Source organism: Bradyrhizobium sp. CFUWI (genome assembly GCF_056429085.1).
Map to the genome: position 1 here is coordinate 1 of NZ_JBWJZE010000024.1, position 83,183 is coordinate 83,183.

General features: G+C 64.2%; 70 protein-coding genes and 4 pseudogenes. 47 read left to right on the forward strand and 27 right to left on the reverse strand.

The window, feature by feature from the left end:
• Nucleotides 1-230, forward strand: a pseudogene (locus AC066S_RS33120) (hypothetical protein); the annotation flags it as partial.
• A pseudogene (locus AC066S_RS33125) lies at nt 220-318 on the forward strand (IS66 family transposase zinc-finger binding domain-containing protein); the annotation flags it as partial. The pseudogenes AC066S_RS33120 and AC066S_RS33125, both read left to right, overlap by 11 nt.
• A 443-nt stretch (nt 319-761) precedes the next feature.
• Here AC066S_RS33125 and AC066S_RS33130 read toward each other — a convergent pair.
• Complete coding sequence (locus tag AC066S_RS33130; protein WP_478271649.1) at nt 762-1,940, reverse strand: DUF968 domain-containing protein; 1,179 nt, start codon at nt 1,938-1,940, stop codon at nt 762-764.
• A gap of 201 nt (nt 1,941-2,141) precedes the next feature.
• Nucleotides 2,142-2,957 (reverse strand): annotated as a pseudogene (locus AC066S_RS33135) (YqaJ viral recombinase family protein).
• Between the two features lie 419 nt (nt 2,958-3,376).
• Here AC066S_RS33135 and AC066S_RS33140 point away from each other — a divergent pair.
• Nucleotides 3,377-3,940, forward strand: a complete 564-nt coding sequence (locus AC066S_RS33140) for a D-glycero-alpha-D-manno-heptose-1,7-bisphosphate 7-phosphatase (protein ID WP_478271609.1) — start codon at nt 3,377-3,379, stop codon at nt 3,938-3,940.
• Nucleotides 3,941-4,750: 810 nt separating this feature from the next.
• Nucleotides 4,751-4,963, forward strand: coding sequence for a hypothetical protein (locus AC066S_RS33145; RefSeq protein ID WP_135171110.1), 213 nt, complete (start codon nt 4,751-4,753; stop codon nt 4,961-4,963).
• Nucleotides 4,964-5,131: 168 nt separating this feature from the next.
• Here the strand turns inward: AC066S_RS33145 and AC066S_RS33150 are convergent, their stop codons facing one another.
• From AC066S_RS33150 to AC066S_RS33160, 3 genes and pseudogenes are all read right to left on the reverse strand, one after another.
• A complete protein-coding gene (locus AC066S_RS33150; RefSeq protein WP_478271610.1) occupies nt 5,132-5,338 on the reverse strand; it encodes a hypothetical protein in 207 nt (68 codons plus the stop codon).
• Between the two features lie 811 nt (nt 5,339-6,149).
• Nucleotides 6,150-7,069: pseudogene (locus AC066S_RS33155) on the reverse strand (recombinase family protein).
• A gap of 343 nt (nt 7,070-7,412) precedes the next feature.
• On the reverse strand, nt 7,413-8,636 hold the full coding sequence (locus AC066S_RS33160; protein WP_478271611.1) for a phenylacetate--CoA ligase family protein: 1,224 nt from the start codon (nt 8,634-8,636) through the stop codon (nt 7,413-7,415).
• A gap of 86 nt (nt 8,637-8,722) precedes the next feature.
• Between AC066S_RS33160 and AC066S_RS33165 the strand changes: the two genes are divergently transcribed.
• Nucleotides 8,723-9,877: an AGE family epimerase/isomerase gene (locus AC066S_RS33165; RefSeq protein WP_478271612.1), complete on the forward strand. Its 1,155-nt coding sequence runs from the start codon at nt 8,723-8,725 to the stop codon at nt 9,875-9,877.
• 60 nt (nt 9,878-9,937) lie between these two features.
• Here AC066S_RS33165 and AC066S_RS33170 read toward each other — a convergent pair whose 3' ends face one another.
• The 6 genes from AC066S_RS33170 to AC066S_RS33195 all read right to left on the reverse strand — a co-directional run bounded on the left by AC066S_RS33170 (nt 9,938) and on the right by AC066S_RS33195 (nt 17,182).
• Nucleotides 9,938-10,771 (reverse strand): ABC transporter ATP-binding protein, encoded by an 834-nt coding sequence (locus AC066S_RS33170; protein ID WP_478271613.1) that lies wholly within the window; start codon nt 10,769-10,771, stop codon nt 9,938-9,940.
• A 145-nt stretch (nt 10,772-10,916) separates the two neighbouring features.
• Nucleotides 10,917-12,200, reverse strand: a complete 1,284-nt coding sequence (locus AC066S_RS33175) for an ABC transporter substrate-binding protein (protein WP_478271614.1) — start codon at nt 12,198-12,200, stop codon at nt 10,917-10,919.
• A gap of 44 nt (nt 12,201-12,244) precedes the next feature.
• Nucleotides 12,245-13,318 carry a branched-chain amino acid ABC transporter permease gene (locus AC066S_RS33180; RefSeq protein ID WP_478271615.1) on the reverse strand — a complete coding sequence of 358 codons (1,074 nt, stop codon included), beginning with the start codon at nt 13,316-13,318 and terminating at the stop codon, nt 12,245-12,247.
• A gap of 3 nt (nt 13,319-13,321) precedes the next feature.
• Entirely contained in the window at nt 13,322-14,215 is an 894-nt protein-coding gene (locus AC066S_RS33185) for a branched-chain amino acid ABC transporter permease (RefSeq protein ID WP_135171100.1), read from the reverse strand.
• 217 nt (nt 14,216-14,432) lie between these two features.
• Nucleotides 14,433-16,364, reverse strand: a complete 1,932-nt coding sequence (locus AC066S_RS33190) for a long-chain fatty acid--CoA ligase (RefSeq protein WP_135171099.1) — start codon at nt 16,362-16,364, stop codon at nt 14,433-14,435.
• Nucleotides 16,361-17,182, reverse strand: coding sequence for an ABC transporter ATP-binding protein (locus AC066S_RS33195; RefSeq protein ID WP_126255747.1), 822 nt, complete (start codon nt 17,180-17,182; stop codon nt 16,361-16,363). Before AC066S_RS33195 ends, AC066S_RS33190 begins: the two co-directional genes overlap by 4 nt.
• Nucleotides 17,183-17,523: 341 nt before the next feature.
• Between AC066S_RS33195 and AC066S_RS33200 the strand changes: the two genes are divergently transcribed.
• Nucleotides 17,524-18,198: a Crp/Fnr family transcriptional regulator gene (locus tag AC066S_RS33200; protein WP_126255748.1), complete on the forward strand. Its 675-nt coding sequence runs from the start codon at nt 17,524-17,526 to the stop codon at nt 18,196-18,198.
• A gap of 7 nt (nt 18,199-18,205) precedes the next feature.
• On the opposite strand, the gene AC066S_RS33205 is transcribed toward AC066S_RS33200, so the two are convergent.
• Nucleotides 18,206-19,468: an MFS transporter gene (locus AC066S_RS33205; protein ID WP_135171098.1), complete on the reverse strand. Its 1,263-nt coding sequence runs from the start codon at nt 19,466-19,468 to the stop codon at nt 18,206-18,208.
• Nucleotides 19,469-19,759: 291 nt separating this feature from the next.
• Between AC066S_RS33205 and AC066S_RS33210 the strand changes: the two genes are divergently transcribed.
• Entirely contained in the window at nt 19,760-23,077 is a 3,318-nt protein-coding gene (locus AC066S_RS33210; protein ID WP_478271616.1) for an adenylate/guanylate cyclase domain-containing protein, read from the forward strand.
• Nucleotides 23,078-23,098: 21 nt separating this feature from the next.
• Nucleotides 23,099-23,779: a redoxin domain-containing protein gene (locus AC066S_RS33215; RefSeq protein WP_126255751.1), complete on the forward strand. Its 681-nt coding sequence runs from the start codon at nt 23,099-23,101 to the stop codon at nt 23,777-23,779.
• A 118-nt stretch (nt 23,780-23,897) separates the two neighbouring features.
• Here the strand turns inward: AC066S_RS33215 and AC066S_RS33220 are convergent, their stop codons facing one another.
• A complete protein-coding gene (locus AC066S_RS33220; RefSeq protein ID WP_478271617.1) occupies nt 23,898-24,737 on the reverse strand; it encodes a uroporphyrinogen-III synthase in 840 nt (279 codons plus the stop codon).
• A gap of 170 nt (nt 24,738-24,907) precedes the next feature.
• Here AC066S_RS33220 and purU point away from each other — a divergent pair, with 170 nt between their 5' ends.
• The gene (gene purU, locus AC066S_RS33225; RefSeq protein WP_126255753.1) at nt 24,908-25,771 is read left to right on the forward strand and encodes a formyltetrahydrofolate deformylase; all 864 of its coding nucleotides are present in this window, start codon (nt 24,908-24,910) and stop codon (nt 25,769-25,771) included.
• 75 nt (nt 25,772-25,846) lie between these two features.
• On the opposite strand, the gene AC066S_RS33230 is transcribed toward purU, so the two are convergent.
• Nucleotides 25,847-26,137, reverse strand: coding sequence for a hypothetical protein (locus AC066S_RS33230; protein WP_209311884.1), 291 nt, complete (start codon nt 26,135-26,137; stop codon nt 25,847-25,849).
• Between the two features lie 563 nt (nt 26,138-26,700).
• Here AC066S_RS33230 and AC066S_RS33235 point away from each other — a divergent pair.
• From AC066S_RS33235 to AC066S_RS33260, 6 genes are all read left to right on the forward strand, one after another.
• On the forward strand, nt 26,701-27,879 hold the full coding sequence (locus tag AC066S_RS33235) for an ABC transporter substrate-binding protein (RefSeq protein ID WP_478271618.1): 1,179 nt from the start codon (nt 26,701-26,703) through the stop codon (nt 27,877-27,879).
• 166 nt (nt 27,880-28,045) lie between these two features.
• Nucleotides 28,046-28,915, forward strand: a complete 870-nt coding sequence (locus tag AC066S_RS33240) for a branched-chain amino acid ABC transporter permease (RefSeq protein ID WP_035674417.1) — start codon at nt 28,046-28,048, stop codon at nt 28,913-28,915.
• A gap of 8 nt (nt 28,916-28,923) precedes the next feature.
• Nucleotides 28,924-29,952: a branched-chain amino acid ABC transporter permease gene (locus AC066S_RS33245; RefSeq protein WP_126255756.1), complete on the forward strand. Its 1,029-nt coding sequence runs from the start codon at nt 28,924-28,926 to the stop codon at nt 29,950-29,952.
• Nucleotides 29,949-30,704: an ABC transporter ATP-binding protein gene (locus AC066S_RS33250; protein WP_478271619.1), complete on the forward strand. Its 756-nt coding sequence runs from the start codon at nt 29,949-29,951 to the stop codon at nt 30,702-30,704. The genes AC066S_RS33245 and AC066S_RS33250 overlap by 4 nt, the downstream gene beginning before the upstream one ends.
• A complete protein-coding gene (locus AC066S_RS33255) occupies nt 30,697-31,413 on the forward strand; it encodes an ABC transporter ATP-binding protein (RefSeq protein ID WP_126255758.1) in 717 nt (238 codons plus the stop codon). Before AC066S_RS33250 ends, AC066S_RS33255 begins: the two co-directional genes overlap by 8 nt.
• 76 nt (nt 31,414-31,489) lie before the next feature.
• Nucleotides 31,490-32,608: a cobalamin-independent methionine synthase II family protein gene (locus tag AC066S_RS33260; RefSeq protein ID WP_135171090.1), complete on the forward strand. Its 1,119-nt coding sequence runs from the start codon at nt 31,490-31,492 to the stop codon at nt 32,606-32,608.
• A 191-nt stretch (nt 32,609-32,799) separates the two neighbouring features.
• Here AC066S_RS33260 and AC066S_RS33265 read toward each other — a convergent pair whose 3' ends face one another.
• On the reverse strand, nt 32,800-34,518 hold the full coding sequence (locus AC066S_RS33265) for a caspase family protein (protein ID WP_478271620.1): 1,719 nt from the start codon (nt 34,516-34,518) through the stop codon (nt 32,800-32,802).
• A gap of 173 nt (nt 34,519-34,691) precedes the next feature.
• On the opposite strand from AC066S_RS33265, the gene AC066S_RS33270 reads away from it, so the two are divergent.
• From AC066S_RS33270 to AC066S_RS33290, 5 genes are all read left to right on the forward strand, one after another.
• Complete coding sequence (locus AC066S_RS33270; RefSeq protein ID WP_126255761.1) at nt 34,692-36,047, forward strand: hypothetical protein; 1,356 nt, start codon at nt 34,692-34,694, stop codon at nt 36,045-36,047.
• 61 nt (nt 36,048-36,108) lie between these two features.
• On the forward strand, nt 36,109-37,305 hold the full coding sequence (gene metK, locus AC066S_RS33275) for a methionine adenosyltransferase (RefSeq protein ID WP_028137567.1): 1,197 nt from the start codon (nt 36,109-36,111) through the stop codon (nt 37,303-37,305).
• 252 nt (nt 37,306-37,557) lie between these two features.
• Nucleotides 37,558-38,979 (forward strand): adenosylhomocysteinase, encoded by a 1,422-nt coding sequence (gene ahcY / locus AC066S_RS33280; protein WP_126255762.1) that lies wholly within the window; start codon nt 37,558-37,560, stop codon nt 38,977-38,979.
• Between the two features lie 166 nt (nt 38,980-39,145).
• On the forward strand, nt 39,146-39,565 hold the full coding sequence (locus tag AC066S_RS33285; RefSeq protein WP_478271621.1) for a nuclear transport factor 2 family protein: 420 nt from the start codon (nt 39,146-39,148) through the stop codon (nt 39,563-39,565).
• A 49-nt stretch (nt 39,566-39,614) separates the two neighbouring features.
• Nucleotides 39,615-41,081: a flavin-containing monooxygenase gene (locus AC066S_RS33290; RefSeq protein ID WP_478271622.1), complete on the forward strand. Its 1,467-nt coding sequence runs from the start codon at nt 39,615-39,617 to the stop codon at nt 41,079-41,081.
• A 93-nt stretch (nt 41,082-41,174) separates the two neighbouring features.
• Here the strand turns inward: AC066S_RS33290 and AC066S_RS33295 are convergent, their stop codons facing one another.
• Nucleotides 41,175-41,411: a tautomerase family protein gene (locus AC066S_RS33295; RefSeq protein ID WP_209311883.1), complete on the reverse strand. Its 237-nt coding sequence runs from the start codon at nt 41,409-41,411 to the stop codon at nt 41,175-41,177.
• A gap of 16 nt (nt 41,412-41,427) precedes the next feature.
• Nucleotides 41,428-42,138, reverse strand: coding sequence for an SDR family NAD(P)-dependent oxidoreductase (locus AC066S_RS33300; RefSeq protein WP_478271623.1), 711 nt, complete (start codon nt 42,136-42,138; stop codon nt 41,428-41,430).
• Between the two features lie 214 nt (nt 42,139-42,352).
• Between AC066S_RS33300 and AC066S_RS33305 the strand changes: the two genes are divergently transcribed.
• The 3 genes from AC066S_RS33305 (at nt 42,353) to AC066S_RS33315 (ending at nt 44,645) form a co-directional block, all read left to right on the forward strand.
• A complete protein-coding gene (locus AC066S_RS33305; protein WP_478271624.1) occupies nt 42,353-43,276 on the forward strand; it encodes a LysR family transcriptional regulator in 924 nt (307 codons plus the stop codon).
• 146 nt (nt 43,277-43,422) lie between these two features.
• Entirely contained in the window at nt 43,423-43,578 is a 156-nt protein-coding gene (locus AC066S_RS33310; RefSeq protein ID WP_007612486.1) for a hypothetical protein, read from the forward strand.
• Between the two features lie 137 nt (nt 43,579-43,715).
• Nucleotides 43,716-44,645: an aspartyl/asparaginyl beta-hydroxylase domain-containing protein gene (locus tag AC066S_RS33315; protein WP_478271625.1), complete on the forward strand. Its 930-nt coding sequence runs from the start codon at nt 43,716-43,718 to the stop codon at nt 44,643-44,645.
• Between the two features lie 106 nt (nt 44,646-44,751).
• Here AC066S_RS33315 and AC066S_RS33320 read toward each other — a convergent pair whose 3' ends face one another.
• Complete coding sequence (locus AC066S_RS33320; RefSeq protein ID WP_478271626.1) at nt 44,752-45,294, reverse strand: Spy/CpxP family protein refolding chaperone; 543 nt, start codon at nt 45,292-45,294, stop codon at nt 44,752-44,754.
• A 166-nt stretch (nt 45,295-45,460) separates the two neighbouring features.
• On the opposite strand from AC066S_RS33320, the gene AC066S_RS33325 reads away from it, so the two are divergent.
• Nucleotides 45,461-45,919: a YybH family protein gene (locus tag AC066S_RS33325; protein WP_164718414.1), complete on the forward strand. Its 459-nt coding sequence runs from the start codon at nt 45,461-45,463 to the stop codon at nt 45,917-45,919.
• 93 nt (nt 45,920-46,012) lie between these two features.
• Here AC066S_RS33325 and AC066S_RS33330 read toward each other — a convergent pair whose 3' ends face one another.
• The 3 genes from AC066S_RS33330 to galE form a co-directional block, all read right to left on the reverse strand.
• A complete protein-coding gene (locus AC066S_RS33330) occupies nt 46,013-46,714 on the reverse strand; it encodes a fumarylacetoacetate hydrolase family protein (protein WP_126255770.1) in 702 nt (233 codons plus the stop codon).
• 36 nt (nt 46,715-46,750) lie between these two features.
• Complete coding sequence (locus AC066S_RS33335; RefSeq protein WP_478271627.1) at nt 46,751-48,553, reverse strand: ABC transporter ATP-binding protein; 1,803 nt, start codon at nt 48,551-48,553, stop codon at nt 46,751-46,753.
• A gap of 118 nt (nt 48,554-48,671) precedes the next feature.
• The gene (gene galE / locus AC066S_RS33340; RefSeq protein ID WP_478271628.1) at nt 48,672-49,685 is read right to left on the reverse strand and encodes a UDP-glucose 4-epimerase GalE; all 1,014 of its coding nucleotides are present in this window, start codon (nt 49,683-49,685) and stop codon (nt 48,672-48,674) included.
• Nucleotides 49,686-49,811: 126 nt separating this feature from the next.
• On the opposite strand from galE, the gene AC066S_RS33345 reads away from it, so the two are divergent.
• Complete coding sequence (locus AC066S_RS33345) at nt 49,812-50,849, forward strand: glycosyltransferase family 4 protein (RefSeq protein WP_478271629.1); 1,038 nt, start codon at nt 49,812-49,814, stop codon at nt 50,847-50,849.
• Nucleotides 50,850-51,025: 176 nt separating this feature from the next.
• Here the strand turns inward: AC066S_RS33345 and waaF are convergent, their stop codons facing one another.
• The gene (gene waaF / locus AC066S_RS33350; RefSeq protein ID WP_478271630.1) at nt 51,026-52,096 is read right to left on the reverse strand and encodes a lipopolysaccharide heptosyltransferase II; all 1,071 of its coding nucleotides are present in this window, start codon (nt 52,094-52,096) and stop codon (nt 51,026-51,028) included.
• Nucleotides 52,097-52,251: 155 nt separating this feature from the next.
• On the opposite strand from waaF, the gene rfaD reads away from it, so the two are divergent.
• From rfaD to AC066S_RS33375, 5 genes are all read left to right on the forward strand, one after another.
• On the forward strand, nt 52,252-53,232 hold the full coding sequence (gene rfaD, locus AC066S_RS33355; RefSeq protein ID WP_478271631.1) for an ADP-glyceromanno-heptose 6-epimerase: 981 nt from the start codon (nt 52,252-52,254) through the stop codon (nt 53,230-53,232).
• 12 nt (nt 53,233-53,244) lie between these two features.
• Complete coding sequence (gene rfaE1 / locus AC066S_RS33360; protein WP_478271632.1) at nt 53,245-54,729, forward strand: D-glycero-beta-D-manno-heptose-7-phosphate kinase; 1,485 nt, start codon at nt 53,245-53,247, stop codon at nt 54,727-54,729.
• Nucleotides 54,726-56,012, forward strand: a complete 1,287-nt coding sequence (locus AC066S_RS33365) for an O-antigen ligase family protein (RefSeq protein ID WP_478271633.1) — start codon at nt 54,726-54,728, stop codon at nt 56,010-56,012. Before rfaE1 ends, AC066S_RS33365 begins: the two co-directional genes overlap by 4 nt.
• A gap of 84 nt (nt 56,013-56,096) precedes the next feature.
• Complete coding sequence (locus AC066S_RS33370; RefSeq protein ID WP_478271634.1) at nt 56,097-58,010, forward strand: SDR family NAD(P)-dependent oxidoreductase; 1,914 nt, start codon at nt 56,097-56,099, stop codon at nt 58,008-58,010.
• A 43-nt stretch (nt 58,011-58,053) separates the two neighbouring features.
• Nucleotides 58,054-59,001 carry an NAD-dependent epimerase/dehydratase family protein gene (locus AC066S_RS33375; RefSeq protein WP_478271635.1) on the forward strand — a complete coding sequence of 316 codons (948 nt, stop codon included), beginning with the start codon at nt 58,054-58,056 and terminating at the stop codon, nt 58,999-59,001.
• Here AC066S_RS33375 and AC066S_RS33380 read toward each other — a convergent pair.
• Entirely contained in the window at nt 58,989-59,972 is a 984-nt protein-coding gene (locus AC066S_RS33380; protein WP_478271650.1) for an MraY family glycosyltransferase, read from the reverse strand. The genes AC066S_RS33375 and AC066S_RS33380 overlap by 13 nt on opposite strands.
• A 38-nt stretch (nt 59,973-60,010) precedes the next feature.
• Nucleotides 60,011-60,970 (reverse strand): lysylphosphatidylglycerol synthase transmembrane domain-containing protein, encoded by a 960-nt coding sequence (locus AC066S_RS33385; protein ID WP_478271636.1) that lies wholly within the window; start codon nt 60,968-60,970, stop codon nt 60,011-60,013.
• Between the two features lie 221 nt (nt 60,971-61,191).
• Between AC066S_RS33385 and AC066S_RS33390 the strand changes: the two genes are divergently transcribed.
• From AC066S_RS33390 to AC066S_RS33435, 10 genes are all read left to right on the forward strand, one after another.
• The gene (locus AC066S_RS33390) at nt 61,192-62,181 is read left to right on the forward strand and encodes an NAD-dependent epimerase (protein ID WP_478271651.1); all 990 of its coding nucleotides are present in this window, start codon (nt 61,192-61,194) and stop codon (nt 62,179-62,181) included.
• 7 nt (nt 62,182-62,188) lie between these two features.
• The gene (locus AC066S_RS33395; RefSeq protein WP_478271637.1) at nt 62,189-63,601 is read left to right on the forward strand and encodes a mannose-1-phosphate guanylyltransferase/mannose-6-phosphate isomerase; all 1,413 of its coding nucleotides are present in this window, start codon (nt 62,189-62,191) and stop codon (nt 63,599-63,601) included.
• Nucleotides 63,602-63,782: 181 nt separating this feature from the next.
• Entirely contained in the window at nt 63,783-64,787 is a 1,005-nt protein-coding gene (locus AC066S_RS33400) for a Gfo/Idh/MocA family protein (protein WP_135162028.1), read from the forward strand.
• A 51-nt stretch (nt 64,788-64,838) separates the two neighbouring features.
• Nucleotides 64,839-65,990 carry a DegT/DnrJ/EryC1/StrS family aminotransferase gene (locus AC066S_RS33405; RefSeq protein WP_478271652.1) on the forward strand — a complete coding sequence of 384 codons (1,152 nt, stop codon included), beginning with the start codon at nt 64,839-64,841 and terminating at the stop codon, nt 65,988-65,990.
• A 194-nt stretch (nt 65,991-66,184) separates the two neighbouring features.
• Nucleotides 66,185-67,711: a murein biosynthesis integral membrane protein MurJ gene (murJ, locus tag AC066S_RS33410; RefSeq protein ID WP_478271638.1), complete on the forward strand. Its 1,527-nt coding sequence runs from the start codon at nt 66,185-66,187 to the stop codon at nt 67,709-67,711.
• A 259-nt stretch (nt 67,712-67,970) separates the two neighbouring features.
• The gene (locus AC066S_RS33415; protein WP_135162031.1) at nt 67,971-68,246 is read left to right on the forward strand and encodes a YjiS-like domain-containing protein; all 276 of its coding nucleotides are present in this window, start codon (nt 67,971-67,973) and stop codon (nt 68,244-68,246) included.
• A 53-nt stretch (nt 68,247-68,299) separates the two neighbouring features.
• Nucleotides 68,300-68,824 (forward strand): N-acetyltransferase family protein, encoded by a 525-nt coding sequence (locus AC066S_RS33420; RefSeq protein WP_478271639.1) that lies wholly within the window; start codon nt 68,300-68,302, stop codon nt 68,822-68,824.
• Between the two features lie 157 nt (nt 68,825-68,981).
• The gene (locus tag AC066S_RS33425; RefSeq protein ID WP_478271640.1) at nt 68,982-71,291 is read left to right on the forward strand and encodes a xanthine dehydrogenase family protein molybdopterin-binding subunit; all 2,310 of its coding nucleotides are present in this window, start codon (nt 68,982-68,984) and stop codon (nt 71,289-71,291) included.
• Nucleotides 71,292-71,445: 154 nt separating this feature from the next.
• Nucleotides 71,446-71,892 carry a c-type cytochrome gene (locus tag AC066S_RS33430; protein WP_478271641.1) on the forward strand — a complete coding sequence of 149 codons (447 nt, stop codon included), beginning with the start codon at nt 71,446-71,448 and terminating at the stop codon, nt 71,890-71,892.
• 288 nt (nt 71,893-72,180) lie between these two features.
• Nucleotides 72,181-73,464: a cystathionine gamma-synthase family protein gene (locus AC066S_RS33435; RefSeq protein WP_478271642.1), complete on the forward strand. Its 1,284-nt coding sequence runs from the start codon at nt 72,181-72,183 to the stop codon at nt 73,462-73,464.
• Nucleotides 73,465-73,536: 72 nt separating this feature from the next.
• Here the strand turns inward: AC066S_RS33435 and AC066S_RS33440 are convergent, their stop codons facing one another.
• The gene (locus AC066S_RS33440) at nt 73,537-73,953 is read right to left on the reverse strand and encodes a CHRD domain-containing protein (RefSeq protein WP_478271643.1); all 417 of its coding nucleotides are present in this window, start codon (nt 73,951-73,953) and stop codon (nt 73,537-73,539) included.
• 155 nt (nt 73,954-74,108) lie between these two features.
• On the opposite strand from AC066S_RS33440, the gene AC066S_RS33445 reads away from it, so the two are divergent.
• Complete coding sequence (locus AC066S_RS33445) at nt 74,109-75,044, forward strand: c-type cytochrome (RefSeq protein ID WP_478271644.1); 936 nt, start codon at nt 74,109-74,111, stop codon at nt 75,042-75,044.
• Here AC066S_RS33445 and AC066S_RS33450 read toward each other — a convergent pair.
• A complete protein-coding gene (locus AC066S_RS33450; protein WP_126255793.1) occupies nt 75,041-75,286 on the reverse strand; it encodes an Lrp/AsnC ligand binding domain-containing protein in 246 nt (81 codons plus the stop codon). The two genes, AC066S_RS33445 and AC066S_RS33450, sit on opposite strands and share 4 nt — an antisense overlap.
• A 166-nt stretch (nt 75,287-75,452) precedes the next feature.
• Between AC066S_RS33450 and thiD the strand changes: the two genes are divergently transcribed.
• From thiD to AC066S_RS33470, 4 genes are all read left to right on the forward strand, one after another.
• Complete coding sequence (gene thiD, locus AC066S_RS33455; RefSeq protein WP_478271645.1) at nt 75,453-76,253, forward strand: bifunctional hydroxymethylpyrimidine kinase/phosphomethylpyrimidine kinase; 801 nt, start codon at nt 75,453-75,455, stop codon at nt 76,251-76,253.
• 292 nt (nt 76,254-76,545) lie between these two features.
• Nucleotides 76,546-77,358: a UDP-2,3-diacylglucosamine diphosphatase gene (locus AC066S_RS33460; RefSeq protein WP_478271646.1), complete on the forward strand. Its 813-nt coding sequence runs from the start codon at nt 76,546-76,548 to the stop codon at nt 77,356-77,358.
• 13 nt (nt 77,359-77,371) lie between these two features.
• Nucleotides 77,372-78,430: a glycosyltransferase family 4 protein gene (locus AC066S_RS33465; protein WP_478271647.1), complete on the forward strand. Its 1,059-nt coding sequence runs from the start codon at nt 77,372-77,374 to the stop codon at nt 78,428-78,430.
• A gap of 62 nt (nt 78,431-78,492) precedes the next feature.
• Complete coding sequence (locus tag AC066S_RS33470; RefSeq protein ID WP_028143306.1) at nt 78,493-79,476, forward strand: threonine/serine dehydratase family protein; 984 nt, start codon at nt 78,493-78,495, stop codon at nt 79,474-79,476.
• Nucleotides 79,477-79,864: 388 nt separating this feature from the next.
• On the opposite strand, the gene AC066S_RS33475 is transcribed toward AC066S_RS33470, so the two are convergent.
• Entirely contained in the window at nt 79,865-81,688 is a 1,824-nt protein-coding gene (locus AC066S_RS33475; protein ID WP_478271648.1) for a caspase family protein, read from the reverse strand.
• A gap of 164 nt (nt 81,689-81,852) precedes the next feature.
• Here AC066S_RS33475 and AC066S_RS33480 point away from each other — a divergent pair, with 164 nt between their 5' ends.
• Both AC066S_RS33480 and AC066S_RS33485 read left to right on the forward strand, forming a co-directional pair.
• Nucleotides 81,853-82,296, forward strand: coding sequence for an RbsD/FucU family protein (locus tag AC066S_RS33480; protein WP_135171060.1), 444 nt, complete (start codon nt 81,853-81,855; stop codon nt 82,294-82,296).
• Nucleotides 82,297-82,380: 84 nt separating this feature from the next.
• Nucleotides 82,381-82,740, forward strand: a complete 360-nt coding sequence (locus AC066S_RS33485) for a hypothetical protein (protein ID WP_478271653.1) — start codon at nt 82,381-82,383, stop codon at nt 82,738-82,740.
• Nucleotides 82,741-83,183 lie beyond the last annotated feature (443 nt).

Below are 83,183 nucleotides of genomic sequence, written 5' to 3' on the forward strand. Positions count from 1 at the left end.
GGCGCCGCCGCTCGACCGATGTGATCACCTCCGCCCTCGAAATCGTCATAGCGCTTCTCCTAGGATTACCCCTAGGACCTGCAGCCATCGCGCCCGTCAAACAAGGCGGCCCTCAATGGAGGGATACACGGCGCTGGTCCGAGGATGAGAAGCTCAAGATCGTCCTGGAGAGCTTACAGGCGCCGCGCCAGGGCGGCGATATAGCGTTTCGCGCTCGTCTGTGGCGATAGCCGATTGCGTAAGATTGGCGAGGACGTGACTGAGACGCTGGAGCTTGTTCCGCTCCAGTGGAGGGTTGTCCACTATGTGCGCGAGAAGCTCGTCTGATGGGCCCGCGAAGCAATCGGCTCCAGCAGAGGTCTCGTAAGCATTGCTTCTTGCAAAGCGTGGATGCCTCTTTTGCGGACTACTATTGCGCCGAACACCTTCACCGAGGTCTGCCGTTTGCGAACGTCGGAGGTTATTGATCTCTTTCAGTAGCATCAGACGTCGAAGCTGTGCTCCGTTCAGGAGTGATTCAAACAGCGCCAGGATCTCGCGCGCCTGAACATAGACCTCCATGCTGATAGAGTGTTGATCGAAGCCGCACGATGCGAGGCGGGTTTCGATTTCGAGTGCGGCAGAAGCATCCAATTGCCAGTCCAGCGCATTACCGATGGTGTAGATCTCCGCTACATCCTGGAAGTCTGGGGCGATGCCTACGAAATCGAACCCGTCGAAGTGTCATCTCAATGGCCTTTTGGCGATAGGTGCTTAGAAGCCTATGCCGCAGAACTCGGTAGCGCTGCATCTCCCAAGAGAGTTCTGCGATATCGATAGCGATCGGCCACTCGATGGCGGATTGGGGATCGAGGTCGCGGAAGATGACAGCCTGGAGAGCTTGATAGTGGTCGATGCTCTCGCCAGGAAGAAGTTGGGGCGGGGGAGATAACGCCTCGAACTGAGGCGGCAAGACGCTCGCCGATAGCTGTTGACCGAGGTTGACAGGGCCATTCATAGACCTCGGGCCTCCGACCGCGGACGCGATGGCGGTACTGCAACTGTTGCTCCGTCTGCCAAGTGGACGGGACTCCCATCCCGATCGGCAGCGGCGAAATTTGCAGATTGGTCCCCCACGCCTGCTCGTTTCGGTGCCGATGCAGGGATTGGTGATGAGATCGGCAAAGCGGGACGGTAAACTCGTCGCTGACTTTTCGGCCCAAGGTGCGCGGTTGAGCAAACTTCAGGTGATGCGCATCAGCGGGAGTCTTCTGACAGACAAGACAACCTTGGCTGCGAATAAAGGCGAGGTGATCCTTGCTTCGTCTCCGAGGCGGTTCTTTCGGAAAGGCGAGTCCAGTCTGCTCCCCGGAAGAGGCGTTGGCAGGCGCGTGAACGTCGCTGGCCGTCTGCGGAGAATGATCCTCGGGTACGAGCTGTCCGACCGCCAGCACGGCCTGCTGATCCGTTACATCGAGATTGGGAAGGACGGCTTCCTCGAACCTCTTCTGGTAGGCGGCCTCGAGAATGCGGGCGTCCGCCTCCAGAAGGGTGTTCTTGAGCGGGAGGCTGATCTTGGCCCAGGTGAGGAGGTCCTCGCCGCCTTCCCGCCGAGCAAGTTCGCCCAGAAGCCGATCCAAGACTTCAGCGGAGCGATCAGGCGGCAGAACGGGAGAGCGGTTCAGGACGCCTTTGAGCGGTTTGCCCTTTGGTCCTCGCGCGCTCAGTGGCTCGGCGGCGGCAGGCCCTGTTATAAAGTCCGGGGCGTCCAGATCGTCTTCTCCGGCGATCCCGACCGAGGCAGACAGGGCATACCGGCGGGCATAGGTCAGCGCAGAGCCCATCCGGTTCGGTGCCTCGACCTCCTTGGAGGCGCAAATCGGAAGGTCCGAGGAGATCCATTCCCCGGAGGCGTGGGCAAGCAGGGTGGTGAGATGGATCTGGCCGGTGACCTGCTCGATCCGGGTGTCTGGATGGTGGCGATCTCCTGCTGGCTTAACGTCTTGCGGAGGATGGCGAGGCCGGAGGCCAGGGACGCGTAGCGGAAGGTGCGATCATCCTCCCGGGGGAAGGGCGACCGGATCACGGCGGTCAGGGTCTTTTCGGGGTTCGTCAGTTCGGCCTGGGCCCAGGCGAGGGCCGCAGCAAGGGTGCCGATGCGCTCACTGGACCGGTGCATGGGAGCTCTCCAGCAGCTGAGCCTCGAAGCTGATCGCCCCCGCCTTGGAGCGCTTGGCTTTGATGCCGTGGCCGGCAGCCTCCTTGGCGTCCTCCGGCATCAGCTTTTTCAGATCCGCTTTGGCCGTCTCATGTTTGCGTGGGCCTCTGGCGTCCGTAGATGGGTCGCCGCCAATTCAGCCCATTGATTGGATGTCGACATATCGACGATCTTCACGGCTTCCAGGCGCGGACGGGGCGTCTCGATATTGAAGAGGATAGGCGGCTCGCCGCTCTGGACGCAGCGCCAAAACTTCTTCTCGGCCGTGAGCAGGAGGTGTTGATACAACGGGTCGGCATGAAGCTTGATCTCGACCGATTTGCAGCCGCCGGTGATGATCGAGAGAACGGCCGTGCGGGATGCGGTGACCCCATGTTGTGCTGCAGCTGTGCCATATGCTTCTCGGCGGCGGCTTCCTCGGTGAAGGCCCAAGGCAACATGAATTTGGCTTCGAAGACGGCGCCGGTCTGCTCGACGGTCCCGTCCAGCGTCGCCGCCATCCATTTGTGGACCGGATGGCGAACACGCTTCTGGATGTCTTTGACGGTGTGACCATTCGCTCGTTGGTACCAGGCGCGGTTCAGGACCTCGGTCACGGTGCCGAGCTGGACGATCGGATTGTCCGATAGGTCCTGCGGTTCGGTATCGCCGCGCTTCTCCCTCCAAAGGCGGATAAGGTTCTCCTGGTCATCTCCATGATGATGCGGGCGTCCGAGCCGCCGATGAAATGGCGCCGGTCGTTCGGGTTGAACCTGATGATATGATTTGGCGCGTCGGCGCCATTCGCTTGAACGGTTGTCACCGGTATCTCCTACGCAAGAACAAGCGGCCTCAGGTGCCGCACTGCCTGAAGCCCCGCGACAACAAGGTGAGATACCGGCGTCGTCATCGCGCTCGGTCGAATCAGTAACGCTCCAATCGGCGATAAAGGCCAGTCCTTTCTGCAGCAATCTTGTTGCTCGTTTTAGCGGAAGGAATGGCTCTTGTTCTCACGCGCTTGAAGCAAGGAAGAGAGAGGAGCTTTTCGAGCATTAAAGCTACAAAGCGTGAACAGCCAGGAGCTGCCTGCATAAAAGGCGCGGCGCAGAGATTGACCTGTCGAACCGCCCGACATGTTGAAATGGAGCGGCGATTGTCGGAAGATCGGCGGGCATCTCCTCCAACTTAGGTCAGTGAGCTTTGGAGCGTCCGGCAGTGTTTTTTGATCGTGATGGCGTCCTCAATGAGGACGACGGCTACGCTTTTGATCCAAACAAGATCCGGTGGGTGGCGGGAGCCCAGCAAGCCGTCAAAGCCGTCAATGACGCCGGGTATTTTGCGTTTGTCGTAACGAACCAATCAGGAATTGCGAGGGGATTTTACGAGGAAAGCCATGTTCGCAACTTGCACGACTGGATGTCGCATGAGCTTGCTATCGTTGGTGCGCATATCGATGCGTTTGAGTTCTGCCCCCACCATCCCGACGGCTTGATTGAGCGCTACCGTATCCTCTGCAACTGTCGCAAGCCGCAGCCTGGGATGATTAGAGCCCTGCTTGAGCGGTACCCGGTGGACATCGATGCTAGCTTCATGATTGGGGACAAGCAGAGCGACCTTGCTGCAGCGCAGGCGGCCGGCATCGCGGCCCATCTGTTTGATGGATCCAACCTCCAGACCTTCATCGCCCCGCTGTTAACGGCTTTGTCCCACGATCCTCCTCATCAATCACTGCTGCATCGCGGAGACGCGAGAGCCGAAGATTAATGCGGCCAATCGATAGCTCGTAAAATCAAGGAGGGAAGTTGGCGTCAAAGCGACAAGTCGAAGCCAATCGTGCAAACGCGGCGAAGTACCGGCCCGCGAACAAGCACTGGGAAAGTCGTCTCGAGCCGCAATGCTTATCGGCATGGCTTGTCTCGCTGGGACGATTCCGATGGCTCCGGTTTCGCCGGGTTCGATGCAGTTTTTGCGGAAGAGTTCAAAGCCGCGGGTAGGGAGATCGCGCTTCAAGATCTGGCTCAAGCAGGAACCGGCAGGATCGGTTGCGAGCTATCAGGTTAAGTCTGATAGCGCCTGTGATGGAGAGCGCTGAACCAAAGCAAGTGAGACTTCTGTCGAGCCTAGAACGTTACGAGAAGGCTGCCCTGTCTGGGCAGCGGCGAGGTCTGAAACGTGTGAAGCGAGACAACGGATCAGGACCTTAAGCAGGGTAGGAGCATCGACGCGGGAGCAGAATGGGGCAGGGTAGTAGCCGAGGGACTAGTATCTATTCGAAGTCCTCGAGGTTGCATGAACTACATTTTCCCACTGCTCGCGTTAGCCATCACGTGGGCTTCTCTACGCGATGCTGCGGCCGTATCTGCATCGATCTCGGCCGGCCGATGAGGTCCCCCACTGGCCCGATTCAAGTCTGAGGTTGGCAACTAAGCTCTTTGCGTCTGCCATCGGCAGTAGGCGAGCATAGTAACAAAGGCGTTGCCGGCTACGCGTATCGAAAAACCGAAATGGAACTTGCATCGTCGGGCAAAACACTGGTTATAGGGTGCTGGTCCAGTCGCAAATGGAGCCCAGCCAATGGCCGACGAATGCAAGGCGTTATCTGATCTGCCGGAAGTAGCTAAGCTCAACGGAGAATTTCGAAAGAACTATGGAAAGCTTCTTGGTGCTTTCCTGTATCTGCGTTCGATCAGCGCCGCTCGTGGACGGTCTTGGTTTTGGACCGCTTTGCTTTCAGCCATTTGTTCCGCGGCGCTGGCGTGGCTGGGGAGGCGGGGCGTCACGCTGTGAGCTTCAGATGACAGTTCGGAAGGCAATGGTCTTGCGACCCGCACAGGTTCCGCCGCTGCGGCAATCGCAGGGGACTGCAACTCACCAGGTTTGAACGATTTCTCAGAACGCTGCACGGAGTTCTGGGCCGCAAAGCGCGAAACGTAAGCTCTTGAGGGCGAGCGCTGGCTAGACCATCCCGCCGAAGTCGATGCCTTGCTTGGCGAGCTCTTCGGCTTCCTCGGCGGACGCGGCCGGCTTCGTATCAAGATAGGCATGCTCCGAAGCTGGCAGGATGGTGCGGATGTTCTGGCCATCCGCGCGCGTGATGCGGGCAGTCCAACGCTTATGGCCGTGCTCAACTCGCTGGATGTGATACTGCTTGTACGTAATCATGACTCTATAAACGCAACTGCCTTGAGACTGGCCATCCTTTTAGTCACAGGGGTGCCGTCGCGCAACAGATCTTAAAAGTTTCGTTAAGACCGCACCGAACCGGCACCACCCGTGGGACCAATGGTTCGAAGAAAACCCGCCGGCCTGGAAAGCCGGCGGGAAGTCAACTGAGATTGCGACCCGTTTGTGATCGCCCGGGGAGCTTAACACCGCGAATGGTCAACGTGAACGGCGGGAACTTGCCCACTTTTTCAGCTGGCCTCTGAAATCTGTCCCCCGAGGGGCGTCGCCGTGGACGTAAGCGGCCTTGTCCATCGGCTTGAGGTTGTCGCAGCTGGACCGGAGGCGTCCACTGCTAGACGGCCATCTGACAAGGGGTCATCGATCAATCAAAAGGCCTCAGCTGACGCCCAAGTGGCTCGCGGCGCCGATCGATTAGAGCTCGACCACCAATCCACGCAGTGCCGAGGATGGGCCGATGGGATCCATCATCTTTCGGGCCCGCTGGATCGAAGCGGCGCCGGGAGGAACGCGGGAACGCTAGTGGCGGTTTCTGCCTGCAGCGCCGAAGTCAGGCGCGGCAAGTTCTAATTCGAGATTAGTGATCCGCTCGAAAATGTGGTCCGCAATCTTCTCCAACTCGGGGACGGTCAATGATCGGGTGCCGATCGTCACCACTCATCTCTGACGACGTTCGCGACAATTGCCTTGACGCTCATCCTACCGTCCTGAAGTGGGCATCAAAGCAACAACGAAGGCCAGCACGAGCTATCGCCGGAGTCAGCGGCGGCGCCCGTGGGAGAGTCTGGTTTTAGACCGCGTTGCCCTCGGCGACTTGCCCTGCGGATCCGGCGTGGCTCGGGAGGTGGAGAGCGCTCCAATAAGCCGGCGGGCGACCGCCCGAACGCGCTGCTTCGGAAAAGCGGATCGAGCGCTTCACTTTGCCATCGCTCGGCAACAGCACGTAGTCGAGTATGGTCTTGTTGTGCTCGGACAGGCGGATGGCCGCAATCCAGCCATCGGGAAGACACGCCTCGCGCTCGATGCTCCAGTGCGGTGCATGGCTTGGCTTTTGGCGAGGTGTCCAACGGGCGGCCCTAACGGATAGACAGACTGTCCGGTTTATACGTAGGCAATCGCTCCAGCCGCCCGAACTGACGTGTCCGCCCGCCGCCTGAATCGCGGCGGCCGCTTGTTCGACAAGCTTTGCCCTCAGCCCGGACCAAACAGGACGGGCGTCCAGGAATTCGTAATTCCGCTTCGGGGTGTAGCCGAGCAACCGATAGAGATTTCGAAAACTGCCGAAGTGCGTTTGACATGTTGCAGAGGAGGGGAGTCCCACAGTTCGATCGATAATGGCCGGCGTCAAACGGCCTTCCTTGAAAAGAGTTTTCCGTAACCGGACAAGCATTTCCTCCTCCGAAAGATCGACACGCCGTTCCTCGATAATCTTCCTGACGTTGAAAAAGATTTCGCGATCGACGATGGGTTCGATGCAGCCCTCGCTTCTGATCCATTGTTCAGGAGGATTTCTCACGGCGGCCTGCCGCAGCTTCTGGGACTTTCGATTGAAGATGAGGTTCCCGATTTAGCTCTCGTTTCTGAGAACAATGCCAACCGCAGCGCGGGTCCACGGCGCGCCTGTGCTCGAGACCAGCCTTTCTGGTTCAGCTCCCAAGCAATCACGGTTTCAGACTCAACCTCCACGAATCTTTGGAATATCCATTTCACAACCGCGATTTCCTTCGGGTCACCTTATCCGAATATGGTCCGTAAGGATGTACTTCCGGTCACCTTTGTTCATCACCCCTCTTGTTTGAATCTTTTCATCGACGAGCTCTCGCACCAGCGCGTAGCCGGCACGACCGCATGGTTTGCAGCCGAGCTCGGCTCCGCAAATTCCCTGTTCTCGGAGCGGAAATTCCCTGATCGCGGTTTGGAATTCCCTATTATTTTCTGCCTGCGGGTGACTGAAATTCGTGCAAGCTCCGGGAATTTCGGAGGTTTTCCGCGCACAGGCGCTTCAACGCGGCCGTTGTTTCCGAAATATTCGCTGTACGAGACAGGAGCAGCGTTAGCGTTCGTCCGCGATCACCTTGCCGTCATTCGGCAGTGCGCCGGGGCCGACCAGTTCGACGGCGCCACCGAGCTTGGTCACGGCGCGCAGAGTTCCGGCGATCTCTTCGCGTAGCGCCTCGCTCGCGGTCGCCGTTTCCGCTCTCAATGTCATCGCGTCGGCCTCGCCCTGCCGTGTGACCACGAGGCGTAGTCTTCCGAGCGAGGAATGACGCTTGCCGATCTCGGCGATCTGCTCGGGACGCACGAACATGCCCTTGACCTTCGTGGTCTGGTCGGCGCGGCCCATCCAGCCTTTGATGCGCATATTGGTGCGCCCGCATTTGCTTGGACCCGGTAGAGCGGCGGTGAGGTCTCCGAGCGCAAGGCGGATCCAGGGATGATGCGGGTCGAGCGACGTCACCACGATCTCGCCGACGTCGCCGGGCGCCACGGGATCGCCGGTGCCGGGCTTGACGATCTCCAGGATCAGATCCTCGTTCACGACCATGCCCTCGCGTGCCCCGGTCTCGAACGCGATGAGGCCGAGATCGGCGGTGCCAAAGGCCTGGTAGGCGTCGATGCCGCGCGCCTTGATCTCGGCCTGGAGCGACGGCGGGAACGCGGCCCCCGAAACCAGTGCCCGCTTGATCGAGGAGACGTCGCGGCCCGAGCTCGCCGCCGCATCGAGCAATATCTTGAGGAAGTCAGGCGTGCCGCTGTAGCCAACCGGGCGGTAAGCCTCGATCAGCTCGAATTGCTGCTCGGTATTGCCGGGCCCCGCCGGAATCACGGCGCAGCCGAGCGCACGCGCCGACGCGTCGAAGATGAAGCCGCCGGGGGTGAGATGGTAGCTGAAGGTGTTGAGGACGATGTCATCGGGCCGGAACCCGGCCGCGAACAGGGCCCTTGCGCCGCGCCAGGGATCGGCCTGCCGTCCCTCCGGCTCGAAGATCGGGCCGGGGGAGGTGAAGAGGCGGGCGAATGAGCCGGGGGCCGCCGCCACGAAGCCTCCGAAGGGCGCAGAAGCCTTGTGCAAAGCGGGCAGTTCCGACTTGCGCAGCACCGGCAGGCCAGCCAGCGCGGTCCTAGAGGCCACGGCGGCGGGATCAAGGCCCCTCAGCCGCTCGGCGTAGGCCGGGGCGGCCATCGCGGCTCGCAGGACCTCTGGCAGGCGGGAGAACAGATCGGCCTCGCGGGCTGCCGGCTCGCGCGTCTCGCGGGCGTCGTAATGGGCGGTCATGGCTGTTCTTTCCGTGTTGGCATCCGTTGCGCGCCGCCACCGGCATGGGTATCAGACCGCCATTGGTGAGGCTTGGAGAGGACCCGATGGCGGACATGGGAAGCATTGCGGCGGCGAATGAGGCTGCGGATGTCGTCGCGCGCCTGAAGCGCCGCATGGTCGACGAGGCGCTGCCGCTGTGGTCGACGGTCGGCTGGGATCAGGCCACCGGCGGCTTCATCGACCGGCTGCACCGCGACGGTTCTGCGGATGCGGCTGCGCCGCGGCGCGTGTTCGTTCAGGCCCGCCAGATCTATTGCTACGCCAAGGCGGCGCAGATGGGCTGGTATCCTGAGGGGCGCGCAGTCGCGCTGAAGGGACTGGAACATCTGCTGGCCAAAGCCAAGGCGCCCGACGGCCGGCCCGGCTTTGTGCATCGGCTGACGCCGGAGGGGACGGTGCTGGACGGCCGGCGCGATGCCTATGACCACGCCTTCATCCTGTTTGCTCTCGCGACCGTCTACGCGCTCGACCAGGACGCGCAGGTTCGCGCCGAGATCGATGCGCTGCTCGCTTTCCTCGACGGCCATCTCCGTTCGCCGCACGGGGGCGTGCACGAAGGCCTTCCGGTGTCGTTGCCGCGCCGGCAGAACCCGCACATGCATCTGTTCGAGGCGATGATCGCCTGTTTCGACGCGACCCACGATCTGTCGTTCCAGAACCGCGCCGGCGAATTCTTCGCGCTGTTCCTGGCCAATCTCTACGACAAGCAAAAGCGCATCCTGACGGAGTATTTCGAGGAGGATTGGTCGAAGATCGAGCCGGTCAGCGTCGAGCCGGGCCATCAGGCGGAATGGGTCTGGCTCCTGAAGGGGTTCGAGCGCATCACGGGCTGCCCCACCGGGCAGCGCCGCGCTGAGCTCCTGGCGACCGCGATGCGCTATCGCGACGAGGCCACGGGCTGCCTGATCGACGAGGGGGACGACATCGGCAACATTCGACGCAGCACCCGCCGACTTTGGCCGCAGACCGAGATCGCGAAGGCGTGGATCGCGCAGGCGGAATCCGGCGAGGCAGGCGCGGCCGAGGAGGCCCGCGCGGCGCTGGTGCGGCTCGAACGGCATTATCTCAGCCATCCCGTGAAGGGCGGCTGGTACGACCAGTTCGATCGCGACGGCAAATCGCTGATCGACATCATTCCTGCGTCGTCGTTCTATCATGTTCTCTGCGCGGTCACGGAAGCGGAGCAGGTGTTGGGTTAGAGCCATCTAGTTTTGACGCGTTTTCTTCACGCGAACCGGTTCCCGCTTCGCTTGAAAACGCTATAGCCAGCGCTTGCGCCGCTTGAAGCTCTTGAGGTTCTTGAAGCTCTTGCGCTGGTCGCCGGCGCCGCCGAGATAGAATTCCTTGACGTCCTCGTTGTCGCGCAATTGGTCGGCGCTGCCGTCAAGCACGACCTTGCCCTGCTCCATGATATAGCCGTGGCTCGCCACCGAGAGCGCGGCGCGTGCGTTCTGCTCCACCAGGAGGATGGTGACGCCGAGGTCGCGGTTGATCTTCTGGATGATCGAGAACACCTCTTTCACCAGCAGCGGCGACAGGCCCATCGAGGGCTCGTCCATCAGGATCATCTTCGGGCGCGCCATCAGTGCGCGGCCGATCGCGAGCATCTGCTGCTCGCCGCCTGAGAGATAGCCGGCGAGGCCGGTGCGCTCCTTCAGGCGCGGGAAATAGTTGAAGACCATGTCGAGGTCGGTATCGACCTCGCGGTCCCTGCGGGTAAAGGCGCCAAGCTTGAGGTTCTCCAGCGACGTCATGTCGGCGACGATGCGCCGGCCCTCCATCACCTGGAAGATGCCGCGGCGGACGATCTTGTCGGGATCGATGCCGTTGATGCGCTCGCCCTCGAACAGGATCTCGCCGCGGGTGACTTCGCCGTCCTCGGTCTTGAGCAGCCCCGAGATCGCCTTCAGCGTCGTCGACTTGCCGGCGCCGTTGGCGCCCAGCAGCGCCACGATCGCGCCCTTGGGCACGTCGAGACTGAGGCCGCGCAGCACCAGAATGACGTCGTCATAGACGACCTCGATGTTGCGCACGGCGAGCAGGGGAGGCGCGGATACGATGCTGGGTCGCTCGATCTGGGCCGTTTCACTCATGATCAGCTACTTTCTCGGTGTCGTCACCCGCGAAGGCGGGTGACCCAGTATTCCAGAGGCGCCTGATGTTCCCCGAAAGGCCGCGGCGTACTGGATCCCCCGCCTTCGCGGGGGATGACAGTTCCGGGCTCGGCAAATGCTCGGCTCACCACCCCAGCAATTCCGGCTTGCGCGGCAGCTCGACGGTCTTGACCTTCTCGAGCTTGATCGTGCCCTTGGCCATGAGGTCGTTGAGGTCGCCGTCGGTCGCGCCCGAGACCTTGGTACGGTAGAGGTCGACCTTGAGCGTGCCGCGATGGTCCTTCTCGGTCCAGGTCGAGGCATTGCAGACGCCTTCCATCCCGGCCGGCACCCAGTCTTTCTTCTGGTGGAAGCCCTTGGCGACGTTCTCGCCGGTGGCGCCGCCGTTCTTGGCGGCCCACTCGATCGCCTCCTTCATGTAGAGCGACGAGCAGACGGCCGCGATGTAGTGCACCGGGCGATAGACCTTGCCGGTCGGGTCGGACATCTTCGAGATTTCCATCACCGTCTTCATGCCGGGCGCATCGCCGCCCCAGCTCACCGCGGTGCGCAGCGGGAAGATCACGCCATTGGCCGCATCGCCCGCGGTCTTCGCGGCGTTCTCGTCCATGCCCCAGACGTTGCCGAGGAACTGGATCTCGACGCCGGCGGTCTTGCAGGCCTTCATCACCGAGATGTTGGAGGCGGCGGTGTTGCCGAGATAGGCGTAGTTGGCGCCCGAGGATTTCAGGCTCAGGCACTGTGCGCTGTAGTCACCCGGCGTGAGGGCGAACACCAGCGGCGGAAGCACCTCGAAGCCGAGCTCCTGCGCCATGGCTTCACCGGCGGCCTTCGGCGCGTTCGGATAGGGATGGTTGGCGCCCATATGCACGAATTTCGGCTTGCCGGGCTTGCCCTTGGCCTTCCAGTCCTCGGCCGCCCAGATCAGCATCGCGCGCAGCGCGTCCGAATAGCTCGGGCCATAGAAGAAATTGTAGGGCGCGGGCTTGGCCTTGCCGCTGACGCCCTCGGGATCGGTGAGTGCGGCAGCATAGGAGGCGGACATGTCGGGGATCTTGTCCTGAGCGAGGAAGCCGGTCAGCGCCTCGGTGTCGGCGGTGCCCCAACCCATGATCGCGGCGACCTTGTTGTCGGGCGCCGACCACTTCTTGTAGAGCGCAATCGCGCGCGGCACCTGGTAGCCATAGTCGTTGGTGTCGAGATTGAGCTGCTTGCCGCCGACGCCGCCGTTCTTGTTGACCCAGGCGAAGGTGTCGGCGACGGCCTGGCCAAAGGGCGTGCCGACGTCGGAGGTGCCGCCGGAATAGTCGGCGAGATGCCCGATCGCGATCTGCGCCTGAGCGCTCGCCGAGAATGCGGCGATCGCAAGCACGAGCGATGCGGTGCTCAAAAGGGACTTCGTCGTCATGGGTCGGCTCCTCCTGTTTATTGTTTAAGTGAAGTTGCCCGCGCTCAATGCGAGAACGGGTAGAGTTTCCAATACGCCTTGATCTGCCGCCAGCGATGCGCGAGCCCGTCAGGCTCGAACATCAGAAATGCGATGATGATCACCCCGATCGCGATCTCGCGCAGAAAGGTGATGTTGTTGTTGAGCGAGAGCGCCTGGTCGATCGCGCCGCCCTTCAGATGATGGCTCAGCCACTCCATCGATTCCGGCAGCAGCACCACGAAGGCGGTACCCATCAGCGTACCCATGATCGAGCCGGTGCCGCCGATGATGATCATGGCCAGGAACAGGATCGAACGCTCGATGCCGAATCCCTCCTGCGACACCACGAGCTGGTAGTGCGCATAGAGCGCGCCGGCGGTGCCGGCGAAGAAGGCGGCAAGCCCGAATGACAGCGTCCGGTATTTGGTGAGGTTGATGCCCATGATCTCGGCGGAGAGATAATGGTCGCGGATTGCCACCAGCGCGCGGCCGTCACGGGTGCGCATCAGGTTGGTGACGAGGACGTAGCTCACGAGCACATAGGCCAGCACGACGTAAAAGTACTGCCTGTCGCCACGCAGCGTATAGCCGAAGATCGAGAAAGGCGCGGCGCTCGCCGGCACCGAGCCGCCGGAGAACCATTCGGCGCGCGAGAAGAAGTCGAGCAGGATGTACTGCGCAGCCAGCGTCGCAATGACGAGGTAAAGACCTTTCAGCCGCGCCGCCGGAATGCCGAAGATCAGCCCGACCAGCGCGGTGACGACGCCGGCGAGCGGGATTGCGAAGAACACCGGGATCGGCGCGTTGTTGGAAATGTAGGCGGAGGTAAATGCGCCGAGCAGGAAGAAGGCGGCATGGCCGATCGAGATCTGTCCGGTGAAGCCGACCAGGATGTTCAGCCCGAGCGCCGCGATCGAGAAGATGCCGATCTGGATCAGGATGCTCAGCCAATAACCGCTGAAGAATTGCGGTGCCAGACACAGCAGCAGCACGCCTGCGATGGCGAAGTTGCGGCTCGTCGCGGTCGGGAAGATCGTGGTGTCGGCCGCGTAAGAGGTGCGGAAATCACCAGCAGGAATGAGGGCAGGGCCGGCCATGGGTCAGATCCGTTCGATGTCGTGGGTGCCGAACAACCCGTAGGGCTTGATCATCAGCACGATGATGAGGACGTAGAACGGCGCGATCTCGTAGAGATTGCCCCAGTGCAGATACTCGCTGTCGACATATTGGGCGACGTTCTCGAGCAGTCCGATGATGATGCCGCCAAGCACGGCGCCGCCAACTGAATCCAGCCCGCCAAGGATCGCCGCCGGGAACACCTTGATGCCGTAGCCGGCAAGGCCCGAGGACACGCCGTTCACGACGGCGACGACGACGCCGGCGACCGCCGAGACCGTTGCCGAGATCGCCCAGGCCATCGCGAACACGCTCTTGACGGAGATGCCGAGAGACTGCGCGACCTGCTGGTTGAACGCGGTGGCGCGCATCGCCAGGCCGTATTTGGAGGCGCGGAAGAACCAGGCCATTCCAATCATCATGGCGACCGAGACGACGAGGCTCATGACATAGACGGTCTGGATCTGCAGTCCTAACAGGCTGACCGACTGGCTCTCGAACACGCGCGGGAACGGCTGCGGATTGACGCCGAAGATCCATTTCAGCGTCGCCTGCAGCACGGTGGAGAGGCCGATCGTCACCATGATCACCGAGATGATGGGCTCGCCGATCATCGGACGCAGGATCAGCACCTGGATCGCGATGCCGAACACGAACATGAACACCAGCGTGATCGGCATGCCGATCCAGAACGGCACCTGGTATTTCGCCAGCAGCGCCCAGCACACCCAGGCGCCGACCAGCAGCAGCTCGCCTTGCGCGAAGTTGACGACCTGCGTCGCCTTGTAGATCAGAACGAACGACATCGCGACCACGCCGTAGAGCGTGCCAACCACGAGGCCGTTGACCAGGAGCTGGATGAGGAAGGCGGTGTTCATGCAATGATGCTCGTTGACAAATTCGGCGCGCGCTTTCCCTCTCCCCTTGTGGGAGAGGGTGGCTTCGCGCAGCGAAGACGGGTGAGGGGTTCTCTCGGCAGCGAAGGCAGGGAGAGAGAACCCCTCACCCGAGCGAGCGTGTGGTTGACTGCGGAGATGCCCTCTCCCACAAGGGGAGAGGGCGCATCGGCTGGCATCGCGCGCTCGGCCGGAAGGCTCATTCGGCCGCCTCCGCCATGTGCCCGTGGCCGCCGAGGTCCACCACAGGCAATGTCGTCCGCACGCGCTGCGTGGTGCCGTCCTGGAAGCGGATCACGGTGTCGACGGGGATGTCGGAATCGCCGCGGTAGATCGCGTCGATGATGCCGGCGTATTTCTCGTTGATGACGCTGCGGCGCACCTTTCTCGTGCGGGTGAGCTCGCCGTCGTCGGCATCCAGCTCCTTGTAGAGCAGCAGGAAGCGCGAGATGCGCTGGGCCGGCGGCAGCGTGGCGTTGACGGTCTCGACCTCCTTGCGCAGCAGCGCATAGACCTCGGGCCGCGAGGCGAGGTCGGTGTAGGTGGTGAAGGAGAGGCGGTTCTTCTCCGCCCATTTCGAGATGATGGAGTAGCGGATGCAGATCATCGCCGCGAGGGCGTCGCGGCCGGCGCCCAGCACCACGGCTTCGGCGATATAGGGCGAGAATTTCAGCTTGTTCTCGATGAATTGCGGCGAGAAGCGCTCGCCGCGCGAGGTCTCGGCGAGATCCTTGATGCGGTCGATGACGACGAGCTGGTTGTTGGCGTTGAAATAGCCGGCATCGCCGGAGCACATCCAGCCATCCTTGATGTCGGCGGCGCTCGCTTCCGGGTTCTTGTAGTAGCCTAGGAACATGTTGGGATGCCGCACCACGATCTCGCCGACGCCGTGGACGTCGGGATTGTCGATGCGGATCTCGACATTGTCGGCCATCGGCACGCCGGTCGTGTCAGGATCGACCTTGCCCTCGGGGTGCAGCGTGTAGGCCCCGAGCAGCTCGGTCTGGCCGTAGAGCGTGCGCAGCGGCACGCCCATCGCCTGGAAGAACTTGAAGGTCTCGGGGCCGAGCGCCGCGCCGCCGGTCGCGGCCGAGCGCAGGCGGGTGAAGCCGAGGCGGTCGCGCAGCGCGCGGAACAGGATGGCGTCGGCAAGGCCGGAGCGCTTGCCCTGTTCGAGCGCGGCGAGGCCGCTCTTCATACCGACGTCGAACAGGCGCTGCTTGAGAGGCGTTGCGTCCATCACCTTGGCGCGGACGTCGGCGGCGATGGATTCCCAGACCCTTGGGGCAAAGAGCACGAACGTCGGCGCGATCTCGCGCAGATCGTTCATCATCGTCTCGGGCTCTTCGACGAAGTTGATCTTCATCCGGCACAGGAGGCCTTTGCCGAGCACGTAAACCTGCTCCATGATCCACGGCAGCGGCAGCACCGAGACGTATTCGTCGTCCGGTCCCTTCGGATCGAAGGCAAGATAGGTCGCGCAGTGACCGAGCACCCGGCCGGCGGCGAGCATCGCGAGCTTGGGATGGGACGTGGTGCCCGACGTCGTGCAGAGGATGGCGACGTCCTCGCCCTTGGTGGCATCCACGAGGCGGTCGTAGAGCTCCGGTTCGCGAGCGGCCCGCGCGCGGCCGAGCTCGGCGAATTTCTCCGCCGACATCAGGCGCGGGTCGTCGTATTTCCGCATCCCGCGCGGATCGGAATAGATGATGTGCTTCAGCTTCGGCGCACGCTCGGCGAGGGTAAGCAGCTTGTCGACCTGCTCCTCGTCCTCCGCGAAGACGAGCCGCGCCTCGCCATAGTTGAGCAGATAGGAAGCCTCCTCGTCGAGCACGTCGCGATAAAGTCCGAGGCTGAGGCCGCCGATCGCGTGGGTTGCCACTTCCGCCGCGACCCAGTCCGGCCGGTTGTCGCCGATGATGCCGATGACATCGCCGCGGCCAAGGCCCATTTCGACGAGACCGAGCGCGAAGTCGCGCACGCGGGCCTGATAGTCGTTCCAGGTGAAGAGCCGCCAGAGCCCGAGATCCTTCTCGCGCAATGCGATTTCGTTGCCGTGCTCCTTCGCGTTGAGCCGGAGCATCTTGGGATAGGTGTCGGCCTGCGCGACGCGACCTGCGTAATCCATCATGCCGCGCTCTCCTGCGCCGGCGGTGCGTCGTCGGGATCGACCAGCACCTCGTCTTCCTCGCCAAGATAGGCACGCCTGACGTGGGGGTCGGCGAGCACCGTCGCAGGGTCCCCTTCGGCGATCTTCTTGCCGAAATCCAGCACCATGATGCGATGGGAGATGTCCATCACCACGCCCATGTCGTGCTCGATCATCACCACCGTCATCCCGAACTCCTCGTTGAGGTCGACGATGTAGCGGGCCATGTCCTCCTTCTCCTCGAAGTTCATGCCGGCCATCGGCTCGTCGAGGAGGATGAGGCGTGGCTCCAGCGCCATGGCGCGGGCGAGTTCCACGCGCTTGCGAAGGCCATAGGAGAGGGTGCCGGCGGTGGCTTTCCGCACCGACTGCAGATCGAGGAAATCGATGATCTCCTCCACCTTTCGGCGGTGCTCGAGCTCTTCCTTGCGCGCGCCGGTGAGCCAGTACAGCGAGCCTGTCAGGAAATTGTTCTTCAGGAGGTGATGGCGGCCGACCATGATGTTGTCGAGCACGCTCATGTGGTGGAACAGGGCCAGGTTCTGGAAGGTGCGGCCGATGCCGAGCGAGGCTCGGGCATTCGGCGTCAAGCCGGTGATGTCGCGATCCCCGTAGAAGAGCTGGCCTTCAGTCGGCTTGTAGCGACCGGAAATACAGTTCACGATCGAAGTCTTGCCGGCGCCGTTGGGACCGATGATCGAGAACAGCTCGCCGTCCTTGATGGCGAAACTGACATCGGTCAACGCACGGACGCCGCCAAATCGCAAGGACACGCCGCGCACTTCAAGACTGTTAGCCACCAAACGAAACCCTCCCGGTGATGGCGCCTTTTCGCGGCGCTCTTCGTCCGTTCTGCCCGGCGATCCTAGTACGGTGGTGCCGGTGAGGCCATGCAGCAGATGGTCTCGACCGGAGCCGCGCCACTCTCGTTCCCGTTTGGGATCAAAAGCCGCATCGCCCGAGGTGGTCCTCAATAGGGGAAAGCGCTATTTTGAAATGTCTCGCGGCTGACAATTCTGCGACAAAGTTTGCCGGCGGCAGCGGCCTTCATCTTTATCTTTCGTCGGGTGGCAGTCGTCATAATCATGTTGCAATGCAACAGAAGGTGGAGTGACCAAACGGTGCGGCTGGCCGCGAGATCATGATTTCAGAAGATCATCTGAAGCGCGTCGCCGCCTGGTCGCGCGAGCTCACGCAAGCGGAGATCGAGGTCGCGCGTGCCGGGATCACGGAGCGGTCCTACGGCACCGGCGAGACCGTGTTCATGCGCGGCGATATCTTTGCCTATTGGGCCGGCATGGTGCGCGGCCTTGCCCGCATGGGCGGGGTCTCCCGGGACGGCAAGGAGACGAGCTTGGCCGGGCTGACGGCAGGGGCCTGGTTCGGCGAGGGCAGCGTGCTCAAGAACGAGCCGCGCCGCTATGACGTGGTCGCGCTGCGCGACAGTCGCGTCGCGCTGATGGAACGCAGCGCCTTCATGTGGCTGTTCGAGAACAGCGTCGGCTTCAACCGCTTTCTGGTGCGCCAGCTCAACGAACGGCTCGGCCAGTTCATCGGCATGCTCGAGGTCAATCGCACCCTCGATGCGACCGCGCGCCTTGCCCGCAGCATCGCCTCACTGTTCAACCCGATTCTCTATCCGGAATCGACCGCGCATCTGGAGATCACCCAGGAGGAGATCGGCGCGCTCTCCGGCATGTCCCGCCAGAATGCCAACCGCGCGCTGAACCGGCTGGAGAAGGAGGGACTGCTGCGGCTGGAATATGGCGGCGTCACCATCCTCGATATCGAGCGGCTGCGCGGCTACGGGGACTAGGGCGACCTCATCGCACATTGGCGGGCGCGTGCACCGGCCAGAGATCGGCGCGCCAGCGGATCGCGATCGCCAGCATCGCGATGAAGCCCGCGGCGGCATAGAGCGAGCCGGTCGCGGAATAGCCGATGACGTCGATCATGCTGCCGGCCGCGAGCAATCCGATCGGCAGGCCGTAGATCACCATCATGCGCACGCCCATCACGCGGCCGCGCAGGTGCGCACTGGCCGTGCGCATCAGGATCACGGCTGCCGAGATCATCGACATGCTCTGGGCGATACCGGCGAGAACGAGGCAGGCCATCGCCATCGGCATGGTCCTGATTTCGACGAATACCAGCAGCATGGCGAACCAGGCCAGCGTCGCGCCGATCAGAAGCCGGGCAATGCGGACGCCACTGACCAGGCTGAGCGTGACGGAGCCGATCAGCGAGCCCACGGCGAAGCTCGCCGAGAGATAACCGAGGCCGGTCTGGTCGGTATGAAAGATCTCGCGGGCGATGTAGGGCAACAGGCCGCCAGTGAAGGGAAATGCGGTGAGATTGGCCAGGAAGGCGACGCACAGCGCCGCGCGCATTGCCGGGCCATTCCAGGCGTAGACGATTCCTTCCTTGAGGTCGCCCAGCAGTCGCGACACCGCGTGGCTGTTGGCCGGAAGATCGCTCGTGATGACGGTTCTCTTGGGCCGGGTCAGGCAGAGCATGAGAAGCGCGGCCACGAAGTACAGGCAGGCGATCGCCACATAGACGAAGCCGATGCCGAGGACGGCGAACAGCCCGGCGCCGGTCAGCGCGCCGGCGATGCGCGCGCTGTCCTGGGTGGTGCGTGCAACGCTGATGGCGCCTACCAGCTGCTCGGCCGGCATGATCTCGGCAAGCAGCGCGCCCCGGACGCCGAGATCGGAGGGGCGAATCAGGCCCATGATCGCGACGATAATCATGACGCTCAGCGGCGACAGATGACCGGTCAGTGCCAGGACCATGATGGTTGACGACAGCACCGTATAAGCAAGACGCATCACCACCAGGAGATCGCGATGGCCCATGCGATCGCCGATCATGCCGAACACCGGCGCGACCAATGTCCCGACGAACTGGAGCGAGGCAAGCACGGTGAGCAGCAGCACCGAGCCGGTCTCGACCAAGATGTACCAGCCGAGCACCAGCGTCTCGACCTCGAACGCCCAGGAGGTGAGCAGATCCGACGGCCATTGAAAGCGATAGTTGCGAATGCGGAACGGCGCGAGCGCGGAAGGTCGTGCGGATGTGCTCAAGATGCGATGACGGGTTTCACGGCGATTCCCTGCCCTTATTTTTGTTCTTCTGTTCGGCAGGGTAGCCCCGGCGATGCCCCTGTCAATTGGCGCCACCGCATGCCCCCATGTTTGCCGACGACGTGCGGTGAGCCGGTGCGCCCGCAGCATTGCTTCGCTGCCAGCCGATACGGAGAGGTAGATTAGCCCGCTTGCTCTTCCGGCGCGCAGAGCCCATTCTGGTCTGCATCCTGGGCCCATTCGGCAGGTCCGGGAGATCGCGCCGTCGCGGCTTCCGCGAGGTCTTGACCCATGAACTGCTCTCGCTGTGGTTTCGAGGTCCAGAGCGGCTTTGCCTTCTGTCCGAAGTGCGGCACGAAGCAGCCGAACCCGTGCCCTGACTGCGGCTTTCCATGCGCACCGGATTTCGCCTATTGCCCGAAATGCGGCGCCTTCGTCTCCGAGGTCCCCCCGGGCGGCGGGCAGGCGCCGACGAGCCTGACGACGCTTCCGATCCGGCCGTCCTCTCCGCCGCTCGTGCCAGCGGATGCGGCTCAGGTCGCATTTGGATTTCAGTCGGACAAGATCGACAGCGAGGCGAACCGCCGTACCATCACCGTTCTGTTTGCCGACCTCAGCGGCTTCACCGCGATGAGCGAGCGGCTCGACCCCGAGGTCATGCAGACGCTTCAAAACGAGCTGTTCGAAGAGCTGACGGCCGCGGTGCAAAGCTTTGGCGGTTTCGTGGACAAATTCATCGGCGATGCGCTGCTTGCTCTGTTTGGTGCCCCGGCAGCGCACGAGGACGACCCGGAGCGGGCGGTCCGCGCTGCCCTCGACATGATCGGCCGGACAGCGCGTCTCAGCCAACGCGCGAAGGCGTATGCAGGTTCGCCGCTGCTGCTCCATGTCGGCATCAACACCGGGCACGTCGTCGCGGGCGGGCTCGGTGTGGGCGTTGCCAAATCCTATTCGGTGACCGGCGATACAGTGAATACCGCCCAGCGGCTACAGTCGATGGCGGCTCCGGGCGAGGTGCTGGTCGGGCCATTGACCCACCGTCTGACGCGGCATGCGTTCTCCTATGACTCGCTTGGCGAGGTCTCGCTCAAGGGCAAGATGGGCAGCGTGCTGGTGCACCGCCTGAAGGAGCCGCTCGACACGCCCCGTGCGGCACGCGGCCTCGACACGCTGGGCCTCAATGCGCCGTTGATCGGGCGCGACGCCGAGCTTGCGCGCATCATCGGCTGTCTTGATCTCGCATGCGGCGGCGCAGCTCAACTGGTGCGGCTGGTCGGTGAAGCCGGCATCGGGAAAACGCGCCTGGTCAGCGAATTCGCCGCCCGTATCCGCGACGAGGATCGATTTGCACGCGTGGCGATTCGGCGGGTGGCGTGCTCGCCGCTGGGCGAACAATCCTACGGCACACTCGCCGCCGTGTTGCGCAGCGCCTACGGCATCGCGCAGAAGGCTGGCGCCGCAGAGGCGGAGGCGAAGGTCGCCGAAGCGCTGTCGGAGCTCGGCCTCGCGACTGACGAGGCCGACCGACTGATGCCCCTCTACCTGCACGTACTCGGCCTCGGCGACCCCAACGCCGTGCTCAGGCATGTCGAGCCCGAACAGCTCCGCCGGCAGATATTCTTCGCGATCCGCACCGTCTTCGAACGCCGCCTGGCACTGTCGCCGCTGCTGATCATCGTCGAGGATCTGCATTGGGCGGATGCGGTATCCCTCGAAGCGTTGCGGTTCCTGATGGACAGAATGGAGCGGACGCGGCTGATGCTGCTGTTTACGCATCGGCCGATGCTGGAATTGGACCAGTTCGGTTCGAGCAAGATCAGTCACACGACCCTTCGGCTGCCCCCGCTCGACGACGCCGAGGGACAGAGGCTGCTCGCGGCCTACTTCAGTCGCGTTTGGCGTGACCCACCGGGACGCCTGTTCAGCCGAATCCTCGACCGCGCCGGCGGCAATCCGCTTTTTCTCGAGGAGATCATACGGGGCCTCATCGAGGCCGGCACGCTGGAGCGCGACGGCGCGCAGTGGCGGATGACGTCGGACGAAGCCGCCGCCGATATTCCGGCAAGCATTCAGGCGTTGTTGCTGGCGCGCCTCGACCGGTTGCCGCCTCAGGTACGCCGGCTGGCACAGGAGGCCGCGGTGATCGGCCCGCGTTTTGATGCGGCGGCTCTCGGTGCGGCGGCAACCGAGCCGGCGGGGGTTGAAGCAGGGCTGGAACGTCTGTGCGACGCGGAGATCATCGAGGAGGTCGCGGGCTCGAACTCGATTTCGCTGCGGATCTACCGCTTCACGCAAACCATGCTTCAGGACGTGATCTATCAAAACCTGCTTCTGCAGCGCCGGATCGAGCTTCATGGACGGATTGGTGGAGCGCTCGAGAGGCTCTATGGCAACGAGCCCGAGCGCCTCGAAGATCTCATACTGCTCGGACATCACTTCAGTCTGAGCGCGAGCAAGCCGAAGGGCGCGCGTTATCTGCGCGCGGCCGGCGATCGCGCACGCGCCAGCTATGCCAATGACGATGCCATCCGTCTCTACCAACAGGCCCTCGCCGTGCTGTTGACCGGCGGCGACCTGGAGCCGGAACGTCTGGTCCTGTATGAGCGGATTGCGGACCTCTGTGGTGCGGCTGGCCGCCGGAACACGGCCGAGGAGCACTATCAGAGCGCGTTGGAGGGTCATCGCGCCAGACAGGACCGGATCGGCGAAGCGCGGATTGTTCGCAAGCTTGGTCGATTGTTGTGGGACGCCGGCAAGCGGATCAAGGCAGAGACGCATTACGCCGAGGCGGCCAAATTGCTCGGAGGGACCGACGCGCCCATCGAGTGGGCGCATCTCTTGCAGGAGCGCGGCCGTCTCGCGTTTCGGACGGGCGATCACGTGGCCGCCGCAAAATGGGCAGACGAGGCGCTCGGCTATGCACGCTCAGTACCGGCGGACGGGGACGAGCAGGCCGGGCTCGAGGCGGCACGGGCCATTGCCGAGGCCCTCAACACCAAGGGGGTTGCGCTGGCGCGGCTTGGACGACACGAGGAGGCGGTCCGTGAGGTGGAGCAAAGTGTCGCGACCGCCGAAGCGGCCGGGCACCTTAACGTAGCGTGCCGCGGCTATACCAATCTCGGCGTGCTCTACACGATCGTTGACCCGGCGAAAGCCGTGGAGGTCTGCCGACGTGGACTCGATGTCGCGCGTCGGATCGGGGATCTCGGCTTCCAGGCGCGTCTGCTTGCCAATTTCGCCGTTGCCTGTTGCACCTTTACGGACAGATGTACCGAGGAAGGAGTGCCGGCTGCCGAAAGGGCAATCGAAATCGACCGTGCGCTCGATCAGCGCGAGCATCTCTCCGTGCCCTTGATTGTGCTTGGGCAGATCCATCAATGCCATTTCCGCCCGGATCTGGCCGCCCTCTGCTACAATGAAGCAATCGAGGTGGCGAACGAAACCGGCGAACCGCAGCAGCTTTTTCCATGCTATGATGGTCTCGCGACGCTGAGCCTTGATCGAGGCGACATGCCCGAGGCCGACCGATATTTCGCGCTGGCCCATGATGTCTGCGCCCGCCACGGGCTTGATCCCGCCGGGCTGATCGTACTGCCATTTCTTGACTAGGTCATATGAAGGAGTTCAACCATGTCAGAACTTCATGCCGATGGACCGCTTCAACCTGGCGATCGCGCACCGAACATCGTGCTGGACGCCATCACACGCGATGGAACGATCGCGCTCCAGGATTTTCGCGGACATAGTCCGATAATGATCGGCTTGTTTCGAGGGCTGCACTGCCCGTTCTGTCGGCGCCATATCGCGGCACAGGCGCAACTCGATGCAGCCCTGCGCGACAAGGGCGTCGAAAGTCTCACGATCGTGAATACGCCGATCGAGCGCGCGCGGCTTTACTTCCGCTATCATCCGTTGCCCAATCTGCTCGCCGCGTCCGACCCCGAGCGGGTCTCGCACCGCGCGTTCGGTCTGCCCAATCTCGAGTTCACGGAAAAGGAGACCGAGTGGCCGCGCAAGGTGGGTATGGACGTCGTCATGAGCATGCAGGTCGATATGCCCGGCGAAACGCCGGGGCCGATGAATCGGTTGGCAGCTGCCGAGTACCTCAACAACAAGGACGGCTACGAGATCACGGAGGCCGACCAGCGGATGGCGGCAACCGGTCAGGGCCAGCTGTTCGGCCAGTTCCTGCTCGATCGTGAGGGAATCGTGCGTTGGACCTTTACCGAGGTTCCTGACGGTGGCCTGCGCATGTTCGGGGCTCCGAGCCCTCAGGAGGTGATGTCGGCCGCCTCGCAGGTGGCAAGCTAAAGCATGATCCGGAAAAGTGCGCAGCGGTTTTCCGAAAAGATCATGCTTAAACAACAACCTAAAGCGCGATGACGATTCATCCTAATCGCATCGCCCTTTAGGCATCGTCGCCTGGTGATTAACCCGCTACCTTCGGCTGTTTCTCGGCGAGCGCTGCCGCCATCGCCGAGATCAGCGGGCGCATGAAGTACGCTTCCTCCGCCGGCGAAACGTCGGTGCGCAAGCCATGCGCGGCGAGCTCTCCGGAGACTGCAGGGCCGACCGACGCAATCAGCGTCTGTTCGAGGCCGGCGCGCAGCTTGGCCTCGCTGCCATGCGCCTTGGCGGCCTCGATCAGGCGGCGGACCTGGCCGAGATTGGTGAGCGCGAGGGCATCGATCCGTCCCGCGGCCATGTCGTCCACGGCGGCGATGATGTTGGCATCGGCGGCCTTGGAATCGTAGACATACGGCAGCACCGTATCGACCGCGGCGCCTTGCGCGGCGAGCGCGCCGGTCAGCGCGCTATGATCCTTGTCGGGATAGAGCTGAAGTCCGAGGCGCCGTCCCCTGAGGTCGAGCCTGCCCAGCATCTCGATCACGCCCTCGGTGGTCGGTTTCTCGGTGGTCCGCTGCGCCTCCAGACCGATCTCGCGCAGCGCCTTGCCGGGCTTTGGGCCGCGGGTGAATTTCCGCGCCTTGGCGAGCGCCGCGACAAGGTCAGCGTCGAGCCCGCGGGCGCGGGCAAGCTTCATGATCCGCCGTAGACCTTCGCCGGTCATCAGCACGAGGTCATCAAGCGGCTTCTCAATGGCGCGGCGGATCCAGGCCTCGACCGGAGCCGGGTCCGGCGCGTCGTGGATGGTGAACATCGGGCATTGCACGACCTCGGCGCCTTGCTCGGCCAGCAGCTTGGAAAACTGCGCCTCCTCGCGCGTTTCCAGGATCAGGATGCGATAGCCGTTCAGGCGGTCGGCCATGGGGATTCTCCGGTGGTCATTCGCAATCGTCCGTTCATCCTGACTCCGCGCATTGTGCTGAAGCAAGTCTCGGGATTGGCGCAAGGCCGGGGTCGGTGCTAGAGCAGGGTGCAGATCGCGGGTCGTTCCGCTGCACAAACCTTCATCAAGAGCCAAGCCCGTTCATCAACATGCCCGATCATCAATATGTTCTGACCTTGTCCTGTCCGGATCGGCCCGGCATCGTCTCGGCGGTGTCGACGTTCCTCGCCCACAATGGACAGAACATTCTCGACGCCCAGCAGTTCGACGACATCGAGACCAAGAAGTTCTTCATGCGGGTGGTGTTCACCGCGGCCGATCTTGCCGTGGAACTGTCGGCGCTGCAGACCGGCTTTGCCGCGATCGCCGAGCGTTTCGGCATGGAATGGCAGATGCGCGACCGCGCCGCACATCGCAAGGTGATGCTGCTGGTGTCGAAGTCCGACCACTGCCTGGTCGACATCCTCTATCGCTGGCGCACCGGCGAGTTGCCGATGACGCTGACTGCGATCGTCTCCAACCATCCGCGGGAGGTCTATGCCGGGCTCGATTTCGGCGGCATTCCGTTTCACCACCTGCCGGTGACCAAGGAGACCAAGCGCGAGCAGGAAGCGCAGATCATGGACCTCGTCGGCAAGACGAAGACCGATCTCGTCGTGCTCGCCCGCTACATGCAGATCCTGTCGGATGATCTGTCGGCCAAGCTTTCGGGCCGCTGCATCAACATCCACCACTCGTTCCTGCCGGGCTTCAAGGGCGCAAAGCCCTATCACCAGGCCCATGAGCGCGGCGTCAAGCTGATCGGCGCCACCGCGCATTACGTCACGCGCGATCTCGACGAAGGCCCGATCATCGACCAGGACGTCGAGCGCATCAGTCATCGCGACACGCCGGAAGATCTGGTTCGCAAGGGTCGGGACATCGAGCGCCGCGTGCTGGCCCGCGCGATCCGCTACCATCTCGACGATCGCGTCATCCTCAACGGCCGCAAGACCGTGGTGTTCGTGGATTAGCGAATGGGGAGTGGCGAGTAGCGAATGGGAGAGGGTGTATTCGCCACTCCCTATTCCTATTCGCCATTCGCTCCGTTAGCGCACCGGGCTCCCCGACGTCGTCGCCGTCGCGCCCTTCTGCGCCTGCTCTTCCTTCTCGCGGTCCGCGGCCGGCAGCAGCCGCTTGCGCTCGCGTTCCTTCATGTAGGCGTCGTATTGCGGTGTGCCCGGTCGCGGCGGGGCATCGGCCGGCAGGCCGCCGGCCCATTGCGGGACGTAGTCGCCCATGCCGGCGGAGAGCTTCTCGTTGACCGTGCCGCAGCCTGCAAGGCTGGAAGCGAGCAGGGCGACTGCGGCGATCGAAAGCGGACGGGTGCGCATGGACATCTTTTGGGTCGTGCCCGATCGGGCCTGGATGAGGAGCGCCGGACGGCGTCAGCGGCGAACCATAGCTCTCAACCAGTAAAATTGGCCTATTCAGCGGTGAGGGAGAATGTATACATGATTGGTATTATAATACGCAAACTTCGGTCTTGAAGCGCTCGTTTGAGCTGATACGGTATACATTACGTACTTTCGTTCGGGGTCAGCGTGACGAGGGGCTTCACCGCGCAGCCGTGAGATGTCCAGATTCTGCAAGTGAGAGGCGGAATCCTCCATCCACTGCATCGTGCGGCCTCCTTAGAGTGGCGCGTCAACGAGCCATCGCCATCCGGGCAGGGGCTTTTTCGTTGACAGGACCATTTTATTTGTACAATCGTACAAATCTCTCCCGCCGACGTTGAGGCGGATCGCGGCTTGCGCCGAATGGTCGCCCAACGTCCGATTGACAACGGGGTTGCAGAGGACGCCATGTGGCCGCACGGCATGGCTTCGCAAGTGAAGAGCGGCAAGGACCGGGCACTCGGTCCGGCTCACAAGAACGCAGGAATGAAGGGGAGGGACATCTGATGTTCGAACGCAAGATTTTTTCACGGACTGCCGCAGCGGCCGCCATCGCAAGCCTCGCGGCCGTCGCGCCGGCCAAGGCCCAGGACAGCGTCAAGATCGGCCTGATCCTGCCGATGACGGGCGGCCAGGCCTCGACCGGGAAGCAGATCGAGAACGCGATCAAGCTTTACATGCAGCAGAAGGGCGACACCGTCGCCGGCAAGAAGATCGAGATCATCGTCAAGGACGACGCCGCGATCCCGGACAAGACCAAGACTGCCGCGCAGGAGTTGATCGTCAACGACAAGGTCAACTTCATCGCCGGCTTCGGCGTGACGCCGGCCGCTCTCGCCGCCGCGCCGCTGGCCACCCAAGCCAAGATTCCGCAAATCGTGATGGCGGCCGGCACGTCCATCATCACTGAGCGCTCGCCCTATATCGTGCGCACCAGTTTCACGTTGGCGCAGTCCTCCACCATCATCGGCGACTGGGCGGTCAAGAACGGCATCAAGAAGGTCGCGACGCTGACTTCGGACTACGCGCCGGGCAATGACGCCCTCAACTTCTTCAAGCAGCATTTCACGGCCGGCGGCGGCGAGGTGGTCGAAGAGGTCAAGGTTCCCCTGCAGAACCCCGACTTCGCGCCGTTCCTGCAGCGCATGAAGGACGCCAAGCCCGACGCGATCTTCGTGTTCGTGCCGGCCGGCCAGGGCGGCAACTTCATGAAGCAATATGCCGAGCGTGGCCTCGACAAGGCCGGCATCAAGGTGATCGGGCCGGGCGACGTCACCGACGACGACCTGCTCAACAACATGGGCGACGCGGTGCTCGGCACGGTCACCGCGCATCTCTACTCCGCAGCGCATCCCTCGCAGATGAACAAGGATTTCGTCGCCGCCTACAAGAAGGCGTTCGGCAATCGTCCGGGCTTCATGGCGGTGGGCGGCTATGACGGCATCCACCTGATCTACGAAGCGCTGAAGAAGACGGGCGGCGACACCGACGGCACCAAGCTGGTCGAAGCCATGAAGGGCCAGAAGTGGGAAAGCCCGCGCGGTCCGATCTCGATCGACCCCGAAACCCGCGACATCGTGCAGAACATCTACATCCGCAAGGTGGAGAAGGTCGACGGCGAGCTCTACAATGTCGAGTTCGCCACCTTCGAGGCGGTCAAGGATCTCGGCAAGACCAAGAAGTGACGCGCGAAAGCGCGTCATCCCGGGGCGCGCTTAGCGCGCATCCGGGATCTCGCGAGCCACTTTCTGCGTCATGCCCGGGCTTGTCCCGGGCATCCACGCAAAGCCCAGACAAGAACGTGGATGGCCGGGACGAGCCCGGCCATGACGATAACTCCAAGCTGAGACGATGACCGCAATCCTCACCAACCTGTTCGATGGCGTTGCCTACGGCATGCTGCTGTTCGTGCTCGCCTGCGGGCTTGCGGTCACGCTCGGCCTGATGAACTTCGTCAACCTCGCCCACGGCGCCTTCGCCATGGCTGGCGGCTATGTCTGCATGGTGCTGGTCAACCGGATGGGCTGGCCGTTTTTCGCCGCACTGCCGCTCGCTTTCGTCTCCTCGGCCGCGATCGGCATTGTGCTCGAACGGACGCTCTATCGCCACCTCTATGCGCGCAGCCATCTCGACCAGGTTCTGTTCACGATCGGCCTGACCTTCATGTCGGTGGCGGCCGTCGACTACATCCAGGGCTCCTCGCGCGTCTTCATCAATCTGCCGGCCGCGCTCCAAGGCCAGTTCGACCTGTTCGGCGTCGGCATCGGACGCTACAGGCTGATGATCATCGTGATCTGCGGCCTGCTCACCATCGCTCTGCAGATGGTGCTCGCCAAGACCCGCTTCGGCAGCCGCCTGCGCGCCGCCGTCGACGATCCCCGTGCCGCGAGCGGCCTCGGCATCAACGTGCCGCAGGTGTTCGCCTTTACCTTTGCCTTTGGTTGCGGCCTCGCCGGCCTCGGCGGCGCGCTCAGCGCCGAGATCCTCGGCCTCGATCCGTACTTCCCGCTGAAGTTCATGATCTACTTCCTGATCGTGGTCACCGTCGGCGGCTCCTCCTCGATAACAGGCCCATTCCTGGCCTCACTCCTGCTCGGCATCGGCGACGTGGCCGGCAAATATTACGTGCCGAAGATGGGCCCCTTCGTGATCTACACCATGATGATAGTGATCCTGATCTGGCGCCCGAACGGCCTGTTCGGCCGCACGGCCGCGCGTTGAGTTCGCCGATGAACGCTGCTTCCGACGTCGGTTATCACGCTCAGCGCCAGGCGCGCTGGCACTACGGCGAAATCGCCTTCTGGCTGATCGTGCTGGCCTGCGGCTTCGCCTTTCCCTCGCGCTATCTGATCATGACCGACATCCTGCGCCTGGCGCTGTTCACGATGTCACTCGATCTCATCCTTGGCTATGCCGGCATCGTCTCGCTCGGCCACGCCGCCTTTTTCGGCGTCGGCGCCTATGCCGCGGGACTTCTCGCGCTTCACGGTATCGTCAACGAGCCCGTGCTCGCGCTGATCGTCTCAGGCCTGGCCGCGATGGTGCTTGGCTTTGCCACCAGCTTCCTGGTGATCCGCGGCGTCGACCTCACACGCCTGATGGTGACGCTCGGCATAGCGCTGCTGCTGGAAGCGCTCGCCGAGCGCTTCTCCAACATCACCGGCGGTACCGACGGCCTGCAAGGCATCGAGATGCAGCCGATCTTCGGCCAGGTTCCGTTCGACATGTTCGGCAAGGCCGGTTTCTTCTATTCGCTGGCGGTGCTGTTCCTCCTGTTCCTGTTCGCCCGCCGCGTCGTGCATTCGCCATTCGGCCTGTCGCTGCGCGCGATCAAGAACAACCCGCTGCGGGCTGCGGCGATCGGCATTCCCGTCAACCGCCGCCTGATCGCCATCTACACGCTGGCTGCGTTCTATGCCGGCATCGCGGGCGCGCTGTTCACCCAGACCACCGCGATCGCCTCGCTCGACGTCTTCGCCTTCGAGCGCTCGGCCGATCTGATGCTGGTGCTCGTCATCGGCGGCACCGGCTATCTCTATGGTGGGCTGATTGGTGCGGTGATCTTCCGCATGCTCCAGGAATTGTTCTCCACCATCACCCCCCAATACTGGCAGTTCTGGATCGGCCTCGTGCTGGTCGTGATCGTGCTGGTCGGCCGACAGCGCCTGCATCGCTGGGTGCTGTATGTGCCGAACCTGGTCATCAGACAGGTTGCCGGACGCAAGGCGGTCGTCGCCGTACCGGAGAGCGAGGCATGACCATCGCGCTCGAAACCCAGAAGCTCGAAAAGCAGTTCGGCGGCCTGCGCGTCACCCGCGATCTCTCGCTGAGGGTCGAGCAGGGCGCCCGGCACGCGCTGATCGGTCCGAACGGCGCCGGTAAGACCACGGTGATCAACCAGCTCACCGGCGTGCTGAAGCCGAACTCGGGTCGCATCCTGCTCGAAGGCCAGGACATCACCGATCTGCCCGTGCACAAGCGCGTGCTGCTCGGCCTGTCGCGCACCTTCCAGATCAACCAGCTCTATCCCGATCTGACCCCGCTCGAGACCATCGGTCTTGTCGTCTCCGAGCGTCTCGGCCATGGCGGCGACTGGTGGCGGCGGATGGGCACGCGCAGCGACGTCAATGGCGAGATCGCCGATCTCCTGACCCGCTTCCACCTGCTCGACGTCATGAACGAGCAGACCGTGACGCTGCCCTACGGCAAGCAGCGTCTGCTCGAGATCGCGGTCGCGATCGCGGCCAAGCCGCGCGTGCTGCTGCTCGACGAGCCTGCCGCGGGCGTCCCTGAGAGCGAGCGCCACGACATCCTCGCCGTGGTCGGCGCGCTGCCGCGCGACGTCACCGTGCTCTTGATCGAGCACGACATGGACCTCGTCTTCTCCTTTGCCGACCGCATCTCGGTGCTGGTCTCCGGCGCGCTGCTGACCGAAGGCCCGCCGGAGCAGGTCGCGCGCGATCCGCAAGTGAAGGCGGTCTATCTTGGCGAGGAGGCGGTCAATGTCTGACCTGCTCGCGATCGATTCACTTCGCGCGGGTTATGGCGAAGCGGTGGTGCTGCCCAACATGTCATTGCGCCTCGCCGAGGGGCAGGTCCTGGCGCTGCTTGGCCGCAACGGCACCGGCAAGACCACGCTGATCAACTCCATCGTCGGCGTCACCCGCCGCTTCTCCGGCTCGGTCGTGCTCGCCGGCACCGACGTCACCAGCTTGCGGCCCGACCAGCGCGCGCGCGCCGGCATCGGCTGGGTGCCGCAGGAGCGCAACATCTTCCGCTCGCTCACGGTCGAGGAGAACATGACCGCGGTGGCGCAGCCGGGCCCCTGGACGGTCGAGAAGGTGTACGAGATGTTCCCGCGGCTGAAGGAGCGGCGGACCAACTTTGGCAATCAGCTCTCCGGCGGCGAGCAGCAGATGCTGGCGATCGGGCGCGCGCTCACCCTCAATCCGAAAGTGCTGCTGCTGGACGAGCCGACCGAGGGCCTTGCCCCCATCATCGTCGAGGAGCTCCTGAAGGCGATCGGGACCATCACCCGGGCGGGCGGCATCTGCTCGATCATCGTCGAGCAGAATGCCCAAAAGATTCTGGGGCTGGCCGACCGCGTTGTGATATTGGAGCGCGGAACGATCGTCCACGACGCCCCGAGCGCCGCGCTGAAGGCCGACCCTTCGGTCCTGGAGCGGCACCTCGGCGTCGCTGGGGCGGTGGCCCACTGACTTTTTCTTCGCCTCTCCCCGCTTGCGGGGAAAGGCAGTACAACGAGCGCCGACTGAAATTTCGGGAGAAACAAAAATGCAGCGAACCAGAGCCCCCTTCCGTGCCGACGAGGTCGGTAGCCTCCTGCGTCCGGCCAAGATCAAGGAAGCCCGCACCCGGCTCGAGAAGGGCGAGATCTCGGCCGACGATCTGCGCAAGATCGAGGACATGGAGATCGAGAAGGTCGTGCACAAGCAGGCCTCGATCGGGCTCAAGCTCGCGACCGACGGCGAATTCCGCCGCTCCTGGTGGCATTTCGACTTCCTGGCCAAGCTCACCGGCTGCGAGCTGTTCCACCCCGACACCGGCATCCAGTTCGCGGGCGTGCAGACCCGTCACGACGCGGTGCGCGTCATCGGCAAGCTCGACTTTCCCGCCGATCACCCGATGTTGGATCACTTCCGCTTCCTGAAGAAGGTCGCCGACCAGGCCCACGTCACCGCCAAGATGACGATACCGTCGCCCGCTGTGCTGCACTTCCGCGGCGGCCGCAAGTCGATCTCCAAGGACGTCTATCCCGATCTCGAGGCCTTCTACGAGGACCTCGGCAGGACCTATCGCAAGGCGGTGAAGGCGTTCTACGACGCCGGCTGCCGTTATCTCCAGTTCGACGACACCGTGTGGGCCTATCTCTGCTCGCAGGACGAATTGCAGAAGGCGCGCGAGCGCGGCGACAATCCGGATGGTCTCCAGCAGATCTATGCGCGCATCATCAACTACGCGCTGGCCGAGAAGCCCGCCGACATGGTGGTGACGACCCATGTCTGCCGCGGCAATTTCCGCTCGACCTGGATTTCTTCGGGCGGCTACGAGCCCGTTGCCGAAACCATGCTCGCCGGCACCAATTACGACGGCTACTTCCTGGAATACGACTCTGACCGTGCCGGCGGCTTCGAGCCGCTGCGCTTCCTGCCCAAAGGTAACAAGGTCGTCGTGGTCGGCGTCATCACCTCGAAGTTCGGTGAGCTCGAGAAGAAGGACGACATCAAGCGCCGCCTGGCGGAAGCCGCCAAGTTCGCGCCGCTGGAGCAGCTCGCGCTCTCCCCGCAATGCGGTTTCGCTTCGACGGAAGAGGGCAACATCCTCTCCGAGGAAGAGCAATGGGCCAAGCTCAGCCTCGCGGTCGAGATCGCGAAGGAAGTGTGGGGCCAATAAGCCGCGGAGCTAGCCGCCCTCGTGTCCCGGACGCGCTGCAACGCTCCTGCGTTGCCGCGCAGAGCCGGGGACCCATGCTGCAGGATTTGCTATTCGAAGATGAGGGCCCCGGGCTCAGCAGCGCACCGCTCGCTGGACGATGCTTCGTATCGCCAGGGAAGCGCTGCGCTGCGTCCGGGCACGAGCGTATCTCACTTCTCCGCCAGATAAACCTCGCCCAGCAGCGACGAGTTCGACCACGGCACCTGCTTGTTCTTGGTGGCCGAGACCACCTCCGCCCGCACCCGCGTTAGCATCTGCTGCACCTCAAGCCCGGGCGTGCCGAGGTGGCGGGAGAGCGCGGCGGAAAACGGCGAGTTGGCGCCTTCGCCGTCGAGCGCGACCTGGCCCGGCGCGGTCGCGAAGGCGATCAGCGTGCCTGCGCCCAATGTCGCGCCAGCGCCCAGGCTCGTCGGTGCCGCGAGGCCCGATGCGCCTTCAATGCCGCGATTGGTGCCGGCGCTTGCCATCTGCTGCGCCATGGGATTGTTGCGGCAGGCATCGAAGATCAAGATGTTGGTGCGAACCTGGTCGTCGAGGCCGGCCATGATCGTGTCCATGTCGATCATCGCCTCGGTCATGGCCGTGCCCGGCTTGAGCGCGACGTCGACGGGAATGAGATAGTTGCGGCCGTCGACCTGCACGCCATGGCCGGCATAATAGACCACCGCGACCTGCGCCCGGGCGGCTTCGCGCAGGAAGTCGCGCGTCATTTTCTGCATCGCGGCGCGATCGAGATCGATGCCCTCCGACACGGTGAAGCCGATGTCGCGCAGGCTCTTGGCGACGGCGCGCGCGTCGTTGGCGGGATTGGGCAGCGCCTTGACATGGGCATAGCCGCCGTTGCCGATGATCAGCGCCATGCGTGCGCCGCGAGCGGCCGGAGCAGGCGAGGGGGCCGGTGCCGCGCCGGTCTGCTGTGGGGCAGGACTATTCGCCGGCTGCGTCGTCGGCGAGGGCGCATCGCGCGGGATCGGCGCGCCCGCGTCCGTCACCAGCGACAGCCGGACCTTTGCTGTGGCCTGGTTGGCCTTGCTGCCGGCGTCGGACGCCACGATCGCCAGCGTCGCCTGGTAGTCGTCGCGCGCGCGGGCGTAGTCGCCCTTGGCTTCATAGGCCAGCGCGCGATGGGTGTAACCGGAGATCAGCACGCTGTTCGGCGGCGTCATGATGTTGACCGGCGGCCTTTCCTTGGCCAGCCGGATCGCCTCGCTGCCGTCGGCGATGGCGCGATCGAGATCGCCCTTGGCGCGCCAGATCGCGGTGCGGTTGATCAGCGGCTGCGGCAGCGAAGGATCAAGCCGGATCGCCTGGTTGATGTCGGCCAGCGCCCCGTCGAGGTCGCCGAGTGCCTGCTTTGAGATGCCGCGGTTCTGGAACGAAAATACCGATTTCGGATCGGCCTTGATCGCCATGTCGTAGTCGGCGATGGCCTTGGCATAGTCGTGCTTGCCGCGCCAGGCGTTGCCCCGATTGTGGAAGATGGTGCCGCTGGGCGGTCCAAGCGTCAGTGCGTCGTCGAAATCGGTGATCGCGATCTCGTAGTCGCCCTTGTCGTAATAGGCCGATCCCCTGAGATTATAGGCCGCTTGGCTCGGCCGAAGTCGGATCGCTTCGGTGGCATCGGCGATGACCTTCGAATAGTCGCCCTTCTTATTCCAGCCCACCGCGCGCCAGAAATGAATGGTCGCGAGCTGCTCGCCTCGAAACACCTTCAACGCGATGATCTTGTTGCAGGCATCGATCATCTGCTCCCCAGGGGTCGTGTCGGTGGTGCAGAGCGGCCCAAGCTGATTGCGCGCCTGTGCGACTGCGGGTGCGGACCAAAGGGTCGCGGCGAGCAGGCTGAGCGCGACGAGCAGGCGGCGCATGACGATGGACCTTCACAGGAGAAGCGCCTGTTTGTTGCCCGGCGGGACGCGGCGGTTCACGGCTGGGCGCCGGCGTGAGCGGCAGGGGAGGAGTCTCGATCCACTATTCCCTTGGTGGGCAGACTTTGCTAGGAGGATGCGTCCCACTTGGTCTGCCCACCGCATCCCACCCCATGAAGAACGACGAAATCCTGAGCCAGATCACGGAGTTCTGCCGCAAGGCGGACATGGCGGAATCGACCTTTGGCCGGCGCGCGGTGAACGATGGGAAGCTGGTGCACCGCCTGCGCGAGGGCAAGCGCATCACCATCGACACGCTGGAGCGGATCCAGGCCTATATGGCGGCCTCGATGGCCGGCGGCGTGCCGCCGCCGCGGGGGCTTCAGGTCCCGCCCGAGAAGCGCGATCCGCGCGGCAATTTCCGCTTCTTCGAGAACCGCCAGAAATACCTGCTGTTCGTCCATACCTGCAGCGAAAAGCGGGTGATCGCGGACAGGGTCGCGCTGGAGCTCGCCTCGATCCATCCGCGCCCGCCGGCCCTGCGCCTGTTCGACGCCGGCGTCGGCGACGGCACGGTGCTGGCGCGGGTGCTGCGCGCAACGCACCAGCGCTTTCCCCACATGCCGTTCTACGTCGCCGGCAAGGAGCTCAGTCTCGAAGACCTTCGCCTGACGCTGGAGAAGGTGCCGGACCGCATTTTCGAGCATCCGGCGTCGGTGTTCGTCTTCACCAACATGTTCTATTCGGAGGCGCCCTGGCTCACGCCGGCATCGCCTGCGGCGGCGGCCGCGACGGTCTGGCACGAAGTCCCGCTGCGGGGCGCCTCGTCGGGGGAGTTCGAGCAGCAGATCGCCGAGCTGAGGCCCTTCCTGGAGCAGAACTGGCGCGCCGCGATCAGCCCGCGCACCGCCATGCCGCTGTATGAGCGGCCCGTGGTTCTGGTGCTGTATCGCGAGGACCACAGATTCCTGCTGGATTCGACCATTCCGCGGCCGGGCCAGACCGAAGCCAATTTCGATCTCGTCATCGCGTCCCAGCCCTACCGTGCCCTGTCCTCGGTCAACTTCCGGGCCAAGCGGATCATCGCACCTCTGGCACGGGCGCTGCGGCCGGGAGGGCGCCTGATCGGTATTCACTCCCATGGCCAGGATCCGGGCATGGAAATGATCCAGGCGATCTGGCCCGGAGAAAATCCTTTCGCGGTGAGCCGTCATGAGCTATTGCGCGCCGTTAAGTATGAACTCGGATCGGTGGGCCGCGACTTAAATTTTAATGCATATGCGGATAACCGCTCGATCTTCAGGTATGATATGGAAGCGCTGCCCAACGAGGTTACCGGTACGATCGGGACCTCGACGGCCTTTGCAGCGTGGAATGCGGCGGTGTATGTCGCTCAGATTGAGGACGACCGGTTGACAGAAATGAATCAAAACGGCCGCACTCTGGATGCCGCCAGGGACGTGCTGCGAAAGTACAATGGGCTCTGGTTTCTCGACGAATCCTACGTCATCTCGCGCCGGCGTGAGTGACATTTCCACAGGTAAACATCGCAAACGCCCGCCGGCTTAGCGGCGGAACAAGGGGTTACTGATGCGCGCGTCCTATCTCTTCACCAGCGAGTCCGTGTCCGAGGGTCATCCGGACAAGGTCTGCGACCGCATTTCCGACGAGATCGTCGATCTGTTCTACCGCGAAGGGCCGAAGGCCGGCATCGACCCCTGGCAGATCCGCGCCGCCTGCGAGACGCTCGCCACCACCAACAAGGTGGTGATTGCCGGCGAGACCCGCGGTCCGAAGTCGGTGACCAACGAGCAGATCGAGGGCGTCGTCCGCGGCGCGATCAAGGACATCGGCTACGAGCAGGAAGGCTTCCACTGGAAGACCTGCGACATCGAGATCCTCCTGCATCCGCAGTCGGCCGACATCGCCCAGGGCGTCGATGCGCTGCAGCCGGGCGAGGTCAAGGAAGAGGGCGCGGGCGACCAGGGCATCATGTTCGGTTACGCCACCAACGAGACGCCCGATCTGATGCCGGCGCCGATCTTCTACGCCCACAAGATCCTCCGCCTGATCTCCGAAGCCCGCCACTCCGGCAAGGAGAAGGTGCTCGGACCGGACTCCAAGAGCCAGGTCACCGTGCAATACGAGAACGGCAAGCCGGTCGCCGTGCGCGAGATCGTGGTCTCGCACCAGCATCTGGTTCCGGACCTCACCTCGAACCAGGTCCGCGAGATCGTCGAGCCCTATGTGCGCGAGGCGCTGCCGAAGGACTGGATCACCCCGAAGACGATCTGGCACATCAACCCGACCGGCAAGTTCTACATCGGCGGCCCCGATGGTGATTCCGGCCTGACCGGCCGCAAGATCATCGTCGACACCTATGGCGGTGCGGCCCCGCATGGCGGCGGTGCGTTCTCGGGCAAGGATCCGACCAAGGTCGACCGCTCGGCGGCTTATGCTGCGCGCTACGTCGCCAAGAACATCGTCGCCGCCGGGCTTGCCGACCGCTGCACGCTCCAGCTCGCCTACGCCATCGGCGTGGCGCGTCCGCTGTCGATCTACATCGACACCCATGGCACCGGCAAGGTGCCGGAGGAACAGCTCGAGAAGGCCGCGGCGCAGGCGATGGATCTGACGCCCCGCGGCATCCGCACCCATCTCGACCTCAACCGCCCGATCTACGCGCGCACCTCGGCCTACGGCCATTTCGGCCGCACGCCGGACAACGAGGGCGGCTTCTCCTGGGAGAAGACCGACCTCGTCGAGCAGCTCAAGCGCGCGCTCTGACGCTCTTGCCTCGCCCCGCCTGCGGGGAGAGCATGGGCCGCCTTCGGCGGCCGTCACTTAAGAGACGCCGAAGCAAGGCTTCGGCTATGCGCGAAGCGGCGGGTGAGGGGGACTCTCCGCGAGCTCAGTGCTCGGATAGAGCCCCTCACCCCGGCCCTCTCCCCGTAAGAACGGGGAGAGGGAGAATGGTGCCACAAAGCGTTCAGCTTGCCTTGCTACTGACACGCCAGCCTCACTGATTAGGAAACACACATGAACGCGAAGCCCGGCTTCACCGATTACATCGTCAAGGACATTTCGCTCGCCGATTTCGGCCGCAAGGAGCTCTCGCTGGCCGAGACCGAGATGCCCGGCCTGATGGCCACCCGCGAGGAGTACGGCCCGAAGCAGCCGCTGAAGGGCGCGCGGATCGCCGGCTCGCTGCACATGACGATCCAGACCGGCGTGCTGATCGAGACGTTGGCCGCGCTCGGCGCCGACATCCGCTGGGTCTCCTGCAACATCTATTCGACGCAGGACCACGCTGCCGCCGCGATCGCGGCCGCCGGCATTCCCGTCTTTGCCGTCAAGGGCGAGACGCTGACCGAGTACTGGGACTACACCGCGAAGCTGTTCGACTGGCACGGCGGCGGTCACCCGAACATGATCCTCGACGACGGCGGTGACGCCACCATGTACGTCCATCTCGGTCTGCGCGCCGAGAACGGCGACGCCGCCTTCCTCGACAAGCCCGGCTCCGAGGAAGAGGAAGTCTTCTTCGCGCTGTTGAAGAAGCAGCTCAAGGAGAAGCCGAAGGGCTACTTCGCCGCCATCGCCAAGAGCATCAAGGGCGTGTCCGAGGAGACCACCACGGGCGTGCATCGTCTCTATGACATGCAGAAGGCAGGCACGCTGCTGTGGCCGGCCATCAACGTCAACGACAGCGTCACCAAGTCGAAGTTCGACAACCTCTATGGCTGCCGGGAATCGCTGGTCGACGGCATCCGCCGCGGCACCGACGTGATGCTGTCGGGCAAGGTCGCGATGGTCGCCGGCTTCGGCGACGTCGGCAAGGGCTCGGCCGCCTCGCTGCGCCAGGCCGGCTGCCGCGTCATGGTGTCGGAAGTCGACCCGATCTGCGCGCTGCAGGCCGCGATGGAAGGCTACGAGGTCGTGACCATGGAAGACGCCGCGCCCCGCGCCGACATCTTCGTCACCGCCACCGGCAACAAGGACATCATCACCATCGAGCACATGCGCGCGATGAAGGATCGCGCCATCGTCTGCAACATCGGTCACTTCGACAACGAGATCCAGATCGCGGCTCTCCGTAACCTGAAGTGGACCAACATCAAGCCGCAGGTCGACGAGATCGAATTCCCCGACAAGCACCGCATCATCATGCTGTCGGAGGGCCGCCTCGTGAACCTCGGCAACGCGATGGGCCATCCTTCCTTCGTGATGTCGGCATCCTTCACCAACCAGACGCTGGCGCAGATCGAGCTGTTCGCCAACAACAAGGACGGCAAGTACGAGAAGAAGGTCTACGTGCTGCCGAAGACGCTCGACGAGAAGGTCGCCCGCCTGCACCTCGCCAAGATCGGCGTCAAGCTCACCGAGCTGCGCAAGGACCAGGCCGACTACATCGGCGTGAAGCAGGAAGGTCCGTACAAGTCGGATCATTACCGCTACTGAGCCGTACGCAGTTGCGACACAAAGGCCCCGGAGCGATCTGGGGCCTTTTTTTGTCGGGTCTGCCTGTGGTACGCTTTCAGGTAGAGCCGAAACAAGCCTGCCACTTTCCAGAGCCGGCGGCCGATTTCCTACGTTCATTGTCGGAAATGCATATGGAGGGAATGCGATGTCCAGCGAAGCCAATGTTCAGCTATTGAAGGAAGCCTATCGCCAGTGGAGCGACAGCAAGGGCCAAGACGTCGACTACTGGTTTGACAATGTCATCGGCCCGCAGATCAAGTTCGATTCGATTCCGCAGGGGGATGCGGCGGTGCCTTTTGCCACGCGTTATGACGACCGCAATTCACTGCGAGGCTATTTCGAGGGTCTGCTGGCTAACTGGAGCATGCAGTACTACACGATGAACGAATTCGTCGCGCAGGGCGACACCGTCGTCGCGCGCGGGGAGTGCGCATGGACCAACAAGAAGACCAACAAGGTCGCGAAGACGCCGAAGATCGACTACTGGCGCTTTGAGGACGGCAAGGCGGTTGAATTCCACGAATATTTCGACACCGCCAAGGTCTACAGCGCGACCGTCCCGTGATGGTTGCAATTCGGCGCGGCCCTGCCATGCTGCGGCGAGGGAGAGCGCCATGACGGAAGCGAAAGAACATTTCGACGTCCTCATCGTCGGTGCCGGACTATCGGGCATCGGCGCGGGCTATCATTTGCAGACCAGGTGTCCGACCAAGAGCTACGTCATCCTGGAGGGGCGCGATTGCATCGGCGGCACCTGGGACCTGTTCCGCTATCCCGGCATCCGCTCCGACAGCGACATGTTCACGCTCGGCTATTCGTTCAAGCCGTGGACCGACCCGAAGGCGATCGCCGACGGGCCGCAAATCCTGAACTATGTGCGCGAAACAGCCAGCGAGAACGGCATCGACAAACACATCCGCTTCCGCCATCGCGTCAAGCGCGCCTCTTGGTCGACGAGCGAGGCACGCTGGACCGTCGAGGCCGAGCGCATCACGGGGGAGGGCGCGAGCGAGCTGGTTCGCTTTAGCTGCAATTTCCTCTTCATGTGCTCGGGCTATTACAAATACGAGGCGGGCTACACGCCGGAGTTCAAGGGCGCTGCGGATTTCGCCGGCCGCATCGTGCATCCGCAGAAATGGACCGAGGACATCGACTATGCGGGAAAACGCATCGTCGTGATCGGCTCGGGCGCGACCGCGGTCACGCTGGTGCCGGAGCTCGCCAAGAAGGCGGCGCAGGTCACCATGCTGCAGCGCTCGCCGACCTATGTGGTATCGCGGCCGGCGCAGGATCCCCTCGCCAACAAGTTGCGCCGCAATCTGCCGGCGCAGCTGGCCTATCATATGATCCGCTGGCGCAACGTGATGTGGGGGATGTTCTTCTTCCAGCTCAGCCGGCGCAAGCCTGCCAAGGTCAAGGACCTCATTCTCAAGGGCGTGCGAATGGCGCTCGGCCCCGACTACGACGTCGCAACCCACTTCACCCCGCGCTACAATCCCTGGGACCAGCGGCTGTGCCTGGTGCCGGACGGAGACCTCTTCAAGGCGATCCGCGAGCAGCGCGCCAGCGTCGTTACCAACGAGATCGACACCTTCACGCATGACGGCATCCGCCTGAAGGACGGAAGCGAGCTTGCGGCCGACATCATCGTGACGGCGACCGGATTGGTGCTCCAGGTCGTCGGCGGCCTCGAGGTCAGTGTCGACGGCCGCAGTGTCGATTTCGCCAATACGCTGACCTACAAGGGCATGATGTATGCCGACGTGCCCAATATGGCCTCGGCTTTCGGTTACACCAACGCGTCCTGGACGCTGAAATGCGATCTCACCTGCGAATATGTCTGCCGTCTCATCAACTACATGGACCGGCACAATTTCCGTCAATGCGTGCCGCACAACGACGATTCGACGATCACAGCGCAGCCGTCGCTGGATTTCACATCGGGCTATGTGCAGCGCTCGGTGGCCAAGATGCCGAAGCAGGGCTCGAAGCGGCCGTGGCGGCTGCACCAGAACTACGCGCTCGACATCGTCTCCCTGCGCTTTGGCCGGATCGATGACGGTGTGATGCGCTATTCCTGACGCGCCTCCGCAATGCGGTTTCGGCCGGCTCACGACGTCCTGCTCCGAGTCTGCGTCTGCCCTGTCGACCTCCTACGCGCAATGACGGGCGGATCATCCTGTCCGGGCGGCGCGGCGGCGTCGGAATTCCTGCACCGGCAGGCCGCCCCAGCCCCAATTGGCGGTGTCGACTTCCTCGATCACGACGAAGGTGGACTCGAGCGGCTTGCCGAGCACGTCGAGCAGGAGCTGGCTCGAACCCTTGATCAGTGCGGCCTTCTCCTCCGCCGTGAGCGACGCCGCTCCCGGCGTCGTTCCCTCGCGGGTCACTTGAATGGTGACGATCGGCATCGTGCTTCTCCTCGTCTCAATGGCCGGCGCTCTGCCCGCCGTCCACATGCAGGATCTCGCCGGTCACGAAGGGGGCCCCCTCGAGATAGAGCACCGCATCGACGATGTCGGACATCTCGCCCATGCGACCGACCGGGTGCAGCGCAGCGAGTTGCGCATGCGTCGCGATCGGGTGCATCGGCGACTTGATGACGCCGGGCGACACCGCGTTCACACGGATGCCGCGCTTGGCGTATTCGATCGCGAGCGACCTGGTCGCGGCGTTGAGGCCGCCCTTGCTGAGCGAGGCCAGCACCGATGGAACGTTTGAATTGGCCTGATCGACCAGCGTGGTCGTGATCTGGACGACATGGCCGGACCCCTGCTTCTCCATCTCGGCGATGGCGAGCTGGGTGATGTTGAAGAATCCCGCGACGTTGGTGCCCATCACCGCCGCATAGTCTTCGGCCGTGTACTGGGTGAACGGCTTTGCGACGAAGATGCCGGCATTGTTGACCAGCGTGTCGACACGGCCGAAGCGGGCGACGGCCTGGGAGACCACGCGCTCGGCAGTGGCCCGGTCGGCGATGTCGCCGGGAACGGAGAGGATGTCATCGTCGCCCGACGGCCTGATGGAGCGGGCTGTGGCGACGACGCGATAATTGCGATCGCGAAAACCCTTTACCAGGGCGGCGCCGATGCCCTGTGATGCACCGGTGACGATGGCGACCTTCTGCTCGATACCCATGATGGGCTCCTGTTGTTGGCTTTGAGACCTGCGCCAGCAGCGGCTGGCTTGCGTGCTGAGGTACGCCGCGGCGGGCCGGTCGCGAAGATCCGCTGTCCGGCAGACACTCTTTCGCCGCGCGAACGAATGCGGGGTCGGCGCCCCGGCGGTAGTTGTCGAGGTTGCGGCGAACGCCTAGCCTGCGAGCGGAAGCTCAGAGGGCGATGGGAAGGGAATGGATCGTCTGGATGCGATGAAAGTGTTCGTCCTGGCGGTGGACGAGGGCAGCTTGGCTGCCGCCGGGCGCAAGCTCGGCCGCTCGCCGGCAGCGGTGAGCCGGGCCATCGCGTTTCTGGAAGAACGCGTCGGCGCCGAACTGCTGCACCGGACGACACGCGCGATCAAGCTGAGCGAGGAGGGAGAACGCTATGCCGCGATCTGCCGCCGTGTGCTCGCCGAGCTCCAGGAAGCCGACGACATCGCGGCTGGACCGCGCATGGCGCCGCGCGGCCTGCTCACGATCACGGCTCCCGTGGTCTCCGGAGAGATGGTCTTGCGGCCGATCCTCGATGCGTTCCTCGATGCTTATCCGACCGTGTCGGCCAAGCTGCTGTTGTTCGATCGCGCGGTCAACCTGATCGAGGAGGGCATCGATATCGCGCTTCGCATCGGTCCCCTCGCGGACTCAGCGATGATCGCGATGCGGGTCGGCGAGATCAGTCGCGTCGTCGTGGCAGCGCCACGCTATCTCAAGCAGCATCCACGCATTACCGAGCCCGGCGATCTCGCCAGGCATCAGATCGTGGCGATGGCGCACCTTCCCAATTCCTGGACCTTTGCGCCGCAGGCCGGCGCGTCAGTGCCGCGCACGGTTCAGTTCACGCCTCGGCTTGTCGTCAACAGCACCTATGCGGCGGTGGCCTCCGCGGTCGCCGGGCGCGGCGTCGCGCGGATGTATTCCTATCAGGTGGCCGAGCAGGTCGCCCGCGGCGAGCTCGAGATTGTACTAGCCAGCGAGGAGGACCCGGAGATGCCCGCGCATTTGATCTGCCCGCAGGGCCGGCTCTCGGTGCCGAAGGTGCGGGCCTTCACCGACTTCGCGGTGCCCCGGCTGAAGAAGCAGTTTGCGCTGCTGAAGAAGAGCATCAAGGCGCGTTGAGCTGCTTCGCGCCCCCGCAATGCGTTGTTTTGCGTATACGGCGGCCCGGCTGAATCGGCGAGGGTTCCAAAACGGTTAACGTCGATTTAACGGATGAGTCCTAGCCTGTCTCGGCCGGGGTTACTCGCAAGGCCGAGGTGAGCCCAATGGAAGCCCAGAGAATCGCCGTCGATGCCGTCGTCGCGCTGACCGATTGCGACCGCGACGCTGTCATCGCCTTCATCCGCCGTCTCTATCTGGCCGGCGTCACCGATCCCAAGCGCCTGACCTTCAAGGGTCTCCAGGCGCTGTCCAGGGCATGATTTGGCGCGATTGACCGCCGCCAGGTCCCCTCGTCTGCTCTCTCCAGTGTGAACGCAACCCAGCGGTGAGTATCTTGTCGCGCCCGTTCGCCCGGAGTAGATGACGTCCCCGGCTGGGTTCACTGGGGAACGGGGAGATGTTGAAACAGCTTTTTGCGCCGCAACTTGTCATTCTTTATGTGCTGGCGGCCTCGACGATTTACGTTCACTTCCGCGGCAAACAGCGGCTGCGCTTTGCGCGCCAGCTCGGCGATCACTCGACCTATCTGGCACCTTACAATGTGCTGATGTATGCGGGTTCGGCAGTGCCGAACAGGCCGGTGATCTCGGTCGAGCAATTTCCGGAGCTGAGGCCGCTGAGCGAGAACTGGGAGACCATCCGCGACGAGGCCGTGCGCCTGTTCGACGAAGGTTTTATCCGCGCGGCGGCGAAGAATAACGATTGGGGATTCTACTCGTTCTTCAAGAGCGGCTGGAAACGGTTTTACCTGAAATGGTATGACGACTTCCTGCCCTCGGCGAATACGTTGTGCCCGAAGACGGTTGAGCTGCTCAAGTCGATCCCGAGCGTGCACGGCGCGATGTTCGCGATGTTGCCGCCGGGCGGCAAGCTGGGCGCGCACCGAGATCCCTTCGCGGGCTCGCTGCGCTATCACCTCGGCCTGGTCACGCCGAACTCGAACAAGTGCCGGATCCTGGTCGATGGCGTCGAATGCGTCTGGCGCGACGGCGAGGCCTTCATGTTCGACGAGACCTTCATCCACAGCGCCGAGAACGCGACCGACGTCAACCGCATCATCCTGTTCTGCGACGTCGAGCGCCCGATGAAGTTCGGCTTCATGACCGCAATCAACCGCTGGGTCAGCCATCACATCGTCAAGGCGTCGGCGACCCAGAACGTCGACGGGGAGAATGTCGGCGTGCTCAACAAGGTATTCGGCAAGCTCTACGAGGTCCATCTCGCCAGCCGCAAGGTCAAGGAGTGGAACCGCAACGTCTACTACACGCTGAAATACTCTCTGACGGCGCTGGTTCTTGGTCTCATCGTGTATTCGGCACTGAATTGAAGCGACGCGTGGGGCGGATCGGCGAAGCTTGGTTCGCCCTTGCGTCATGCCGGTATGCTGCTTTCGTCCCGCCCTGCCACGATCGGCCGATCCCGGTCGGCATCGGCTAGCGATGGTGCTTGTGCCCTGTGGAGCTATCGGGACGCTGGTAGCCCCGTAACTCTGCATACCGCTGCATCTGGCTCTGATTGAGCAAGGCAGCGGTCGATAGATGATATTTGAGATGGCTCTCGCGGAGCTGCCCCTGCGTTTCGGCAATGGCCCCGATGCTCGTCTTGAGCGTTTCCGAGGTGACCGCACGGGAAGAGAAAAGGTCTTCCAGCGCTCGCTCTTGTTCGACGAGCTTGTGACCCAGCGGAACGGTTTCCTGTTTCATGGCATCGAACAGTCGCCGGACCTCGACGCGTTGATCGGCTGTCAAGTCGAGGCTATCGCCGAGTTCGAGTACGTGGCTGGGACCGGGATAGCCATTGAGCTCCGCAGCAAGAGCCAGGCCCATACCGCGTCCGGCGCGAAGATCGTCGATCTGCTGCTGTGACAGCGCCTTGATGGGGCGCCCTTCGAGGCCGGCATAGGGGCGGCTGGACTGGGCGCCGGCGGCGCTGCTGGTGAGGAGAAGAGAGGCGGCAAGCAGAAGCAGGCGGTTCATGAATCTGGCTCCATCAAATCGAGCCAGCCGATGCCGAAGCATCGGACCCGGCTGCGACGCTACCTTTATCGTGATCGAGGTGATCTCGGGTTTCAAATCTTGCTGGATAGTCCGCCCCATGGCAACAAACGTTGCCGCGATTGAGTTGCCGAATGTGGAGCTGGCGATGGCCTCCTTGCCGACCGCGAATGCCGAGATCATGCAGTTCTTCCGCGATTGGCTGGAAACCTTCGCGGGCCATGTCCGGGACGTCGACTACGCCTCGGCGCGGCCGCTCTTCCATCCGGAGGTGCTGGCCTTCGGTACCCATAACGATGTCATCCCCGGGCTCGATCAGTGGGTCTCGACGCAATGGGACAATGTCTGGCCGAAAACGACCGACTTTCGTTTCGTGCTCGATCAGACCTCAATCCTGGCATCGTCCGACGGCACGATGGCAACGGTGATCGCACCGTGGACGAGCACGGGGTATCATCAAGATGGCAGCCCATTTGCGCGGCCCGGCCGAGCGACGATGGTGTTTTCAAGACATGGCGACGGCTGGCTGTGTGTGCATTCGCACATGTCGCTCAATCGCGGTGTGCCGCAGACAAGCCACGCCAATCGGCCGGTGAAGGCCTGGTAGCCCGTCGGGGGATTTGCGAAGCGCAATCCACCCATCTTGCCGCAACAAAGACGGTGGTGATTACGCTTTCGCTAGTCCCCCTACAATGCCAGCCTATTCCGGCTGGCCGATGCTTACCTTCAGCGTGCCGACACCGTCGACGCCGCATTCGAGCTTGTCGCCGGGTTGGAGCTGGGACACGCCGGCCGGGGTGCCGGTCATGATGATGTCGCCGGCGGCGAGCTTGACCTGCTGCGAGAGCTGCCAGATGATCTCGGGCACGTTCCAGATCAGCTCGGTGAGGTCGCCCTTCTGGGCTTCCTTGCCGTTGACCGTGAGCCAGATCTTGCCTTTGGCGGGATGGCCGATCTTCGAGGCCGGCTGAATCGCGGAGCAGGGCGCCGAATAGTCGAACGACTTGCCGATCTCCCAGGGACGCTCCTTCTTGCGCGAGGCGAGCTGGAGGTCGCGGCGGGTGAGGTCGATGCCGACGGCGTAGCCGTAGACGTGATCGAGTGCCTTGTCGGCCGGGATATTGAGGCCGCCGCTCTTCATCGCCACGATCAGCTCGACCTCGTGATGCAGGTCCTTGGTCAGCGGCGGATAGGGAATCGTGGCGCCGTCGGGCACCAGCATGTCGGCGTGCTTGGCGAAGAAGAACGGCGGGGCGCGCTCGTCATTGCCCATCTCGCGGATGTGCTCGAGATAGTTGCGGCCGACGCACCAGATGCGGCGAACCGGATATCGGCCGCTTTCCCCGACGACGGGAAGCGAAGCCTGGGGCGGAAGCGGGATGACGTAGGAGGCGGCGTTCATGAAAGCGGTCTCGCTGCTCTTGAGGTGGAACGAACTCTATGCGGTTGCGCTGATCGGCGCCAGGGCGGCGTCGTGGTGGTGTTGCAGGCGGAAGAACGAGGCGTAGCGGCCGCCGCGGCGGAGCAACTCATCATGCCGGCCCTGCTCGACGATCTCGCCACCCTCGACCACCAGGATGCTATCTGCGTGCATGATGGTATGCAGACGGTGGGCGATCACGATGGTGGTGCGGTTTTGGCAGAGATGCTCAATCGCCTCCTGCACCTGCCGCTCGGACTCCGAATCGAGCGCCGCCGTGGCCTCGTCCAAGAGGATGACCGGCGCGTTCTTGATCAGCGCGCGCGCCACCGCAATGCGCTGGCGCTGGCCGCCGGACAGCTGCGTGCCGTGCTCGCCGACCGGGGTGTCGTAGCCGAGCGGGAAGCCCATGATGAAATCATGCGCGCAGGCCGCCTTCGCCGCCTCGATGATCTCGTCCTCGCTCGCGCCCGGTTTGCCGAAGGCGATGTTGTTCCGGATGGTGTCGCGGAACAGATAGACGTCCTGTCCGACATAGGCGGTCTGCGAGCGCAGCGATCTGCGCGAGACCGCGCCGATCGACTGGCCGTCGATCACGATGTCGCCCTGCGTCACCTCATGGAAGCGCAGCAGCAGCGCCAGCACGGTCGATTTGCCGCCGCCGGAGGGGCCGACCAGCGCGGTGACCTTGCCGGGTTCGGCGACGAAGCTCATACGGTTGAGCACGGTCTCGCCGGTGCGGTAGGCGAAGCTGACGTCACGCAGCTCGATCCGCGCGTCGGTGAGCTTCAACGCCGGCTTGTCGTCGTCGGAGCGCTCGCTGGCAGGGCTGTCGACGACTTCGAGCAGCATGCGGGCGCCGACCAGCTGGCTGTTCAGATCGATGTTGAGCCGCGCCAGCCGCTTGGCCGGCTCGGTCGCCATCAGGAACGCTGTCATGAAGGAGAAGAACGCGCCGGGCGTGGCGTTGAGCGCGACCACGCTGTAGCCGCCGTACATCAGGCAGCCGGCGACCGCGAAGCCGCCGAGCATCTCCATCAGCGGGTTGGAGCGGTTGGCGACGCGCGCCATCTTGTTGGCGTTGCGCTCGACGATCGCGATGTTCTCGTCGATGCGCTTCTGCATGGTCTCTTCCAGCGTGAACGCCTTGACCGTGCGGATGCCCTGCAGCGATTCCTGCATCGTCTCCATGATGTCGGCGGTGCCGGTGAACTGGTTGTAGGCGAGGCCTTTGATGCGCTTCACCAGCTTGCGCAGGACCAGCATCGCCGGCGGCACCACGACGAGGCCGATGAACGACATCAGCGGATCTTGCCACACCATCACGCCGATCATGGCGAGCAGCATCAACAGGTCGCGGCCGATGGCGTTGACCAGCATGTTGAGCACGTCGGTGATCGACTTGGCGCCGGCCGTCAGCCGCGCCAGGAATTCGGAGGAATGGCGCTCGGAGAAGAAGCCGACGCCCTCGCGCATCAGTTTTGCGAAGAGTTGGCGCTGGTTGGTGGCAAGGATCGCGTTCGAGATCTTGGTCAGGATCACCATGTGGCCGTAGGTCGCCACGCCCTTGATGAAGAGCAGGATCACCGTGAGCCCCGAGAACATCGCGATGCCGGGGATGTTCTTGTCGACATAGGCCTGGTTGATGACCTGGCCGAGCACGTAGGTCGCGCACGCAGTCGCGCCCGCGGCCACCGCCATCAGCGCGAAAGCAGCGAGGTAGCGCCGCCAGTAGACGATCCCCTGTTCCGTGACCAGGCGGCGCACCAGGGCCATTGCCGCATAGGGATCGTCGGTGATTTTCTTTGGAAACTGGGCCATCCGGTGTCCATTGACGGCGCAGGACAAAGCCTGCCCGCGCGTCAGGGATCGATGGGCCTCTGTGCCCGCTCAAGCGGGGTTTTTCAAGCCCAATTAAGGGCTTGCGCTTGGGACGATTCTAGGCCGAGGCGGCGCGGCGAAGCTCGCCATGGCGCTCGCGGAACAGCTTGTCCTCCCATGCCAGAGCGTGGGCCGCGATGGTCTCGAGGTCCTCGTATTGCGGCTTCCAGTCCAACAGTCCGCGGATGCGGCTGGTGTCGGCGACCATGGTCATGATGTCGCCCGGCCGGCGCGGCGCGTATTGCACGGCAAAGCTGCGGCCCGACACGCGCCGCACGGCGTCGATGGTCTCCAGCACCGAATAGCCGCGGCCGTAGCCGCAATTCAGCGTCGTCGAGGCACCGCCATTGCGCAGATATGCGAGGGCCGAACGATGCGCTTGCGAGAGGTCGGTGACGTGGATGAAGTCGCGAATGCAGCTGCCGTCGGGGGTCGGATAGTCGGTGCCGAACACGTCGATCTTGGCGCGCTGGCCGGTCGCGGCTTCCACCGCGATCTTGAGCAGATGCGTGGCGCCGACGGTGGCGAGGCCGATGCGGGCGTGCGGATCGGCACCGGCGACGTTGAAATAGCGCAGCGTCACGTATTGCATGCCGTAGGCGGCGGCGACGTCGTGCAGCATGATCTCGGTCATCAGCTTCGACGAGCCATAGGGCGACAGCGGCCGCGTCGGCGCGTGCTCGGGCACCGGGACCTGGTCCGGATTGCCATAGACGGCGGCGGTCGAGGAGAAGATGAAGCGATTGATGCCGCGCTTGACCGCTACGTTGAGCAGGTTGCGCGCGGTCATGAAATTGTTGCGGTAGTAGCCGAGCGGATCGCGCATCGAGTCCGGGACGACGACGGAGCCGGCGAAATGGATGATGCTCTCGATGTCGTGCTGGGCGATCACGCCCTCGAGCAGGTTCTCGTCGCCGGCATCGCCGATGAACAGCGGCACGCCCTCAGGCAGATAGGCGGAGAAACCGGTGGAGAGATCGTCGATCACCACGACGTCCTCGCCGGCTTCCGCCAGCGCGAGCACCGTGTGACTTCCGATATAGCCGGCGCCGCCGGTGACTAGCACAGTCATGATCTCGCCCGTCTTCGATCAACGCTGCAAGCTAACGTCTGCGTGGTGAAGAGGGGGTATCGGCGCGGCCGAACTGGTCACTATGCTTAATGTTGCGTATAGGGGGCCGGTCAAATGGAGCGTGACGTGGCCGATTCCCCCGGCGATCTCGAAGTGATCGTGCCAAATCTGCACAGGCGCTATTCCGGGGTCACCGCGACCAACCGGATGGTGGCGCCGCGGCTGGCGAAGCTGTATCGCGCCGCCTGGTTCGGCTCCGACGCTCCGGCGGGGATTGCGCGCCTGGGCGTTGCCGGTTTTCTCAAGCTGTGGCGCCGCAACGCGCCGCTGATCTGGCATGCGCGGCGCAACAACGAGATGATCGCCGGCGTCGTGCTGCGCGCGCTCGGCTGGCCCTTGAGGCTCGTGTTCACCTCGGCGGCGCAGCGGCATCATAGCTGGATCACGCGCTGGCTGATCCGGCGCATGGACGCGATCATCGCGACGAGTGACATCTCGGCCTCGTTCCTGAAGGTGAAGGCGACGGTGATCCCGCACGGCGTCGACACCGACGTTTACGCGCCGCCGACCGATCGCGCTGCGGCTTTCGCCGAAAGCGGTCTGCCGGGCCGCTACGCCATCGGCTGCTTCGGTCGCGTGCGTGCGCAGAAGGGCACCGACGTCTTCGTCGATGCGATGTGCCGCCTGTTGCCGCGCTATCCGGATTTCACCGCCGTCATCGTCGGTCAGGTCACGGCCGAGCAGACGCCCTTTGCCAACGATCTGAACAAGCGGATCGAGGCCGCCGGCCTGCAATCGCGCATCATCGTCACCGGCGAGCTGCCGATCGAAGCAGTGCAGCGCTGGTACCAGCGGCTGACGATCTACGCCTTCACCTCACGCAACGAAGGGTTTGGCCTGACGCTGATCGAGGCGATGGCGGCAGGCAGCGCACTGGTCGCCGCCCGCGCCGGCGCGGCCGAGCTCGTGGTGGAGGATGGCGTCACCGGCGTGCTGGTCCCGCCGGGAGATGCCGACGCGCTCACTGCAGCGCTGGAGCCGCTGATGCGCGATGTGGCCGCTGGGGCAGCGATGGGCGAGCGGGGGCGGGCTCGGGTGCTCGCAAAGTTCAGTCTCGATGCCGAAGCGGCGCGGATCGGCGAGGTCTATCGGCCGCTGCTCTGACGTGCCGCTCTTGAGCCCACAAACCAATACCGCGAAAACAACCCCATGCACAGTAGACGAGGCCAGCGAAATCAACGACTTGGCGCCTGCGGCAGCTTTGCGGATTTCGCGAAGCGGGTTTGACACGTCGGGCAAAACACCGGCACGATGTCATCATCGGCACAGGCTTGCCAAGCTCACGTCGTCGCCTTCGCCCCAGCCTCGCTCAATACCCGCTGCGCAATCGCCGCCACCTCGCTGGCCGCGATATTCCGCATACATCTGTGATCATTCATCTTGCAGATCGTGCTTTGGCAGGGCTGGCAGGACAGCACTTCCTTGTCCTGCACCACGGTTGCGGCGAGGCCGTTGAGGGGGGCCCAGAGATAGGGGCTGGTCGGGCCGAAGATGCCCATGGTAGGCGTGCCCAGGGCGGCCGCGATGTGCATCAGGCCGGAATCGTTGGAGACGGCGACGCCGGCGGCCGCCATGGCCAGCACGCCGTTGCGCAAATCGTTGCCGGTGAGGTCCCGCACGCCAGAGCCGCCCGCCGCGACGATCTCCTGGGCGAGGCCCTTTTCCGCGGGGCCGCCGACCACCCAGACTTCCAGCCCGCGCTCGGCCAGCAGGCGGGCGGCCTCGGGATAGTACGTCCAGCGCTTTGAGACGCCCACGGAGCCGGGAGCGAGCGCTACCGCAGCTCCGGCGCCGAGGCCGTTGGCCTGCCGCCAGCGGACGATGTCCTCGGCCGGGACCCGCAATTGCGGCACCGGCCATTCCGGGGGCAGGGGGGCCCCGTCGGGCTGGGCCAGGGCAGCGTTCTTGTCGATGAAGCGGGGCAGCTTCCTCTCGCCCCAGCGCCAGCGGTTGATCAGGCCGAACCGGAACTCGCCGACGAAGCCGATCCGCTCAGGAATACCGGCCAGGGCAGGCGCGATGGCGGCCTTCCAGGTGCGCGGCAGCACCAGGGCGGTGCCATAGTTCCGCTCACGCAGCAGCTTCGCCAAGGCCAGTTGACGGCCCACGGCAAGCCGGCCTCGAGGCAGGTCCCAGACGATCCCCTCGCGCACGCCGGGCATGTAATCGACCAGGGGAGCGCAGAGCGGGGTGGTGAGGAGATCGACCGGCCGGTTTGGCCAGCGTTCCTTCAGGACCCGTACGACGGTGTGATTCCGGACGAAATCGCCGATCCACATGTAGGGAATGATCAGAATCGGACGGGTATCGCTCCGGTCTGGATCTCCACTAAGTTGTGAATTTTGGTTCATTCGTTGAAGGAGCCGCAATGATTTTGGCGGTTCGGTAGCCGCTCCCGGCCGGCAGGTAAAGCCGGCAAACCGCTCAATCTCAAAACCGCTTACAGTTTAGCGGCTCATGCGCTACGGCAGGACCGGACCGCAAAAAATCGGGCAGGGATTTCGGAATGTTGCTGGTGACCGGCGGGGCCGGTTTTATCGGGTCGAATGTCGTGGCCGCGCTCAATGACGCGGGCCGCAGCGACGTCGTGGTTTGCGATCTGCTCGGCACCGACGGCAAGTGGCGGAACCTGGCCAAGCGTCAGCTTGTGGATATCGTTCCGCCGGCCGAGCTGATGGACTGGCTGAAAGGCCGCAAGCTCGATGCCGTGATCCATCTCGGGGCGATTTCCGCGACCACCGCGACCGACGGCGACCTCGTGTTCGAGACCAATTTCCGTCTGTCGATGCGCCTTCTCGACTGGTGCACGGCAAGCGCGGTGCCCTTCATCTACGCCTCCTCGGCGGCGACTTATGGCGACGGCGAAAGAGGTTTCGACGACGACGCCTCGATCCCCGCATTGAAGAGACTTCGGCCGATGAATCTCTACGGCTGGAGCAAGCACATGTTCGATCTTGCGGTCGCCGGGCGCGTGGCAAATGGCGATCCGCTCCCGCCGCAATGTGTCGGCCTGAAATTCTTCAACGTGTTCGGCCCCAACGAATACCACAAGGGCTCGATGATGAGCGTGCTGACGCGCCGCTTCGACGACGTCAAGGCCGGCCGCGTCGTGCAATTGTTCAAATCGCATCGCGAGGGCATCGCCGACGGCGATCAGCGCCGCGATTTCATCTATGTCGACGACGTCGTGCGTGTCGTCATGTGGCTCTTGGCGACGCCGTCAGTGTCCGGACTGTTCAACGTCGGAACCGGCAAGGCGCGCAGCTTCAGGGACCTGATGCTGGCTGCCTATGCGGCGCTCGGCACCAGGCCCAACATCGAATATATCGACATGCCCGAGCAGATCCGCTCGGCCTATCAGTATTTCACCCAGAGCGAGGTCGATCGGCTCCACCGCGCCGGCTATAACGGCGGCTTCACGACGCTCGAGGACGCGGTGAAGGCCTATGTCGGGGATTACCTCGACCGGCCCGACCGCTTCCGCTGAGGCTCTTTGACCATGCCGACGCCCATTCTCGATTTCGACGCTCTCGCGCAAGCCATCTCAGGCCGCACGGTGCTGTGCATCGGCGATATCATGCTGGACGAGTTCGTCTATGGCGAGGTGTCGCGGATTTCGCCGGAGGCGCCGACCCCTGTCATCACGGCCCAGCGCAGCGAGATCCATATCGGCGGCGCCGGCAACGTCGCGCGCAACGTCGCCTCGCTCGGCGCGCGCTGCATCTTCGTCGGCCTCGTCGGCGAGGACGATGCCGGTGCACGGCTGAAGACGGCGCTGGACGAGCTCGCTGCAATCGAAAGCGTGCTGGTGTGCGATCCCTCGCGCCCGACCACGCGAAAAGTCCGCTTCGTCTCTGAACATTTTTCCACGCACATGCTGCGCGCGGATTGGGAGCAGGCGGAACCCGTATCCGATGGGGTTGAGACCAAGCTGATCGAGGCGATCCTGCCGCAAATCGCGCGCGCCGACCTCGTGCTGCTTTCGGACTACGCCAAGGGCGTGCTGACGGCGCGCGTCATCCGCCACACCATCGACGCTGCGCGAAAGCTCGGCAAGCCCGTGATCGTCGATCCCAAGAGCCTGAACTGGGCGATCTATCGCGGCGCCACGCTGCTCACGCCCAACCGCAAGGAATTTTCGGAAGCGACGCGCAGCCGCGCCGACACGCCGCAGAGCATCGTCGATGCCAGCGAGGACGTGATGCGTCTCGCCGATTGCGAGGCGATTCTGGTCACCCAGGGCGAGCACGGCATGACGCTGGTGCCGCGCGGCGGCGAGGCCGTTCACGTTCCGGCGTTCCCGGTGAAAGTGCGCGACGTCTCCGGTGCCGGTGACACCGTCGCTGCCGCGCTCGCGGTGTCGCTTGCGGCCGGCGCGGACTGGGACACGGCATTGCGCATGGCCAACGCCGCGGCCGCCGTCGCCGTCGGCAAGCAGGGCACCGCCAGCGTAAGCGCGGCCGAGCTGCGCCGGAAGGTCCTGCCGCATGCCAGTCTCGCGGCCGAGGAGAAGATCGTGCTCGATCCGGCCGCGCTCGACGCCCAGCTCGCCGAATGGAGGAGCCAGGGCCAGCGCGTCGGCTTCACCAACGGCTGTTTCGACATCCTGCATCCCGGCCACGTCAAGGTGCTGACTGCGGCGCGCGCCGCCTGCGACCGCCTGATCGTGGGTCTCAACAGCGACGCCTCGGTGCGGCGGCTCAAGGGTGCGGAGCGGCCGGTCCAGGACGAGCGCGCGCGAGCCGAGGTGCTCGCTGCGCTGGAAGCCGTCGATCTCATCGTCATCTTCGAGGAAGACACGCCGATCGACCTGATCAGGCGGATCAAGCCCGGCGTGCTGGTGAAGGGCGGCGACTACACCCGCGAGCAGGTGGTGGGCCACGAGGTCGTCGAGCAAGCGGGCGGGGTGGTCGTGCTGGTCGACATCCTCCAGGGCTTCAGCACGACGGCGCTGGTGCATCGCGCCCGGGGAGGGGGCAAGTGACGGTGCTCGCACGCGAAACGACCGGCGAAATGTTGCTTCGCCATCTGCGCAGCCCGGCCGCCTGGCGCGAGACCGTCGATATCTTCGCGGTCCTGACCGCGGCCTCGCTGCCCTGGTCGACCTCGCTTGCGGGGATATTCAACGCGCTGATGCTGCTCTGCATGGTGCCGTTCCTCGACGTCCGCGCGTTCCTGCAATCCTTGAAGCGTCCGATCTGTGCGGCCCCGATCGCACTGGTGCTGCTGGCGCTGGTGGGAACACTCTGGTCGGACGCGACCTGGGGCGCGCGCTTCTATGCGGTCAATCCGACCGTGAAGCTGCTCATGCTGCCGCTTCTGCTCTATCATTTCGAGCGATCGCCGCGCGGGCACTGGATCTTCATCGCCTTTCTGGTGTCCTGCGCCTTGTTGTCGGTGATGTCCTGGCTGGTCGCCTTCTACCCGAACCTCGCGCTCAAGACCGATCCGCCCGAGCGGGGCGTCTTCGTCAAGAACTACATCGACCAGAGCCAGGAATTCGCGCTCTGCGCGGTCGCGCTGGCCTATCCAATCGTGACGTTGCTGCGGGAGAAACGCTACTGGCTCGCCGGACTGCTGACGGCGCTGGCGCTGAGCTTCTTCGTCAATATGACCTTCGTGGTGGTGTCGCGTACCGCGCTCGTCACCATTCCGATCATGCTCGGCGTGTTCGCGCTGCTCCACCTCAAATGGCGCAGCATCGCGATCATCTCCGCCGCCCTGCTCGCCGGCGCCGTTCTGGCCTGGCAGGCCTCCCCGCAATTGCGCCATACTGCCGAGCGGTTTACTGGCGACTACGCCGGTTATGTGGAAAGGGGCGAGGCGACCTCCATAGGCCTGCGGCTCGAATTCTGGCGGAAGTCGCTGAGCTTCTTGGCGGAGGCGCCGATCATGGGACACGGCACCGGCTCGACGCGCGGATTGTTCGAACGCGCCGCGGCGCCCGCCGGTCAGAACCGGGCGTCGGCCGAGGTGATCGGCAATCCCCATAACCAGACACTCAACGTTGCCGTGCAATGGGGCGCGATCGGCATCCTCATTCTCTACGCGATCTGGATCCTGCATCTGCTGTTGTTTCGCGGCGAGGGGCTCGCCAACTGGATCGGGCTCCTGGTGGTGGTGCAGAACGTCTTCACCTCGCTGTTCAACTCCCATCTGTTCGACTTCCATGAGGGCTGGATGTACGTCATCGGCGTCGGCGTGGCCGGCGGCATGGTGATCCGGGCGCAACGGGGCCGGACGAAGATGGGGGAAGCCGGTTCCTGAGCGGCCGCGCGGCTGGCAAGTCTGGTCCAGATGGGCTATCAGCGCGGACAGGTTGCATCTAACTGGATTTTCATCGGTCGGCGGATGACGCGTCTCTCGCATCTCACCTCGCGCAATTTCCTGATCGCGCTCCACGATTTGTTGGCGACGACGGCGGCGCTTTTTGCCGCCTTTTACGTGCGATTCGAGGGCGGCGACGACTTCTTCGACCGTCTGCCGCTGCTGTTCCAGATCCTGCCCTATTTTCTGGGCTTCAGCGTGGTCGTGTTCTTCGTCTTGAACCTGACCACGACGAAATGGCGCTTCATCTCGCTGCCTGACGCGCTGAACATCATTCGCGCGGCGACCGTGCTGACGGTTGCGCTGCTCGTGCTCGACTACATCTTCGTTGCCCCCAACGTTCGCGGCGCCTTCTTCCTCGGCAAGGTGACGATCGTTCTCTACTGGTTCCTGGAGATCGCCTTCCTCAGCGCGCTGCGCATGACCTATCGCTATTTCCGTTATACGCGGGTGCGGCGTCATGCGCGGACCGGGGAGGCGGCACCGACGCTGCTGATCGGCCGCGCCGCGGACGCGGAGGTGCTTCTGCGCGGCATCGAGAGCGGGGCAATCAAGCGCATCTGGCCGGTCGGCGTCTTATCGCCGTCGTTTGCGGACCGGGGCCAGTTCATCCGTAACCTGCCGGTGCTGGGCGGCATCGACGATGTCGAGGACGTCATTGCGGACTTCGCCAAACGCAACAAGCCGATCGCCCGCCTCGTGATGACGCCGTCGGCGTTCGAGCCGGGGGCGCATCCGGAATCGGTCCTGATGCGTGCACGCAAGTTGGGTGTGATCGTCAACCGGATGCCCTCGCTCGAGAGTGGCGATACGCCGCGGCTCACCGCCGTCGCGGTCGAAGATCTCCTGCTGCGGCCGAGCGAGGCGATCGACTATGAGCGCCTGGAGGCCCTGATCAGCGGCAAGGCGGTGATCGTCACCGGCGGCGGCGGCTCGATCGGTTCCGAGATCTGCGAGCGCGTCGTCGCCTTCGGCGCCGCGCGGCTCCTGATCGTCGAAAACTCCGAGCCGGCGCTCTACGCGATCACCGAACGGCTCGCCGCGCGGGGTGCGGCAGCCGAGATCGAAGGGCGGATCGCCGACATTCGCGATCGCGAGCGCATCATGCGCCTGATGGCCGAGTTCAAGCCGGATATCGTCTTCCATGCCGCCGCGCTCAAGCATGTGCCGATCCTCGAGCGCGACTGGAGCGAGGGCGTCAAGACCAATATCTTCGGCTCGATCAATGTCGCCGATGCCGCGCACAGCGCCGGCGCCGAAGCCATGGTGATGATCTCGACCGACAAGGCGATCGAGCCGGTGTCGATGCTCGGTCTGACCAAGCGTTTCGCCGAGATGTACTGCCAGGCGCTCGATCGCGATCTCGCTGCAGCCAGCGGCGGTGGCAGGCCGAAGATGCGATTGATCTCGGTCCGGTTCGGCAACGTGCTGGCGTCGAACGGCTCGGTGGTGCCGAAGTTCAAGGCCCAGATCGAGGCCGGCGGCCCCGTGACGGTGACGCATCCCGACATGGTCCGCTACTTCATGACCATCCGCGAGGCCTGCGATCTCGTCATCACCGCGGCCACGCACGCGCTCGGCGCGCAGCGTCCCGACGTCTCGGTCTACGTGCTCAATATGGGCCAGCCGGTGAAGATCGTCGATCTCGCCGAGCGCATGATCCGTCTCTCCGGACTGCAGCCCGGCTACGACATCGAGATCGTGTTCACGGGCATGCGGCCGGGCGAGCGCCTGTACGAGATCCTGTTCGCTTCCGAGGAGCCGACCCGCGAGATCGGCATTGCCGGCATCATGGCCGCGCAGCCGAACGAGCCGCCGATGCAGACGCTGCGCAAATGGATCAGCGCGCTGGAGCAGGCCGTCGCGCGCGAGGACCGCGCCACCATCAGGACCATCCTGAAGGATGCGGTGCCCGAATTCGGGTCGACGGCGGCCTGACCATGCCGGTCGATGAGTTGCGCGCTGTTCTGTCGGAGCAACGATGAGCGAGACAATGCCGGTCGTGCTGGTGACGGGAGCGAGTGGCTTCGTCGGTCGTCACGTCGTGCGCGCATTGACACGCGAGGGCTGGTCGGTCCGCCGCGCGGTGCGCAGCTCGCAAGGGGCGGACGACGAGGTCGTGATCGACTCGATCGGCGCCGAAACCAATTGGCAGGCGGGGCTTGAAGGCGCCGACGCCGTCATCCATCTCGCCGCACGCGTGCATTACAAGAACGACGAGCACGCGGCCGAACTCTACCGCAAGGTCAATGTCGAGGGCACGCTGCGCCTGGCACGCTGCGCAGCGACGGCCGGCGTGCGTCATTTCATCTTCATCAGCACCGTGCTGGTGCATGGCCGCAGCAATGACGGCCGCGCGCCGTTCAGCGAAAGCGATTTGCCGACGCCGCGTGGCCTCTACGGCACATCCAAGGCCGCGGCCGAGGCGGGCTTGAGCACGCTGGCCCGCGACGTCGACATGAAGATCTCGGTGATCAGGCCGCCGCTGATCTACGGCGCGCACGCCAAGGGCAATTTCCCGCTGCTGGCGCGCGCCGTCAGGCTGGGGCTGCCGCTGCCGTTTGCGGCGATCCGCAATCGCCGCAACTTTCTTGCCGTGCAGAACCTGTCGTCATTCATCCTGCATCGGCTGCGCCATCCTGACGCGGTGAGCAATTTCGAGATCTTCCTGCTGGCCGACCGGGAGCGGGTCTCGACGCCTGAATTCATCGCGTGCCTGGCGCGCGCCTCCGGCACGACTGCCCGGCTGTTCAGCGTCCCGCCGAACCTGCTCGGCATGGTCCTCCGCTTGATGGGGCGTCAGGAGATGCAGGCCGGGCTGATCGGCTCGCTCGAGCTCGACATCTCGAAAGCGATCGCCACCGGATGGCAGCCGCAGGTCTCCCTCGACGAGGGGGTGCGGCTGGCGCTGTCGGATCAGGACGCCTGAGTGCGGGAAAAGCGTCGCAGCACGAAACCGACGGCGACCGCGCCTGCGACCAAGGACGCAACAATGATCGTCGTCGAGCCGGCGCGAACGGTGACGATGGCAAGCAACGCCAGTACGAGATTGAGCGCGAATACCTCGCCGATCACCCGCGGGACCGTGAACCCGTTGTCGGTTGCGCGTTGATAGAAGTGGGTGCGGTGCGCCGACCAGAACGGCTCGCGCCTGACGATGCGCCGAAGCAGCGTGATGGTGGAATCCGCAAGGTAATAGGCCGGCAGCAGCAGCGCCGCGGCGGGTTGGCCGTGCCAGGCGAGCTCCAGCAGGCACCAGCCTAGCAACAGGCCGATCGGCAGGCTGCCGACATCGCCGAGAAAGACTTTTGCAGCCGGTCGGTTGAACGGCGCAAAGCCGAGCATGGCCCCGCACAGTGCGGTGGCGAGCAGTCCGGCGGACGGCGACAGGTCACCAAACCATCCGAGCAGCCCGAGCGCGGCGGTGACCGGCACGACTTCCGCCACGGTCATCAGGTCGAGGCCGTCCATGAAGTTGACGAGGTTCACGAACCAGATTCCGGCGAGCAGAATGAGGCCGCGCTCCAGCGCGAACGGCAGCGCCGGCACGATGCGCGCGCTCTCCGGCGCCGTGAAGACGACGGCGGCCACGGCTGCCGCCTGCAACACGAGGCGGAGGAGGACGGGAAGGGGCCGGATGTCGTCGACGAGCCCGACCACGGCGATGAGGACGGCCGAGCCGATCAGGGCCAGCGGAATTGCGCCGTAAGTCCAGGCCGCAGCCACCAGCAGGGTCGCCGCGATCACCGCGATGCCCGCGCCCTGCGGCGTCGGAATCTTGTGGGACGAGCGTGCGTTGGGACGCGCCAGCGCGTAACGCTGCAGCAGCGGCATGCTCTGCCAGGTGATGCAGGCGCAGATCAGAGCGGCGAGCGCGGCCGGCGCAAGCGCGAACAGCATGAGTCCGGCCGCAAGGTCCGGGCCCGAGGCGAGCGTCGTCACTCCGGCACCCCGATCGGAGCGGCCCCTTGCGCGGCCTTTTCCGCGCTGAGGATCCAGACCAGGCCGCCGATCGCGCCGACGATGAAGGACACAGCGCCGTACAGCAGCGAGACGTTGACGCCCTCGTTGGCGGCAAGTCCGGCGAAGCCGAACGCCAGGCCCATCGTGGCCTCACGCACGCCCCAGCCGGCGATCGAGATCGGCATCATCGTGATCAGCATCACGGGCGGCACGAGCAGAAAGACGTCGCTGAAGCGAACCGGGGCTGCAATCGACTGCACCACGCACCAGGCGATGACGACGGCGAGCACGTGAACGAGGATCGACAGGATCGCGATCACCGGTCCGCGGCTGCGACTGAAGATCACGCGGTTGGCGATCACCGCGCAGGCGTGAAGATGATGCGTGGCCCACCAGGTCTTGAGCCACCGCCACTTCAGGGCGCCGAAGATCAGGAAGCCGACCCCGCCGGTGAGCGCCAGGAGGTCGATGAGCAGCAGCGCCGAGCGCCCGTGCGGATCGGTGATGAGGGTGTAGCTCCAGGGGAGGCTCGCGACGATGAGAACCGCGAGCGCGATCAGGCCGATCGCGCGGTCGACGAAGATCGAGTAGGTGGCTGCACGCCAGCCGGCGCCGGCGCGCGCGACGAGCCACAGCCGGACCGCGTCGCCGCCGATCGCCGACGGCAGGGTCTGGTTGAAGAAGGCGCCGATCACGTTGTAGCGCATGGCGCGGCCGAGCTCGAGCGGCGCGCCGCAGACGGCACTGATCTGGCGCCAGCGCAGCACGCCGACGAAGATCTGCAGAAACGTGATCGCGATCGCCACGCCGATCCACAGCAGGCTGGTCACGGTGAAACGCGAAAACAGTTCGGATAGATCGACCTTGCGCAGCGCCAGATAGAGCAGCGCCGCGGAAATCACGATTTTGGCCGCAGAAAGCAGGATTCGGCGCATTTCGCCCGCACGAACAGGGTTTGCGAAGATTTGAGGCAACCCGACGCGAGGCGCCGAATTCGGCCGCTTTGGTATGGTTTTGGCGCCGATCTTGCAATAGCCCTCGTTCAATTGCCCTCGTTAAGGACGCTGAGAGGAGTCCTGATGAAGCGCTGCGGGCCTATTGCGAGCGGATCGAGCTGGCGGCTAAACAGGGCCGGCTTGGATCCCCAGGGAACAGGATGACAGATCAGGCGATTTTGGTTACCGGCGCGGCCGGCTTCATCGGCTTTCACGTCGCCCGCCAGCTCCTGGGCGAAGGCCGGTCTGTCGTCGGGCTCGACAATCTCAACAGTTATTACGATCCGGCGCTGAAGAAGGCGCGACTTGCGCTGCTCAGGGGCGAGCCCCGCTTCTCTTTCGTCGAGGCCGACCTCGCCGACCGCGAGACGATGGCCGCGCTGTTTGCGCAACATCGTTTTGCCAAAGTCGTGCATCTGGCGGCGCAGGCCGGCGTGCGCTACTCGATCGAGCAGCCGCACGCCTACGCCGAGTCCAATCTCGTCGGATTTCTCAATGTGCTCGAGGGCTGCCGCAACAACGGCTGTCGTCATCTCGTCTACGCCTCGTCATCCTCCGTTTACGGCGCCAACACAAAAATGCCATTTGCGGTTGCGGACCGCACCGATCATCCGGTGAGCTTTTATGCCGCGACCAAGAAGGCGAACGAGGTGATGGCGCAGTCCTACAGCCATCTCTATAGCCTGCCGGTCACGGGCCTGCGCTTCTTTACCATCTACGGGCCATGGGGACGGCCCGACATGGCCATGTTTCTGTTCGTGAACGCCATCATGGCCGGCAAGCCGATCCGGCTCTTCAACCACGGCAGGATGCGTCGCGACTTCACCTATATCGATGACGTGACCCGTGTCGTATCCAGGCTGATCGATCTTGTGCCGGCGGAGGATCCTTCTGCCGCAAATGCGCCGTTTAAGCTCTACAATGTCGGCAATCACCATCCGGAGGAACTGATGCACGTCGTCGGTCTTCTGGAGCGGGAGCTGGGCCGGACGGCAATCAAAGAATTGCTGCCGATGCAGCCGGGAGATGTGCTGGAAACGTTCGCGGATGTCGAGGATTTGATGCGCGACACCGGCTTTGCACCGTCAACGCCGATCGAGCATGGGGTCCACAATTTTGTCACCTGGTATCGGGACTATTTCAAGGTTTGAGATGACGATGGACAAACGCATAATCCCCCTGATCATGTGCGGCGGCGCCGGCACGCGGCTGTGGCCGGCCTCGCGCGAGGTGCGGCCCAAGCAGTTCCTGCCGCTGTTCGGCACGCGCTCGACCTTCCAGGACACGCTGCTGCGCGTCTCCGATCCACAGCTGTTCGACCGGCCGATCGTCATCACCAACGCGTCCTATCGCTTCATGGTGCTGGAGCAGCTCGCCGAGATCGGTATCGAGGCCGACGTGATCCTCGAGCCGATGCGGCGCGATTCCGGACCTGCGATCGCCGCCGGCGCGGTGTTCGCGCAGAACCGCGCGAGTGAAGCGATCGTGCTCGCGCTCGCCGCCGATCACGTCGTGCAGGACAATGCCGCGTTCGTCGCCGCCTGCCGCGAGGGCCTTACCGCCGCGAGCACCGGGCGCATCGTCACTTTCGGCGTCAAGCCGGAGCGGCCGGCGACCGAATACGGGTACATCAATCCGGGCGAGGTGATCTCAGGCGAGGTGCATGCGGTTACACGCTTCGTCGAAAAGCCGGATGCGGTGAAGGCTTCCGACTACGTCAATTCCGGCTATTTCTGGAACAGCGGTAACTTCATGTTCCCGGCGAGCGTGCTGCTCGACGAATATCGCAGGGTCGATGCGGCAAGCGTCGAGGCCATCACCAATGCGGTCAACAATGCCGGCCGCGATCTCGGCTTCGTCACGCTGGAGCCGGAGGCATTCGGCGCGGCCAAGGCGATCTCGATCGACTATGCCGTGATGGAGAAGACCTCGCGCGCGGCGGTCGTGCCGGTGTCGTGCGGATGGTCCGACGTCGGCTCCTGGCACGCGGTGTGGGAGCTGTCGGAGAAGGACACGCAGGGCAATGCCGCGCACGGCACCGCCGTGTTCGAGGATTCCCGCAACTGCAACGTCACCACCGATTCCGCGCTGGTCGCGCTCGAAGGCGTCGACGATCTCGTCGTGGTCGCAACCGCGGATGCGGTGCTGGTCTCGCGCCAGAAGGATGCCAACGGCCTGAAGCGTCTCGTCACCAAGCTGAAGGCGGTCGCACCCAAGGTCACCGAGGAGCATCTCAAGGTGCACCGGCCCTGGGGCAGCTACCAGTCCGTCGACAACGGCGAGCGCCATCAGGTCAAGCGCATCGTGGTGAAGCCGGGCGGCCGGCTGTCGCTGCAGAAGCACCACCATCGCGCCGAGCACTGGATCGTGGTCCGCGGCACCGCGCAGGTGACGGTCAACGAGACCGTCAAGACGGTGCACGAGAACGAGTCGATCTACATCCCGATGGGCGCCGTCCACCGGATGGAGAATCCGGGCAAGATCCAGCTGGAACTGATCGAGGTCCAGACCGGCTCCTATCTCGGGGAAGACGACATCATCCGGATTGAAGACGACTATCAAAGGTCGTAACCACCAAACTCCGAATCACGAGGACCCGGGCCAACAGGCGATATTTTTCCGCTTAAGGCCCGGGGAACGTGTAACTTTTTGAATCAAATCGTGTCCGGGCCGCGAAGGCGGCATTCGCCACAAATGTGGCGTCCGTGCTAGAAGCGCGCCGGGGATTTGCGTTGAATCGGGGTTTGCTCAGATGAGTTCCAAAGGATCTGCACCGGCAAAGGCCGGCTTGCGCGTCGGCGTCATTGGTGCCGGCGTGATGGGCAGCAACCATGCGCGTGTGCTGAGCGGCCTGCCCGGCGTCAGCCTCGTCGGCGTCGTCGATCCTTCGCACGCGCATCGCGCCCGCGCGACGGAACTTGCCAATTGCCCGAGCTTCGAGACGCTCGACCAGCTCATCGCCGCCGGCGTCGACGCGGTCACCATCGCGGCGCCGACGCATCTGCATCACGAGGTCGCGCTCGCCTGCATCGCCAAGAACATCCACGTGTTGGTCGAGAAGCCGATCGCGTCCACGGTCGCAGAGGGCCGCGAGATCGTCGCCGCCGCGCACAAGGCCGGCGTGACGCTGATGGTCGGCCATGTCGAGCGCTTCAATCCGGCGGTCGCCGCCGTCAAGCAGGCGATCGCGGGCGAGGACATTCTCTCCATCGCGATCACCCGCGTCGGCCCGTTTCCGCCGCGCATGTCCAATGTCGGCGTCGTCATCGACCTCGCCGTGCACGACATCGATCTGATCCGCTGGTTCACCGAATCCGACATCGTCGAGGTGCAGCCGCAGCTGTCGAGCGCGGTCGCCGAGCGCGAGGACATCGCGCTGCTGCAGTTCCGCACCGCCAACGGCGTGCTCGCCCACATCAACACCAACTGGCTGACGCCGTTCAAGGCGCGTAGCGTCACGGTCGCGACCCGCGGTAAATACGTGATGGGCGATCTCTTGACGCGCCAGGTCACCGAGTGCTTCGGCTTCAAGCCCGACGGCAGCTACTCGATGCGGCATCTGCCGGTCGGACATGACGAGCCGCTGCGTGCCGAGCTGATCGCGTTCCTCAAGGCCGTGCGCAACGGCGAGACGCCGGCGGTCACAGGCGATGAAGGCGTCGCCAGCCTCGAGATCGCCACCCAGTGCCTGGAGACGCCGTCACGGCCCGCGGCCAAATCGCCCGCCCTCAAGGGGCCGCGCCGCGTCGTCGGCTGATACCTTTCCATGTCGACCGCTCAAGACCAGCAAGGCGCCAAGAACCAGGCCATGAACCAGCATCTGCGTTCCGAACCCATTCCCTTCATCGACGTCGCCTCGCAGCGCCGCCGGCTCGGCGCCTCGCTCGATGCCGCCGTCAAGCGCGTGCTCGATCACTGCCAGTTCGTCAACGGTCCGGAAGTGTTCGAGCTTGAGAAGCAGCTTGCGGCCTATTCCGGCGCCAAGCATGTCATCGGCTGCGCCAGCGGCACCGACGCGATCCTGATGGTGATGATGGCGAAGAATGTCGGGCCCGGCGATGCCGTGCTGTGTCCGTCCTTCACCTTCATCGCGACAGCCTCGCCGGTGGCGCGGACCGGCGCGACGCCGGTCTATGTCGACGTCGACGAGGCCACCTTCAACATGAGCCCGGACTCGCTGAAGCGCGGCATCGCGACCGCGCGCAAGGCCGGCCTCAAGCCGGTTGCGGTGATTCCGGTCGACCTGTTCGGCCAGCCCGCCGATCACGACGCCATCGCCGAGATCGCGAAAGCCGAAGGCCTGTTCGTGCTCGATGACGCCGCGCAAGGGTTCGGCGCGAGCTACAAGGGCCGCAAGCTCGGCACCTTCGGGCTCGCCACCGCGACCAGCTTCTTCCCGGCAAAGCCGCTCGGCTGCTTCGGCGACGGCGGCGCCATCTTCACCGATGACGACGAGCTCGCGGCGACGCTGCGCAGCATCCGCGTGCACGGGCAGGGCGTCGACAAATACGACAACGTCCGGCTCGGCCTGACCGGCCGGCTCGACACCATGCAGGCTGCGGTCCTGATCGAGAAGCTGAAGATCTTCGACGACGAGATCGCCGCCCGCAACAGGGTCGCCGACCGCTACGCGCGCGGGCTCAGCAACGTCGTCACCGTGCCGCGTCTGGCGCCGGGCAATACCTCGGTCTGGGCGCAGTATACGATCCGGTTGCCGAAGGGGACCGACCGCGACGGTTTCGCTGCCGCGCTCAAGGCCCAGGGCGTGCCGACCGCGATCTATTACGGCAAGTCGATGCATCAGCAGACCGCCTACAAGCAATACCCGGTCGCCGAGGGCGGCCTGCCTGGTTGCGAGAGCCTGTCGCAGGACGTCATCAGCCTGCCGATGCATGCCTATCTGACCGAAGCCGACCAGGAACGAATCATCGCCGCCGTCCGCGGCGCGATTGCGGGGTGATCCTTCGCGCTTCTTCACCTCTCTCGCTTGCGGGAAAGGTCGCGCCGAAGGCGCGGGTGAGGCTTCTCTCCTCTGGGGGAGTCTTCGTCGTCGAGGCACCCTCTCCCCAACCCTCCCCCGCAAGCGGGGGAGGGAGCACACCTTCCCCACCGCTTGCACCTAGACCTAATCCTATCATGCTCTAAAACAGACGCATGCTCGGACGCATCTTCACGGTTGGTGGTTACACGCTGCTCTCGCGGCTGACGGGGTTTGCCCGCGACATCATGCTTGCGGCGATCCTCGGCGCCGGTCCCGTGGCCGACGCCTTCTTCGTGGCGCTACGGCTGCCCAATCATTTCCGCGCGATCTTCGCCGAGGGCGCCTTCAACGCCGCCTGGGTGCCGGCCTACGCGCATGTCCATGGCGAGAAGGGGGAGGCGGCAGCACATTTGTTCGCCGACCGCATCTTCACGCTGTTGCTGGCTTCACAGGTTCTGCTGCTGATCGTCGCCTGGCTGTTCATGCCGCAGGCCATGAGCATCCTGGCACCGGGCTTCGGTGAGGACGCCGAGCAGCGCAAGCTCGCGATCGAGCTGACCCGGATCACCTTTCCCTATCTGCTGTTGATCACGCTGGTGACGCTCTATGGCGGCATGCTCAACGTGATGCAGCGCTTTGCCAGCGCCGCGGCGGCGTCGATCTTCCTCAACGTCGCGATGATGATGACGCTGGCGCTCGCCGCCTGGTTTCCGACCGCGGGTCACGCCGCCGCCTGGGGCGTGCTCATTTCGGGCTTCCTGCAATATTTCCTGCTCGCCGGCGATCTCGCCCGCCATGGCGGCCTGCCGCGTTTTGCACCGCTGAAGCTCGACGAGGACGTCCGCGGTTTCTTTAGGGCGTTGGGCCCGGCAACGCTGGGCTCGATGGGCACGCAGGTCGCGCTGTTCGCCGATACCATCATCGCGACGTTCTTGCCCGCAGGTGCTCTTTCGGCGCTCTATTATGCCGACCGGCTGTATCAGCTGCCGATCGGCGTGATCGGCATCGCCATCGGCACGGTGCTGCTGCCGGAGATGTCGCGGCGGATCACGGCGAATGACCAGGACGGCGCGATGAAATCGCAGCGCCGTGCCTTCGATTTCACGCTGCTCTTCTCGGTGCCGTTCGTCGCTGCCTTTCTCACCGTGCCCGGCGAGATCATGCGCGCGTTGTTCGCCCATGGCGCTTTCTCCAAAGCGGACGCCGCTGCGGCCGGTGCAACGCTTGCGGCCTATGCGATTGCCTTGATCCCGGCCGTGTTGATCCGCAGTGCAGTCGCGACCTTCTATGCGCGCAAGGATACGGCCACTCCGGTCCGCGCCTCGCTGACGGGCATCGCCGTCAACGTCGCGCTGAAGTTCGCGTTGATGGGTTCTCTCGCTCAGATCGGGCTTGCGCTCGCGACCGCCGTTGGGATCTGGACAAATCTCCTGCTGGTGTTTTTCTTCGCTATGCGCCGCGGATTCCTCGTGCCGGACCGCGCCTGGCTGGTGTCGCTCGTAAAATTCCTGCTGACCGGGATCATCCTCGCCGCCACGTTCTGGCTGATTGCGCGCTTTAGCGGGTCTTTGCTGGGCGCGATGCACTTCCGGGACGAAGTGATGCTGGTCCTGCTCGCCGTCGGCGGCACCATCGTCTACGCGATTGCGATTTTGGTTCTGTTCGGCCGCAACTGGCTGGTCACGCTGGTGCGCGGCTAGGCAAGCAGGGGTTGCTCGCCTCCAGGATGCAGGAAGGCCGCGCACATCTCTTGATTTTGTGCGGTCGCCGTGCTATGAGCGACGCATGATCAAATCGTCGCGCACCGTCAACCGCAACCAGATGACCCGCTTCGGCTGGGCCGTGGGAGGAGTCGTGCGCTAGGATTTCGACGACATCTTTTCCACCAGGCCCCGCCGGCATCGGACGGGGCCTTTTCTTTGGCCACGCTCCCTGCCGGCTCAACAGTAGGAGCATCCGATGCCACCCCAACAGACGAACATCACAGCCGCGACGGAGCGCGATGCCGCGAGACTTCGCCTCGACCTTTCAATCATCCCGAGCCTGCTCAGGCGCTATTGGTTTGCCTTTCAGGAGCGGCGCTGGCGCCCGCGCAACAGCTTGCACGACCTCAGCGACAGGGAGCTGATGGATATCGGCTTGACGCGCGGCGAGATCGACAGCCTCGCGCCTGAACGCGCTATCGACAGATTGAGAGAGAATGCGAGGGCTCAGTGGGGCCGTGGTGGGATGTGACAGGCCCACCAATCCCTGCCGATCTCCGCTACCGACAAAGAGAGGAGGCGATCATGGTATCGCATGCTGCGCGTGCCCAAGCGGACATCGACATCCGCCGATTGACGGTCGATAATCTCGACCTCTTTCGCGACATTCGCGCGGAGGCGCTTCGAACGCATCCTCAAACGTTTGGTTCTCGTGAAGAGGACGAGGGCGGCGAGGCGATGCTGGCGGCCTATCGCCATTGGCTGAGTGGAGCGATCCTTGGCGCCTTTGGGCGCGGAAATCTGATCGGGGTCGCCGGATTCTATGTGTCCCCAGATCGGCGTTCGCGGCACAGGGGGCACATCTTCACGGTTTTTGTAAAGGATGGTGGCCGCGGTAAAGGGGTCGGAGATCTGCTCGTCAAGGAGCTTCTTGTCCATGCCGAGTCGTGCGTCGAGCAGGTGCATCTTGAGGTCCTGCTCGAAGCAACCGCTGCAATCAGGACCTACAAGCGCAACGGGTTTGAAATCTACGGCACTGATCCTGCTGCCGTCCGCATCGGTGACGCCACATATGACAAGTACCTTATGGTCAGGAAATTCAGCCACTGACGCGGGTCCGCGGCAGCGCGGTATGGTTGCCCCAAAACCGCCGAGGGTGGCCTCGAATCATCGATCTCCATGGGATTGGCCCGCCTAAACCCGTTTGCCTTGCCAGTTTTTCCACGGCAATATGCCCGCAAAACAACCATGAGAACGGGAAGACAAAATGGCGGCTCCCATCAAGTTCGGCGTTGGCCAAAGCGTGCTGCGCAAGGAGGATGACGCGCTCATCCGCGGCAAGGGCCGCTATACCGACGATTATGCGCCGCAGGCCGCGCTGCGCTGCCTGATGCTGCGCTCGCCGCATGCGCATGCCAAATACACCATTGATGCGAGCCGCGCCCGCGGCCTGCCCGGCGTCGCGCTGATCCTCACGGCCGACGACGTCAAGGATCTCGGCAATCTGCCGTGCCTGTTCAATCTCGAGACCGATCCGTTCACCGGACCGCCTTACCCGATCCTGGCCAAGGACGAGGTGCGCCATGTCGGCGATGCCATCGCCTTCGTGGTCGCCGAGACCATCGACCAGGCCCGCGACGCGATCGAGGGGATCGAGGTCAAATGGAGCCCGCTGCCGGCGGTGACCGGCGTCGTCAATGCCGTGAAGAAGGGCGCGCCGCAGGTCTGGCCGGACAAGGCCGGCAACGTGCTGTTCGACGTCTCGATCGGCGACAAGGCGGCGACCGAAGCCGCCTTCGCCAAGGCGCATGCGGTGGCCGAGATCTCGATCGTCAATCCACGCGTGGTTGCGAGCTTCATGGAGACGCGCGCGGCGGTCTGCGAATACGATTCCAAGCGCGATCATCTGACTCTGACGATCGGCAGCCAGGGCAGCCATCGTCTGCGCGATATCCTGTGCCAGAACGTGCTCAACATCCCCACCGAGAAGATGCGGGTGATCTGTCCCGACGTCGGCGGCGGGTTCGGCACAAAATTGTTCCCGTATCGCGAATACGCCTTGATGGCGGTTGCGGCTAAGAAGCTCAAGAAGACGGTGAAATGGGCGGCCGACCGCACCGAGCATTTCATGGGCGACGCGCAGGGCCGCGACAACGTCACCACCGCCAAGATGGCGCTGGCGGAAGACGGCAAGTTCCTCGCCATGGACTGCGACCTGATGGGCGACATGGGCGCGTATCTGTCGACCTTCGGCCCCTACATCCCGCATGGCGGCGCCGGCATGCTGCCGGGGCTCTACGATATCCAGGCCTTTCATTGCCGGGTGCGCACCATCTTCACTCACAGCGTGCCGGTCGACGCCTATCGCGGTGCGGGCCGGCCCGAGGCCGCCTATGTCATCGAGCGCCTCGTTGACGCCTGCGCGCGCAAACTCGACATGACGCCGGATGCCATCCGCCGCAAGAACTTCATTCCGCCGAAGGCGCTGCCCTACAAGACCGCCACCGGCAAGGTCTACGATTCCGGAGACTTCGCCGCGCATCTCAAGCGCGCGATGGAGATCGCCGAGTGGAAGGAATTTGGAAAGCGCGCCAAGGTGGCCAAGAAGAGCGGGCTGATCCGCGGCATTGGGCTGGCGAGCTATGTCGAGATCTGCGGCGTGATGGGTGAGGAGACGGCCAATGTCCGCCTCGAACCCAACGGCGACGTCACCGTGCTGATCGGTACGCAGTCGAGCGGGCAGGGCCACCAGACCGCCTATGCCCAGATCGTCGCGGAGCAGTTCGGCGTGGCGCCGGAGCGGGTCCACGTCCGCCAGGGCGACACCGACGAGATCGCCACCGGCCTTGGCACCGGCGGCTCGGCCTCGATCCCCTCGGGCGGCGTCAGCGTCGAGCGCGCCACGCGCGAGCTCGGGCAGAAGCTCAAGGAGATCGCGGCACAAGCGCTGGAGGCCGGCGCCGGCGACCTCGAGATCTCCGAGGGCGTGGTGCGCATCGCCGGCACCGACCGTTCGATCTCGTTCGCCGACCTCGCGAAGCGGCCCGGCGTCGATCCGTCGAAGCTGAACGGCAGCGCGACCTTCGCCAGCGCCGACGGCACCTATCCCAACGGCACTCATGTCGCGGAAGTCGAGATCGATCCGGCCACCGGCATCATCAAGATCGTCAACTACGTGATCGTCGACGATTTCGGCAAGACGCTCAATCCGCTGCTGCTGGCGGGACAGGTGCATGGCGGCGCGATGCAGGGCATCGGCCAGGCGCTGATGGAGCAGGTGGTCTATGGCGCCACCGACGGCCAGCTTATCACCGCGACCTACATGGACTACGCGCTGCCGCGGGCGGCGGACGGGCCGGCCTTCGTGTTCGAGACCCACAACGTCCCCTGCAAGACCAATCCGATGGGCGTGAAGGGGGCGGGCGAGGCCGGCGCGATCGGCTCCTGTCCGGCCGTCGTCAACGCCATCGTCGACGCGCTCTGGCGCGAATACAAGATCGACCACATCGACATGCCGGCAACGCCGGAGCGGGTGTGGATCGCCATCAACGAGCATCACCGCCGCCACAGCCTGTAAGTCCAAGCAAACGCGGAACGCGTTTTACGGGCTCAGCCACATGGTCCGGAGTGCGACGATTTATCGTCGCACTCCGGATGGAATGAAATCAGCCAATCGGTGTTGGCCATTCAGGGGTCGGCACGATCCTGCATCAGGGAAAGGGATTTTGCGAATGAAGCGAGTGTTGATTGTCGGGGGCACGCTGCTGCTCGGGATGGGGGCCGTCTGGGCGCAACAGGATTCCGTCAAGGAAGCTCAGACCCTCATGAAGGGCAACGGCAAGAACGCCGGCGCGATGTCGGCCATGGTGAAGGGCGAGAAGCCTTACGAACAGGCTACCGTGGACAGCGCGCTGGCGCAGTTCGAAGATACCGCCAAGAAGCTGCCGAACCTGTTTCCGGCCAGCGCCAAAGGCGTGAAGCTCGACGGTGACTACTCGGCCTCGCCGAAGGTCTGGGAGGACAAGGCCGGTTTCGACGCGAAGATCGCAAGCTTCGCCAAGGTCGTTGGCGAGGCCAAGGGCAAGATCAAGGACCTGGATTCGCTCAAGGCGACGATGCCTGCCATCGGCAAGGAATGCGGCGGCTGCCACGAAACCTACCGCGTCAAGAACAGCTGAGGCGGATACTTTCGTAGCCCGGATGAGCGAAGGGATATCCGGGAAGCCTGTGCGAGTTGATGAAACTATCCCGGATGTCGCTTTGCTCATCCGGGCTACGGAAAGGGCGGTTGCGAAAGCAGCCGCCCTTTTTCCGTTTATAAGGTCTGACGGATCGCCGTCCGAGCGATTATGTTCGCACCAGCGGCCGCGGCGTTGATGCGAGTCGACGCATCTCATTCCGGATCGCCTCATGACGTGAGGAATTCCAGCGCGCGGCGAGGATCCCAATGAAAAGCGAGACAGGCCATGGTCAAACCGTTTCCGTCGAAGACGCACATCGGCAACCACATGCTGCATCCCGAAACGCTGATGCTGACCTATGGCTATGACCCGCAGCTGTCGGAAGGCGCCATCAAGCCGCCGGTGTTCCTGACCTCCACCTTCGTGTTCAAGACGGCCGATGACGGGCAGGACTTCTTCGATTACGTCGCCGGCCGGCGCGAGCCGCCGGAAGGCATGGGCGCGGGCCTAGTCTATTCGCGCTTCAATCATCCAAACAGCGAGATCGTCGAGGACAGGCTCTCGATCTACGAACGCACCGAGAGCTGCGCGCTGTTCTCGTCCGGCATGGCGGCGATCGCCACCACGATCCTGGCCTTCGTCCGCCCCGGCGACGTGATTCTGCACTCGCAACCGCTCTACGGCGGGACCGAAACGCTGCTGACCAACACGCTGGCGCGCCTGTCGATCGGCGCCGTCGGGTTCGCCGACGGGATCGACGAAGCGGCCGTCAGGCAGGCCTCGGAAGAGGCCATGGCCAAGGGCCGCGTTTCGATGATCCTGATCGAAACCCCGGCCAACCCGACCAACGGCCTGGTCGATGTCGCCATGATCCGGCGTGTTGCCGACGCGATCGGAAAGGCGCAGGGACACACACCGGTGATTGCCTGCGACAACACGCTGCTCGGCCCGGTGTTTCAGCGGCCGATCGAGCACGGCGCGGACCTGTCGCTGTATTCGTTGACGAAATATGTCGGCGGTCATTCCGACCTGATCGCGGGTGCTGCGCTCGGCTCGAAGGCGATCATGAAAGGCATCAAGGCGCTGCGCGGCGCCATCGGGACTCAGCTCGATCCGCATTCCTGCTGGATGATCAACCGCTCGCTCGAGACGCTGAGCCTGCGCATGGAGAAGGCCAACAGCAACGCGCGCCTCGTGGCGGATTATCTGCGCGATCACCCCAAGGTGGCCAAGGTCCACTATCTCGGTCATCACGAGGAGGCTTCGCCGGCGGGCCGCGTGTTCGCGCGGCAGTGCCACGGGGCGGGATCGACCTTCTCGTTCGACATCGTCGGCGGCAAGGACGCGGCGGTCAAGTTTCTCAACGCGCTGCAGATCCTCAAGCTGGCGGTGAGTCTCGGCGGCACCGAGTCGCTTGCAAGCCTGCCCGCAACCATGACGCATTCCGGCGTTCCCGCCGACATCCGCCAGAAGATCGGCGTGCTGGATTCCACGATCCGGTTGTCGATCGGCATCGAGAACCCGTCCGACCTGATCGCGGACCTCGCGCAGGCGCTGAACGCGGCCTGAGCGCGCTCAAAATCGAAAAGGCCGGGCGCGCCCCCTCCTGCGCCCGGCCTTCGCCACGAAGCAGCGTGCGGCTTACTTCGTCACTTGACCGCGGATCTCGCCGCCGGGATTGGCCGCGGTGTGGATGTTGATGTAGTACTTGCCGGCGAGCAGATCGGCGGCCTGCGCGTCGGTCAGGGTCGCTTCGCCCTTGACCGGGCTCGAGGCCGCGTTCGGGATCGCGACAGCGACGCCTGCGTTCTTGCCGGCCTCGGCAGGCCCGTGGAAATGCGCCGCGGTGGCGGGCCCGGAGAGGCCGGAATAGGTGACGGTCCAGGACAGTTTCTTGCTGGCGGCATCGTAGTCCAGATCGGCGGTTCCGGTGGCGCTGGTGGTGATTGCCGGCACCTCGGACTTGCCGTCGAGGGTTGCTTTGAGCTTTTCGGCGCTGGCCGGGCCTGCAAAGGTCACGGCACCAAGCGCCAGGGCGGCAATGACGGTCTTGTTCATGACATTCTCCCTGCTGAACCCGTTCGGGCTGGCAAACTTCCAACAGCCGGCGTTTCAGTTTATTCCCGTGTCCGGCCGGAGCGGGCTAAATTCTTCGTGGCTGGAGCCGCGACGACATCGGGCATAAGTTCGCCGCGACGATTGAATGGATCTGCATGTTGCAACGAACAATTCTTATCGGGCTGCTCGCGGCGCTCGTCGCCGCGGGCACCTATTGGTGGCTCAGCGCGCCGAAAGCGGCTGCAGCCAACGCGCCGGCCCATGTGGCCAACCTCGCCAATGGCGAGGTGATGTTCAACGCCGGCGGCTGCGCCTCCTGCCATGCCGTTCCCAATCAGCCCGATCGTCTCAGGCTCGGTGGCGGCGTCGCGATCAAGTCGCCGTTCGGGACGTTCTACGCGCCGAACATCTCCCCGGATCCGAACGACGGCATCGGCAAATGGACGGACGCCGACTTCGTCAACGCGGTGATGTACGGGGTGTCGCCCGGCGGGCAGCATTATTTTCCCGCCTTCCCCTATACGTCCTATCGGCACGCCAGGCGCGAGGACGTGCTCGATCTCTTTGCTTACTTGAAGACGCTGCCGCCCATGACCGGCAAGGTGCGCGACCACGACATGCATTTTCCTTTCGACATCCGGCGCAATATCGGCATCTGGAAGTTCCTGTTTCTGGACGACAAGCCCTTCGTCGCCGACAGCAGCAAGTCACCGCAATTCAACCGCGGCGCCTATCTGGTCAACAGCTTTGGCCATTGCGCCGAATGCCACAGCCCGCGCAACGCGCTGGGCGGCATCATCTCGAGCCAGCGCTTTGCCGGCGGGCCCAATCCCGAAGGCGAGGGCTGGGTGCCCAACATCACCCAGAAGCGCCTCGGCGAGTGGAGCGTGAAGGATATCGCCTATTTCCTCAAGAACGGCGAATTACCCGATGGCGACAGCGTCGGCGGCGCGATGACGCGCGTGATCAAGAACACCTCGCAATTGCCCGACGAGGATATTGCGGCGATGGCGGAGTACCTCAAATCGCTGCCGCCGGTGGACGGTCCGCCGCGGCCCAAGCGCAAGGAAACCGGGAAGGAGGCCGGTTAGCTGCCGCCAAACGCCTTGAACGTGATGATGGTGAGGGTGTCCTGGATGCCCGGCAGCACCTGCACCTTCTCGTTGACGAAATGGCCGATGTCGGTGTCCTTGTCGACGTAGAATTTCACCAGCAGGTCGTACTGGCCGGCCGTGGAGTAGATCTCGGAGGCGATCTCGGCCTCGGCGAGCGCATTGGCCACCGTGTAGGACTGGCCGAGCTTGCATTTGATCTGGACAAAAAAAGGAACCATTGCGGGCACTCCGAAAGCGTATTCTTCCGGCTAATAGGCCAAACCCGGCACGATTTAGCAAGCGGACTTGCGAGCCGCCAGCTGCCGATCCGAGGCCTTGCCGGTGTTCGACGGTCGCGCTAGGACAGGCCATGGCGGTGTCCGTATCCAGCAAATGTGTCCGGCGATGACGACCCCGGTCGCACTCACCATCGCCGGCTCCGATTCGAGCGGCGGCGCCGGCATCCAGGCCGACCTGAAGACGTTTGCGGCGCTCGGCGTCTATGGCGCGTCCGTCATCACGGCCTTGACCGCACAGAACACGCGGGGCGTCACCGGCATCCACGCCGTGCCGGCGGCGTTCGTCACCGAGCAGATTGATGCGGTGTTCTCCGATCTCGACATCGGCGCGGTGAAGATCGGCATGGTGGCCCAGGTCGCCAGCATCGACGCGATCGCAGCCGCACTGTCGCGCTGGTCGCCGGGGCACGTCGTGCTCGATCCCGTGATGGTGGCGACGTCAGGGGATCGGCTGCTCGCAGCGGAGGCCGTCAATGCGCTGCGCACAAGACTGATACCGCTGGCGTCGGTGATCACGCCCAATCTGCCGGAGGCCGCCGCTCTGCTCGACGAGCCGGTCGCGGCGAGCGAGGCGGAGATCGAAGGCCAGGGGCGGCGCCTGCTGGCGCTCGGCTGCCGTGCCGTCCTGATCAAGGGCGGGCACGGCACGGGTGCCGAGAGCATCGACTATCTCGTCGCTGCCGACAACACGCTCGCGCTCACCGCGCCGCGCGTGGCGACCCGCAACACCCATGGCACCGGCTGCTCGCTATCCTCGGCGGTCGCGGCCGGGCTCGCCAAGGGCGAGGATCTGGCAAGCGCCGTGCGCAACGCCAAGACCTGGATCAGCGCGGCGATCGCCGCCGCCGACCGCTTCAGCGTCGGACACGGCCACGGCCCGATCCATCATTTTCACAGGTTCTACTGAGGCCGCCGCGCGCGGGAGCGCCGCCGCGGCGCACTTTGGGGGCACGCTAGCCCCACATCGTCATGGCCGGGCCTGTCCCGGCCATCCACGCCTTGCCACGCAGCACGAAGAACGTGGATGCCCGGGACAAGCCCGGGCATGACGATCACCTTCTGCGGCGCCGTGTCGCCTGATTGTCGCATGCGACTGATATTCGCAGGGAGGGCGAGGCTAGGCGTGATTCGTATCTGAAGGTGCCTCAAAGGTTCGATCGGTCATCCCCCTGTCACGGGACATTGTTACAGGCTGACGCATGGGAAGTTACGATGTGAGTGACGAGAGCCCCGAGCGGCGCTTTCGCACGTTGTTCATCTCCGACGTTCATCTCGGAGCCCGCGGTTCTCAAGCCGATCTTCTGCTGGACTTCCTGCGCTACCATGATGCCGACACGATCTATCTCGTCGGCGACATCGTCGACGGCTGGGCGCTCAAATCGAGCTGGCATTGGCCGCAATCCCACAACGACCTCGTCCAGAAGCTTTTGCGCAAGGCGCGCAAGGGTGCCAAGGTCATCTACATCCCCGGCAATCACGACGAGTTCCTGCGCAACTATTACGGCACGCATTTCGGCGGCATCGACGTGGTCGAGAACACCGTCCACACCAGCGCCGACGGCAAGCGCTATCTCGTCATCCACGGCGACATCTTCGATCTCGTGGTGCAGAACGCGCGCTGGCTCGCCCATCTCGGCGACAAGGCCTACGACTTCGCGATTCAGATGAATCGCTTGGTCAACTTCTTCCGCCGCTTGTTCAAGGTGCCCTATTGGTCGCTGTCGCAATGGGCCAAGCAGAAGGTCAAGAACGCGGTCAATTATATCGGCGCGTTCGAGCAGGCGCTCGCCGCCGAGGCGCGGCGCTACGACGCCGACGGCGTGATCTGCGGCCACATCCACTACGCCGTGATCCGCGACGAGGGCGACATTCGCTACATGAATTGCGGCGACTGGGTCGAGAGCTGCACCGCGCTCGTCGAGCATGACGACGGTCATTTCGAGATCATCACCTGGGCGGATCATTTGCAGAAGCCGGCCGCCGTCCCGCAGGTTGCAGCCAGAGCTGCATAACAAAGGCCGCCCGATGCGCATCCTGGTCGCGACCGACGCCTGGCACCCGCAAGTCAACGGTGTGGTTCGGACGCTGACCAAGCTCGCCGACGCGGCCGAGGGGCTTGACGTCGAAGGTTCCGGCGTTGCGTTCACGTTCCTGACGCCGCAATCGTTCCGCACCTTCGCGATGCCGAGCTATCGCGACGTGCGGCTGGCGATGCCGCGCCCGGCGCGGATTGCCAGGCTGATCGAGGAGGCGCGCCCGGACAGCATCCACATCGCGACCGAAGGGCCGATCGGCCTGATGGTCCGCCGCTATTGCCGCCAGCGCCGGCTGCCGTTCACGACCAGCTTCCACACCCGCTTTCCCGAATATGTCCGCGCCCGCGTGCCGGTGCCGGGCTCGCTGATCTGGCGGGCGCTGCGCCGCTTCCATGCCCCCAGCCGTGCCGTAATGGCAGCAACGCCTGCGCTCGCCGGTGAGCTGACCGAGCGCGGTTTCGACAATGTCATGCTGTGGCCGCGCGGCGTCGATACAAATGTGTTCCATCCGCGGGCCATCGACCTCTGCCTGCCGGCACCGGTGTTCCTGTCGGTCGGCCGCGTCGCGGTGGAGAAGAATCTCCAAGCCTTCCTCGACCTCGATCTGCCGGGCACGAAGGTGATCGTGGGCGACGGCCCGGCGCGCGCCGCGCTCGAAGAGGCCTATCCCGATGCGATCTTCCTCGGCGAGAAGCAGGGTGAGGCGCTGGCGGAAATCTATGCGGCGGCCGATGTGTTCGTATTCCCGAGCAAGACCGACACGTTCGGCCTGGTTCTGCTGGAGGCGCTGGCGAGCGGGCTGCCGGTCGCGGCCTTTCCGGTGAAGGGCCCCCGCGACGTGATCGGCAATGCCCCGGTCGGCGCCCTCGATCACGATCTGCGCAGCGCCTGCTTCGCGGCGCTCGACATCTCCCGGCAGGACTGTGTCGAATTCGCCGGCAACTACACCTGGGAAGCCTCGGCGAGGGCTTTTGTCGACAATATCCAGGCGGTGGGGGCTGTGCTGCCGGGCGGGGACGGCACGGAACAGCCGCGCTTCGTCGCCTAAAGGGAAGATTCCTCGCGCGGAGGTGTCTTGCCCGCGGCTCGATGGCCGCGATAAGGTCTGATATGACCGAACAGCTTCTCCCGATCGGCCCCGCCGATATCGATGCCGCAGCGCGCGTGATCGCGCCCTACGCCATCCGCACCCCGCTGTTGTCCTTTCCGGTGCTCAACGAGCGGGTTGGCGCGAAAGTCTTCCTGAAGCCGGAGATGCTTCAGCGCACCGGCTCCTTCAAGTTCCGTGGCGCCTTCAACAAGGTGTTCTCGATCCCGCAGGACAAGCGCGCCGGCGGCGTCGTCGCGTTCTCCTCCGGCAATCACGCCCAGGGCGTGGCAGCGGCGGCAAAGATCCTCGACATGCAGGCGACCATCGTGATGCCTGCGGATGCGCCGCTGTCCAAGCGCGAGCGCACCAAATCCTACGGCGCCGAAGTCGTGCTCTATGATCGCGACAAGGACGACCGCGAGGCGATCTCGCGCGGCATCGCCGAGAAGCGCGGCGCGACGCTGGTCAGGCCTTACGACGATCCGTTCGTGATCGCAGGGCAGGGCACCGCCGGCCGCGAGATCGCGGAGGACATGGCAACGCTTGGTCTGTCCCCCGACATCGTGGTGGCACCGGCGTCGGGCGGCGGCCTGATCGCGGGCGTCGCGACGGCGGTGAAGGCACGCTATCCGCTCGCCGAGATCGTGGTGGCCGAGCCCGAGGCGTTCGACGATCATGGCATTTCGCTGAGCGCGGGCCATCGCGAGCCGCATCCGCCGGCCGGCCGCACCATCTGCGATGCGCTGATGGCCCTGATCCCCGGCGAGATGACCTTTGCGATCAACAGCAAGCTGCTCGCGCGCGGCGTCACGGCGTCGGACAAGGAAGTCGGCGCCGCAGTCGCCTTCGCCTATCGCGAGCTCAAGCTCGTGGTGGAGCCGGGCGGCGCCGTCGGTCTCGCCGCGCTGCTGGCGGGACGTCTCGACGTCGCCGGGAAGAACGTCGTCATCGTGCTCTCCGGCGGCAACGTCGATGCGGATCTGTTCGCCGAGCTGGTGGCCTAGCCGTCCTTCCGGGGCGCGCGAAGCGTGAGCCCGGAATCCACGCTCCCGATCGTGGTTATGGATTCCGGGCCTGCGCCTTTCGGCGCAGCAATCCAGTGCCGTAGGATGGGCAAAGGCGCAAAGCGCCGGGCGCACCACCTTTCAGTGATTCCAAAGAGAGACGACGTGGGCACGCTTCGCTTTGCCCACCCTACGAGACCTCCCCTCGTCATTGCGCGCGAAAGTGCTTCCCGGAATGACGACGTTCAATGGCTGAGATGACGAAGGGGTAGAGCGTCACCGCTCTGCCCCTTCGTCTTGTCTTGGGGATTGTCCCGTTGTGGAGAGACCCTCTCCCCAACCCTTCCCCGCCAGCGGGGGAGGGAGCGCACCTTCTTCGTTCGTGCGATCAGTGCATGAAGCCGCCGCGGCGATTGCCGCCATTGTTCGTGCTCGGCGCCTGGTTCATCGACTGCCGGAAGTTGTTGTTGCTGTTGACCATGCGGCTCGGCATCGTGTTGAGCTGCGGACGGTTGGTCTGCACGTTGTTCTGCACCTGCACCTTGTTCACCGGGTTGTTGTTGAGCTTCACGATGCCGGTGTTGCCGTTGTTGACGCGGATCGGCTGGTTCTGGGTCTGAACATTGACCGGCTTGGTCTCGACATTCGAGCCGGCCTTGCCGACGTTCACCGGCATGCTGACGATCTTGCCCGGCTTGCCATTGGCGTTGCCGCCGTTCGGCGCATTGTTGGTCGCAGGCAGCGTCACGATCTTGCCGATGCCGCCATTGTTGTTGCCGGTGGTGGTCGGCGCGGGCAGGGTGACGATCTTGCCCGGGGACTGCGACGGCGTGCCGTTCTGTGGGTTTGGCTGGTTGTTGTTGCCAGCCGGCAGATTGACGATCTGGCCGCCATTGCCGGGCTTGCCGATGCCATTGCCGTCGACCGGCTTCTGCACGACCGGCAGATTGCCATTGATCTGACCGCCGCCATTGCCCTGCTGCATCAGCGGCAGGTATTTCGGCTGGCCGAGATTGCCGATCTTCAAGGTCGGAGCAATGTTCTGCGGCGCCAGGAACTTGGTCGCCTGCATCAGGGGGATCTGCTTCGGCTGCGCCTGCAGCTTCAGCGCGACCTGTGCATAGGGGCTGTTGCCGTAGCTGTCATAGAAGGTCTTGTAGCCGAGCGGCGAGTTCGCGAGCACGGCCTTGTGCCAGGCCTGCGAGAGCAGGATGTTGTTGAGCAGCCAGCGGACGTGGTCGCACAGCGGGTCGTGCGGATACATCCGGATGAACTCCTGATAATATTCCGGCCGGCCCTCGGACACGACGTAGTCATAGGCCTGGCGCGTCGAACGGCTCGGCAGGTTGGAGGCCATCTGCACCACGGGCGCCCTGACCGGCGCGCGGTTGGCGGCAATTGCGGTGTCGCCGAAGAAGGTGAAGTCGCTCGTCAGCGAGGAGCTCTCCCACGGGATCTGCGCGCCGCTGGTGGTCTGGTTCACCTGCAGGCGGATGCGCTTGAACAGCTGCTCGATCGGCACGTTGGGTTCGCGCGCGACGTCCAGGAAGGCTCGCGTGTACGGGCTGTGGCCGCCGGTGCCGTCGAGCGCCTCGGCGCCCGGCGCGGTCGAGTAGCCGACGATCGAGCCGTTCGGCGCATCGACGATGGCAAGGCCGCGGCCGGCATCGTTGACCTCAGGGAACGGGTTGTTGCGGCAGGCATCGAGGATCACGATGCGCATGCGGCTCGGGATCGTCTCCAGCGTCGACATCACGTCGACGAGGCGCACCGAATTGTTGACGAGCTCGGTCGGGCTCGAGACCTTGGCGTCGACCGGAACGAGATAGTTCTCGCCGGCGAGCTGCACGCCGTGGCCGGCGTAATAGACCATCGCCACCGTGTTCGGGCCGCGCGAGGCGACCTTGGCGGAAAAGTCCTGCACCACGCGCAGCATGTCGTTCTGCGTCAGGTCGGTGGCGGCAACCACCTCGAAGCCGGCGGAGTTCAGGAACTGCGCCATCGACTGGGCATCATCGTCAGGGTTCGCGAGTTGCGGCGCGTTCTGGTAGTTCGCATTGCCGATCACCAGCGCCACCCGCTGCTCCGGGCCTTGCAGCGCGGTGGGGGCAGGCTGGACCGGGGCGACTTGCGCGGAAACGGGCCCGCAGGTGAAGCCGAACAGACTTCCCACAAGGCCGGCCGTCATCAGCAAAGGCTTTAGGCGGAACATGGCGTGCTCCTTTGGCACTCATCTCGATACGAGATTGGTTGCGAGCAAGCCTGGCCGCGTTCGAGCGTGCGGTCCGTGATCCCTGTCACCATGGCGACGGACGTGATCTGAATCACGCTTGGAACCTGCTATGGTTAGCGATCGCTGAGAGGAACCGCCGCCCCATGCTGAAATCGATCGATCCGATCCTGACGCCCGACCTGCTCTGGCTGCTGGCTTCCATGGGCCACGGCGACGATCTCGTGGTCGTCGACGCCAACCACCCGGCCACGCATATCGCCCGCAGCACATCGTCGCAGCGCCTGATCCAGTTGCCGGGCATGACGATGGAGACCGCCGTCCGCGCCATCATGTCGGTCTATCCGCTCGACGATTTCGATCCAGATCCGGTGCGCGTGATGATGCCGGTCGACGATCCCGATCGCGTGCCCGACGTGCAGCGCGCGGTGCTGGCCGAGATCGAACGCGCCAGCGGCGGTCCGGTCAGTCCCGGCAAGCTCTCGCGGGCGGATTTCTATCGCGCGGCGGCGGCTGGGTTCGGCGTCGTGCAGGTCGGCGACAGCAGGGGCTACGGCTGCTTCCTGATCAGGAAAGGCGTGATCGGTTAGGCGGAAACATTCCGCGCGAGGTTGCGCAAAACCTGCACCCGGATTTGAATGGCCTCCGCGCAACCGACCGACTATTGTCGATTCATGTCGCGCATCGTGTGTCTAATTGTTGCCATCGTCCTTTCGCTGCTGCCGGCGGTCGCGTTCGCTGCGTCAAGTCAAAAGCGTCCCAAGCAGGCCTGGCATGGCTACGGCTTCCTGCCGGGCTATCGGCAGCCGCTCAGCAACAGCATTCCGCTCTACAAGCAGAAGGACGCGATGCGCCGAATGTCGCGCGCTGACCGGCGCCACTGGTACATCGATCCGGTTCCGCAATATTACCGCTGGGACGGCGAGTGGCACTATTTCGGCCGCCCGGGCTTCAACGGCGGCCGCTACAACGGCGGCAGCTTTGGTCCGTGCTGGACCCGCACGCCGATCGGGCCGGTGTGGAATTGCGGGTGATCGTTCGAGACGGCTAGGTGATGCGTTTCTCCGTTCCATCACCGTCACCCTGAGGTGCGCGCGCAGCGGCGCATCGCGCCGCTGAGCAAGCCTCGAAGGGCGACGGCCCGGCTGCATCGGGCCGTCTATCCTTCGAGGCTCGCCGCACGATGCTGCGCATCGTACGCCTCGCGCCTCAGGATGACGGCGACAGAGCGACGCTCGCTGCCTCAGCACGTCATTGCGAGCGCAGCGCTTCCCCGGCGATGCACAGCATCGTCCGGTTCAGCGGTGCGCTGCTGAGCCGGGGCCCATGCGACCACCGAGAATGTGGCTCTGGGTCCCGGATCTGCGCTTCGCTTGTCCGGGACACGAAAGCACGCGGGCCCTACGAGAAGAACGCGATCTTCTCAGCCTGGGTCATGCGGCGGATCGGGGCGAGGGGGTCGTTGGCGGGGGCGCGG

What these genes read in the sequence shown, in the direction of transcription:
- AC066S_RS33320 (WP_478271626.1), bottom strand. Translation starts at nt 45,294, where the DNA reads ATGAACCGCCTGCTTCTGCTTGCCGCCTCTCTTCTCCTCACCAGCAGC.
- AC066S_RS33145 (WP_135171110.1), top strand. Translation starts at nt 4,751, where the DNA reads ATGGCCGACGAATGCAAGGCGTTATCTGATCTGCCGGAAGTAGCTAAG.
- AC066S_RS33485 (WP_478271653.1), top strand. Translation starts at nt 82,381, where the DNA reads ATGTCGCGCATCGTGTGTCTAATTGTTGCCATCGTCCTTTCGCTGCTG.
- AC066S_RS33165 (WP_478271612.1), top strand. Translation starts at nt 8,723, where the DNA reads ATGGCGGACATGGGAAGCATTGCGGCGGCGAATGAGGCTGCGGATGTC.
- AC066S_RS33180 (WP_478271615.1), bottom strand. Translation starts at nt 13,318, where the DNA reads ATGGCCGGCCCTGCCCTCATTCCTGCTGGTGATTTCCGCACCTCTTAC.
- AC066S_RS33430 (WP_478271641.1), top strand. Translation starts at nt 71,446, where the DNA reads ATGAAGCGAGTGTTGATTGTCGGGGGCACGCTGCTGCTCGGGATGGGG.
- AC066S_RS33450 (WP_126255793.1), bottom strand. Translation starts at nt 75,286, where the DNA reads ATGGTTCCTTTTTTTGTCCAGATCAAATGCAAGCTCGGCCAGTCCTAC.
- AC066S_RS33435 (WP_478271642.1), top strand. Translation starts at nt 72,181, where the DNA reads ATGGTCAAACCGTTTCCGTCGAAGACGCACATCGGCAACCACATGCTG.
- metK (WP_028137567.1), top strand. Translation starts at nt 36,109, where the DNA reads ATGCGCGCGTCCTATCTCTTCACCAGCGAGTCCGTGTCCGAGGGTCAT.
- AC066S_RS33250 (WP_478271619.1), top strand. Translation starts at nt 29,949, where the DNA reads ATGACCATCGCGCTCGAAACCCAGAAGCTCGAAAAGCAGTTCGGCGGC.
- murJ (WP_478271638.1), top strand. Translation starts at nt 66,185, where the DNA reads ATGCTCGGACGCATCTTCACGGTTGGTGGTTACACGCTGCTCTCGCGG.
- AC066S_RS33295 (WP_209311883.1), bottom strand. Translation starts at nt 41,411, where the DNA reads ATGCCGATCGTCACCATTCAAGTGACCCGCGAGGGAACGACGCCGGGA.
- AC066S_RS33310 (WP_007612486.1), top strand. Translation starts at nt 43,423, where the DNA reads ATGGAAGCCCAGAGAATCGCCGTCGATGCCGTCGTCGCGCTGACCGAT.
- rfaD (WP_478271631.1), top strand. Translation starts at nt 52,252, where the DNA reads ATGTTGCTGGTGACCGGCGGGGCCGGTTTTATCGGGTCGAATGTCGTG.
- AC066S_RS33330 (WP_126255770.1), bottom strand. Translation starts at nt 46,714, where the DNA reads ATGAACGCCGCCTCCTACGTCATCCCGCTTCCGCCCCAGGCTTCGCTT.
- AC066S_RS33300 (WP_478271623.1), bottom strand. Translation starts at nt 42,138, where the DNA reads ATGGGTATCGAGCAGAAGGTCGCCATCGTCACCGGTGCATCACAGGGC.
- AC066S_RS33200 (WP_126255748.1), top strand. Translation starts at nt 17,524, where the DNA reads ATGATTTCAGAAGATCATCTGAAGCGCGTCGCCGCCTGGTCGCGCGAG.
- AC066S_RS33385 (WP_478271636.1), bottom strand. Translation starts at nt 60,970, where the DNA reads ATGCGCCGAATCCTGCTTTCTGCGGCCAAAATCGTGATTTCCGCGGCG.
- AC066S_RS33370 (WP_478271634.1), top strand. Translation starts at nt 56,097, where the DNA reads ATGACGCGTCTCTCGCATCTCACCTCGCGCAATTTCCTGATCGCGCTC.
- AC066S_RS33415 (WP_135162031.1), top strand. Translation starts at nt 67,971, where the DNA reads ATGCCACCCCAACAGACGAACATCACAGCCGCGACGGAGCGCGATGCC.
- AC066S_RS33335 (WP_478271627.1), bottom strand. Translation starts at nt 48,553, where the DNA reads ATGGCCCAGTTTCCAAAGAAAATCACCGACGATCCCTATGCGGCAATG.
- AC066S_RS33480 (WP_135171060.1), top strand. Translation starts at nt 81,853, where the DNA reads ATGCTGAAATCGATCGATCCGATCCTGACGCCCGACCTGCTCTGGCTG.
- AC066S_RS33395 (WP_478271637.1), top strand. Translation starts at nt 62,189, where the DNA reads ATGGACAAACGCATAATCCCCCTGATCATGTGCGGCGGCGCCGGCACG.
- AC066S_RS33420 (WP_478271639.1), top strand. Translation starts at nt 68,300, where the DNA reads ATGGTATCGCATGCTGCGCGTGCCCAAGCGGACATCGACATCCGCCGA.
- AC066S_RS33460 (WP_478271646.1), top strand. Translation starts at nt 76,546, where the DNA reads ATGGGAAGTTACGATGTGAGTGACGAGAGCCCCGAGCGGCGCTTTCGC.
- AC066S_RS33240 (WP_035674417.1), top strand. Translation starts at nt 28,046, where the DNA reads ATGACCGCAATCCTCACCAACCTGTTCGATGGCGTTGCCTACGGCATG.
- AC066S_RS33265 (WP_478271620.1), bottom strand. Translation starts at nt 34,518, where the DNA reads ATGCGCCGCCTGCTCGTCGCGCTCAGCCTGCTCGCCGCGACCCTTTGG.
- galE (WP_478271628.1), bottom strand. Translation starts at nt 49,685, where the DNA reads ATGACTGTGCTAGTCACCGGCGGCGCCGGCTATATCGGAAGTCACACG.
- AC066S_RS33475 (WP_478271648.1), bottom strand. Translation starts at nt 81,688, where the DNA reads ATGTTCCGCCTAAAGCCTTTGCTGATGACGGCCGGCCTTGTGGGAAGT.
- AC066S_RS33470 (WP_028143306.1), top strand. Translation starts at nt 78,493, where the DNA reads ATGACCGAACAGCTTCTCCCGATCGGCCCCGCCGATATCGATGCCGCA.
- thiD (WP_478271645.1), top strand. Translation starts at nt 75,453, where the DNA reads ATGACGACCCCGGTCGCACTCACCATCGCCGGCTCCGATTCGAGCGGC.
- AC066S_RS33185 (WP_135171100.1), bottom strand. Translation starts at nt 14,215, where the DNA reads ATGAACACCGCCTTCCTCATCCAGCTCCTGGTCAACGGCCTCGTGGTT.
- AC066S_RS33150 (WP_478271610.1), bottom strand. Translation starts at nt 5,338, where the DNA reads ATGATTACGTACAAGCAGTATCACATCCAGCGAGTTGAGCACGGCCAT.
- ahcY (WP_126255762.1), top strand. Translation starts at nt 37,558, where the DNA reads ATGAACGCGAAGCCCGGCTTCACCGATTACATCGTCAAGGACATTTCG.
- AC066S_RS33270 (WP_126255761.1), top strand. Translation starts at nt 34,692, where the DNA reads ATGAAGAACGACGAAATCCTGAGCCAGATCACGGAGTTCTGCCGCAAG.
- AC066S_RS33465 (WP_478271647.1), top strand. Translation starts at nt 77,372, where the DNA reads ATGCGCATCCTGGTCGCGACCGACGCCTGGCACCCGCAAGTCAACGGT.
- AC066S_RS33285 (WP_478271621.1), top strand. Translation starts at nt 39,146, where the DNA reads ATGTCCAGCGAAGCCAATGTTCAGCTATTGAAGGAAGCCTATCGCCAG.
- AC066S_RS33425 (WP_478271640.1), top strand. Translation starts at nt 68,982, where the DNA reads ATGGCGGCTCCCATCAAGTTCGGCGTTGGCCAAAGCGTGCTGCGCAAG.
- AC066S_RS33245 (WP_126255756.1), top strand. Translation starts at nt 28,924, where the DNA reads ATGAACGCTGCTTCCGACGTCGGTTATCACGCTCAGCGCCAGGCGCGC.
- AC066S_RS33210 (WP_478271616.1), top strand. Translation starts at nt 19,760, where the DNA reads ATGAACTGCTCTCGCTGTGGTTTCGAGGTCCAGAGCGGCTTTGCCTTC.
- AC066S_RS33175 (WP_478271614.1), bottom strand. Translation starts at nt 12,200, where the DNA reads ATGACGACGAAGTCCCTTTTGAGCACCGCATCGCTCGTGCTTGCGATC.
- AC066S_RS33260 (WP_135171090.1), top strand. Translation starts at nt 31,490, where the DNA reads ATGCAGCGAACCAGAGCCCCCTTCCGTGCCGACGAGGTCGGTAGCCTC.
- purU (WP_126255753.1), top strand. Translation starts at nt 24,908, where the DNA reads ATGCCCGATCATCAATATGTTCTGACCTTGTCCTGTCCGGATCGGCCC.
- AC066S_RS33400 (WP_135162028.1), top strand. Translation starts at nt 63,783, where the DNA reads ATGAGTTCCAAAGGATCTGCACCGGCAAAGGCCGGCTTGCGCGTCGGC.
- AC066S_RS33380 (WP_478271650.1), bottom strand. Translation starts at nt 59,972, where the DNA reads ATGCTGTTCGCGCTTGCGCCGGCCGCGCTCGCCGCTCTGATCTGCGCC.
- AC066S_RS33170 (WP_478271613.1), bottom strand. Translation starts at nt 10,771, where the DNA reads ATGAGTGAAACGGCCCAGATCGAGCGACCCAGCATCGTATCCGCGCCT.
- AC066S_RS33230 (WP_209311884.1), bottom strand. Translation starts at nt 26,137, where the DNA reads ATGTCCATGCGCACCCGTCCGCTTTCGATCGCCGCAGTCGCCCTGCTC.
- AC066S_RS33215 (WP_126255751.1), top strand. Translation starts at nt 23,099, where the DNA reads ATGTCAGAACTTCATGCCGATGGACCGCTTCAACCTGGCGATCGCGCA.
- AC066S_RS33305 (WP_478271624.1), top strand. Translation starts at nt 42,353, where the DNA reads ATGGATCGTCTGGATGCGATGAAAGTGTTCGTCCTGGCGGTGGACGAG.
- AC066S_RS33325 (WP_164718414.1), top strand. Translation starts at nt 45,461, where the DNA reads ATGGCCTCCTTGCCGACCGCGAATGCCGAGATCATGCAGTTCTTCCGC.
- AC066S_RS33390 (WP_478271651.1), top strand. Translation starts at nt 61,192, where the DNA reads ATGACAGATCAGGCGATTTTGGTTACCGGCGCGGCCGGCTTCATCGGC.
- AC066S_RS33160 (WP_478271611.1), bottom strand. Translation starts at nt 8,636, where the DNA reads ATGACCGCCCATTACGACGCCCGCGAGACGCGCGAGCCGGCAGCCCGC.
- AC066S_RS33315 (WP_478271625.1), top strand. Translation starts at nt 43,716, where the DNA reads ATGTTGAAACAGCTTTTTGCGCCGCAACTTGTCATTCTTTATGTGCTG.
- AC066S_RS33375 (WP_478271635.1), top strand. Translation starts at nt 58,054, where the DNA reads ATGAGCGAGACAATGCCGGTCGTGCTGGTGACGGGAGCGAGTGGCTTC.
- waaF (WP_478271630.1), bottom strand. Translation starts at nt 52,096, where the DNA reads ATGAACCAAAATTCACAACTTAGTGGAGATCCAGACCGGAGCGATACC.
- AC066S_RS33235 (WP_478271618.1), top strand. Translation starts at nt 26,701, where the DNA reads ATGTTCGAACGCAAGATTTTTTCACGGACTGCCGCAGCGGCCGCCATC.
- AC066S_RS33220 (WP_478271617.1), bottom strand. Translation starts at nt 24,737, where the DNA reads ATGGCCGACCGCCTGAACGGCTATCGCATCCTGATCCTGGAAACGCGC.
- AC066S_RS33190 (WP_135171099.1), bottom strand. Translation starts at nt 16,364, where the DNA reads ATGATGGATTACGCAGGTCGCGTCGCGCAGGCCGACACCTATCCCAAG.
- AC066S_RS33405 (WP_478271652.1), top strand. Translation starts at nt 64,839, where the DNA reads ATGAACCAGCATCTGCGTTCCGAACCCATTCCCTTCATCGACGTCGCC.
- AC066S_RS33440 (WP_478271643.1), bottom strand. Translation starts at nt 73,953, where the DNA reads ATGAACAAGACCGTCATTGCCGCCCTGGCGCTTGGTGCCGTGACCTTT.
- AC066S_RS33290 (WP_478271622.1), top strand. Translation starts at nt 39,615, where the DNA reads ATGACGGAAGCGAAAGAACATTTCGACGTCCTCATCGTCGGTGCCGGA.
- rfaE1 (WP_478271632.1), top strand. Translation starts at nt 53,245, where the DNA reads ATGCCGACGCCCATTCTCGATTTCGACGCTCTCGCGCAAGCCATCTCA.
- AC066S_RS33445 (WP_478271644.1), top strand. Translation starts at nt 74,109, where the DNA reads ATGTTGCAACGAACAATTCTTATCGGGCTGCTCGCGGCGCTCGTCGCC.
- AC066S_RS33255 (WP_126255758.1), top strand. Translation starts at nt 30,697, where the DNA reads ATGTCTGACCTGCTCGCGATCGATTCACTTCGCGCGGGTTATGGCGAA.